Source organism: Bacillus cereus group sp. MG9 (genome assembly GCF_040459995.1).
Classification (GTDB): domain Bacteria; phylum Bacillota; class Bacilli; order Bacillales; family Bacillaceae_G; genus Bacillus_A; species Bacillus_A mycoides.
Genome location: NZ_JARVHC010000001.1, coordinates 4407698 through 4523040 on the forward strand (window position 1 = coordinate 4407698; position 115343 = coordinate 4523040).

Sequence of the window (115343 nt, forward strand, 5' to 3'; positions counted from 1 at the left end):
TTCTGAAATTTTTGTATACTTAATTGCATTCACAACAATTTGGCTCATCGCGATACTAAGCCACTTTCTATCAGACGCAATCATACAAGTCTCTTCTTCAAACATCATTTTCGGAAATACAGAAGATTGAATGAACGACTTCCGATTTTCATTAATAATATCTCGAATGACCTCTATAACATTTACTACTTCTACTTTATAATCTTTCGAAAACTGATCTAACCTTGCCATATGTAACGCTAAATCTAACCCATTTAAAATACGGTTATTTTCTTCACGAATACTTTCAATCGTTCCCCTTGCTTCACGGTGTTCCTTACCATATTTCTGTAACAATAATTCAATAACGGATACTGGTGTTTTCATTTGATGGATCCATTGATTCATGAAAATCATTTGCTGTTGCTCTTTTGCATGCTGTTTATGAACTTCATTCATATATTGCTGCCTTAATAGCGTAAACGCTTCAACAACCAGTTCTTGCTCTGACGTATAAGAAGTATCGATAAGTAAAGAGTCATGTAATGTATGTCCACCGGCAATATACTGTTCTATTCTCTTTAAAAACACACTTCGTTTTCGGTAATCGTAAATAAGGTATACACTAAACACAACTGACCCTAATAACAGTCCGTATAGCCATGTACTCCAGTCCAGCGAACGCTTTTCTAAAAGGCTTTGCAACTGCAATACGAGCCCAAATAAACAAAGGCTTATAATGTAAGAAAGGATTAAGGAAAAACGGTCTATGAGGTAGCTTTTAATCTTCATGCCCTTCGCCCCACTCAGTAAGAAGAGCATAACCGTACCCACGCTTTGTGACAATTGCATTTTTAATGCCTAACTCCTCAAGTTTCTTCCTTACACGCTTTACATTCACGGTTAATGTATTATCATCAACAAAAGCTACTTCATCCCATAAAGCCTCTAACAGCTCTTCACGTGTCACGTATTGATTTGATTGTTTCATTAAACATTCTAATAAATAAAACTCATTTTTTGTAAGTTCCGTTTGTTGACCTTTCCACTCTACTGTGTGCTGTGATGGGAATAATAACAATCCATTAACACCTAAGCAGTCACTTTCCGCCGCCAAAGCATACTCACCATACCCGCGGCGGAGTGCACTTTTCACCTTTGCCATTACGATATCTAAATGGAATGGCTTTGTAATGTAATCATCTCCGCCATTTTCAATCGCCATTACTTGATCCATTTCCCCTGTTCTTGCAGAAACAAAAATAATCGGCGCATTCGATACAGTGCGGATTTGGCGGCACCAGTAGAAGCCATCAAAGTATGGTAAATTAATATCAAGTAACACAAGATGAGGACTTACTTTTACAAACTCATCTTTTATATGCCGTAAATCGCTCACTCTGAAAGATTGATATCCATACCTTTCTAAATGCTCCTCTAATATCTCTGCAATTTTTTCATCATCTTCTACAATTAATATTTTATACATATTCCTTTTCTCCCCATAAAATATTCTTCTAAAATCACTCCTTTGTCTATTATAAATTGAAACTTTAATCAATGGGGATTTTTTCCTATATCGACTTATGGTTCACCTATATGAATTGGGTTTTCACTGGACTCAAATAACGAAAAAAAAAGACCGCCATATTTCGGCAGTCTTAATCGATAAATTCAAATTGATATTCAAGAATTTTCACAATATCTCCGTCTGTTGCACCACGTGCACGAAGGGCTTCATCAATACCCATTCCACGCATTTGACGAGCAAATCGGCGTACAGATTCATCACGTGAGAAGTCTGTCATCTTGAATGTTTTCTCAATGTCATAACCAGAAATAACAAATGTGCCATCACTTTCGCGTGTAATTTCAAAATTAGATTCAGATTCAAATTTGTACATTACACTTGCTTCAGATTCTTCTACATCATCGTACATTGGGAATTCTGGTGTTGTTTCTAATAAGTTCGCTACTTCAAATAGTAAGTCACGAACACCTTGTTTCGTTACAGCTGAGATTGGGAAAATTTTCACTTCGTCTCCCAATTTCTCTTTAAATGCTTGTAAGTTTTCTTCTGCATCTGGCATATCCATTTTGTTTGCAACAACAACTTGTGGACGCTCAGTTAAACGCATATTGTATTCTTTTAGTTCATTATTGATTGTGACATAATCTTCATATGGCTCACGTCCTTCTAAACCAGACATATCGATAACGTGTACAATTACACGTGTACGTTCGATATGACGTAAGAATTGGTGTCCAAGTCCAACGCCGGAGTGTGCGCCTTCAATTAGTCCAGGAAGGTCAGCCATAACGAAGCTGCGGTTATCACCAGTTTCAACAACACCAAGATTCGGAACGATTGTTGTAAAGTGATATTCTGCAATTTTCGGACGCGCTGATGATACAACAGATAATAATGTAGATTTACCTACACTTGGGAATCCAACAAGTCCAACATCTGCTAGCACTTTAAGTTCTAGCGTGACATCACGTTCTTGACCTGGTTCCCCGTTCTCAGCGATTTCTGGAGCTGGGTTCGTCGCTGTTGCGAAACGTGAATTACCACGGCCACCACGGCCACCTCTTGCGATTACAGCTGTTTGTTCATGCGTTACTAAATCGGCAAGAATTTCACCTGTTTTTTCATCTTTCACTATTGTTCCTGGTGGAACCTTTACGATTAAATCTTCAGATTTACGACCGTGCTGACCTTTACTCATTCCGTGCTGACCGCGATCAGCTTTGAAATGACGTTGGTAGCGGAAGTCCATTAATGTACGTAAGCCTTCCTCAACAACAAAAACAACATCTGCACCTTTACCACCGTCGCCACCTGCTGGGCCACCTTTAGGTACATACTTCTCACGACGATACGCAACCATTCCGTTACCACCGTCGCCGCCTTTTACATATATCTTGACCTGATCTACAAACATTATTTCACCACACTTTTTTCGATTAGTTGTAATATAACTGAGACTTCTTCGTCTCGTACTGTATAAGAAATGGAATACCATTTATTGTTTTCGTTCGCAAGCCACGTTTGTAGTTCTTCTACATTCGTTAGCTTTCCACGAAAATCAAAAAAGAAACGAGCATTCTCCGCGTCACTTTCAATTGTGATACAAACATAATTTTCAACATATACGTCTAAACTATGCTGAAGCATTAAGAAAAACTGATTCGTCCATGTACATACAGTCTCATCTAGATGAGATAAGTTATGTAATTTCCCTAATACTTCGTACTCCAATAAGCACGGTTGCTGTTTCCAATTATATGTTAAAATCCACTCTGAAAATAAAGGCATTGATAGCCCCATCAGATTGGATTCTTGTCTCGCTTCTTGGACAAAACGATCGATGAGCCTATGAATCTCTTCCACTTTTCCAAGGGAAAGATTTCCTTTAACCATCTGCAAACGATTGAGCCAATCATGTCTCGAGTGGCTCAACGCATCTATAATTGTCCATTTTTCATTCATTTAGATACCCCTTAATATAGAAAAACTCTAACCTGCACTCAGGTTAGAGTTTTCCGTGAGTTCTTATGCTTCTTGAGCAACAGGATATACGCTCACTTGTTTGCGGTCACGACCAAGACGCTCAAAGCGTACTACGCCGTCAACTTTCGCGTATAAAGTGTCATCGCCACCACGACCAACGTTAACACCTGGATAAATTTTTGTACCGCGTTGACGGTAAAGAATTGAACCACCTGAAACCGTTTGACCATCTGCGCGTTTAGCACCAAGACGTTTTGACTGAGAGTCACGACCGTTCTTTGTACTACCTACACCTTTCTTAGATGCGAAAAACTGAAGATCTAATCTTAACATACGTTACACCTCCTGCACTTTTTCTATTAAACGGATATACTTTCCGTAATCAAGTTCAATCGTCTTAAGTGAAACAACCAATCCTTCTAAAAGTATTTGTGCTTTTTCTGCTGTATGAACGTCTAAATCATTAGGCAATTCATACGTCAAGAATCCGCCATCACTTCCGAGTTCAATAGTTGCCTGCACATTACAAAGTTCTTCCACTGCATTTATAGAACCAAACACAACCGCTGTAGTTCCAGCACAGACAAGATCTTGTCCATGTGGCGCATAATTGGCATGTCCAGTCATTTTAAATGATCGGATACTTCCTAATTTCGTGCGACTTATCGTAATCTTAATCATCTTAACCAGAATTAAGCGTTGATAGCTTCAACTACTAGCTTAGTGTAAGGTTGACGATGACCTTGTTTCTTACGATTGTTCTTTTTCGCTTTGTATTTGAAAACGATGATTTTCTTAGCGCGACCTTGTTTTTCAACTTTCGCAGTAACTGTTGCACCCTCTACAACTGGGCTACCAACTTTCACGTTTTCGCCACCAACGAAAAGAACTTTGTCAAAAGTAACAGTTTCACCAGCTTCAACATCTAATTTTTCAATGTAGATTGCTTGACCAGCTTCAACTTTAATTTGTTTTCCACCTGTTTCGATAATTGCGTACATACTTGCACCTCCTCTTAATTACTAAGACTCGCCAAAAACGAGGTAGACATAAAATGTCTTTAGGGAACCTGTCTTGTGCGGTTGTAGCATATAGCAGTTTAGGTGCTATAAACTATAACATAAAAATATTACCATGACTCATTGACTATTGTCAATGAATGTTCTGCTAACTATTTTTTCCGTTCTACAATTTCTTTCTTACTTCCAAAACGGATAATAGCGTACTTTTCGATAATATCATCTTTGAAATAAATTTCAAATGGAATATTTTTTTGTAATTCTTTTTGTGAAAAATGTTTTTGTACTTTTTTTGAAGCACCAATCAATACAGCTTCATCCTCTATATTACCATAAGTAATAAGCTCTCTCTCTAGCTCATACGCAATTGTTTCATTAGATATAACGTAACCTGTCGCTTTACAAGGCGCACACTCTTCTAATAATACGTCACGTAACGAATGTTTCTTGCGCTTACGCGTCATCTCTAAAATACCTAACTCTGTAAACCCAAGCACTCTTGTATATGTGCGATCATCTTGTAAAGCTATCATTAAACGCTCTCTTACCTTCTCTTTATCTTCCCGTCTTTTCATATTAATAAAATCAATTAATATCATCCCGCCAATATCACGAAGTCTTAATTGACGAGCAATCTCTTCAGCAGCCATTTCATTTGTGCGAAATACGGTATCTTGTAAATTTTGTTTTCCAGTAAATTTACCTGTATTCACATCAATTACAGTCATCGTCTCCATTTGTTCTACAATTAGATAGGCACCATTTGGTAGCCACACAATTTTTTGAAGTGCTTTCTCGATTTCACGATCTATTCCAAAATGGTTAAACATCGAAGATTTTTCATTATAAAAGGATACTCTTTCTTTCCCTACTTTTTCTTCTAATTCTTTTACTATACTTCTCGTATCTACAACTATTTTTTCAATTGTTTCAATTGGGTTCTCCTGAAATACACGATCTAAAAACGTCGCTGGTTGATGAAGTAGTAAGGGCGCCTTCCCTTGATCTTCTTTTCTTTTTAACTCTTCATATAACTGCTGCAACCCTTGCATTTCAGCTTGTATTTCATCGATCGTTCCTTTTTCAGAAGCAGAACGGAAAATGTATCCACCTGTTCCTTCTACTTCAATTCCCAGTAACTGTTGTCTTCTTTTATTATTTTTTATTTTCCGAGAAACAGCGCGCATTTCATCATAGGGCATGTAAACGACATATTTTCCGGTAAATTCTATCTTCGCCGTTAATTTTGGCCCCTTCGTATCAATTGCCTCTTTCACAACTTGTACAAGTATCGCCTGTCCTTCATGTATGCGATATGAAGATGGTACATCATCAAATGAAAGATATGCATGTTTTTCTAATCCGATATTTACAAAGGCTGCGTTCATTCCAGCAATTGTTCTTACGATACGCCCAACATAAATATGTCCGACAATCTCCTGCTCTTCATTCCGTTTCCATAAAAGCTCTACAATTTTTTGTTTCTCTTCTATCGCAACACGCTTTTCCGAACCAGTGTAGTTAATATATAACGTCTTCAAAATTCTTTCCTCACTTTTCATTTCTTTTCCTTACAATATAAAAGGTTAGTGTCGTCGTCAACACTAACCAATTAATTCTTCAACAGATGAGGTTGTTCGTTTTTCAGCAAAATACGCATACAACAATTCATTTTCGTCCAATGTGTAATGCTCTTTATATTTTCCATGGACGATAATAGAGTGTTTATATCCTCTGCGAAATTTTGTGAAAATCGTATATAAATGATCTTCCGTTTTCACCTCAATAGGTGCTATTTTTTCAATATCTCTTTTATTCCCATAATAACGCTCTAATAAAAAACGCATAAATGCGTACCGTCTTTGTTTCCATTCTTGATATAAAGAAATCGCTAGAAAAACGAGTAATACCCACATCATAATGTTATTACTATTCCAAAGTAACTGCCATCCTAATATTACACTAAAAAAAACACATGACAATTTCATCATCTTTTCATGTGCTTGTAAATAGGGAAAACGATATGATAATACATTAAATAATACTTTTCCACCATCAAGTGGCCAAATAGGCAATAAATTAAACCCTAAAATAATGACATTATTCCATACAAAGAAATGGTACAAATCGTCAGTTACCCAGCCCGCTTTATACAAAATGTAAGCGACTGCAATCATCCATATATGCTGAATTGGCCCCGCCATAACGACAATTAATTCTTCTTTTAACGATTTGTTCCCATGTTCTTCCATCTCAACTACACCACCAAACGGCAAAAGCTGAATTTGTTTAATACGCCAATTATAATACGCTGCGGCAAAAGCATGCCCAAGTTCATGAACTAAAACGATACAAAATAGTAATAGTAACTCTTTAAAACGTGCTGTAAAAATACCAATGACAATAATAACCCAAAACAACGGATGCACAGAAATTTTCGTGAAAACATCCCTATATTTAATCAAATGAAATCACCTGAATTGGATCAATAAATTTTTCATTCTTTTTTATTGCAAAATAAAATTTGCCATTTTTATTATTTTCATCATTACTCACTATTCCAATTTTTTGTTTCTTTGAAACGTAATCATATAATTTTACTGACATATCATTTAAATTTGCATACCATGACTCCGTACCATCAGCGTGCTGAATTTGAACTGTATTTCCAAGTTCCTCTTTCTTGCCCGCAAAAACAACTATACCTTCATTTACTGACTCCACCGTTGCATTTGTAGCCGTTTGAACAAATACACCCTGGCCGTTTTTTTGAAATCCTTGCATCACCTTTCCAGAGGCAGGAATCGCATAATCCTTTTGCTGAATAGCCTCTTCTTTTTTCTCATTTGGAGAAAAGAACACGAGAGGTTTTCCAAACTGATTTTCATACCATTTTGATATAGTAGCAAATTGAAATTCTTCTTGCATAACTTTTTCTGTAACAGCTCTAGTACCATCAAAAGAAGAAGGTGCGTTCTTAAATAAAATAGCAACCGAAAGAACTAATATTGCTGATAGCAAAACTTTGAAGAGAAAAACTTCTTTTCGAAATAGAGGATGAATTTCCTTCTCCCCCTCTTCAATAAAGACCGTTTCGCTATCAAAATCTCCTCCCGCAAAATACTGCTCTTCTTCTAGCAATTCTTGCTCTGCTTTCCTTTTCGCAATCCGCTTTTTAATTTCTTCCACACGTCTATTCTTCATACTGTCTCCTTTCTTTCGTTAGCCTTATTCAAATAGAAACAGTTATATACAGTTTGTACATATGTATGAGTTATAGAAGGAAGATATTCATGCGAAGAAAAAAGAAAGCACTCCGCATTTATGCGAAGTGCTTTTAACGGATTCCAAAGAAATTTTTCATCTTTGTAAATACCGATACTTTTTCTTGTTCAAATGCTTGTAATGGTACATTCTCACCTAACAAGCGTCTTGCAATATTACGATAAGCTATTGCTGCTTTCCCGCTAGGTTGCAGCGCTACAGGTTCACCTGTATTCGTAGCACGAATAACTTCATCATCATCCTCGACAACTCCAAGAAGCTCGATTGACAGTGTACGTACGATTTCATCAACGTCTAACATATCCTGTTCATGAAGCATATGACTACGCACACGGTTAATGACAAGTTTCGGTGGTTCAATATCCTCTTTCTCTAAAAGCCCGATAATACGATCCGCATCACGCATTGAGGATACTTCTGGTGTTGTTACAACGATTGCTTTATCCGCACCTGCTACTGCATTTTTAAACCCCTGCTCAATCCCCGCAGGACAATCAATTAATATGTAATCATAATCTTGACGTAATACTTGTATTAATTCATCCATTTGTTCAGGTGTTACCGCCGACTTATCGCTCGTTTGTGCTGCAGGTAATAAATAAAGATCATCAAAACGCTTATCTTTAATAAGAGCCTGAGGTAAACGACAACGCCCTTCAACGACATCAACAAGATCAAATACAATACGATTTTCTAGCCCCATTACTACGTCTAAATTGCGTAAACCGATATCTGTATCAATTAAACACACTTTTTTCCCAGATAACGCAAGGGCTGTACCAATGTTCGCAGACGTTGTAGTTTTACCTACTCCGCCTTTTCCAGATGTAATTACTATTGCCTCTCCCACAGCTATACAATTCCCCTTTCTAACTTTGTTAAATTAGGTCTAAGATGAGTGAGAAGTTGCAGGCGATCGACAACAATGTGATTGTTCTCATTAATGTACGCACATTCTGCCGCCTCTGCTCCGTCTTCTTTCTCTTCCGGAGCCCGCATTGTCACATCACTAATTCGGAGTTGCATAGGGTTCATAATAGATGCAGCAATAACAGCTTCTGAATCTCCATCATACCCCGCATGTGCAATTCCTCTTAATGATCCCAAGACAAAAATATTCCCCCCAGCGATAACCGTTCCGCCTGGATTAACATCTCCAATTAATAATAAATTGCCTTTTACATGTAACACTTGTCCAGAGCGAACAATTTTGGAAATAGGGACAATTTCTGTTTCTTCTTTCCAAGCTATTGCTTCTGCTTTTGTTATAACATCACTTTCGATTGATTCTACAACAAGGTTCTTCTTATTGCGAATTAACGTACGAATCTCTTCTTGTTGTACTTCTGTTAAATAGCGATTTCCTACTTTAACACGCACTTCAATTAAAGAACGTCCGTCACTCTCATAGTAATGTGTAGAAAGCTTTTCATCCAATTCTTTTAGTAGCTCAGAGAATGAACAGCAATCATCTAAATGAAGTGTTATTCCATCTTTTGTCCCTTTTATCGTTACATTTTGTTGCTTTTTTTCTTCCACTAAAGTTCACCCCACCGATTCAATTCGACATAAAATTAGAAAATCCTTTTTTCTTTTTCTTCTATCGCTTTTGAAAGACGCACTAAATATCGTCTCAGTGGGAAACAAACTATTAATAAGAAAATTCCATTTAGCAATAAAGTAGCAAGGAGACGATCTGTGAAAAAGACAGATGCTGACATGTGAGTACGTCCTAACAAAGTTAAAAACCCATACACATAATACTCTAATGCTGCAATGCCAGCCAGTACGATAGAAGCGACAATAAATAAATTCAATTGTAATACTTTCATCACACTATAAACTAAATAAGCTAAAATCGGATAAGCAAATATATATATACCGACAAGTTCCGTGTATACGGTATCAAATAAGAAACCAAATAATAGTCCGTAGTAAATCCCTTGAACCGGACTATAGTACACTGTAATAAAACATAACACAATTATAAAGAAATGCGGTGCTGCTATACTGCCTTTCCAAAAGACGTCTGTTGGAACAACAGTAGAGAACATATTTTCAAATAAAAAAACAAAAAGGAGCAAAAGAGGAAGAGCTGCTCTTTTTAAAATCGTCATCATCTCTTCTCTCCCTCCTATTCTAACGGCGCTGTAGGCATATCACGTTTTGCAACTATAATATGCTCTACATCATTCAAATCAGCGGATGGTTTTACATAAGCCGTTTTTGTTAAACCGTATGGATCTGGCTGAACATCAACAATTTTCCCAATCGCAAGACCTTTAGGGAAGATATCACCAAGTCCAGATGTTACAACTAGTTGATCTTTTTGTACCTCTGCATCAGAGCTAATCTTTGTGAAAAGAAGTAGTTGTTTTTCTTTATCGTAACCTTCAATTAATCCAAAGATATTTTCTTGTCCTTGTACAATAGCAGAAACACGGTTTGTTCGGCTCATCGAACTTAACAACTCTACTGAAGATGTAAACTGAGATACACTTTTTACGCGTCCAACTAAACCTTTCGGAGTTACAACAGCCATATCTTTTTTGATCCCTTGCTGTGCTCCTTTATCAATTCCAACTAAATCGTACCATTTATCGGGATTACGAGAAACCACACTAGCTTGTACTTCCGTATAATCACCACGGGACTTTTCTTTACCAGTTAATTCTCGTAGTTTTTTATTCTCATCGTCTAAATTTTTCACTACTGCAGATAAATCTGCGGTAGAATCTAATTTTGCTTTCAGCTTTTTATTCTCTTCATACGTGCGCTTTACATCTTCTACGTTCTCGAAGAATCCGGCAACATAATTCGCTGGCTTTTGGAATACACGTTCTACAACACCGACAGTATCTTTTATAAACTGCTCTGGCCATGATAAACTGTTCCGTTCTTTCAATGAGATTCCAATCAATGCCACGAGAAGAATAATACTAACTAACAAAACAATTAATCTTTTGTTTAAGAAAAACTGTGGCACGTTCACACCCTCTTAATTTCATTGATTTTTATTTTGCAATATTATCGAGCAGCAGTTTTGAAAAGATCGATATTGTCTAATGCTTTACCCGTTCCAATTGCTACGCAATCTAATGGATCCTCTGCAACAAGAACTGGCATATTTGTTTCTTCACTAATAACTTTATCTAAGTTACGTAGTAATGCCCCGCCACCCGTTAATACGATACCACGGTCCATAATATCCGCTGCTAATTCAGGTGGAGTTTTTTCTAACGTATTTTTAACTGATTCTACAATTGCATCTACTGTATCTTTTAATGCATCTGCAATTTCTTCTGGTTGAATTAGTACTGTTTTCGGTAAACCACTTACTAAATCACGACCGCGAATTTCCATAGGCTCAATACCTTCTGGCTCGCCTGCAGAACCGATTTCTAATTTTAATGCTTCTGCTGTTCTTTCACCGATCATTAAGTTGTAGCTTTTCTTAATGTACTGAATGATTGAATCGTCCATATCATCACCAGCAACACGAACTGATTGACTTGTTACAATACCACCTAAAGAAATAATTGCAACTTCTGTTGTACCACCACCGATATCAACAACCATACTACCAGTCGGCTCCCAAACAGGTAAGTTTGCACCAATTGCTGCTGCAAATGGCTCTTCGATTGGATAAGCATCACGAGCACCAGCTTGACGAGTCGCATCGATTACTGCACGTCTTTCTACAGCTGTAATACCAGATGGTACACATACCATTACGTATGGTTTACGTGAGAAGAATCCATTTGATTTTTGAGCTTGTTGAATGTAGTATTTCATCATTATTGCTGTTGTTTCGTAATCAGCAATTACACCATCTTTCATAGGACGAAGTGCCACTACGTTTCCTGGTGTACGACCAATCATTTGTTTTGCATCGCTACCTACCGCAACGATTTGTTTCGTATCAGTTTGTAATGCTACTACTGAAGGTTCACGTAAAACTACACCTTTCCCTTTCACATATACAAGCGTATTCGCTGTTCCTAAGTCTATTCCAAGATCGCGAGTAAATCCACCAAATCCAAACATATCATTTATCTTCCCTTCTTATTTTCACGGACTCATTTTTCTTACTTTATATTTATAAAAACAGTACGTTTTTTTATATCTGCATCCTTTTTGTAGATAATTTTCTACAAAAAACTCATAAATCACATTATAAAACAAAATAAGTAAAAAGAATAGTCTTAAATATGACCTTTTTCCTTTAAACTCACGAATTTATGGTCACCTATTATGATATGATCAAGTACTTCAATTCCGATAATTCGACCACATTCTACTAATCGTTTTGTAACTTCAATATCTTCACGGCTCGGCGCCGGATCTCCTGAGGGATGGTTATGAAGACATATAATAGAGGCTGCTGCCCGACGGAACGCTTCTTTAAAAACTTCCCTTGGGTGCACAATCGACGTATTTAAACTTCCAATAAAAATAGTTTGCCTATGTATAACTTGATTTTTCGTATTCAAATATAAACAAACAAAATGCTCCTGTTGCAAAAAACGCATCTCTTCCATCATATAACTCGCACAATCTTCTGGACTTCGAATACTATATCTATTTTGATATTCTAAACGTACCATTCTTCTACCTAATTCAAAAGCAGCCATAAGCTGCGACGCCTTTGCAATCCCAACACCATGAATGCTCATCATCTCTTCTAACGTTGCATCCTTTAACATTCGTAAGCCGTCAAAATGATGGAGAATATTATCTGATAACGTTAACACCGTTTCTTCTTTAGAACCCGTTCTGAGTAAAACTGCAAGAAGTTCTCGATTCGATAAACTTCCTGCTCCTTCTAACAATAAACGCTCCCGTGGCTGTTCTTCTCTCACAACATCACGAATACCGTTCATCTCTCCACCCCTTTTTTTACGATTTCTCCTAAAGAAAACCCCATGCAATTTTACACATGGGTTACATCGCTATCAAACTGTTTTAATTCACGGACAAGACGCGCAATTGGCAAGCCAACTACACTGTAGTAGTCCCCTTGAATATGTTGAACAAAAATAGACCCTTTACCTTGAATTCCATAGCTCCCTGCTTTATCAAGTGGTTCCTTCGATGCAACGTATACGTCTATTTCCTCTTCTGTTAATCCCCAAAATGTTACTTCTGTACGTTCATAAAAAGTTACCGTTTTTTCTTTCGATATAATTGCAACACCTGTGTATACTTCGTGTGTTTTCCCCGATAATAATCGTAACATTTCTTTCGCCTCAGCCTCATTAGACGGCTTTCCAAGAATACGCGAATCATATGTAACAATTGTATCTGCACCTAGTACAACTTGATTACTATGGTTTTCTGCCACAGCAGATGCTTTTTGCAAAGCAAGCGACATAACAATATCAGAAGGTGATGAATATGCACCAATCGTCTCTTCTACTTCACTAACAACGATTTCAAATGGAACATCTGCTAATTCAAGCAGTTCCTTCCTCCTAGGTGACCCTGAAGCTAAAATAATTTTCCTCATATTTTCTCCTTCCCTTCTCACATGAAGCAGAATAATTTAAATCAATCGTATCAAAGGAATAGTTTCCCCACAAATTCTAGAAATATCATTTTCTCTAAACAAAATAATAGTTCTTTTTAAATACGATTATATGCTGCCCATACAGAAAGCACTTTGTTCTAAATTCAAAAGAAAAGAAAGAAGTATATGTACTTCTTTCTTCGTCATTTCATTATCCTATTATTTCACTTTTTGTGAAACCATTTTTTCATACGAAAGTATACCATCAATAATAACTTGATTTAATTTAGCTACAGATTCCTTATCGCTCTTCCCTTCCTTAATCGTTTGCACCGCTATTGACGTATACGTATAAAGCTTCTTCGCATCTTCACGCTTCATACTCTTCCCTTCCTTTTCAATAGCTTTCCACTCTTTTTGAATCGCTTCTATATCTTTTGGATTACTTTTTCCACTAGTTTGTACGCTGGACACATATTTTGCTAAATGAGTATATAATGGCTGCACTTTCGCTAAAAACATTCCTACTTCTTTATCATTTTTGAGCAATGCTTTATCTGTAATATCCCAATTTTTTTTCAAAACTGAAACACCATCTTGCTTATACTGATCTATTAATTGATTAACAGCCTGTTCATCGCTCGTAATAGCAACAACTAACGCATACTTATCACCACTCGGTTTCAAAGTAGCCACGCCCCCATTACTTTTCCACTCTTCAATAGCAGCCTGTCCTTTTTCTTCAGAGGAATAAAGCCCTCCTTGAACGAAAAATAGTTTCATTGGTTCTAATGACGTTCCTACCTGTGCTTTTGGTTTTTCCTCTTTCGGTGTTGGTGTTTGTTCTGCCGTTCCACCCACCTTTTGTTCCTCATTACCTGTCTGCTTCGAAGCCGTTACCTTACCTTCTCCTGTCGTCCCTTGTCCAGTTAATAAATGAATCATACCCATCCCAAATGCAGTACCGATAATTATTGCAGTTGCAACAATTGCGATTATTGTATTGCTCCACTTCTTTCGATATTTTTCCATAGATACTGATTTCGCTTTTTGAAACGGAACGACATTTTTCGGTCTCTCACTTTCTGCTATCATCCAGTCAAACTCATCCTTCTTTTTTTCCTCATACTTCGCTTCTGTTCCATTTACTTTCACCGAGATCGTTCGTGATTGCTTGTCCATACACTCACACCTCACCTCTTGTCATTGTCCGCATCATATCATATTCATTCCACAAAAAAACGAGATATTTGTCAGAGGAATTCGTCAAATAACCCTATATTATTATCTTATATGTATGCATTTGACTTCATTTGTAGAACAAAAAACTAGATAGCAAAGACTATCTAGTTTTTCTCGCGAATATATTTTCTAACTTCGGAAATGAAATACAAAGAACCTGTTATGATAAAAACATCATGTTCTCCTATCATGTCAACCTTTGTATCAATTGCCTCTTTCCAATCTTCAAAAACTAATTTTGACTCTTGTTGTGAATACGATGCAAGCTTGTCAGCAGAAATGGCACGATCAAAGGCAAACGTCGTAAATATTATTTCATCAGCAACTTTTTCTAATTGCCCTACCATGTTATGTAACTGTTTGTCACCAAGAGCAGTAAATAAAACTATTACATTCTTCTTTTTATAATGTGCCTCTACTGTTTTTACAAGACTTTCAATACCTTCTGGATTATGAGCACCATCTATTATAATATCTGGATTACTTTGTAACTTTTCAAATCGACCAATCCAGTATGCTTCTTGTAAGCCAACTTTCATCTCCTCTTCATTAATTAAAAATGATAAATATGTTTTTAAATACATTACTGCCATAAGCGCTAGCGCTGCATTGCCTACTTGATGAATACCTTTCATTGAAATTCGAACATTTTCAAACGAGGCAAATGGACAATCAAAATCAAAATGTTCCCCATCTTCATTAGAATGTTTATGTAATGTTGTAAACTGTTTTCCAAGTTCATATAAGCTTGCATGGTTTTCCTTAGCAACCTTTTGAATTACTTGCAATGCTTCTTCATTTTTCACACCAGTAATAACTGGAACACCAGACTTAATAATCCCTGCCTTTTCATATGCAATTTCTCCTAGTGTATTGCCTAAAATATGCATATGATCGTGGCCGATATTCGTAATAATCGTGAGAACCGGATGAATAACATTTGTAGAATCAAATCTTCCCCCAAGCCCCGTTTCAAATAAAACAACATCACAGAAATTAACTTTACCGAAATAATAAATTACCATTACTGTAATGATTTCAAACTCAGTCGCTTCTCCTAAGTCCGTCTCATCTAATTTTTCAACGACTGGCTTTACCATATTTACAAGTTCCGCAATCTCTTCATCTGCAATCGGTATTCCGTTTACACTAATACGTTCATTGAATGTTTCTATGTAAGGCGATGTAAACGATCCTACTTTATATTTCGCACCTTCTAACATGTAGCGCATGTATGTTAAGGTTGAACCTTTTCCATTTGTGCCGGCTAGATGAACACATTTTATATGACGCTCTGGATTTCCGAGTTCTTCTAACATCCATTGCATTCTTTCTAGTCCTGGTTTTATCCCAAATTTCAATCGGCTATGAATCCAGTTTATCGCTTCTTCGTATGTATGTATCACGTTTGCTATTCCCCTTTCAAAAGACAAACTTCTTAATTCTATTATACGCAAAGAAAAGAGACTCACCAATATAGTGAGTCTCTGAAAAACATTTTTATTTCTCAAGATCCGCTAGACGTTGACGAACCGCTTCGCGTTTTTCTAGGTAATCTTGCTCTTTCGCACGCTCTCCGTCAATAACTTCTGCAGGAGCTTTCGCTACGAATCCTTGGTTTGAAAGTTTCTTCTGTACACGTTCTACTTCTTTACCGAACTTCTCAAGTTCTTTTTCAAGACGCGCTTTCTCTTCATCAAGATTGATAAGATCAGCTAACGGTAAGAATAACTCTGCACCTGATACGATTGCAGTCATCGCTTTTTCTGGCGCTTGTAAATCAATCTTAATTGTTAGTTCACTTGGGTTACAGAAACGCTCAATGTAAGAGCTGTTTTTCGTAAGCTGAGCTAGTACTACCTCGTCTTTTGCTTTAATTTGCATTTGAACTTTTTTGCTCATTGGCGTATTTACTTCCGCACGGATGTTACGAACAGAGCGAATGATATCAACTAGAAGGTGCATTTCTGCTGCCGCTTCTTTATCTTGTAAATCTTCGCGAACTGTTGGCCATGCTGCTACTGTAATAGACTCGCCTTCATGCGGTAAATGTTGCCAAATTTTCTCTGTTACGAACGGCATGAATGGATGTAATAGACGCATCGTTTGGTCTAATACGTAAGCTAAAATCGAACGAGTTGTTTTCTTAGCTGCTTCATCTTCACCGTATAGTGGAAGTTTCGCCATCTCAATGTACCAGTCACAGAAATCATCCCAAATGAAGTTGTATAATGAACGACCAGCTTCACCGAACTCATATTTATCCATGTTACGTGTTACACTTTCGATTGTTTCGTTTAAGCGAGTTAAAATCCACTTATCTGCAACTGATTTTTCACCAGTTAAATCGATTTCTTCATACTTCATGTCATCCATGTTCATTAATACGAAACGTGATGCGTTCCAAATTTTATTAATGAAGTTCCAAGTAGATTCTACTTTTTCCATGCTGAAACGTAAATCTTGACCTGGTGCACTTCCTGTTGATAAGAAGTAACGCATTGCATCTGCACCGTACTTCTCGATAACATCCATCGGATCAATACCGTTACCAAGAGATTTACTCATTTTACGTCCTTGCTCATCACGAACTAAACCGTGAATTAATACATCTTTAAATGGACGCTCTCCTGTAAACTCTAAACCTTGGAAAATCATACGAGATACCCAGAAGAAGATGATGTCATAACCAGTTACTAAAGCATCTGTTGAATAGAACTTTTTAAAGTCTGCTGCATCTTCATTCGGCCAGCCAAGTGTTGAGAATGGCCATAATGCTGAACTGAACCATGTATCAAGCACGTCATTATCTTGATTCCAGTTTTCAAGATCTGCTGGTGCTTCTGTACCTACGTATACTTCACCAGTTTCTTTATGATACCAAGCTGGAATGCGGTGTCCCCACCATAATTGACGAGAAATACACCAGTCATGAATGTTTTCCATCCAGCGTAAGTATGTGTTTTCAAAACGCTCTGGTACGAACGTTACTTTTTCTTCTTCTTTTTGTTGAAGTTCTACCGCTTTTTCTGCAAGTGGAGCCATTTTTACGAACCATTGTGTTGATAAATAAGGCTCAACAACTGCACCGCTACGCTCACTATGACCTACTGAGTGCATATGAGGCTCGATTTCTACTAATACGCCAGCTTCTTGTAAGTCTTTCACTAACTCTTTACGGCATTCGAAACGATCCATACCGTTATACTTACCAGCTTTTTCGTTCATCGTTCCATCTTCGTTCATTACTAAAATACGTGGTAAGTCATGACGGTTACCTACTTCAAAGTCATTCGGGTCATGAGCTGGTGTAATTTTCACAACGCCTGTTCCGAAGTCTTTTTCTACGTATTCATCAGCAATAATCGGAATCTCTCGGCCTACGATTGGAAGTGTAACTGTTTTTCCGATTAAATGTTTGTAGCGATCATCTTCTGGATGAACTGCTACCGCTGTATCACCAAGCATTGTTTCTGGACGAGTAGTTGCAAGGCGAATGTGACCAGAGCCGTCTGTTAACGGATAGTTCATATGGTAGAATGCACCTTGAACTTCTTTATGAATTACTTCAATATCAGAAAGAGCTGTGCGTGTTGCTGGATCCCAGTTGATGATATACTCACCGCGGTAAATTAAGTCTTTTTCATATAATTGAACGAATACTTTATTAACAGCGTTAGATAAACCTTCGTCTAATGTGAAGCGTTCACGAGAATAGTCTAGTCCTAAACCAACTTTCCCCCATTGTTGACGAATGTGAGAAGCGTATTCTTCTTTCCATTCCCAAGCTTTTTCAAGGAATTTCTCACGACCAAGATCGTAACGTGAAATACCTTCTTCACGAAGTTTTCCTTCTACTTTCGCTTGCGTTGCGATACCAGCATGGTCCATTCCTGGAAGCCATAATACATCGTAACCTTGCATACGCTTTGTACGAGTTAAAATATCTTGAAGCGTCGTATCCCAAGCGTGACCTAAGTGTAACTTACCAGTTACGTTCGGAGGTGGAATTACAATTGTATATGGTTGTTTCTTCTCATCTCCTGTTGCTTCGAAATATTTGCCTTCAAGCCACCACTTGTAAAGGCCTTCTTCAACGGACATATGATCATATTTAGTTGGTAAATTATTTTCCGTGTTTGACATTATTTTCCCTCCTTAAAATAAAAAATGCCCCTCATCCAAAAAAGGACGAGGGACATCGCGGTACCACCTTTATTTACAAACAAATTCAGAATTTGCTTATACTCTTAATTTGATAACGGACAAATCCGTCTTTTCCTAATAAGAATCATTCCGTTCAGAAAAGATGCTCCAGGGCTACCTTCTAACATAACTATCTAGAGAACCTCCCAGCCAATGGTTCCCCTCTCTGAAGACGTTTCATGTTATACTCTTCCCCTTCAATGCATTTATGTGATTGTTAATTATTATATACAATAGTGTAAAAAACGAAACCTTATTCGTCAAGATAAATTTGAAACTACGGCTTTTATCTCTTTATGGAACTAATAAAAAAAGATAAGCAGGGTTCTCCCTACTTATCTTCTTTATCCGTTCCCTTGCTGGGCAGCTTGTAATTGCGAAAGGAAATATTCTGTATTACTAATGAGCCAATGCGATTGCTGCAGAATTTTTACCCCGCGAAGCTCATTTTCTTCATTACGACTCTTTCTTCTTTTCGTATACGACTGAATTTGCCGAATAAAATGCGACGGGTACGTCATATACGCAAACATAAGAAGCTGCTCCTCTTTCGTAAATGGAAAATTTTTTTGATACATTTGATACCATTCAAAGCGGTCGCTCCGCGCAATTGGATATGTGTTCAAAGACCTTGAATAAAAGCTGACGATATCCTGTACCGGTGTAGCAAACTGAGACTTTTCTAAACTAATAAAATAACCGTTTCGTTCATAATCAAATAAAAAGTGATTAAGCGATACATTTCCATGAACGAAAGTAGTACGTGTTTTTTCCTTTTCTTTCATTGCATCATGCCATTCACTTAATTGTTTCGTTGCGAACTCACGTGCTCTCATAACGTGGTGATAATACGTACAATATTGTAATTCAAATGGAGACATATACCACTTCGCTTCAGATTCTATGAGAAACTCTTCTAATATCTCGCCATCATTTTCCCAACGGCCGGATATATTTGTATAATGTTTTTCTAAATCTTCTTCTGTATAAGTCTCCTCTTTCACCGTTTTTTGATGCAACGTCCCGAGCGTTTGAAACATCTTATGGTATTGATCATTATCTTCGCCATTTCCTTCCGCACGTTCTAACCAAGGCATTAAATAATAGCTATACGCCCCATCACTTAAAACATAATTCCCGTCCGTCGTGTGATAGATAGGTACATAATTCGAAAAACCTTTCTCCTTCAAATACTGAATATGGTGTAAAAAATTATTCCGCTCTAATTTTCTATCTTGTATTTTCTTTAACGCATACGGACCTTGATTCGTATAAATTTTCATTACACTTCCGTGCTCTTCCATATGCTGAGTGTCCAATCTATATTGCCTCACAATGGGTTCATAGCGATTTCGTAATTCAATATCCATACGAATAACCCTTTCTTATTCAAAACATAGCTTCTAGGAAAAGAAAAGAGGTGAGTGAAAAAACTCACTCACTTATTTCACTGTTGCTTTTGAAACAGGAATATATATAATTTGCCCTGTAGTTAAATATATATCTTCTGATTGATTTACACGATATAAGCTTTGTACAGTCGTTTCATAACGTTCTGCAACCGATTCAATTGTATCTCCTTCTTGTACGAAGTACATTCTTACCTTCGTAAATTCTTCTTCTGGTTCTTTCGTAAATAATTTCGTTAAATAAAGTGCATTTTCATCTCGCTGTGAATATGCTTCTTCCTCTGGCTCTTCCTGCTTTTTCGCTTTTTCTTTCTTGAAATTTTTCCGCCCGAACAATTCAAATTGTGGCGTCTTTTCTTGCTCCTCTTCACGCTCCACAAGTTCATGTTCTTCTAATTCCTCTTCTTCTATTTCTTGCTCTTTTCTTTCTTCTAACTGAAACGGCTCAAATGCATAATCTTCCCATCCATCTGATTCTTTATAGGCTGGTACCTCTTCGTGCGGTACAGGTCTACTTTCATCTTCTTCAGCTGAATCAGCTTCCAACTCGGCATACACCGTCTCTTCCTCTTCATCCTCGGTTCTTTCTTCGTCACATAAACCTGTAATAGATATATCCGCTAATAGTTGTAAGCAACCATTTTCCTTTAATTCATAATCAAATTCCTCGATTGATACATATAATTCTTCAATTACTTTCACTCGATTTCTTGGAATTGATATTTCGAGCGGAAAGGAATGGACAAGCTCATTAACCCCGTCTGCCCTTGTTTCTACATAATCAATTGCCTTTGCTGGTGATAGCTCTCTTAACGAATAAGCTGAATCATCTTGCCTTGCAACGTACTCTCCCGTTAAATCTAATTGCCCCCTCACGATAACTTCATGATCGAGCTCCTCTATCTCAACGTCTGGATCTAACGAAATTGACAAAAGTTCTTCGACTTCCTGTCCCTTCTGGAACCAAACAGATTCTTTTAATGAAAATCGTAATGAATGATCTGTTGCCACTTCTTTTCCCCCTCCCAAACTATATGTCATTACAGATTTATGTTCCCTAAGGCTACTTTATGAATAAAAAAAATCGCTCCCCTAATGGAAAGCGATTTTCTCTAAGAAATTATGCTTTTAATTTTGACATTGCAATTTCGGCCGCCGCAATTGTCGCCTCAATATCTGCATCACTATGTGCTGTCGATAAGAATAAACCTTCAAATTGAGAAGGTGGTAAAAATACACCTTGTTCTACCATTTCACGATAGTAAGCTGCAAAGAATTCTAAGTTTGAAGATTTTGCTGCATCATAATTAATAACTTGCTCATCTGTAAAGAAAATACCAATCATAGAACCTGCACGATTAATGTGATGCGGGATATTATGCTTTTCAGCTGCCTTACGTAGTCCAGCCTCTAACATTTCTGCTTTACGCTCAAATTCCACATATGATTCTGGCGTTAACTGCACTAACGTTTCATAACCTGCTGTCATTGCAAGTGGATTACCCGATAATGTTCCAGCTTGGTAAATCGGTCCGCTTGGTGCAACTTGACGCATAATCTCTGCCTTCCCACCGTATGCTCCTACCGGCAAGCCACCACCGATTACTTTACCTAAACAAGTTAAGTCAGGAGTTACACCGTAGTAACCTTGTCCACAATTATAAGCAACACGGAATCCTGTCATTACTTCATCAAAAATAAGTAGTGCACCGTTTTGCTCTGTAACTTCACGAAGTCCTTCTAAAAACCCTGGTTGCGGGGGAACAACACCCATATTCCCTGCCACTGGTTCTACAATTATACAAGCGATGTCATCACCGAATTGTTCGAAAGCATATTTTACACTTTCTAAATCGTTATACGCTACTGTAATCGTATTTTTCGCTACACCTTCTGGTACACCAGGGCTATCTGGTAAACCTAGCGTTGCTACACCCGAACCTGCTTTAATCAATAAAGAATCACCATGACCGTGATAACAACCAATGAATTTCAAAATTTTGTTACGTCCAGTGTAACCACGAGCTAAACGTAGTGCACTCATTGTCGCCTCTGTTCCAGAGTTAACCATACGCACAATCTCAATTGATGGTACACGCTCGATAACAAGCTGCGCTAATTTATTTTCAATTTCTGTTGGTGCACCAAAGCTTGTTCCTTTTTCAGCAACAGCTTTTAAAGCCTCAACAACACGATCATTCGCATGACCATGAATTAAAGGTCCCCACGATAATACGTAATCGATGTATTCATTCCCATCGATATCATATACTTTAGAGCCTTTTCCGCGCTCCATAAACAGCGGATTCATACCAACAGACTTAAAAGCACGAACAGGGCTGTTTACGCCTCCAGGCATTAAATTTTGAGCCTCTTCAAACGCCGCAATCGATTTATCAAATTTTTTCATTATTTAGCGCCTCCTTCTTGTAACCATCTTGCTGCATCTTTTGCATGATACGTAATAATCAAGTCTGCTCCTGCGCGTTTCATGCTAATTAATTTCTCAAGTACAACTTCTTTTTCATTAATCCAACCATTTTGTGCTGCTGCTTTAATCATCGAATATTCACCACTTACGTTATAAGCAACGACTGGTAAGTTAAAGTTATTTTTCACATCACGAACGATATCTAGATAAGAAAGAGCTGGCTTTACAATTAAGAAGTCGGCCCCTTCCATTACATCTGATTCTGCTTCACGGAATGCTTCCATACGGTTCGCTGGGTCCATTTGATATGTTTTACGGTCACCAAACTGCGGTGCACCATGTGCTGCATCACGGAACGGTCCGTAAAATGCTGATGAATATTTCACAGCGTACGACATAACTGGTACGTGCGCGAAACCATTTTCATCTAATGCATGGCGAATTGCTGTTACAAATCCGTCCATCATGTTAGATGGTGCAATAATGTCTGCCCCTGCTTTCGCTTGACTTACAGCTGTTTTTGCAAGAGCTGCAAGAGACTCATCATTTAAAATAACGCCATCTTCAATAACACCGCAATGACCATGGCTTGTAAATTGACATAAACATGTATCTGCAACTACTACTAGCTCTGGGAACTCATCTTTAATTTGCTTAATTGCACGCTGTACAATTCCATGCTCACAATATGCCGATGATCCAACTTCGTCCTTTTCAGCAGGTAAACCAAATACAATAACAGAACGAATACCTAAATCAACGACCTCTTGCATTTCAGCTTGCAATAAATCTAAAGACATTTGATATACGCCTGGCATAGAAGGAACTTCATTACGAGTATTTTCTCCTTCTAATACAAAAATAGGGTAAATAAAATCTTCTGTATGTAAAAATGTTTCACGTACAAGCGCACGCATGCCCCCGCTTTGTCTTAAACGACGATGACGATTAAATTGTAAAGAATTCATAGATTTCTATCCCCATTCTTTTATTTTATCCCGCATTAACGGGCAGTAAGACCCCCACCTCAAAATTCGGCTGGAGCAAAGAAGTTAGGTGGGAGATCAACTGCCCGTAAACGCCCGATTGGTTCAAATAATAATCAGTGGGGGATGAACAACCCCCCCACTGATTAAAGTTTCACTTTATAGATTCACAAATGCATTGTAGTAATGCTTCTACAGTGTACTCTTTTGGCACAATAACATGTGGAAAATAGAGGTTCGCCTCTTTTTCCGTAATAGGCCCTATACAAGCAATTGTACATTTTTTCGTCCATTCTCTCCAGTTTGTACCCTCAAGTAAACGAACAAAACTATCAACAGTTGAAGGGCTCGTAAATGTAATAATGTCTACTTTCCCTACTTCTAGCGCTACTATAAGCTCTTGCTTTTTCATTACATTTTCTTTCGTACCGTATACGATTAGCTCCTCTAGAGAAACACCCATTTCCCGGAGTTTAACTGGAATAACATCTCTTGCTAAATTCCCTTTCGGAAATAAAATACATTCGTTTCCACTTAGTTTTTTTACAAACTCTTCTGCAAATACTTCTGCAACAAATGCAGTGGGAACAAAATCTACTTGATAGCCTCGCTTTTCTAACTCTAACTTTGTTTTCACGCCTACTGCAGCAATTTTAATCGGTCCGGGGAGCTTCTTTCTCAAACTATCTAGAAAAAAAGCTACACCATTTTTACTCGTGAAAATAACCCAGTCATACGAATGTAGCTGCCCTGCTATATGTTGAATTTGCCTATGAGACGTACCTTCCATACGCAAAAGCGGAATTTCCAATGGAATTCCGCTCCTTTCTTTCACTGCTACACTCATTTGTTTCGCTTGGTGCTGGGCACGTGTAATCAATACTGTTTTGCCAGCGAGAGCGTTCATATTTATTGTTGCTCCTTATTTGCAGCAAGGATGAGCTCTTTTGCTCCTTGTTTAATTAAACGGTCCGCAGCCTCTAATCCAACTTGCTTCGGATCATTACCTACTACTATCTCTTTCAATAAAACAGAACCGTCCATAGAACCGACAAGCGCTGTTAATTCGATTGCATCATTTTCTTTAAGAGTTGCATATCCAGCGATTGGAACTTGGCATCCACCTTCAAGTTTATGAAGAAATACTCGTTCAGCAGCCACTGTTCTTTCTGTTACTGCATCATTAATATGTGCTAACAACTGAAGTAAATCCGTATCATCCTCACGACATTCAATCGCTAATGCACCTTGTCCTACGGCTGGTACACATAACGTTTCATCTAAATGTTCTGTAATAACTTCTCCGTCCCAGCCCATTCTCTGTAATCCAGCTGTCGCTAAAATAATTGCATCGTAATCTTCATCTTTTAACTTACGTAAGCGTGTATCGATATTCCCGCGAATCCATTTTACTTGTAAATCTGGTCTCGCAGCTAGTAGTTGTGCACTACGTCTCAAACTACTCGTTCCTAAGATCGCGCCTTCTGCTAAGTCTTTAAACGATTCTCCGTTTTTAGAAATAAAAGCATCACGAGGGTCAACGCGCTTTGGCGTACAACCAATCGTTAATCCATCTGGAAGTACAGCTGGCATATCTTTCATACTATGTACAGCCATATCAATTTCTTTCGTAAGTAACGCATGTTCAATTTCCTTTACAAATAAACCTTTTCCGCCTACTTTTGAAAGAGTAACATCTAAAATAACATCACCTTTTGTGACGATTTCTTTCACTTCAAATTCATATGGTAAACCAAGCGCTTTTAATTGATCAATAAACCAATTAGTTTGTGTTAATGCTAGTTTACTCTTTCGTGAACCTACAATAATTTTGCGCATAATTCTCTCTCCTCATTATAAATACCAAAAGTGGAAATTAGATAAACTGCTTAATAGAAAAATGTTAACTAGCATTACGAGAAATGCCCCGATATTCCACTGCACAATTTTCTTACCTTGCAACACATCTGCTGCTCGTAAATATAAGCCCACGCAATATACAAATAGAACGACAAAAGACCCAATTACTTTCGTATCATACCAATGGAAATTATCCAATTTTGTATATCCCCATATGCATCCTAATATAATTGCTAATAAGAAAAACGGAACAGAAAATAAATTTAATCCGTAAGACATAGATTCAAGCTTCGGCAAATTTCCTAATCTTCTTAATCTCGCATTCCACTTTTTCTTTTTTAATAGTCGGTATTGCAATAAATACATAATAGAAAAAATAAACGATACAGTAAACGTTGCATAAGAAATAATCGCCATACCGACATGCACGTATACAAGTTCTGAAACTAATTGCTCTGCAAGTACTGGCGACATCTTTCCGAGCGGTGTAAAAATAGAAAAAGCGCTTACGCCAAATGCTACAACATTTGTAAAAAAGACTAAAAAGTCAATACGCATAAATCGATTAATGACTAATGACATCGTAATCAATAACCAAACATAAAAATAAATCCCTGATAATAAAGTTAAAATAGGATTCGTTTCTGAATCTGTAGCCCTAAGCAACATAAAGATAGACTGCAGAACCCATACAATCGAAAGTAACCAAAAAGCAAAGCGGTTCGCCTTTCGGTTACTTTGGAAATAATCTATAAAATATAAACTAATGCTACAAGCATATAAAATAATTGCAATATGATAAATAATACTGTTATTTAAAAAACTCATCCGATCATCCTTCCAAGTTATAAAGATGGAACGGATGGTGTCCACGCTCTTTTATGTTCTACTTCTTCCGTATTTCCCGCTTCTTCCACTTCTAAATCAAAAATCTTCGCAAATAAAGCTAATTTTTCGCCAGCTCCCTCTTCAACAGCTAATTCTTTAGCTACTAAAATTGGGTCTTTTAACAATTGGTTAATAATACTTTTCGTATGTTTACTAATTACTTTTTTCTCACGATCACTAAGGTTTGGTATTTTTCGCTCAAGACTTTCCATCGTATCACTTTGAATTGCTAGCGCTTTATCACGAAGAGCTGATATTAACGGTACAACACCTAGCGTACTTAACCACGTTTTAAATAAAACCATTTCTTCTTCAATCATAAATTGAATTTTCTCTGCTTCTTTTAAACGTTCAGCACGGTTTGCTTCAACTACACCTTGCAGATCGTCGATATCATATAAGAAAGAGCCTTCTAATTCATCAATCGCCGGATCAATATCACGTGGTACTGCAATATCAACCATAAATAACGGACGACCAGAGCGCATTCTCTCTACTTTTGTCATCATTTCTTTCGTAATGACATATTCTGATGCACCCGTTGAACTAATTAAAATATCCGCTTCTAATAATGCACATTGCAATTCACTTAAAGGCTTTGCATGTCCCATATATTTCTCAGCCATCACTTCCGCTTTCGTAAGCGTCCTATTCATAACCGTTACTTTACGAGCTCCACTTCCGTATAAGTTTTGCAGTGCAAGTTCACCCATCTTACCCGCACCAAGAATAAGTACATGACAATCTGTTAAATCGCCAAATATTTTCTTTCCGAGCTCAACAGCAGCATAACTAACAGACATCGCACTTTCACCAATCGTTGTTTCTGAGTGCGCACGTTTTGCTAACGTAACCACTTGCTTAAACAACTCATTAAAAATTGTACCTGTCGCTTTTACTTGTTGTGCTTCTAAAAAGCTATCTTTTATTTGACCTAAAATTTGCGTCTCTCCAACAACCATAGAATCCAAACCGCACGTTACGCGGAATAAATGATCTATTGCGCCATCTTGTTCAAAAATAGACAAGTATGGTGCGACTTCTTCTATTTCAAGCTGAAACCAATCAGCTAAAAACTTCTTAATGTAATACCGTCCCGTGTGTAATTGATCGACAACAGCGTAAATCTCAGTGCGATTACAAGTTGATACAATGACATTTTCTAGCACGCTCTTTTGGTTTTGTAATATAGTCATTGCTTGCTCTAGCTCTGCTGCCTGAAATGTGAGTTTCTCACGAAATTCTACAGGGGCTGTTCGATAATTTACACTAACAACAAGAATATGCACGCAGCATGTCCCCCTTCACCCGTTTTATCACTTTATCTACTATCATAATACAACTTTCCTCTTATGAATCTGACAATCGTGTGAACAACTGATTATTTTTTATTTATTCTCCATATGTAATAAAGGAGCTTCAGTAAGATTAATAAAGAACTTTCTACTTTATAATAATTATAAAATAATAACTCTATTTGTACGTTACCAAAAAAAGTCCTCATAATCAAGTGATGGAAACTATTCCATATTAATTATAACATCATCTTTTCTATCTTCTTTCATCATGAAGGAAAATATGTATGATTGTTCCAAAATATAGTACTCACTTTCTCGATGCAATGCATTTGACATTGTATTTCTTTTTCGTTATATTGGTTTTACAAAATTAAATTGTGCACAATTTAAAAATACAAGGAGTTGCCTATGAAAGAAAATCCTTTGCATCTAGATAACCAACTTTGTTTTTCTATTTACGCTTGTTCTAGAGAGGTTACCCGTTTTTACCGCCCCTATTTAGAAGAAATGGGCATTACGTATCCCCAGTACATTACTTTACTCGTACTCTGGGAACAAGACGGACTAACAGTAAAAGAAATTGGAGAACGTCTATTTTTAGATTCTGGTACTTTAACACCTATGTTAAAACGTATGGAATCATTAAAACTTGTACAACGTGTTCGTTCAAAAGAAGACGAGCGAAAAGTTTGTATTGAATTAACAGAACAAGGTAAAGATTTAAAAGAAATAGCTTGTTCATTACCAACAACGATGGCTACAAATTTAGGCATTACAGAGCAAGAATATCATTCTTTATTAATCCAATTAAACACATTAATTGAAACAATGAAAAAAATTAATGACAGAAAAGGGGAATAAACATGGATAAATTATATACTGCTTCAGTAACAGCAACAGGTGGAAGAAACGGTAAGGTAGTTTCAGATGATGGCATATTAAATCTTGATGTAAAAATGCCAAAAGCACTAGGTGGCGCAGGCGGAGAAGCAACAAATCCAGAACAATTATTTGCAGCTGGTTATGCAGCTTGCTTTGATAGTGCATTGCAACTTGTAATTCGTACAAAACGTATGAAGGTGGAAAGTACAGAAGTGACTGCACACGTTTCTATCGGTAAAGATACAGATGGTGGTTTCGGACTATCTGCTGTACTTGACGTACATGTTGCTGGTGTTTCTCATGCCGAAGCACAAGAACTTGTAGAAGCCGCTCACGGTGTATGTCCTTACTCTAAAGCAACAAGAGGAAATATTGAAGTTACATTAAACGTACGCTAAAAGTTTAGTAAATAAAAAAAAACGCGCGACATTCGTCACGCGTTTTTTGTTTTTGTCATTTTATGAATTGCTTTCCATGCTTCTTCTTTTCCAAGTCCTGTTTCAGAAGAGAATAGAACGATTTCATCGCCAATTTCAACAGCAAGCGTTTCTTTTACAACTTTTAAATGCTTTTGCCATTTCCCTTTCGGAATTTTATCGGCTTTCGTTGCAATAATAATTGTTGGGATTTCATAATGCTTTAAGAAATCATACATCATAATGTCATCTTTTGTTGGTTGGTGACGTAAATCAACTACTAATACAGCTGCGTCTAATTGCGTACGTGTTGTAAAGTAAGTTTCAATCATTCTGCCCCATGCCGCGCGCTCTGTTTTAGATACTTTCGCATATCCATAACCTGGAACGTCAACAAAATGCATCATTTCATTGATTAAGAAAAAGTTCAGCGTTTGCGTTTTTCCTGGTTTAGAAGAAATACGTACTAACTTTTTACGATTTAAAATTTTATTAATAAAGGAAGACTTCCCGACATTAGAACGACCTGCTAAGGCAATTTCTGGTAAATCACTGTCTGGATATTGTTCCGGTTTAACGGCACTAATTACAATATCTGCTTTTGTTACTTTCATTGTTTCACTCCTACTAATGCGTGCTCCAATACTTCGTCTAAATGAGATGCAAGCACAAACGTAAGGTTTTCTTTTACGCTCTCTGGAATATCATCTAAATCTTTCTCATTTTCCGCCGGTAAAATAATTTTTGTTAATCCCGCGCGGTGAGCACTTAATGTTTTTTCTTTCAAACCACCAATCGGTAATACACGACCACGAAGTGTAATTTCACCTGTCATACCAACTTCTTTACTTACAGGAATACCTGTTAGTGCAGAAATAAGTGCCGTTGCCATCGTAATACCTGCTGACGGTCCATCTTTTGGAACTGCTCCTTCTGGAACATGAATATGAATATCGTTTTTCTCATGGAAATCCGGATCAATATGAAGTTCTTCTGCACGAGAACGAATATAGCTAAACGCGGCTTGTGCGGATTCTTTCATAACATCCCCAAGTTTCCCTGTTAAAATTAATTTCCCTTTTCCTGGCGCTACAGACACTTCAATTGCAAGTGTATCGCCGCCCGCTGCTGTGTAAGCTAAACCTGTTGCCATACCAACTTGGTCTGTTTTTTCAGCTTGACCATAACGGAATATATGCTTACCAAGTAAATCAACAATATTTTTCTCTGTTACAACAATGCGCTTGCGTTCTGCTGTAACGATAATTTTTGCTGCTTTACGGCAAACTTTTGCAATTTGACGCTCTAACGTACGAACACCAGCCTCGCGTGTATAATAACGAATAATTTCAAGAAGCGCTTCATCACGTACTTGCAAATTACCTTTTCGCAAACCGTGCTCTTTTAATTGTTTCGGCAATAAATGCTCACGAGCAATGTGCACCTTTTCAAGTTCTGTATAACCAGCAATTGAAATGATTTCCATACGGTCAAGCAATGGGCCCGGAACACTTGCAAGTGTATTAGCAGTTGCAACGAACATAACTTTCGATAAATCATATGGCTCTTCAATGTAATGATCACTGAAGTTATGGTTTTGTTCTGGATCTAACACTTCAAGTAACGCTGCTGATGGGTCTCCCCTGAAATCGTTAGACATTTTATCAATCTCATCTAATAAGAAGACTGGATTAACTGTTTTCGCCTTTTTCATACCTTGAATAATACGTCCTGGCATCGCTCCTACATACGTACGACGGTGACCACGAATTTCAGATTCATCACGCACACCACCAAGAGAAACACGTACAAAATTACGGTTTAACGATGTTGCAATAGAACGTGCTAACGAAGTTTTCCCAACCCCAGGAGGTCCTACTAGACAAAGAATTGGCCCTTTTAATGAATTCGTTAACTTCTGTACAGCTAAATATTCAAGTACTCGCTCTTTCACTTTTTCAAGACCGTAATGATCTTTATTTAAAATTTCTTCCGAATGAGTGAGGTCAATCATATCCTCTGTTGCTGTTGTCCAAGGGAGAGCTAATAACCAATCAATATAATTATGAATGACACCACTCTCAGCAGAACTTACAGGTAATTTTTCATAACGATCTAATTCTTTCAGTGCAGCCTTCATTGTTTCTTCAGGCATTCCCGACTGTTCAATTTTCTCACGAAGTTCTTCAACTTCCCCGCCCTTGCCTTCTTTATCACCAAGTTCAGTTTGAATCGCCTTCATTTGCTCACGTAAGAAATATTCTTTTTGCGTGCGCTCCATTGAACGTTTCACTTTTTGTCCAATTTTCTTTTCTAGGCTAAGTAACTCTTGTTCATCTTGAATAATTGAAATAAGTGTATGTAGTCGCTCTTTCACAGATACAATCTCTAAAATCTCTTGTTTCTGCTTCGTTTTAATCGGTAAGTGAGAAGCAATTAAATCAGCTAGTCTTCCCGGTTCTTCTACATCAGCTACCGTTGCAAATGTTTCATTTGAAACTTTTTTCGAAACTTTAATATATTGTTCGAAATGCTCCAGTAACGTACGCATAAGAGCCTTCTCTTCTAAATCATCTTCTACTTCTTCCGTTACCGTTTTAATAGAAACTTGCACTATATTTTCTTCTTCGATAAACTCTACTACTTCTGCTCTATGTAAACCTTCTACAAGGACACGAAGCGTACCGTTCGGCAATTTTAACATTTGCTTCACTTTCGCCACTGTACCTACACTATATATGTCATCTTCTTTCGGATCGTCGATATTCATTTCTTTTTGCATTGCTAAAAAGATGATATTTTCATCCATTGCCGCCTGCTCTAGTGCTTGTATCGATTTATCACGTCCTACATCAAGATGCAGAACCATCGTTGGATATACGAGAATGCCTCTTAATGGTAGGAGGGGCACAATTCTTTCATTCGTATTCATACTAGACATAGCACCTCCATAATAAATTAAACTCCTGTTCAACTATTTTATATTACAATACATCTAGATGCAATTGCAGAGATTCTTCGCAATTGTTAATCCCCTGTTTTTTGTGCCTCACGAAAAGAAAAAAGACTCCGCTTAAGCATACAAACTTAAACGAAGTCTGGCAAATTTTTATTATTGTATATTCTCACATTGATTGTGCATCTGTTTCGTCCAAATCATTATGTGCATCAAGCTCACGATGCATATTTTCCTGCATAAATGTTAATTCAAATACTTCTTTTAATTTGCGAACAGGAATGATCTCAATTCCCTTTATTGTATACAAAAATGGTTGCATGTTTTCAGCCGGAATGATGACTTTCTTAGCTCCCGCTTTTTTCGCAGCTTTTATTTTTGCGTACACACCACCAATAGGCTTCACTTCTCCGTGGATACTTATCTCACCTGTCATCGCTACTTCATTATTCACATACGTACGATGCACTGCTGAATAGACACCTGTTGCCATAGCAATACCTGCTGAAGGACCATCAATCGGGATACCACCAGGAAAATTAATATGTATATCATACCCTTCTGGCAACACATCTAGAGAACGAAGTACTGTTAACACATTATCAACAGAACCTTTCGCCATACTTTTTCGACGAATCGATTTCGTTTGATTTCCAATACTTTCCTCTTCTACAATTCCAGTGACATTTACTGATCCTTTATCTTTCGCAGGAATAGCTGTTACCTCAATTTCTAATAACGCACCTGTATTCGGCCCATATACAGCAAGCCCGTTCACAAGACCGATTCTCGGAATTGGATAAATACGTTTTTCGTACTTTGGTGTAAGCTGACTAGAATGAACAACCCACTCAATATCTTCATCTTTAATGAAAGGTCGTTCTTCATTTATCGCCATACCAGCAGAAATTTGCACGAGATTAATTGCTTCTCGCCCATTTCTTGCATACATTCCAATCATTTCGATACCGTTCTCACCTACTTGCATCTCCACTTTGTCAGCTGCATTTTTCGCTACTTTTTGAATTTCTTCTGTATCTAACTCACGGAAGAACACTTCTAAACAACGCGACCTAATTGCTGGAGGAATTTCCTCTGGTGAACGTGTTGTTGCACCAACTAAGCGAAAATCTGCAGGTAAACCTTTTTGAAAAATATCATGTATATACGTTGGAATCATCGAATTTTCTTCACTATAATACGCACTTTCCAAAAACACTTTCCGATCTTCTAACACTTTTAGCATTTTATTCATTTGAATTGGATGTAATTCACCAATCTCATCAATGAACAAAATACCACCATGCGCATCTGTTACAGCCCCTTTTTTCGGTTGCGGGATACCCGCTTGTCCCATTGCACCTGCTCCTTGATAAATAGGATCATGCACTGAACCAATTAATGGATCCGCAATACCACGCTCATCAAACCTAGCTGTCGTCGCATCAAGTTCGATAAATGTTGCATTTGTACGAAATGGAGATTTCGGATTTCGTTTCGCTTCTTCTAATACAAGGCGTGCTGCCGCTGTCTTTCCGACACCTGGCGGACCGTATATGATCACATGTTGCGGATTAGGACCACAAAGAGCCGCTTTTAACGACTTAATCCCGTCTTCTTGCCCTACAATGTCTATAAAGGATGTAGGACGTACCTTTTCCGCAAGCGGCTCTGTTAAAGAAACCTCACGCATTTTACGAAGCTGCTCTAATTCTTTTTTCGATTCTCGATCAATTGAAACTTTTTGTGTTCGCTGATTTCGAAGTAAATGCCAAAAATACAATCCGACAATTACGCCAAAAACAAGTTGAACAAGTAAAAATATATTTGTCCAGCTCATAATTCATTTCCTCCCGCTATGTTTTACCTTTTAGTATTTCCTGGGAGGAATAGTGCTAAACATAAAGAAAAACAGCAATTATAAAAATTGCTGTTTCTTCTTCGCATTATGCAGATGTTTTTGTATCAAGTACAGTACCGTCTTGTAACACCAATTTCGGCGGTTCATTATCAGCTACTGTTTCTTTCGTAAGAATACACTTCTCGATATCTTTGCGAGATGGAAGTTCGAACATTACATCAAGCATCAAGCCTTCAATAATAGAACGAAGTCCACGAGCACCTGTTTTACGTTCAATTGCTTTTTTCGCAATCTCAACTAGTGCACCTTCTTCAAACTCTAACTCAACATCGTCAAGCTCCAATAATTTTTGGAATTGCTTAACAAGTGCATTTTTCGGTTTAGTTAAAATATCTACAAGAGCATCTTCATCAAGCGGCTCTAGGTTCGCAATAACTGGAAGACGACCGATAAACTCCGGAATTAAACCGAATCTTAAAAGATCCTCTGGTAAAACGTGAGATAAAACATGCTTCTCATTTACATCAGCATTTTTCTTCTCAGCACCAAATCCAATTACTTTCTCACCAAGGCGACGTTTAATAATAGGCTCGATGCCATCAAACGCTCCACCACAAATGAATAGGATGTTCGTTGTATCAATTTGAATAAACTCTTGATGCGGGTGCTTACGACCACCTTGAGGTGGAACGCTCGCTACAGTACCTTCTAAAATTTTCAGAAGTGCCTGCTGTACACCTTCACCAGATACATCACGTGTAATTGATGGATTTTCGGACTTACGTGCCACTTTATCAATCTCATCAATATAAATAATTCCTTTTTCCGCTTTTTCTACATCGTAATCAGCCGCTTGAATTAGTTTTAGTAAGATGTTTTCTACATCTTCCCCAACGTATCCAGCTTCTGTTAAAGATGTTGCGTCCGCGATTGCAAATGGAACATTTAAAATACGCGCTAATGTTTGTGCCAATAATGTTTTACCACTACCAGTTGGCCCAATAAGTGAAATATTACTCTTCGCTAATTCTACATCATCAATTTTGCTGTTAGAATTAATGCGTTTGTAATGGTTATATACCGCTACCGCTAGTGCTTTTTTCGCGTTATCTTGTCCGATGACATACTCATCTAAGATTTCACGAATTTCTACCGGTTTCGGTACATCTTTGAATTCTACTTCTTCGTCCTTCGCAAGCTCCTCTTGTACAATTTCAGTACAAAGCTCGATACACTCGTCACAAATGTAAACACCTGGACCTGCAACTAACTTTCGAACTTGCGTTTGTGTTTTACCACAGAAAGAACATTTTAATTGACCTTTTTCATCATTAAATTTAAACATATTTTCACACCCCTTACAAAGTGCTAACCTCTTGCCTTCGTATGTACACGATAAATGTATCGTATGTAAATACATATTATGTCACTACGTAGCGAGAAATACAAATAATATGACTAGTTATGTACAAATAAAAAAATTTTAAAACTTTTGAAATATGTATATTCGACTTACAAAGGCACTTTTCCTTCTTCATCGAAAAGTTTTATAAATATATTTCTATATTTATAAAACAAGGCACGATTAAAATCGCGCCTTGTTATTTTATTATGCAGCGTTGTCTACTAAGAAGTCTACAGCTTTACGCACTTTAAGATCTTCAGATAAAGCGTCTACGCTTCCAAGAGCTTGCTTGATAGCGTCTACTGGCATACCGTACATTTCAGCCATTTTTTCAACTTCTGCAGTTACTTCTTCTTCAGTAACTTCGATGTTTTCAGCTTCAATGATAGCTTCAAGAACAAGATTGATTCTTACACGTTTTTGTGCATCCTCTTTCATTTGCTCTTTTAATTTGTCAGCGTCAGTACCTGTGAATTGGTAGTAAAGCTCAAGGTTCATACCTTGTTGGCTTAAACGTTGCTCGAATTCACGAACCATACGATCTAACTCAGTGTCGATCATAGCTTCTGGAATGTCGATTTCAGCGTTAGCAGCAGCTAATTCTACTACTTCGTCACGTACTTTGTGCTCAGCTTCGTGCTTTTTGCCTTCTTCTAAGTTTGTACGAAGTTTTGTTTTTAATTCATCAAGAGTTGCAACTTCTTCGTCAGCATCTTTAGCGAACTCGTCGTTTAACTCAGGAAGTTCTTTTGTTTTGATTTCGTGAATTGTTACTTTGAATGTTGCTGGTTTACCAGCTAATTCAGCAGCATGGTACTCTTCTGGGAATGATACTTCAACTTCTTTAGAATCACCAGATTTAAGACCAATTACTTGCTCTTCGAAACCTGGGATGAAAGTACCAGAACCGATTGCAAGAGAATAGTTTTCGCCTTTTCCGCCTTCAAATGCTTCGCCATCAACGAAACCTTCGAAGTCGATTACAGCTGTATCACCATCTGCAGCAGTTCCTTCTTCTTTAACAACTAGTTCAGCTTGACGCTCTTGTAAAGCTTTTACTTCGTTCTCTACATCCTCGTCAGTTACAGTTGTTTCAACTTTTTCTACTGCTAAACCTTTGTAATCACCTAATTTAACTTCAGGTTTTACAGTAACTTTTGCAGTGAAAATTAAGTTTTGGCCTTTTTCGAATTTCTCGATGTCAATCTCAGGATGAGCAACTGGGAAGATACCAGCTTCATCGATTGCTTCACCGTATGCTTTTGGTAAGATGATATCTAAAGCATCTTGGTATAAAGATTCAATACCAAAGCGTTGTTCGAATAATGGACGAGGCATTTTCCCTTTACGGAAACCTGGTACATTAATTGTTTTTACTACTTTTTTGAATGCAGCGTCGATAGAGTTATTTACTTCTTTAGCATCAACTTCGATTGTTAAAACGCCAACGTTACCTTCTAATTTTTCCCATTTTGTAGACATTTATTCTTTCCCTCCAACTATAATAATGTATGCACATACCTCTATAGATCAAAATTTTTATTATCTCTTTCTTGAAATAACAAATGTACAAATAACCCTCTAGCAAAAAGCTTTCAGATACAATGTTCCAATCTACTAATTGTCTAAAAGACAACTACGGTATATTTTGTTCGAGACTAATATGAAACATATTAAGTAAGAGAATTATACTCCTCTTCTCTTACAAACAGGCAGATTTCTGCCTTTTGCAACCCTTACATTATAACATAGAATGTGCTCGTTTCAATAACTGAACGATTCTTTTTCATAATTATACGGGCAAATACCCTTCTCTTTCAATGCGCAGTAACCATTGATAGGCAATATGAAATTCCTCAAACTCAATATTGTATGCTGTCATAAGTTCTTCTTCATCAATAGCCAATCCGAAACGCTTTCTTCCAATTCTCTCTAAGACAGCAGCCCAAATTTCTACTTTATCCATTAATAGAGGGAACGGAAAAATGCTAATTTGTAATTCTTTCCAGTATGTAACCATCGTACTAAATATATCTGGATAATTTTGCTCTAATCGGTTTGAGAATTTATGTATAATTTTATCGGATTGCTCCTCATTATGACCTGTAAATGCTGGAATCACCTTTATCGTATTTCCAAACTTCTCTACTTCTATCTCTTCTTCTATTTGATTTTCTACCATTTTATACAAAATAGAAGTTTTTAAATACGGGTGCTGATCTTCGTCTATTAAAAATTTCTTTAAAGTAGGAAGTGCGAGATCCAGGTCTTTTAACGAAAGTTTCTGGATCACTCTTAGCTTTTGACCAAAGTTTTCTCCAAAAAGCCCATCGGTAAATTCTTCTAATTCAAAATTCGAATCCACTAGCGGTTTATCTTCTTCATTCAGCATCCCTTGCGCAAACAAAGCAAGCTGCGCCAATTTTTCCTTTTGCTCAGGAATTATATCTTTCGTTTGCAAAACTTCCTCAACAGTTTCAATGACACCTTCATAATCATTTGTTTGAACTAAAATAGTTACATACGTTTCAAGAATATCACCAAATAATACAGCTCCTGTTTCAAGCAACTGCTCACATTTTTCTTTCGCTTCTTCCATACGTTTTAATTCTAGCAAACAAATAACGGAAGCTAATTCTGTTTGTTCCGTTTCTGCATTATACTGACGTAATATTTCAAAGCAGCGCAATGCATCTTCGAATTCCCGCTCTTTCAACGCTAAAAAACCTTTATCAATATAGCGTTCTGATAGTTGCGGAAACAATACGACCGTATTTTCTTTTTTATCCATACGTCCGCCTCTTTTTCTAGATTTTAATGATCTTCAAAGTAAATATATCAAATGCGTAATGAGAACACAACATTCCAAAATTATTTATTTGAAATATAGGAATATTCTATTTTCATAACGAAAAAGCAACAAACTTCTAAATGAAATTCATTTTTCACAAACAAAAACCCTCAGCAACAGACGGCAGAGGGTTCATCATTAATGGAAAGCTTTTATAATTGTGGGGTATATAACAAGGGTAATAATTTGGAGAACAATAATTGCCATAACAATCATGCTAAAATAGAAGATTGGTTTACTTCGCTTCATTAAAAACATAATAATAAGCATCGTACAAGCAAACAAACTTAAAAAGAACAAACTCGTTGTCGAACTAAGTATACCACTCGGGACAAAGAACAATAAAACTACACTACAAGTACCTATAATTCCAAATAACCATTCCATTCATTCACTCATTCCCTCTCATGGCAGTTTTTTCTACGCTACTAAATGTTTTACGACATCAATTACATATGTTAACTTTTCATACGCCACAAACCCAAAAGCTACTGTTAAACCCGTTACGATTAATCCTTTCATCATCTCTTCCTCCTCATTTATCGTTGTTATCTTCATTATATAAGATTAGTAATTTGTTACCATCGAACTTCCTTACACTTACCTTACAGAGTTGTAAGATTTCAAAAATAAGTTTAAAATCATGTTAATATATTTTTGTACAATTAAGAATTTAATTTACAAGGGGGATTATATATGTTCAAAAAAATGGCAGCTGACGTTTTAGGATTAAGCGATGTAGGTTCCGTTATCACACCAAAAGATTACGATAAGGTCGATGCTGATGATTACGTAATGCATGAAGATGGGGAGAAAATTTACTTTCTTATTAAATCAAAATCAGATGAATATTGTTTCACAAACAAAGGATTAATTCACCTAGATGGTACAAGTGCCACAAGCAAAAAACGTACATTACGCCGCTTTAGCTATAGTAAATTTCAAATTAAAAACGTAGCACTTGAAACTGCAGGAACGATTGATTTAGATGTAGAAATTAAATTTCAAATGGGAGATGAGCATTACTCAATTGATGTTCATAAAAAACATATTGAAGAATTAAAAGATTTATATAAGGCTCTTCTTAAAATCGAAGAAATTTCATACGACAACGACATTACATTGCATTATGCACATAAAAGTTTAGATATGGCATCTAACGCTTTCAGCCGTATTTCAAATGCACAAGTAAATTTAGCAGAACAGTTTAAAGAGATGAACGAGATCGCCTTTAACTGGCTCGTTGATACGAAAAAGCAATATAACGTGAAAGATTACGGTTTTGTCTTTGAAAAATTTATTAATAACTAATTTAAAACAAACAAAAAACCTTGTTATCAAAAGATAACAAGGTTTTTTTAGCGTCCCAGGAGAGATTCGAACTCCCGACCGTACGCTTAGAAGGCGTATGCTCTATCCGGCTGAGCTACTGGGACATGGAGCGGGTGAAGAGAATCGAACTCTCGACCAGAGCTTGGAAGGCTCTTGTTTTACCACTAAACTACACCCGCATATGTTATTTTATTTTTCTTCGTTAGCGCCGTTGCCCTATCGACAATATTTATTATATTCATAACTACTTATAAAGTCAACACTTTTTTAAAAGAGGATAATTTTTCTTATCCTCTTTTAAAAATTGCTTGTTCCACCAGCTGTCCATCTAATGTTTCAAAACGAACTTCTATATGGTTTTCATCCATTTCTAATAAAGCGAATGTTTTTTCCACACGAGAGCGTGGGAGCAAAATACTTCCTGGATTAATAAATAAAATCCCATCAATTAATTCTGCCCCTAATATATGAGAATGTCCAAAGCATGCTACTTGTGCTCCTACTTCTTCTGCATGATACGCTAACGTTTGTAACGTCATTTTCACATTATGACGATGACCGTGTACAACTAAGAAACGAATTCCATCTACATCAGTTACAATTTCATCTTGAAAGTTAGCATAATCACAATTCCCTTTTACAACTTGGAAACCTTGTAGCTCTTCGTGAGCAGGCGTTAGCTCTGAATCACCACAATGAATCATGACATCTACTTTCCCTTCATATTTCTCTTTTAACTGCTGTAATTCCTTCACAGAGCTATGACTATCGCTTACGATTAAAGCTTTCATCAATCTCTCTCCCTTATTCTTCTAAAAACCATTCCGGGATTTTCTCTTCTAATTTACGAAGAGCGCGTCCGCGGTGGCTAATGGCATTTTTCTCATCTGAGCTTAGCTCCGCCATTGCCTTTTTATATTCTTCTACATAAAAAATCGGATCGTATCCAAAACCATTTTCCCCGCGGCGCTGTTCTAAGATTTTCCCTTCACACGTTCCGTTTACAATAACCGGCTCTTTATCTGCCTCAGGGAAAGCAACCGCTAGTGCACAGTAAAAACGAGCTGTACGTTTTTCTAAATCGATGTCAGTTAACTCTTGCAACACTTTATCGATATTCGCTTGGTCATCTTTCGGCTCTCCAGCAAAACGAGCTGAATATACACCTGGTTTCCCGTTTAAGGCATCTACAATAAGACCTGAGTCATCCGCAATTACGATGGAATTCAACTGTCTACTAAGACTGTCCGCTTTCAAAATTGCGTTTTCTTCAAATGTTTCACCAGTTTCTTCGACTTCTTCAATATGAGGAAAATCGTGTAAAGATTTCACTTCTAAGTCAAATCTCTCAAATAACTCAGCAAACTCACGTACTTTCCCAAGATTTTTCGTCGCTACAACAACTTGCTTCATATTTTCCACCTCTACTCTATATGAGATACGATGTCACCTAACGCTTCTTTTTGCTTTTCAACAAGTTGGAAAATCCCTTGTTCAGCAGCATCAAGTAATTCATTTAATTCAACTCTGCTAAACGTCGCTTCTTCTCCAGTTCCTTGCACTTCAACAAACTGACCTTTTCCAGTCATAATAACGTTCATATCAACGTCTGCTTTAGAATCTTCAGCATAATTTAAATCTAAAACAACACCTTGTTCTTCAACAACACCTACTGACGTTGCCGCTAAATAATCTTTCACCGGAATTTTAGATACTTTTTCTGCTTGCAATAATTTTTCAAAAGCTAATACCATCGCTACATAAGCACCTGTAATAGAAGCTGTTCTCGTTCCGCCATCCGCTTGAATTACATCACAGTCAATCCAAACCGTTCTTTCACCAAGCGCTTCTAAATCAACAACCGCACGTAATGCTCGTCCAATTAAACGCTGGATTTCCATTGTGCGCCCTGTTACTTTCCCTTTACTTGACTCTCTGATTGTACGTTGCTCTGTCGCACGTGGAATCATTGAGTATTCTGCTGTTACCCAGCCTTTTCCTTCTCCGCGCATAAACGGCGGTACACGCTCTTCAATTGTCGCTGAACAAATTACCTTTGTATCTCCAACTTCAATTAGTACTGATCCCTCTGGATGTTTTAAATAATTTGTATGAATATGTATATGGCGTAGCTCTGCTTTTCCTCTACCATCTACTCGCATAAAAATAACCCCCTCATAAATACTCTCATTAGTATAGCCAAATTTAAATGTACGCTATGTATAACAATAAAAGAAGGGGAACTCAAAAAGCAATTCCCCTTTCTTACATAAGTATATCAAATTATTCGCGATTAAAAACTACCTGTATTCACGTTTTGTGGACGATCAACAGGTTTTATTAACTTTTCACCTTTCTCATCCATAAGATTTGCTTTCCCATTCACTTCAATAGAAACATTTTTCACACCTTGTTTTTCCGTTAAAGATAAGACTAACGATTTCAACACATAATTTGAAATCATGTTTTTGTCTGGGTTCACAAATATATTTTCATTAAAGTTTAATGTAATATTTCCGTTCTCCACTTTTGGATTCGTAATAAGCTTAGCTCCTGGATTAAAATCATTTAGTAGCGATCCTTGAATCGGACCTTTTACAAGCTCATCCACAATTGCCGAGTAATCATTTTCTTTTCCTTCTGCAACGCGCCTTGTTACCGGTACGTAATATTGCTGCTTATTATTATTTTGCGCCATAAAGTAAAGTGTAACCGGTTTTGTATGCGTCACATCTGCTACTTGTTCATCATCAAAGTTAATTCCATTCGCACGACTTACACCTTCACCAAGCGGCGTACCCGCAACAGGCATCTTCGCTAACTTTTCACCATTTATTTGGAACTGCACTTGTTTTATTTCTGTAAATTGAGTCAAAGTCCACGCTACTGATTCAACAATTTGACGTTCTTCTTCTTTTGAATAATTTTTCATTTCTTTAGAGAAATCAATTACTGCTGTCCCGCCTTTTTTCAAATTCAAGGTCATCGTCGTATTCGCTGGAAGGACTGCTCGAAATCCATTTGGCAATAAATTTGTGACTGGTCCATCTTTCACAAGATACTCTAACGTTTGCTGTACAACTTCATTCGCTTTCGGAGTAGGCATTGCAATAGTTTGCGGTACGACATATCCATTTTTATCAACGAGGTATAACTCTCTATTTACTGTTTGCTCTTGTTTATCTTTTTTAGCAGTTTCTTTCTTTTCACCTTCTGTATACGTAACTTTTTTTGGCGGATCAATTTGTTCTGTCGCTTTCTCTTGATTTAACAAGCCACACCCTGATAATAAAATCGCACTCACAGTAGCACCAACAACCCATTTAAAAGTGGATTTAGGCATGCCATTCCCCCCTAAAATCTAAGTTTGTACTATTATGTATACGAGCTGTTTCATATTTTAGAACAAGCTATGGCTACTTATACAGAAAAAACCCCTGATTTCTCAGGAGTTCTCTTATATGAATCTACTATTATTCTGTTTCTAAATTGATATGCTTCACATTTTCAATCGGCTGACCGAACCACTTTGATGCAATTTCTTTAAACAGGCCTATTTTACCAGTCGTTAAGAAGAGATGATCACTTTGTTCTTCTCCCTCATTTAGCATCTTACTATGGTATAAAATCGTGCTTACCTCACGCGCTGTTTCATCACCCGAACTAATTAATTGTACTTGATCCCCCATTACCTTTTTAATAACAGGACCTAAAATCGGATAATGTGTACATCCTAGAATAAGCGTATCAATGTCAGTACTTTTCAACGGTTGCAATGTTTCTCTTACAACTTCATACGCCATTTCACTTTCGAAATTCCCACTCTCTACAAGCTCAACGAAAGGTGGGCACGCTAAACTTTCTACCATAACACGGTTATTAATAGACTTTAGCGCCTCTTCATAGGCGCCACTTTTTACTGTTCCAATCGTTCCAATAATCCCAACATGATACGTATTTGTCACTTTTAAAGCTGTACGTGATCCTGGATGAATAACTCCAACTACTGGAATTGGTAATTGTTTCTGCATTTCTTCTAATACAACCGCAGTTGCTGTATTACACGCAATAACTAACATTTTGATATTTAAATCTAATAAATGCTCCGTCATTTCCCACGTAAATTGACGCACTTCTTCACGAGAACGCGGACCATAAGGGCAACGTGCTGTATCCCCTAAATATATAATACGCTCTTTCGGCAACTGACGAATTAATTCCTTCGCTACTGTTAAACCGCCCACTCCTGAATCAATAACACCGATCGCTCTATTCAACTTAATCACCCGTTTTCTCATTCATCATCTTTTATGTTTATCAGTATATTTTACACACTTTAAGTTCGCTAACTTAAAGTGCCCCTGTATAAAAATTTTCATTTGTACCTATATAGATCAGGACATTTTTTATTTTGCTCCTTTTTTTCATAATTTGCAAGACAGAAAAATAACCGACCTTCTATATGAAAGTCGGTTTCTTCTATATAAAATGCTCATTCAAAATAAAACTCCCGCTACTTTTATTAATAGCGGGAGTTTTATTTCTATATTTTATTTATCGCGTTCTTTATAGCCTTACCTATTTATATATGAAGCATGCTTATCATTCATATGGAGCATGAAACAAACAGAAAAATAGCCGACCTTTTGTATAAAAGTCGGCTGCTTTCTTATAGTTCTAGCTCTCCCATACGAAGAAGCTCAACAACTGCTTGTGAACGTCCTTTAACCCCTAGCTTTTGCATTGCGTTTGAGATGTGATTACGTACTGTTTTTTCACTTATAAACAGTTCACCTGCAATTTCCTTCGTCGTTTTATCTTGAACCAGTAATTCAAATACTTCTCTTTCTCTCTTTGTGAGTAACGGTTTAGATTGATACGCTTTTTCCTTCAACTGGTATAACCCTCCTTGCTTAAGCCAGAGCTGTATATGTGTAAGTTGGGTGTTTATTTAGTCAAGATATTGTATGAACGAAATGTGCAGGTGGTGAATGAAAATGGGCTTTATTTCTTATGTTATTTTAGACTTTTATACAGTGCGTACACTCTTTTTATCCACTTACTTTTCAGTACGCCATATTTGTTCTAGTAATATGCTGACAACTGTACCTACGAACAAACCATTTCCGAATATATATTGCATCACAGACGGCAAGGATTGGAGTGCTCCAGACGGTAAAAACATAACACCACTTCCAAATAATATAGCAACTCCTAAAATCGTTACATTCCTTTCGCTAAGTGGTACTTGTTTTATATTATGAAATCCAATTCCAATAAGCTGCACGAACGAAGCCATTAAAACCGCAGATGCGACCGCGGATGGCAGAGAGGCTAAGTAGCGGATAATACTTGGAAACAGCGACATACCGACTAATAGTACACATGCAAATAAGAATGTACGCATGTACTTTTGATTTGTTAAACGTATGAAACCTGCCGTTGCTGGTAACGGAACGACACCTACAGTTGAAAATACAGAGGAAATGATATGTGAAATCCCTCCAACCCACGTTCCATCCTTCAACTGTTTTTGTTCAATAGTCGCTTTATGAATGGTAGCTTGATTAATTGCTATAATAGCTGCCACTGTATTTGAAACTAAAATACATACCATAACGAAACTTGATACAGCCATACCTGTATTCCATTTTGGAATTCCCCACGCGAATATATGTGGAAGTTGCACAAAATGAGTTACTTGAGATGGGATCGTCACTTTTCCTGCAATGAGAAAAATAATCCAGCCACTAATTAACCCTATTAAAACCGCATAACTTTTAACAAACCCTTTTCCGAAGTTGGAGAGTATGACTACGAATAAAAATATGCCAAAAGCAATTAATGCTGTAAATCCATCAATTTGAGAAACAGTAGCTGTAATTCCTAGCATTCCTTTTAAAAATACACCACTTAATTGTAAACATAATAAAAGTAAGAACGTCCCTGTCACGAGCGGCGTAAATAAAAATAAAATACGCCCGATAACTCCCGTTACTCCTAGCCCTATTAAAACAACTCCCGCAACCATCATTCCTAATTCTAAAATTTGCAATGTACTATGTAATTGATCCTGCCCTACAGTTGCATAAGCAAGCACGGTAAATACACCAACCCAAGATCCAGCTGGTCCATCCGCAATCGGAAGCTTATGTCCAAGCCATCCTTGTAAAAAAGAAGATATACCAACTACGAAAAACGTACGCTGCATTAAATAAAATACTTCTTCCGTCGTAAGATGAAATAATCCGCCAACGACAATTGGTAGCGCGATTGAGTTTGCTAATAAAAAAATAAACCATTGCAAAGTTCCCATAATATGATTTTGATTATGTTGATTGTCCAAACTTTTCATCCCTTCGTGCTTCCTTATAAGGAAGTATAGTACTTCCCTGTTTCTACTAAATAAAAAAGAAGGGTTCTATTTTCACAATTAGAACCCTTCTAAAAACATCTAAACGATTCCTCTATACAAGATTATCAGATTTCACTTGATCTAAATCCCCTATAACAACATTCCCTTTATACATAACTACACGCTTCTCTGTTTGACGAGCAACTGCTTCCGCGGCGCATGTTGCATTCGTTAAAACAAAACTTGCCTCATCCCCTACATTCGGCCACACTCGTTTTCCTTCATTATTTAACGTTTCTTTCCCTCCAGTAATAAAACGAAGAGCTTTCCCTAAAGACCTTTCATCACTCCAACCAAATCGTTCTGCCAATCGATTTGCCTTTTGAAGCATATCACCTGTGCCGAACGGAGACCAATGATCTGTAATACTATCATTTCCTAATGAAACTTTAACTCCTTTTCGATCTAATAATGGAATTGGGATTACTTGTTTACCGATTGGAACGGTTGAAGTGATATCAATCTTTAATGCTGCTAGTCTTTCTGCCACTTCTTCAGCTTCTTTATCAGTAACACCACCAAGTCCAAGCGCATGACTAATTGTTACACGACCTTGCCATCCTGCTTCTTCCGTTAGACTTGCTAATCTCTTCATTGTAAACGTTCCAAGATTATTCGCATCGTGCAAATGAATATCAACATCCGCATTAAATTCTACCGCAATGTCCATAATCGTATGTAATGATTTTTCAATATCATTATCTACTGTAGCTGGGTCCACTCCGCCAACTAATTGTGCGCCCATACGCATCGCATCTTTCACAAGTTGCATAGAATTACTTCGCAATAATCCATGTTGCGGAAATGCAACTATTCTACCAGACAACCGATCTTTATATGTTCCTAAAGCCGCTAACGTTGCCTCTAAATTACGAAGTCCAATAACCGGATCCACATTACAATGCGTTCTAATATTTGTTGCGCCATTTCGAAGCAATAACTCTAGCATATTTTCCGCCCTGTCTTGAGCAGTTGCTAATTGCTTTGGTAAAATCGTTTTTTCTTCATTAAAACGTGTGAAAATATTTTCTGCTGGCATACAAGCTTTCCAAGGCCCACTATAATATGTTTTATCAATATGAATATGCATCTCTTCAAAAGCTGGTAAAACTAATAAACGATTAGCATCAAAAGTTAACGTTCCTTCCTCTTGGGCGATTCCCGATATAATTCTTTTAATTCGCCCATCTTCAATAAGAAGACTGCATATCTCAGTTTCCGTTTGTGAAATTTTCGCTTCTTCATATGTATAACCTGTTTCAAGCTTTACATTAGTCAACCAATATAATGTCATTACCATTTCCCCACCTTATATTAGAAAATACGTCACACCCTCATTTTCATTTTAATACCAACTGAAAATTAAGACAATTAATCCACTGTATTGTCCTTTCACAAAAAAATGTAATATAACCTAATGGTCTTCTCATAAAGTGAAACTATAATCAGTGGGGGGGTTCATCCCCCACTGATTATTAGCCTTCACCAATCGGGCGTTTACGGGCAGTTGATCTCCCACCTAACTTCTTTGCTTCAGCCGAATTTTGAGGTGGGAGTTTTACTGCCCGTTAATGCGGGATAAATTTCCATATAGAATAAAAGTACACTGTATCACTCATACATAACAGCGGTGATATAAAAAGGAGAGGATCATAATATGTCGAAGAGGTTATATAAATCCGAAACTGATAAAATGTTATTTGGTATATGCGGTGGTTTAGGAGAATATTTTGATATTAGCTCTACTCTCATTCGCATACTTTGGGTCATTGCTATTTTATGTTTTGGGACGGGGTTTTTAGTTTATTTTATTTGTTTATTATTTATGCCACGCTCTTACTAATAACATTCTTTCATATATTTGAGCATAGCGTATAAAAAATCCCCTATAGATTTTTCTATAGGGGATTTTTTCATGAAGAATATTTCATCGTTAAATGTAATACCGCTACTTCATCCTCTTCATTTTTATAACTATGTTTCTTATTAGCTTCAAACTGAATGGAGTCAAACTCATTTAGCACATATACGTCATTCTCAACTTGAATAGAAACTTTCCCTTTCATTACTGTTACAAGCTCAATTGCTCCTTCATGATGAGCTTCCGGTTCATATATACTATTCGCTCTTAAACAAGCACGGTGCATTTCCATCCCTGTTTCTTTCGTGTAACGGAACATCGTTTCTAAATGCCATGCTTGTCCTACATCTACTGCAAATCCTTCTCCGCAGCGCGCAACAGCTACAGGTTCTCCAACAACCATTAATCTCGATAAAGGAATCGATAACCCTTTCGTTATTTTCCAAATAACAGCTAACGTTGGATTCGTTTCGCCTCTCTCAATTTTCCCTAATGTTAATTTACTAACCCCTGTTTTTTGGGCTAATTCTTCTAAACTTAATTTTTGTTCATTTCGAATTTGTCTTAATAGCTGACCTACTTGCTGAATTACTTCTTTCGTTTGCATATCTTCATTTTCTTTCATATATAAAAACCACCTTAAAATATAAAATAGTTTACTTTTATTAAATTTAAGTATATTATACTATACATAAATACTCAATTCCGAAAGGAGTGCCATACTTCATGCGCGCAATATTACTAGGTCTTTTATCATCGGCCTTTTTTTCTGCAACCTTTATTATTAACAGAGCAATGAATGTATCTGGAACAAGCTGGGCTTGGACTGCTTCCTTCCGTTTTCTATTTGCTCTCCCTATTTTATTCCTTATCGTTTTATTTCGCAAAAACTTAGGAGCTTTATGGGCAGAATTAAAAAAACATCCATTTGTATGGATCGGGTGGGGCTCGGTCGCTGGCATCGGCTTCTATTCTTTATTAAGTTTCGCAGCTGTTTTTTCTCCAGCTTGGCTCGTTGCTGGAACTTGGCAAGTTACGATATTAGCAGGTTTACTTTTATCGCCATTATTCTTCATTAAAATAGAAACAAAATCAGGTACAAAACTTGTACGTGGAAAAATTCCACTACGCAGTTTATACGTCGCTTTATTTATTTTACTTGGTGTACTTTGTATGCAAGCTACTGAAGCGGGTCATATTACAATGACTCAATTCATTTCTGGTTTTTTACCTGTCGTTTTAGCAGCTTTCTTATATCCGTTCGGTAACCGAAAAATGATGGAACTTGTTGGGGGACGTCTTGATACATTTCAACGTGTATTAGGAATGGCAATTGGAAGTCTCCCTATTACAATTCTACTTGGTATATACGGATTTTCTACTACTGGTATTCCATCATCAACTCAAATGATGCAAGGATTTTTGTTAGCATTATGTTCCGGAGTTATTGCGACGATGACATTTTTCTTTGCTACTGACTTAGCAAAAGACAATCTTGCTTTACTTGGAGCTGTTGAAGCAACACAAGCTGGAACGATGGTCTTTACCGTGCTTGGTGAGATTATTTTCTTAAATGGCTCATTCCCTAGTGGTCTGTCACTGATTGGGATGATTATTATCATGCTAGGAATGGTCGTAAATAGTGTTTTAAACCGTTCTGTTCCAGTCATTAAACAAAAAAAATCAGCATAAAAATAGATATGGTTCTATGAAGAAGAACCATATCTATTTTTATTGTCCCCCTATTTCGCCTTATCAGAATAGTATTTCATTAGCTGTTTATACTAAAACCTATGCTATAATACGTTTCATGCGCATTAATAGGAGGTAAATTATGTTAAAAAAAGCAATCGCTGAATTTATTGGTACATTTGTACTTGTATTATTCGGAACTGGAGTAGCTGTCATTGGTGGCGGAATTGAAGGAATTGGAACATTAGGTATCGCTATGGCTTTCGGATTATCTATCGTGGCTATGGCATATAGCATTGGAACAATTTCTGGATGTCATATTAACCCAGCAGTATCAATCGCTATGTTCATCAACAAAAGAATGAACGCTATGGAACTTAGCTATTATTTATTAGCTCAAATTTTAGGTGGTTTATTAGGAACTGCAACGTTAGTAACAATTTTACGATCTGCTAAATTACCTTTAGATAATTTAGGACAAAATAGTTTTGGAACTCTTGGTTTATCTGGAGCATTTTTAGTTGAATTCATTTTAACTTTCGTATTTGTTTTAGTTATCGTTGCTGTAACAGGTAAAAAGGGAAGTTCTTCTTTAGCTGGACTAGTAATTGGTTTCACATTAGTATTAATTCACTTATTAGGTATTCCGTTAACTGGAACATCTGTTAACCCAGCTCGTAGTATCGCACCAGCTCTATTCGCTGGCGGAGAAGCAATTTCTCAACTATGGGTGTTCATCGTTGCCCCAATTTTTGGTGGTATCGTAGCAGCTGTTGTAGGAAAGTTTATTTTAAATACTGAAAAATAGAATTTTCAATATTTCCGAATAAAAAAAGGCGAGCCCTCATCATGAGGAAGCTCGCTTTTTTATTCTTTAATTTTCGACTTTAAATTTGTAACTAACTGCTGCACCGTTACATTTGCAAGTACGTTTTCCATCGCTTCTTGCGATTGTATTAAAATAATCTCTAATACCGATTGAATATTAGCTCCTACTGGACATTCAATGTTGGGATTTTCATGGAAAGAAAATAGATGTCCTTCTTCTACAACTTCCACAGCTTTATATACATCAAGTAATGTAATTTCATCTAAATCACGAGCAAGTGTCGTACCACCTTTACCAGCTTGTACATCAACAAGTCCTGCTCTCTTCAACATTCCTGTAATGCGACGAATCACAACTGGATTTGTATTCACACTACCAGCAATCCATTCAGAGGTACAGCGAGAGTTTCGATCTATTGCAAGTAACGTTAACATATGAACACCTACTGTAAAACGACTACTAATTCCCATCTGCACACCCTCCTTTTTATTCATTCTATTAAAAGACAACTCTTATTATTATATACTATTTTTAATTTATACATAAAGTGAAACTTTAATCAGTGGGGGTTTTGTTCATCCCCCACTGATTATTTGCCTTCACCAATCGGGCGTTTACGGGCAGCCCGACTCCCATCTAACTTCTTTGCTCCAGCTGAATTTTGAGATGGGAGTTTTACTGCCCACAAATAGCGGGGTAAAGAAAAAGCATGATTCCATTAGAAAATCATGCTTTCCCTCTATTATTGACGCTTTATAAATTTCGCCAAATCTTTAAACTTCACTTTATCAGAGTAATTCATTACACCGTTTACATAGATACGGCTTGTAATCGCATTTAATATACCAATCGTCGCCAATAAAACTACTAATGTTATCGTAATCTCTAACATACCTGCTTCACCAGCTACAATCCGCGAGAAGGTAACCATTGGTGTGAAAAACGGAACATACGAACTTACAACAACAATAGTACTATTTGGATCACTTAATGATTTAATACTAATGAAGAATGCAGCCATGATCAAAATCATTATCGGGAAAGATACAGCTTGTAAATCCTCTGTCTTAGACACAACAGCTCCAGCCGCAGCGTACATCATCGCATAAAGTAAATACCCTGTAATGAAATAAACAAGAAACATACTTATAACCTTTGCATCTAATTTTGTAAAGTCAATTGGAACACCAAGTAATGAAGCACTTTCTAAATCGACCCAACCTAACAAATAAGGAATAAGATAACCACACGCCAATATTACAAGTTGTAATAACGCCGTTGAAACAACCGCCAAAATTTTCGCATACATCATCGTAAGAGGCTTTACTTTCGGAAGCATTACTTCCATTACACGTGACGCCTTTTCAGATGCAATATTCATTGCGATTGTATTTCCGAAAGCTACAATAAACATATACAAAGCAAATGTAAAGAAATATGCAATTCCGAAAGAAGATGTACGATCTTTTATCGCTTCTTGCTTCACTTGAATTTCTGCTTGTAATTGCTGCGCAATTTCTGGTGAAACATTATTTTTTGCAATCGCCACCTTCGTATATTGTTGTTTTAAATAACCCGCCATAATCGCAGAAGTTGCTTGGCTCGGAAATCCATTATACATATATGTAACTGCTGGAGTCCCATCCTTTTCCGTCACATGGAATAGACCATCTAAATCGCCTTCTTCTACTTGCTTATGCAGTTTATCAAAATCATCCTTTGAACCAACCGTTATTTTTGCTGATGGCAATAGCTTATTTAGCTCTTCTTTTTGTACTTTGTATGTGGAGCTCTCTACTACAACTGCAATTTTATCTTTATCCTTATTTTTATCATCGCCTGAAGTAAAATGATTAAATGCAAAAATCCCAAACACAACTAAAAATAAAATCGCACTCGTAATTAATGATTTTTTAGATAAAAATGCTTCTTTAAAATAAAATGAAAATACATGAGAAAATTTACGCATATTTATTTCGCCCTCTCTACAAAGATTTCGTTTAACGTCGGCTCTAACATTTTAAATTGTCGTAAACCAACACCTTGTTCTTGCAATTGTTGCAAAATCTTTAGAGCTTCTGCATCATCTTGTACTTTCACATAAAGAAGGCCTTGTTGTTTTTCATACGGGACATGTATAGCTTCTAATCCCTTTTCATTCTCTTTTGTATCTTCGATTGTTAAATTACGAAAACCGTATTCTTTCTTAATATCACTTAATTGTCCTTCTACGACTGCTTCACCTTTTTTCAAAATACATACATGTTGGCAAAAAGCCTCTACTTGCTCCATACGGTGACTAGATAAAATAATTGTCTTTCCGCTCTGTACTTGTTCTCCAATAATACTAGCCAACATTCCAGCATTAACTGGATCAAGTCCGCTAAATGGTTCATCCAAAATAAGAAGTTCTGGATTGTGAAGAAGAGCAGCAATCAATTGAATTTTTTGCTGGTTCCCTTTCGAAAGTTCTCCTGCTGTTTTGAATTTATATTCTGGGATTGCTAAGCGCTCTAACCAGTGATCAATTGCAAGATCTACTTCTTTTTTCGTCATTCCTTCTAATCTACCAAAATATCGCAACTGGTCTATTACTCTACTTTTTGTATATAATCCTCTTTCTTCTGGTAAATATCCAATTGTTACCCCGCTATCACCAAATGATTTTCCATCCCACGTAATAGAACCTTCATTTGGCGTTAATAAACCTAGTAACATTTTAATTGTCGTTGTTTTCCCTGCACCATTTCGGCCAAGTAACCCTAACACTTCACCTTTCGGTAACGAGATTTGCAAACCATTAACTGCTTTAGATTCTCCGAATATTTTTGTTAAGTTTTGAATTTGTAAACTCAATGTATAAAGCCTCCCCTTTAGTATCATTCGTACCCTCTGTTAAAGCCTATGATTGTTCAGAATGAAATATAGTACTATATTTCATTCTCTTATATGTATCACTACATCTAACCCATCATTTGTTTCATTTAGTTAAAATTGTAAATAAAAATCCTGTTTTTGTCAATTATAATTGTCATTACGACAATAAAACTTGTCAAAATAATTATTATTATTTAACCCATCTTTCTAATATAGGACAAACTACTACATATACAAAAGACAATATGCAAATGTTCATAAAAAAAAATTTATATTTTAATATATAATATAAGATGATTTTCTAACATCGAGGAGGATACATATGAAGATGAAGAGGGGTATTACCAGTTTATTATCTATAGCCGTTCTTTCCACATCGCTTGTAGCATGTTCAGGAACAGCTGAGAAAACAGTGGCAAAAGAAGAGAAAGTACAATTAACAGACCAGCAATTGATGGCCGATTTATGGTATCAAACAGCTGGCGAAACGAAAGCACTTTACTACCAAGGCTACAATATTGGTCAATTAAAGCTTGATGCAGCTCTTGCAAAAGGGACAGAAAAAAAACCTGCTATCGTACTTGATCTAGATGAAACTGTTTTAGATAACAGTCCCCATCAAGCAATGAGCGTAAAAACAGGAAAAGGCTATCCTTATAAATGGGACGATTGGATTAATAAGGCTGAAGCTGAAGCTCTTCCAGGCGCTATTGATTTCTTAAAATATACAGAGTCTAAAGGTGTAGATATTTACTACATCTCAAATCGTAAAACAAATCAACTAGATGCAACAATTAAAAACCTTGAGCGCGTAGGTGCTCCTCAAGCGACGAAAGAACATATATTACTACAAGACCCGAAAGAAAAAGGGAAAGAAAAGCGTCGTGAACTTGTTTCTCAAACACATGACATCGTCCTATTCTTCGGTGACAACTTATCTGATTTCACTGGTTTTGATGGAAAATCTGTAAAAGATCGCAATGAAACAGTAGCAGAATCAAAAGCACAATTTGGTGAGAAATTCATCATTTTCCCTAATCCAATGTACGGTGATTGGGAAGGTGCTCTATATGACTATAATTTCAAAAAATCAGATGCAGAAAAAGACAAAATCCGTCGTGACAATTTAAAATCATTTGATGCAAAATAACAAAGAGGATGGCCTTCGCCATCCTCTTTTATTGCATATTTCTTGTTAAAGGCAAGATAAACACTTCTACACGTCTATTTTTCGCTTTTCCTTCTGGCGTATCATTTGGTGCAATTGAACGGTATTCTCCGTAACCAATTGCACTAAATTTTTCTGGTTGCAATTCTTTATTTTGGAGTAACACCTGCATAAAATTAACTGCACGCTGTGTACTTAACTCCCAGTTTGATGCAAACTGGGCATTTGCAATAGGAACAGTATCTGTATGACCAGACACTGTAATTTCACGAGGTGATGCTGAAACAAGTAGGTTAGACATCTCTTTTGCAATCCCTAACGATTCTAATTTCACATCTGCTTTCCCTGAATCAAATAGTACATTTTCTAATATCGTTAACATTAATCCTTTTTCAGTTAACTTAGTTTGAAAAGAAGAGGATAGTTGTTTCTCATTAATATATTGATCAATCTTTTTTTGTAATGCTTTCAACTCATCCATTTCTTTTTTTTCTTTAGCTCTATCTTCCGCTTGTTTTTTTGCTTGTTCTGCCTCAAGGCTACTTGCTGATAATTCTTTTTCCTCATTTGGTTTTTGATCACTTAAAAATTCTTTATTTCCTGTTCCACCGGCTAACTCACTTCGAAAAGCAACTGCCATCTGTTTAAACTTCGCAGCATCTATACTACTCATTGCGAATAATACGATGAACAATGCAAATAACAACGTTAACATATCAGAATATGGAATTAACCAAGTTTCATCGATATGCTCATCATGTTTTTTCTTTTTGCCTCTTCTATTTTTCTTACTCCGCATTTTTTTCTGCTCCTTTTTCTAGCTTTTTACGCTCAGTTGCAGAAAGTGCACCTAAAATGCGGTTCTTCATAATAAACGGATATGTACCTTCTTGTAACATTAATAAACAATCAATAATTAAACGCTTTTTCTCGATTTCAGCTGCAGATTTTTGCTTTAACTTATTTGCAAATGGATGCCATAATACGTAACCTGAAAAAATACCAAAAATCGTTGCAATAAACGCACCTGAAATAGCATGTCCTAACTTGTCAATATCAGTTAAATTACCAAGAGCAGCTACAAGACCAATAACAGCACCTAAAACCCCTAATGTAGGTGCATATGTACCTGCTTGTGAGAAAATAGCAGCTCCTTTTGCATGCCTCTCTTCAATTGCTTCTAATTCGGCTTCTAAAATTTGTTCTAAATCTTCCGCAGATACACCATCAATAACAAATTTCATACCACGCAAAAGAAATTCATCTTCAATTTCATCTAATTGTTGCTCTAAAGACAAAATACCGTATTTTCTACTCTCAGATGTCCAATGAACAAATAATTCTAGCAATTGTTCATAACTTAAATCTTTTTTATTTGAACCAAAAAGAACTTTAAATAATTTTGGAACTTTTTTTAGTTGATTCATCGGAAATGCAATACACACTGCAGCAAATGTACCGACGAAAATAATTAGTGCTGCGGCAGGATTTAGTAAGGCTGTTATGTCAGCACCCTTGACGACCATCCCTACGACTACCGCTAATACTCCTAAAATGATTCCAATAATTGTTGCAAAATCCATTCCCATTCACTCCTAGTCTATACAAGAAGTCTTTTATTCTCGATAATCGCTACATCTTCTTATATACATATATTACATAAAAAATGCACTTCATGAAAGATAAGAAATGAATTATATGAAAAAATACTACATTTTCACACATTTTCTGACATTTTCTTTGCATTTCTATTACGTTATGACTCTTATATTTCTTTTTCAATAAACTAAACTTATAATAAAAACGATACATATTTTATTAGGAAAGGACAGTGATTACAAGGTATCATGAAAAAGATAATAATTATTTCTGCCACTACTATTGTAATCGGTATCACATCTTTCGCTTACTTTGGTTCTAAATCACCACTGCAAAATGAGGCGAAAGCTGTCGAAAGTCAAAAACATAGTAACCATCCAAAAGAAGAGATTCCTGCTTTTCCAAAAGCTGATCATAATGCAAAGAAACTAGATGATAATTTTTCCGTTGTAACAAATCCAGATTCTGCTCTTGTATTAGTCAATAAACATCGTAAATTACCAAATGGTTACATTCCAGAAGATTTAACGAAACCGAACGTACCATTTACTAGTCCAAAAGATAAAGAGAAAACATTGCTTCGCAAAGATGCTGCAGACGCTCTTGAAAAAATGTTCCAAGCAGCGAAAGAAGAAGGTTTAGAACTTACAGCAGTTTCAGGTTACCGTTCTTACAAACGCCAACAGTCATTACATAATACATATATTAAACGCCAAGGAAAAGCTGAGGCTGATTCGGTAAGTGCAATTCCTGGAACAAGTGAGCATCAAACTGGTCTAGCAATGGATATTAGCTCAAAATCTTCCAAATTCCAATTAGAACCAATTTTCGGAGAGACAGCAGAAGGAAAATGGGTTGCAGAACATGCCCATGAGTTCGGATTTGTCATTCGTTATTTAGAGGATAAAACAGAGACAACAGAATATTCATATGAACCGTGGCACTTACGCTACGTTGGCAATCCATATGCCGCATACATATATAAGCACCACCTAACATTAGAAGAGGCAACGAAGGACAAAAAATAAGAGAGCGAATCGCTCTCTTATTTTTCTTTTATTCTATTATAATAGCAATTCCTTCCATTCCTCAGGCCACGGTTCGCCTCTTCCAGTTTTTTTCGATGCTTGGACCATCATACCCCGTCCAACTAAACAAACTTCTCCTTCTGCATTTTTGACCATATAGTGTAAATCTAAAGAGGAATTCCCAACCGCTCCCGCCTTTACATATACTTTCAACTGCTCATCAAAATAAATTTGTTTAATAAAATTGCATTGTAGATCTGCGACGACTATCATCGTTTCTGATGATTCATGTGTCCATTCTTGCATAAATCCGAGTTCTTTAAACAATGCGATACGCGCTTCTTCAAAATATGTAAAAGCAACGACATTATTTACATGTCCAAACATATCTACTTCACCAAAACGAACTTTGACAGGATTATAAAATAAAAAACCACTTTCCCATTGCTCAAAGTCTTCAATATAAGAAATTCTCTTCATCGTTCCCTCTCCTTTTCGCCCTTAAAATAAAGTGAAACTTTAATCAGTGGGGGTTTTGTTCATCCCCCACTGATTATTAGTTGAACCAATCGGGCGTTTACGGGCAGTTGATCTCCCACCTAGCTTCTTTGCTCCACCTGAATTTTGAGGTGGGAGTTTTACTGCCCGTTAATGCGGGATAAACAGAATAAACAGAAATATAAAGTTATAAATATTGCCTCTTCAACATGAAGAGGCAATATTTATTAATAGTTATTATCGCTACCAAAGAAATCTTTGAACGATTGAATTGTTGTATCACGGTTTAATGCTGCAATTGAAGTTGTTAATGGAATACCTTTCGGACATGATTGCACACAGTTTTGAGAGTTACCACAGTTTGCAAGTCCTCCATCACCCATAATTGCACGTAAGCGATCTGCTTTATGCATTTCACCAGTTGGATGCGAGTTAAATAAACGCGCTTGTGAAAGCGGTGCTGGTCCAATAAAGTCAGACTTACTGTTTACGTTCGGACATGACTCTAAGCAAACACCACATGTCATACATTTCGAAAGTTCATATGCCCATTGACGCTTTTTCTCTGGCATTCTTGGACCTGGCCCTAGGTCGTACGTACCGTCGATTGGAATCCAAGCTTTAACCCGTTTTAACGCGTTAAACATACGGCTACGGTCAACTTGTAAATCACGTACAATCGGGAATGTCTTCATCGGCTTTAAGCGAATTGGTTGCTCTAACTGGTCAATAAGAGCTGTACATGATTGACGTGGTTTTCCGTTAATCACCATCGAACAAGCACCACATACTTCTTCTAAACAGTTCATATCCCATGCAATCGGAGTCGTCTGGTTTCCTTTTGAATCAACAGGATTACGACGAATTTCCATCAGTGCCGAAATAATGTTCATATTTGGACGATATGGAATTTCAAACTCTTGATCAAACTCTTGTGCATCTGGTCCATCTTGTCTCGTAATGATGAGGCGGATTGTTTTCTCAGACATGTTGCTTATCCCCCTTCTCTTCACCCTTAGCAGCTACATCATGTTTTGAGGAATAGTCACGTTTACGTGGTTTAATTAATGAAACATCCACTTCTTCGTAATGGAATGCTGGTGCCTTTCCTTCTCCCTCAAATTTCGCCATCGTAGTTTTTAAGAAGTTTGCATCATCACGATTTGGGAATTCTGGTTTGTAATGCGCTCCGCGGCTTTCATTACGGTTATATGCGCCAATTGTAATAACACGTGCTAACTCGAACATATTTGCAAGTTGGCGTGTAAATGAAGCACCCTGGTTACTCCATCTTGCTGTATCGTTAATGTTAATGCGTTTGTAACGCGCCATTAACTCTTCAATTTTCGCATCAGTTTCTAGTAACTTTTTATTTTCACGAACTACTGTAACGTTATCTGTCATCCATTCTCCAAGCTCTTTATGAAGAACATATGCATTTTCGTTACCATCAAGCATTAAAATATTGTTAAATTTCTCTGTTTCGATTAATTCATTTTGCTCATATACAGTAGATGAAACAGCATCAGATGATTTAGAAAGACCTTTCATATACTCAATTGCGTTCGGTCCTGCTACCATACCACCGTAAATTGCTGATAATAATGAGTTCGCACCAAGGCGGTTACCACCGTGCATAGAATAATCACACTCACCTGCTGCAAATAAACCTGGAATACTTGTCATTTGCTTATAATCAACCCATAATCCGCCCATTGAATAGTGAACTGCTGGGAAGATTTTCATTGGTAGTTTACGAGGATCATCACCTGTAAATTTCTCATAGATTTCAATAATTCCACCAAGTTTAATATCTAGTTCTTTCGGATCTTTATGAGAAAGATCTAAGTACACCATGTTTTCACCGTTAATACCTAGTTTTTGCTCTACGCAAACATCAAAGATTTCACGCGTTGCAATATCACGAGGTACAAGGTTTCCGTAAGCTGGATATTTTTCTTCTAAGAAGTACCATGGCTTACCATCTTTATACGTCCAAACACGTCCACCTTCACCACGTGCAGATTCACTCATAAGACGTAACTTATCGTCTCCAGGAATTGCCGTTGGATGAATTTGAATGAACTCACCGTTCGCATAATATGCACCTTGTTGATATACAGCAGACGCTGCTGTACCTGTATTAATAATAGAGTTTGTTGATTTTCCAAAGATGATACCAGGGCCCCCTGTTGCCATAATCACGGCATCAGCTTGGAAACTTTTTATCTCCATAGTTTGTAAGTCTTGCGCGACGATTCCTCGGCACACACCTTCATCATCTACAACAGCTCGTAAGAAATCCCAACCTTCATATTTCGTTACAAGTCCTGCTACTTCATGACGACGTACTTGCTCATCTAATGCATATAGTAATTGTTGACCAGTTGTTGCGCCAGCAAATGCTGTACGGTGATGTTGTGTTCCACCGAAACGACGGAAATCCAGAAGTCCTTCTTCCGTACGGTTGAACATAACACCCATGCGATCCATTAAATGAATAATACCAGGTGCTGCATCACACATCGCTTTAACTGGTGGTTGGTTCGCTAAGAAGTCCCCACCATAAATTGTATCGTCAAAGTGGATCCATGGAGAATCCCCTTCACCTTTTGTATTTACGGCACCGTTAATTCCACCTTGGGCACATACAGAATGTGAACGTTTTACTGGTACTAAAGAAAATAGTTCAACATTTACTCCTGCTTCTGCCGCTTTAATCGTTGCCATTAAGCCGGCCAAGCCACCGCCGACTACTATAAGTTTCCCTTTCATGCTCTCCCACTCCTTACTGGTTTGCTAGCTGTGGATCGATGAACGCTAATAATGCACTCACACCTACATAAGATAGACCTAAGAAAATAGCTAATGTTACATAAGTAGAGATTCTTTGTGAACGTGGAGATACTGTAATTCCCCAGCTTATACAGAATGTCCATAGTCCATTTGCAAAGTGGAAAATTGTTGAAACAACACCAACTAAATAGAAACCAAACATAAATGGGTTGTTTAAAATATCTGCCATCATATCATAGTTTACCTCTTTACCTAACAATGCTTGAATACGAGTTTCCCAGACGTGCCAAGAAATGAAGATCAGCGTAACGATACCTGAAATTCGTTGGAAGACGAACATCCAGTTACGGAAATAGCCGTAAGATACCGCATTGTTCTTAGCTGTAAATGCAATATATAAGCCATATATAGCATGGTACAGTATAGGTAAAAAGATGATGAAAATTTCTAGCGCATACCGGAATGGAAGGAGCTCCATAAAGCCTGCAGCTTTGTTAAAAGCCTCTGCTCCCCTTGTTGCAAAGTTGTTTACAATTAAATGTTGCGTCAAAAAGACACCAACCGGAATGACCCCCATTAATGAGTGCCACTTACGAAACGTATACTCGCGGCCTTTCATGTCCCCATTACCCCCTTGAATGTTTGACTGCTGTTTTCAGATTAATTTACAACAATAATGTTTTTTCACTATTGGCATAAGAAAAACTGAAAAAATTATTCGAAATATTTCAGCATAATTTGATAACAAGTTCATTTTACCCCTATTTTTGTCGAAGCGTCAAGAAAACGTATACATAATTTGTACATAATTTGCATATAATTTGCCAATTCTTTTTTTTTCTTATATATTCAGATTTCCCCAAAGAAAAATCTATTTTTATAAATGAAAAATGTTATATAATAATCCCTATAGAAAGAGGGGAATATTGTGAGCAAAAATACAATCGATATAACATCTTTAGAAGATGTTTCATTGAACGCCTTCGCTTATGAATTGCTACGTGAAGAATTACTACCTGATTTAATTGGTAACGATTTAGATGGTATTTTATACTGGGCTGGTAGAAACCTTGCGAGAAAATATCCGCTAGAAACAATTGAAGAAGTCATTCAGTTTTTTGAAAAAGCTGGTTGGGGCACTTTAAGTATCATTGAACATAAACGTCGTGAAATGCAGTTTCAACTTAAAGGTACACTTATTACTGAGCGTCAAAAACAAAAAAGACATTCATCTTATCAATTAGAAGCTGGATTTATCGCCGAGCAAATTCAAAGACAAAGAAACGTCGTTGCAGAGTCCTATGAGGAACAGAAAAAGCGTTCAGACTCTATTACATTTCTTGTTAAATGGGATATAAAAGATCTCATTGAAGTGTAGCATCTACTTACAGTCAACTAGACATATAAGTTTAGTTGACTTTTTTGTATATTCATTTAGGTGTGTTTATTTTAAATCTTCAGAAATTATACCAAAAAACAGAAGACGTTGTAAACTACAACGTCTTCTTATCTGTTAAATAAGTATAAATCATCTCTGCAACATTTTTCGGCATACCTGCTTCGACAAATTCCGATATGGAAGCTTCTTTCATCTTTTTTAATGAACCAAAATGTTTTAGCAATACCTTTTTTCGTTTATCGCCGATTCCTGGAATATCATCCAATGCTGATTGAATGACCGATTTCCCGTGCAACTGGCGATGGAATGTAATTGCAAATCTATGCACTTCATCTTGAATGCGTTGCAATAAATAAAATTCTTGGCTATTCCTCTCAAGCATCACAGGTTCAGGCGGAGCTCCAATAATTAAATGTGATGTTTTATGTTTGTCATCTTTTACAAGCCCTGCCATCGGAATATATAATCCGAGTTCATTCTCCAGAACATCACTTGTAGCGGCCAGATGGCCTTTTCCACCATCAATAATGATTAAATCTGGTAAAGGTAAATTCTCTTTAAGCGCCCTCGTATAACGGCGTCTTACAACTTCCCTCATAGATTCGTAATCATCAGGACCTTGAACCGTTTTAATTTTATATTTCCGATATTCTTTCTTCGCTGGTTTCCCATCGATAAAAGCAATCATTGCTGAAACAGGATTTGTTCCTTGAATATTTGAATTATCAAACGCTTCAATACGATATGGTGTTTCAATCCCTAGTTGCTTCCCTAGATTATCAACAGCTTTAATCGTCCGTTCTTCATCACGTTCAATTAAGTGAAATTTCTCTTCTAGTGCAATTTCCGCATTTTTATTTGCTAATTCCACAAGATCTTTTTTCTTCCCACGCTTCGGCTGTGTCGCTTCAACTTCTAAAAAGCGCTCTACTAATTCTGAATCTATACTTCCTGGAACAACAATTTCCTTCGGCTTGAAATGACTACTGTTTTCATAAAATTGACCGATAAAAGTTAAAAATCCCTCTTCTGGTTCATCATAAATCGGAAACATAGAAACATCACGTTCAATTAGCTTTCCTTTTCGAACGAAGAAAACTTGAACACACATCCACCCTTTATCAACTGCATATCCAAACACATCGCGATCCACTAAATCACTCATAATCATCTTTTGCTTTTCCATAATTGCATCAATATGAGCAATTTGATCTCGCAACTCTTTCGCCCGTTCAAATTCTAGCTTTTCTGAAGCCTCATACATCTTCGTTTCTAATTCTGAACGAATTTCTTTATGCCCACCGTTTAAGAATTTAATAATTTCATCAACAATTTCTTTGTTTTGCTCATCCGTTACTTCTTTCACACAAGGTGCTAAACATTGACCCATATGATAATACAAGCAAACTTTATCTGGCATATTTGAACATTTACGAAGTGGATACATACGATCTAATAATTTCTTTGTTTCATGTGCCGATTGCGCATTTGGATAAGGCCCAAAGTACTTTCCTTTATCCTTTTTTACATTTCGCGTAATGAGTAAGCGCGGCTGTTTTTCAGCTGTAATTTTAATGAAAGGATATGTTTTATCATCTTTTAATTGAATATTATATTTTGGATCATATTTTTTTATTAAATTTAACTCTAAAATAAGAGCCTCCAAATTTGAGGAAGTCACAATATATTCAAAATCAACAATTTCTCCAACAAGCCGAAGTGTTTTCCCATCATGCGAACCAGTAAAGTACGAGCGCACACGATTTTTGAGTACCTTTGCTTTTCCGACATATATAACCGTTCCCTGCTTATCCTTCATTAAATAACAACCAGGTTGATCGGGCAAAATTGCTAACTTCTCTTTTAAATGCTCGTGCACTCGTCTCCCTCCATTTCTACATGCTTATGCTTATCATTTTTATTTTCACATAAAGTGAAACTTTAATCAGTGGGGGTTTTGTTCATCCCCCACTGATTATTAGCCTTCACCAATCGGGCGTTTACGGGCAGTTGATCTCCCACCTAACTTCTTTGCTCCACCTGAATTTTGAGGTGGGAGTTTTACTGCCCGTTAATGCGGGATAAAAACATACTATGCCAAAACACCCAACATACGTTCTTTTATTGTAACGGAAAGGTTGTAAAAAAGAAAATAAAAAAAGCTACCAAATGGTAGCTTCTTTATTTTAGAAGTGTTTAGAAACTAATTCTACTAACGCTTCTTTCGGTTTATATCCTAACGCTTGATCAACCACTTTACCGTCTTTTAATACGAAAAGAGCTGGAATGCTCATTACTTCGAATTGACGAGCAGTTTCTTGGTTTTCATCAACGTCCACTTTTACTACTTTTACTTTCTCGCCTAACTCTGAATCGATTTCCTCTAATACAGGAGCGATCATTTTACAAGGTCCGCACCAAGGCGCCCAGAAATCTAATAGTACAACACCTTCGCTAGTTTCAGCTGCGAAGCTTTGGTCATTTGCATTTATAATTGCCATTTTATTTCCTCCTTCAAGTATATTCTACCAAGAGTATATCATTAACTTTTATACGTGGCGAATATTATGTATCGTTATGTATTGTAACAAAAAAATGTTCCTTTATACTATATAAAAATATGGATGAAATACTAAAAAGATGAGAGACAGGGGATCTCTCACCTTTTTCTATATATAGGGGTACTTCACTTGGAACTCAAGGGTACTCAAATCATGAATGTACTTTTAACTTTTTAAACTCTTCTGTTAAAAGAGGTAATACTTCAAACAGATCACCGACAATACCATAGTCAGCTACTTTGAAGATACTAGCTTCTGGATCTTTATTAATCGCAACGATTATTTTTGAATTAGACATACCAGCTAAATGCTGAATCGCACCAGAAATCCCGCATGCAATGTATAGGTCTGGTGTAACAACTTTACCTGTTTGACCAATTTGTAATGAATAATCACAGTACTCCGCATCACAAGCACCACGAGATGCTCCAACAGCGCCGCCTAGTACGTCAGCTAATTCTTTTAACGGTTTAAATCCTTCTTCACTCTTCACACCACGTCCACCAGCTATAATAACTTTCGCTTCAGAAAGATCAACACCTTCTGCAGTTTTACGGACAACATCTTGAATGATTGTACGTAAATCTTTCACATCAACTGTAATAGAAGACACGTCAGCTGTGCGAGACTCGTCTTTTTCAAGAGTTGCAATGTTATTTGGACGCACTGTCGCAAATAATATACCATCTGTTACGATCTTCTTCTCAAATGCTTTACCAGAGTAAATCGGACGAGTGAAGATAACATTTCCACCTTCAACTTCTAAAGCCGTTACGTCAGAAATTAAACCAGCTTCTAATTTCGCTGCTAATTTTGGTGATAAATCTTTACCAAGTGCCGTATGTCCAAATACAATGCCTTCTGGCTTTTCTTCAGCATATACAGCTAAAAACGCTTGTGCATATCCATCAGATGTATATGATTTTAATTTATCATTTTCAACTGTCACAACGCGATCTGCACCGTAATGAATCAATTCATTTGCAAAAGAGGCAACGCTGTCTCCAACTAGAAGACCTACCACTTCACCGCCTTCTGCAATTGTTTTTGCTGCTGCTACCGCTTCAAACGAAACGTTACGTAGCGATCCATCACGAACTTCACCCATTACTAATACTTTACGAGCCATAGATTTTCCCTCCTGCATATATAATTTCGTATTTTATTAGATTACTTTCGCTTCTGTATGGAGCAACGATACAAGTTCTTTTACTTGATCTTGCAGCTCGCCTTGTAACACTTTTCCTGCATCTTTCTTAGGAGGCAAATAGATTTCAATTGTTTTTGTTTTTGCTTCCACATCATCTTCTTCTAAATCTAAATCATCTAATTCTACTTCTTCTAGTGGCTTCTTCTTCGCTTTCATAATACCTGGAAGTGATGGATAACGCGGTTCATTTAAACCTTGTTGCGCTGTTACTAGAAGAGGTAATGATGATTCAATTACTTCTGTATCCCCTTCAACATCACGCTCAATCTTCACATTTGTACCATCAATTTCAAGCTTCGTAATCGTCGTTACGTATGGGATATTTAACGCTTCAGCTACTCGTGGACCAACTTGTCCAGATGCACCGTCAATCGCAACGTTCCCGCCTAAAATTAAATCGATTTCTTTATCTTTTAAATATTCAGCGAGCACTTTTGCTGTTGTAAATTGGTCACCATTCTCAACATCATCTTCAATGTTAATTAGTACCGCTTTATCGCAGCCCATCGCTAATGCTGTGCGAAGTTCTTTTTCACTATCCTCGCCACCAACTGTTATAACAGTAACTTCTCCACCTTGTGCATCTCTTACTTGAATCGCTTCTTCAATCGCATATTCATCGTAAGGGTTGATGATGAATTCCGCTTCGCCATCGTAAATTGCACCGTTTTTAATTACGATTTTTTCTTCTGTGTCAAATGTTCGTTTCATGAGTACGTAGATGTTCATTCCATTTACCCCCTTATTTTTCAGAAAGATTCTATCAATTTTAAAATTCTGTTAATTTTTATTAAAAAAATAATTGGACTACCTACCACTAAATGAAGGCTTACGTTTTTCTAAAAACGCTGCTACGCCTTCTCTTCCATCTTCACTCGTAAATACTTCACCAAAAATCTGTGATTCACGCTGTACACCTTCATAATAATGAGACGATTTTGTCGTTTGTAATAACTCTAGCACAGCACGAGTTGTTGCTGGGCTTTTTCCAGCAATCTGTTTTGCAATTTTAAGCGTATCTTCTAAAATGGATTCTTCAGAAAACACTCCGTTAACAAGTCCCCATTGTAATGCTTCTGCACCAGTAATTGGTGTACTTGTTAACATCATTTCACAAGCTTTCGCTTTACCAACATAACGTGGTAAGCGCTGTGTACCTGCAAAACCAGGAATTAATCCAAGTGTTAATTCAGGTAAACCAAGCTTTGTACTTTCAGTTACAAAGCGCATGTGGCAAGACATAGCAAACTCAAGGCCGCCGCCAAGTGCCGCTCCATGAATTGCCGCAATAACTGGTTTTGAGCATTTTTCAACACGCTCAAACGTAACTTGTCCAAGCTGTGCTAACTCTGTTGCTTGCTTCGCTTCAGTAACAGATGTAAATTCTTTAATATCTGCCCCTGCTGAGAAGAAGCGTCCTTCACCATGTAAAACAACAACACGAATGTTATCATCCTTTTCCACTTGATCGATTAATTCAGTAACGTCATGCATAACTTGTGAAGACATCGCATTAGCTGGCGCATGATTTAACGTCGCCACCGCGATATGATCTTCAACTTTTACAGATAGGAATTTCAACATGATCCCTCCCATTATTGACGATAACCACAAGCTGCAATAAGTAGCCCATGTACCGTTTTTGAAAGTGCGACCAGATCATACTTATGATCGCTCATTACCCAATTGGTCACAACTTCATCTACTGTTCCAAAGATCATTTGTCTTGCCACGCGAACGTTTAAATCCGCCTGAAATTCACCTTGCTTTATACCTGTCTCTAAAATCTCATCCATAACTTGTAAGTAGCCTTTTAATACTTCATTTATTTTAAGGCGCAAGTCTTGATTGGACTGCCTTAGCTCTAATTGCGTAACGATAGCAAGAGGATCATTTTGTGACAACAGCAAGAAGTGCGTTTCTACCAACATGAATAACTTCGCTACAGCGCTTTCAATTCCTGCTATTTTTTGACGAATTGTTTCAACAAATTCTCCCATCTTCTCTTGGAATAAGGATATTAATATATCTTCTTTATTTTTAAAATATAAATAAATCGTGCCATCAGCTACCCCAGCTTGCTTTGCAATTTTAGAAACTTGCGCTTGATGGTATCCATTCTCCGCAATCACAATGACTGCAGCATCAATAATCTGATTGTATTTCGGTCTATTTTTCTTCACTTTACTGTCCCCTTCAAGAAGATGACTGAATGAATAGTCATTCATATTCTTATAATACTGACTATTTAGAAAAGTGTCAATCCTATTTTTTCAAAAAGAAAGGGCCTTAGCCCGTTTGCTCATCCTCATTCCTTCTCTTCTCTTCATCTATTAGGACACGGCGTAAAATTTTTCCGACTGTCGTCTTCGGCAACTCACTTCTAAACTCATATACCTTCGGAACTTTGTAAGCTGCTAAATATTTACGTGCAAACTGATCTAATTCCTCTTCAGAACATTCAGCGCCTTCTTTCAAAACAACAAATGCTTTTACAGTTTCCCCTCTGTACGGATCAGGAACACCGATCGTCACTACTTCTTGCACCTTTTCGTGTTCATATAACACTTCTTCTACTTCCCGAGGATATACGTTAAAACCGCTAGCAACAATCATATCTTTCTTACGATCTTTCACATAGAAAAAGCCATCCTCATCCATGTATCCTACATCACCTGTATGAAGCCAGCCATCTTGCAATACAGCCGCCGTTTCTTCTGGCTTATTCCAATACCCTTTCATAATTTGTGGGCCTTTGACAACTATTTCACCAATTTCACCTGAAGGTAATGCCTCTCCTGTTTCAAGTGACATGATAATTGCCTCCGTATCTGGCCACGGTACCCCAATACTTCCTGGTACACGTTTTTCCCACAAGAAATTCCCATGCGTAACAGGTGATGACTCCGTTAATCCATAACCTTCTACTAGTTTACCACCTGTAACGCTCTCAAACTCCTCCTGTACTTCTACAGGAAGCGGTGCAGAGCCACTAATACAAGCCTGAATAGAAGAAATATCATATTCTTTTAAAAGAGGGCTATTTAAAAGAGCAATATAAATGGTCGGCGCTCCTGGAAATAGTGTAACTTTATGTTTTTTAATTGCTTCAAAAACCATTTTCATATCAAACTTCGGAATAAGCACCATTTTATACCCTTGCATAATACTTAAATTCATTACAGCTGTCATTCCGTACACATGAAAAAATGGAAGGACACCAAGGATTACTTCTTCTCCTTCTTTACAATTATATAACCAATGCGCTCCCATTAAAGTGTTCGAAACGAGGTTTTTATGCGTTAACATAACCCCTTTTGGAAATCCTGTCGTTCCCCCCGTATACTGCAAAAGAGCTAGATCATTTTCAGGATCACAGGGAACCTCAACATCAGCATTACTTTCCCTTTCTACTGATTTCCATAGATGAATCGTTTCGCTTTCCGACACATTCACAACAAGATTCGCCTGCTTTTTTTGTACAAATGGATAAAGTAAATTTTTAGGGAATGGTAAGAAATCTGCAATACGAGTTACGATAATGTGCTCCAGCTTTGTGGCATTTTGAACATTAGTAACTCTCGGAAACACTAAATCAAGACAAAGAATGACTTTTGCCCCCGAGTCATGAAGTTGATACTCAAGCTCTCTTTCTGTATAAAGAGGATTCGTTTGTACAACAATCCCCCCCGCAAGCAAAGTACCATAATAACCGATTACGGATTGCGGACAATTCGGCAACATAATCGCAACTCTATCTCCCTTTTCAACACCAAGCCTTTGAAGATAATTCGCAAACTTCTTTACCTTGTCATGGAAATCTGAAAATGTAACATCTTTACCTAAAAAATGAAGCGCTTTCTTTTCTGGATAACGAGAAGCTATTTTCTCTAAATATCCATGAAGTGGCTGAATATCATAAGAAATAGTACTAGGAATTTCCTCTGGATAACTTTTCAACCAAGGTTTTTCCACCTTCATTCCCCCTTCAAATACATAAAAAATAAATGAATGTTCATTCATGATGGTTGTTTTCATTATATTATAGTCATAACAACGTTACAATCATAATATTCTGACTTTTATATAACTATGCTTTACCTCATTAACTTCTTATTATATGTACAAACTCTCTTACTCTTAAAAGAGTAAGAGAGTTATTATTTAACTTAGTCTTATAATTGTTAACACCGCTCCTGGAGTAGTCGTTGATAACGTCGCAACAGCTAACAATCCAAACAACTGCAAACTAATTGCACTCCCCGCCGCAAGAGTCGTAATAATTGTCGCACTAAATGATGTCGTTGCTAATGCAGGAGAATTGATCGTCCCAGCAAGCGGTGCACCATTAATTGTAATTCGCGAACTAACTAATAATGAAGCCGTTATATTAATTGTATATGAAATATAATAATTCCCCGCATTTGCGGCCGTAAATACTGTGTTCCCCCCCGACACTGTAATTCCGGGACCGATATTCTGATTATTTGGAAGTGGGACATTTGTTCCACCAAGAAGCACTGATATTGCCGCTCCTGATGTATTATTCGCAAATGCATACGTTGCCGTGATACTTGTACCTGTTAATCCCGTCGCTCCTGTTTCACCTGTTGGACCTGTTGGACCTGTTGGACCTGTTGGACCCGTCGCTCCTGTTGCTCCTGTTGGGCCTGTTGGGCCTGTTGGACCTGTTGGACCTGTTGGACCTGTTGGACCTGTTGCTCCTGTTGCTCCTGTTGCTCCTGTTGAACCTGTTGCTCCTGTTGCTCCCGTTACTCCCGTTGCTCCCGTTGCTCCTGTTGCTCCCGTTATTCCCGTTGCTCCTGTTGCTCCTGTTGCTCCCGTTGAACCTGTCGCTCCCGTTGCTCCCGTTATTCCCGTTGCTCCCGTTATTCCCGTTGCTCCCGTTACTCCCGTTGCTCCTGTTGCTCCCGTTGAACCTGTCGCTCCTGTATCACCTGTCGCTCCTGTTGGACCTGTTGGACCGAGCTTAGGAACTGTCCCATCGCAACTAAAACAGCACGAATCAACATGTAAACCATTTTGATTATTACATCCACAATATCCATTTGCATTATTACTCCATAAAGACATGTTGACCCTCCTTCGTGTTCGATCTTTTAAGTAAGCCCACTAATTAAAAATATCTTTCTAATAAAAATCAGTTTTTATTTTCCTTATCAACTACCCGCTCTGGAACAAACCTTTTATAAACAAAGTTTTTTTCCTTACATTCTAATAAATATTACATGCAATACGCTCTCCTTTCGCTTGTACTTTCGCCTTCCTCATTTAAGGAATTTCAGCTCCTTCAACCTTGATACACGTATGCACTTTAATGCGATATATTAAAATCCGTATAAATCGTTATTTTTAGTCAAAATTTTTAAAAAATATTGACACTCAAAACGCCCTCATAGTATGATTTGGGTGTTGTAATTGATAACGATTTTCAATATCGTACATATTGCAAATAAAACATTTTATTTGGGGGCAGAAGATGAAGAGAATTTTCAGTATTTTCATAGTAGTTCTTCTATTCGCTGTTGGATGCGGGCAGCAAAAAGAGGAGAAAAAAGAAACAAAAGCGGACAATAAAAATCAAGCTATAACAATTAAACACGCTGAAGGGGAAACGAAGTTAGATAAACCAGCGAAAAAAGTTGTTGTACTTGAGTGGGTATATTCAGAAGACTTATTAGCGCTTGGTGTTCAGCCAGTAGGGATGGCAGACATTAAGAATTATAATAAATGGGTAAATACAGCAACAAAACCAGGTAAAGATGTTGTCGATGTAGGAACACGTCAACAACCAAACTTAGAAGAAATTAGCCGTCTAAAACCAGATTTAATTATCACAGCTTCATTCCGTAGTAAAGCTATTAAAAACGAATTAGAGCAAATCGCTCCTACAGTTATGTTCGATCCATCAACAAGCAATAACGATCACTTTGCTGAAATGACAGAGACATTTAAACAAATTGCAAAAGCAGTTGGAAAAGAAGAAGAAGGTAAAAAAGTATTAGCTGATATGGATAAAACATTTGCAGATGCAAAAGCGAAAATTGACAAAGCAGACTTAAAAGATAAAAACATCGCAATGGTACAAGCATTTACAGCTAAAAACGTACCAACATTCCGTATATTGACTGACAATTCTACAGCTTTACAAGTTACAAAAAAATTAGGTTTAACAAACACTTTTGAAGCTGGGAAATCAGAGGCAGATGGTTTCAAACAAACAACTGTAGAATCATTACAAAGTGTACAAAATTCAAACTTCATTTACATTGTAGCGGATGATGATAACATTTTTGACACGCAACTAAAAGGTAACCCTGCTTGGGAAGGGTTAAATTTCAAAAAAGAAGACAAAATGTATAAATTAAAAGGCGACACTTGGATTTTCGGTGGTCCTGAGTCTGCAAAATCTTTAGCAACACAAGTAGCAGATGTAATGACAGCGAAGAAGTGATTACACGATGAATAGCTTACAACATACACTTCGAGCAAGTCTTGTATTCGGAGGAGGAGCAGCTCTCTTGCTCCTCCTTTTCTTTATTCATATCGGACAAGGGCAAGCAAACATTTCCTATAGTATGATTATTGATGCTCTTATCTCACCGAACCAATCACTAGAGCATCAAATTTTAATCATGCTTCGATTACCTAGAGCTGTAATTGCCATTTTAGCTGGAGGTGCTCTTGCTGCATCTGGGGTTATTTTACAAACATTAACGAAAAATCCACTTGCTGAATCCAGTACAATGGGTATTCACTCTGGCGCATATTTCTTTCTAGTAGCGGCTACAATTTTCTTACCGAAAGGTCTGCAAATTAATTCACTTCTTTTCACATTTATCGGCGGTGCTATTACTGCTTTATTTGTATACCGTATTTCTGGTGGGAAAAAGGGAACCCCACTTAGAATGGCACTAGCTGGTATGGTCGTTACATTAATGCTTTCTGCCTTTACCGGAACGATGCAGCTTTTCTATGAAAATGAAACAGCTGGTTTATTTTTATGGGGAGCTGGATCTCTTATTCAAAATAACTGGGATGGCGTTCAATTTGCTTTTCCATTTATCATTATTTCTTTCCTAGTTTTACTATTTATGTCTCGTAAACTCAACATCCTCTTACTTGGTGATGATGTTGCTGTTTCTCTTGGTGAAAAAACAGCAGTAACACGTCTTATCGCCTTCATTGCTGCGATCTTTTTAACAGCAGTAATTGTAACTGTTGTTGGACCAATTGGATTTGTCGGCTTAGTTGCACCACATTTAATGCGTCTTATTGGCTACCGTCAACACTTTACTCTCCTTCTCTCTTCTTTCTTATGGGGAGCTGTACTATTACTTGGAGCTGATGTCGTTGGTAGACTAATAGATCCAACTGGGGCTGAACTTCCTGTCGGAGCAGTCACAGCAATGATTGGATCACCTTGGCTTATTTATTTAGTGTATCGAATGATGAAATCGAAACAATATATGAATGATAACGGCGCAAATGCAGCTGGAGCTAGTTCTCGCTATTACTCTTATAAAAAGGTAATCATTATCTCTATCACACTTTGCATTGTGACGATTGCTCTTGGTGTTACAATCGGTAGTAACGCTTATATCGAAAGTATTACAAATGTTATATCAGGACAATTAACACAATTTGATAAAAATATGATGATGAACCTTCGTTTACCAAGAATGCTCGTTGCTGCTATTGCTGGAGCATGCCTTGCGATAAGCGGACTTGTTTTCCAAGGTATATTACGAAACCCACTTGCCGATCCTTCTATTATTGGTATTTCATCGGGAGCAGGTGTTGGCGCTTTAACTATTATGTATGTCTTTCCCGCACTTCCTGGTTTCTTCCTACCAATTGGTGCATTTATTGGTGGACTACTTGCAGTTGGAATTGTCCTCTTCTTCTCATGGAAATCAGGATTTAGTCCAACAGCTCTTGCTTTAATAGGAATTGGCATTTCAGCGCTCGGCTCAGCGATTATTCAAATCTTTATCGTTAGAGCAAATTTGAATGTTGCTGCGGCCTTAACATGGTTGTCAGGCAGTACGTATGCAAGAGGATGGAATCACTTAGAAAATATCATTCTATATCCATCTCTTATTCTTATACCAATTATCTTTTTCTTAATGAAACAACTTGACGTTCTTGTACTTGGAGATGATTTAGCAACCGGACTCGGGCAGCCTGTAAATAAAACGCGTCTTGCTCTAATTGTGTTAGCGACACTACTTGCATCTGTAAATATCGCAGCTGTCGGTACGATTGCCTTTCTAGGTCTTGTTGCACCACACTTAGCACGAATCGTCGTTGGTATGAATCATCAAAGATTATTCATTTGCTCCGCACTATTTGGAGCAATCCTTCTTTCCATTGCTGATTTACTCGGACGAACAATTGCATACCCGAAAGAAATCCCTTCTGGTCTTGTCGTTGCTGTACTTGGAGCACCTTATTTCTTATGGTTGATGAGGAAGAGCGGGAAGAAGGTTGGTTAAAAAAAGAGGCTTCTTAATATGAGAAGCCTCTTTTTTATTCGTTCTGATAGGTTAAAAGGAAACTATCTTTTTTTCACGAATGTAACCTATGAACATAACTAGGAGGGATAAATATGTACCAAACTATTGAAGGTTTTCTACAATCATGGACATACGAGGCTGAGTCTACTCAGAAGATGCTCGATGCATTAACCGATGAATCTTTATCACAAGAAATTGCACCTGGGCACTGGACTTTAGGGAGAGTCGCTTGGCATATCGTTACAGCACTTCCTGTTATGCTATCAGGGACAGGGCTTAAGTTTGAAGGAGAAACGAAAGATTATCCTGTACCAACTTCAGCAAAAACAATTGCAGATGGGTATCGCAAAGTGAATACGGCTTTTATTGAAGCACTTCAAAGTGAGTGGACTGATAAAGACTTAGCTACTATTAATAACTTCTTTGGTCGTCCTATGCCGAATTCTATATTTTTAATGACACTCATCAATCATCAAAATCACCACCGCGGACAGATGACTGTTTTAATGCGTCAAGCTGGCTTAACAGTCCCTGGCGTTTATGGTCCTGCAAAAGAAGAATGGGCTGCTACTGGAATGGAAGCTCCCCAAATGTAACGACAGAAAAAGACAAGGTGATTATTTTTATCAAGACCTAAATTAAAAAAAGATAAATAAATTAAAGGAGATTACATATTTTATATGACTAATATGTAATCTCCTTTCTTCTTCCACAATCGCGCCCGATTGCTGAAGAACGAATATTAAACCTTTGTACCAAATAGCCTTGATATATATTTATGATACGGCTCACCTTAATAGCTCTAAGTGAGGGGTTTTTATATTCCGCTTCTTCTTTTCTGCTAGATAAGACATTATGCATCATAAATATATTTTACACAATTACGAAACAGGAGTGATTTCAGGAAAAACTTTGTGTTGTTCTTCACTTCCTACCGCATAAAATTGAGCCTTCCCAGAACTATCAAATTCAGATTGAATACATTTAACATGTATCTCATAAGATTGAGGAAGTTTTTCACAAATTAAAGCACCTTTCAGTTTTAATACTTCTTTTGCAATTTCTGGTCTAAAGCATACATTATATTTTTCTTTATCTTTTAGAGAAGGGTATGCCCAAGCATCTTGTATATCTTTTGGTGGCAAATCAAAGAAATTCTTAGCAATTAGTTCCGATACGATATATAAATATTCAGTACCTTCACCTACATCTCTACTAAATTCATCTTTCAAAAAATCATTAAAGATATTATTAATTAACTTAATTTTTTCACTCTGAATTCCTAACATTTCATAATTATATTGTTGACCGATTAAATTAACCTTAATATCATCAGTTGCTTCGTATACCATAAGAGCATAATAAGAATTATCAGGTATTTTTATTTCCTTTAATGTGATTTCAGGAATGCCTGGAGTTGTATAAAGCAACGATTCACCAGGTTTATTTAGTCTTCCATACGTCTTAATACACTCTGCAGGTGCATTCCAAAAATGAGGTTCATACATTAATTCAGCATTTGGAAATACTGAAGAATCTAATTTTCTTGCACGGAAAAATAATGTTCCTTTAGGATAAGTACTTCCATTAGTAAAATAAATAAACTGACCTTCGAAAGTCAAGACATCATAAATTGCCTTATTAATTGCTGCTGGAGTCATCATTGCTATATTTAAACTTCTAAATTTACTAACTTTCTCGATTAATTCCAAAGGATTTATCCTTTCTAAAAAAGCCAAACGTTCTTTGCTAAACATGTAAATCTCCCCTAAAATATAATACTTTATTTTATAATAAGCTTACACATCAAAAACCATTATTCCCCTTTCGATATCATTTACTTATGATACGGTTCACCGTAACTATTCTATGAGCGATTTTGAATACTACTAGTTTTTACATGCTTTTAAGTAAAATTCAAACTTTTGAGCAGCGTCGGATAATGACCCAATAGCATAATAGCCTTCTTTAGTGATACCTACACACCCAATTAATGGAGAAGATAGGAAATCTAACATTTGTTTAATTTCCTCTAGAGTCGGAGAAGGTTTTATTTCGCTTTTATGCTTCAATAATAAATATATCTCTCTTGGTTGCATAATTCCTTCTGTTAAAGAATCCTCACTCTCCTCTGATAAACATTGCATAAGTGATTGAAGTAATATACCATCTCTAATTATTTTAGATTGATCACTTTCTAAAGGACGAATATCAACTAATCCTTTTTGATTAAAAATTTTTCGATATGACTCTGATTTCAGAGGAACTTCTATATGCATTTTTATTAAATCTTCCAACATTTCTATATCAAGGAGTGCAACATTATGTTTGGCTGCCCTTTCTATTAATCTTTCTCCTTGGAATTCACGTCCTACTACTAATGAATAATCTGCTTTATGTTTCTTCCTATGATCGACTATTGTATCAAAATTAATTTGACTCTCCGTAATTCCTCCGCTATAAGTTGTTTTTGCATCTATAGCTACTTTATAAGTGAATTTTGGAGAAGTTGGTGCTTGTATTAAAACATCTGTTTTGCCAGATCCACCTAACCAATCAGCCTTAAACCCTAGTAAAATAAATGCTTTCGAAAGTACTTCTTCAAAGCGATCGGGATTTGCAGAGTCCCTTGATGAAACTCTTAGTTCATTTAATATTTTTTTTACTGTATCTTCATTTAATTTGCCTGCAATATTTTCATCTAGGTTTAACTTAGAAGAATTATTAAGTTGATAGCAATTTTTAAATCTTTCACAAAAAAGAATACCTCTATTAGTTAGTGTATAAGCACTTACACCATGTTCTTGAATTAAATTAGCATTTTTCAAAATGTGAAGTCTTTTACTGATATTTGAAGAATCTTCACTGGGAAAATTAAAAGAAACCTTCGCTATTATAGCAAGTTCTTTAGTACTTAGTTCTTTCTTTTGCAATTCAAATAATATTTCAAATACAAATGCATATTTTTTATTTACACAACAAGCAAAGTCTAATTCAAAATTATCTTTAGTAAATAGATTACCTAATTCAGTAGCTTTATATAACGTTTTTGATATTCTTTCTATAAATCCTAAATGAATTAAAGTTGCTAAGTACTGTTTTGCTGAAGTTTCTGAAATGCCAAATGTGCTTGCTGAATATTCTAGAATCACATTTAATTCTGTGCCTTGTTTCACCAAAAATAAATAATCTAATGTAGTAATATGTGCTACTTGCATACTACCTGGAAAATATCCCAAACCTGTTTTTCTATTATCCAGATCTCGCTTTGAAATTTCGCACATTTCTTCTGCCCATGAAGAAACTATAATATGATTTTCAGAAATTGTTGAGTCGATTTGTTTTTCTAGTTCCTCTTTTTTCACAAATCCAGATATCCCTAAAAATTTTATCCCTAATTCTGTTATAGAGTATGTCATTGAAAAATCCTGATAAATAACTAAATCTAAGTCTTTCAACCAATTCAATCTAGCTAGAATTTCTGATTTTGATTTCCACTCTAATTTATAATCTAATGCAGCATACTCTCTAATATCCTTTATAGTTTTAGGACTTTCTTTAAAAAATGCTAATATTTCAGAGATAAATTTAATATTACCATTGAGAATTAGTGCCAAATATAAGTTATCTTTAGTATCCAACCAATATTCTATTTCCTCAGAAGTAACCCAGCCTGTTGAAATTTTCTTTACAATCCCAGAGGGTCTTATAGGAATTAGTAAATCCTCCAGTGTATTTTTGCTATTACTTCCATCTATTTGAATTTTGGTATTTAGCGGGGTGCATTTTTTTAATTTTTCTAATATTAAGCGTAAAGAATGAGGAAAACCTTTTTCTCCTCTAGGTATGTTAGGCATTGCAGAAACTTTTGTTTCCCAACTTCTATTAATTATGGTGGGTTCAAAACTCATACTTTCCACTCCTATATGAAATATTTAAAGGAGCCTAATCAACTAAGACTAGACTCATTACTTAGTAAATCAAAAACCTCACTTACTTATGATATGGTTCAGCATGATTAATATTAAACTGTTTATAAAATAGATACAATTAATTCTCCAATAATCTGGCCCGATTGTTGAAGAAGGAGAACAACGTTCTCCTATTGACTATAACTTCTTATATACGTCTGCATAAGCTACTTTCAGTTGCTCTCTTAATTGCTTGTTTTCATCTTCCAATTTCTTATTTTTCCTTTTTAGGGAAGCGATCAGGGCATCCTTGTTACTTTCATTCATTTCTCGCTTTACTTGTTTCGGTGCAGGCACTTGTGACTGTTGATTTCGTAATGTTTCAATTCTCGAACGAAAGCCCTTGTTGTTATAAAGCGTTGCTTTTGATACATCCGCTTCATTGGATACACTGTTAAAATTAATTTTTTCATTCGCTTTTAAAAGCCTTTTAATAGCTTCATCTACTCGCTGAAGGGTATTTGCTTTTCGTTTGGCATGAATCGCTTTCAAATGTGCAGAACGGTCATATTCAGACATGTTTAACACCTAACTTTCTCTTCATCCGAGCTTGTCTACCAAATATAATATTTCCTTCTTGTAGGGTATTGAAAATGTTTTGATAGCGTTGTAAATTTTTTTCGTTTTTCTCGGCTATATCTTCTCGCCCCCTTTGTTTTGCTATTTCTATAGCTTTTATGGTTGTTTTAATGTGAAGTTCATATTTTTCCTTATCTAATTCCGAAAAACCTACTGCTAGGTCTTTACATGGCGTTTGATTGTCACCACAAGTTAGGCAAGGTGGTGCTTCCATATGAGGGCAATTTCCATTCAGACGGGCGTGACACGTTCCATAAGGGTTATCCATCGCATTTAGCTTATGGTCTTGCCATAAGGCATCCAATATGTCTGCTGGAATATCTTCTCCTGATTTAATTTCTTGTACTTCACCGTTTAAGTCAAAACTAAAAACACCTTGCTTTATTACCGATTCAAAGGCTTTTCTTTTCGTATCATCTAATAGCTTGGCATATCTTACTGTCATTTCAGGGGATGAGTGTGCTAATAACTCTTGTACCGTAAGAATATCCGCACCACCGTTCAACATCTTTACTGCATAAGTATGTCGGAACTGGTGGGATTTAAAACGGAAAATATTTCCGTTTTCGTCAGTGATGTTTTTTTTATTTGCTAATATATTTAATTTTTTCCCTAGAAAGCTTTGTCCAAAAGGTTTTCCTTTCCGTCGGCCACGATAACGAACGAAAATATACTCTTCGGGATTGTTGTCTTGATTGCTAAGTTCTTTTGATTTCTCGATAAGAACCGCAAGAATATCTGCTAATTCATTGTCAATCGGAATTCGATGCCCTTTTACATATGTTTTCTCAATATCGGTTTCAATGGAGTATTGACCATTTAGTTTTACTAAACAATCAGAGGTTAAACCTAATACATCAGAAATTCTAAGTCCTGTTTTAAACGCAATCCAAACGATAGGAACAACTTCTTTATGCAAGTGATCAATATGAGTAAAGAGTTGCTCTAATACATAGTCGGGAATATAGTCAATTTGTTCAATTGACTTTTTTCTTAGCTTTGGTTTATCTTCAGGAAAAATTAATAATCGTACATTAGCTTCGGGAGCCATATCGTACCCATACCCTTGAATGTCTTCCAGGAATTTTTGTAGAAAAGACAGCGATCGCATAACATAACTTGCAGGGTGAGCGTTACGTTTTTTTAAATTATTTTTAGCGTATTCATGTAAATGTTCGATGTACTTCTCAATATGTGCTCTTGTTAGAGGCTTTAAGTCTTTCCATGTTGTTTCCAATGAAAATATAAACTTAAAAAAACCTGGTATATGTTTTAGATAACTCTGTGCTGTCCCCGTAGAAAATCTGTTTTTACTGACCAATCGTTGCTTAAAATATTTTTTAACTTGTTCACGAACCATTTCATCAATCTTTGAGAAATCAAGTTTGTAGAGATTTGTGCTTTTATTGTAGTCAATACCATATTTATCATGTAAATTACGAATATCCCACTTGTCTTTTTCCCATTCATCTCTCTTATCAGTGAATTGGATTAATGTAGTATAAACGATTCTTAAAAAGCTTGCTATTGCGGTTTTTATATAACTATCTTTACAATCTTCATGTTTTTTAGTGTAATAAGTTTTGATTCCCTTTTTATTCAACCAAAAGACATATTCCCGTTCTGCTTTTTCAATATCCAAATTCAAAAAGGATGATATTTTGGGGTATTTTTCGTTTATGAACTCTATCATTCTTTTTAATGGACTTTGAGAGCTAAATATATTCTGGATTGTCCAGAAATCATTAAACAATTGCTGATAATACACATATTTCACTTCTAAATTGAGTGAAGGATTATTAAGTCGAAAGTAAATATTTTTACTGGAATCATTATAGTGTGCTACCACTTCTTCGAACTGCCTAATTCCACCTACAACGTTTATATTCCATGTGTCATTAACTAAGAAATAGGGATTGTTTACTTGTTCAATTGAAACAGAACTATCTTCATATACTGTTTTTTCAGGATATGTTGAAAGTTCTCTTTGTAAGCCTTCATGAAAGCCTATTTCTTCTACCTGAACCTTCTTGATTTGCTTCATACAGTAATTCCTTTCAGTTTTTTTTCTTTAGGTTAAATTCGGATTGTGCTTTATTCCAATCTTCTCGAATATCTTCATCCGAAGGATGTAGGTATAGATTCATCGTTGTTTGAATTTGAGAATGTCCTAATCGTTCTTGTACTTGCTTAATATCCTTTGTTTTCTGGTAGAACATTGTAGCGTGTGTATGACGAAATAGGTGAGGATGTAGGCTTATCTCTGTTTTCTTTTTTAAACGCTTAAATAGAGACTCAACGTTCCAATATTCCATTGGTTTTCCCACATCTTTTCCTCTCAGTTTTACAAAAACAAAGTTTGAATCCAATTCTAATTCATCAAGCACTTCATACAAGTAATCATCATATAAATCCATTAAGGATGGTGATACATAAATTTCACGTTCTCCTGTCTTTAACATCGCACCGTTTTCTAATTCCCCTCGTTCTACTAAACGAATCCGATGACCTTTTTGATGGTCATAAACAAAATCCTCCATGAAAAGAGAGAGAGCTTCTCCAATACGCAACCCCGTTTCAAATAACAATTGAATTAAGAACTTATCTCGTATATTAGTAGTTGCTTGTAATACTTTTTGTACTTGTTCTTTTGTGAGTGTTTCTACTCTTTTGCGTGGTTCTTTTAACTTCAATATGTTTCTGATTGATGGCTTGTCCTTATTAACATGATGTAAGAAACTTTTGTAACGCGAGTGTCCTCCTGTAAATACTTGCTTCATTAACTTCTCCATCATGTCATTTTGTACTTCTTCATTTCGGTAGAGGTAGTCATAGAAGTTTGCTATAACGGTAATTGTATGGTTAATTGTTTTTTCCGTTCGCTTTGCTTTCTTTTGTTGAAAAGGAGTGACATTTGAACTCTGATAGGGGCTTCTTAACCACCCTACAAAGTCAACTAAATCTTCTAATCTAATAAACTTGTAATCTTTATTTGTTTCTTCTAAGTAGGTATAAAAATGTTTTAAGGAATAACAATATGTTTTTTGAGTATTAGGCCTTTTTCCTGTCTTATCTAAATACTTTATATATTTCATAACTGGCATTACAGGGAATCCTTCTTGATCCAGTAATATGTATCTTTTGTTGTTATTCTCTATGAGAACCTCTTGTACCCTCATAGCACTTCACCCCTAAAAAATATTAACGATCGGTCTAAAGACCTCACTACGCCTCCCGCTATGGGCTACGTCCGCCACCTAAATTATACAAATTTTTCGGAATATTATATACACATTTAACTATATTTTCAATATCTGTATAACTAATCTAATATGTATAAGAAAAGAGGATATATGCTCATATATTGAACATAATATCCTCTTCTTAGTTTAGTCTATTTAATTTATGCACCTTGTCTTTTTCTGTAACTTGTTTCATGTGAAACTATTTTCTACTAAATGGTATTTTATGAGAAAATACGTTAAGATAAATTCATATTAATTGGAGGGAACTAAATTGAATACAAAAAACAAAAAAATAACAATAAGAACTCTCTTACTAACTTCTATCATTGGAGTTATCAGTGTATCTCTTTACTTCACAAGTTATGGTACCCCTTGGGGAAAACAAACAGCAATTGCAGAATCAAAAAATTATATTACAAAATACTTTAATCTAGATGCAGAAGTCAAAAATACTTCTTACGATGCTAAAATGAATAGCTATGCAATCTCCTTTGAAACAAGTGCAGATGGAGAGTTTACTATCGAATATAAAAATCCTAATAACTTTAATATTTCTCCAGGAGTGCAAGAGTATTTAAGCAAACACTATAAATTTACAGAGTAGTAACGAAGCATACATATACAAAAAAGAGTTGGTATAACGCCAACTCTTTTTTACGTATTCTTGTCATACTGTTATATCTTCCTTCTCTATATTTTTAATTCCGTAATATGCAATCGCAGCTCCAATCGCAGCAAGTGCTAGTTGAAGGGGAAGAAAAGTTGCTGTAGAAAACATAGGAGTGTTATTAATTGCAATTGATACAACAATCAGAGATGAAACAATTGTAGTTGGCACCGAACGTTTACGCATTCCGAAATATAGAGGGATTAAACTTATTCCCGCAGTTGCAATGGCTAAAGGAACAAGGTTTATCCCTTCTTGCTTCAATTGATCTATTGTGAATGAATTAGGAAGAATTGAAAAATAGCTATCTATCCCAAAGAAAACTCCTACTACTAAAATGTTAGATAAAATAACTGTTATAAATGTTACTATCGCTATAATGGCCAACTTACTACTCATCATTTTCCTCCGATTAATAGGATAAGAAAACATAAGTAGGATTGTTTTGTTTTTATATTCACTAATTATTAACCTTGCGATTAATACACTACCAAAAATAATAAATGTTGCTCTTACTAATGTACTAGCCGTTAATAACATCATCTGCGGATCCCTTATTTCCGGATCACCTTCTACTTGAGCAACGATGCTCGTAAAGATCATTAATGCCAGTATAGCGATATTTGCAATAATCGCTCCCCTTACATACCATCCAAGCTTAAACTTCTTCATTTCTAGCTTCATAAGATGTAGCATAATAGTCCTCCTTTCATTTACATTTTAATCGATATAAATCGCTCCTGTTTTACTTAAAATCTTCACTTCGTTTTTTGCATCACCAATGGTTCCCGCTTTTATTTTTTCTGTATTTTTATTTTTCTTAAGTCCATTTACATTCACCATTACGTCAGACGAATTACTTTTAGCCGTAAGTTTTAAAGATGTCGGAACACCTTTATACCGTACGCCAATATCTCCTGATTTTGTTTCTACAAATAACGATTTTCCTTCTTTCATATCTTTCAGTAATACTTCACCGGATGTTGAAGTGATGTTTATATTTGAGTTACTTACATTTGTTATATAGTTATCACCAGTCGTAGACTTTATATTTAATTCTTGTACTGAACTATCTTTTACAGCTAACTCTCCACTTTGCGATATGAATTCACCTTTCTCGGCTGATAGTCCTACAACCATTTCATCTCCAGACTCACTTTTTGTCACGATATTTTTCACTTCTATATCGCTTATTTTCACATCACCCGATTTATTATTTAATACAATTTTATCTATTTCTTTCTTCGGAATAGCTATAGATATACTATTTTTCTTCCTAAACGTAAAACCATTAAAGAATCTGTTCATCCTTTGCTTTTGCTTAATCACAACTTTATTTCCTTCATGTTCTATTTCGACGGGATCTAGATTGTTATCTGCTCGTTGACCTTGAGCGAAAATCACTATTTTGTTAGCGTCTGTACTTTTAAATTCAATATCCCAGTTTTCATTGTCCACTTCTATTTCTTTTATATGATTTATCTCAAAAGACTTTTCTTTCTTAAAATCTTTCCCCTGAAATGTCTTAAAACCAAAAACCACACTAGCAATTGTAATTAATAATATTGCAATTACTATTATTTTTTTCACTGTTCATACCCCAGTTCGTCGTTGTTTTAAACTTCCTTCACGCTACATCAATCTTGTCGATTTTACGATACGAAAGATAACTAATAAAAATTCCTAATAAACAGAGTACAATTGGGATAAATATAAAATCATACATACTTACTTGACCGTTTCCAGGACCAACGTTACTGTTCATTAGCATCCCAATTATTACTGCAGAAGTAATCGTTGTCGGTGTCGATTTCTTTCTCATCCCAAAAAATAAAGGAATTAAACTTATTCCAGATATCATAAATGCACTTATAAAAGTAGCTGGAACGGTAGCTATTATTTCTCCCATCGTAATAGGTGTTTCAATTAGCCCTATCATTGGGTTCATAAAAAATATGAGCAAACTAATAGTGAACGTAGCGATAATCATGCTAATAAAACAAAAACTAAAAACAATTGTTAATTTCGCTCTCATTAACTTTTTCCTTTGCAGTGGATACATAAACAATAGTTGCATTGTTTTATTCTTATACTCATCAATTACTAAACGCGATAAAATGACCGCACTAAAAATAAGAAATGTCATCCTAATAAATATGTTTGCTAAAGTCATATATTTTGTGAAATCAGTGAGCGCCGCATCTGCTTCACCTTTCGCTCCCAACCCCATAAGACTTACCGCAGCAAAAATTGCTATAATACAAATGGCTACCCCTTTAAAGTAACTAGATAATTTATGTTTCTTCCATTCAAGTTTCATTAATTTAAACATATAAACCACACCTCCATTACTGACATAACTATCTCTATGCTACTAACATTCTAATTCCAGCCGTAACTACGCTTACTATTCCTACCACTAGTAAAATTAACGGCCATTTCCGCTCAGGTTTTCTATAATATAAAATCCCACTTATGAACATTACGATCAATCCACTTACTAGATTCACTAACAATCCATTAAGCATGAATGCCCTCTCCATCCATTACATTTAAGAAATATTCTTCTAAGGAACTATGTTTCTTATTAATACTTTCAATTTCCACATCGTTCATAATAAGTGCTTTTGAAATAGCTTGCTGCGTCGCCTTTAATTCATACACACGAATCATGTTTCCACTCATTATTTTGTAATTTTTTATACCCAGTTTATCTTCTAAAATATAAGCTGCACGCTTCACATCAGGAACAGTAATTTCAATGTACTCTGTTTGTTTTCCGTTAATACTCTTCATTGAAACTTCTTTTATTAGTTTTCCATTTTGAATCACACCGATTGTATCTGCCATTAGTTCCATCTCGCCTAAAATATGACTAGAAACTAATAATGTAATCCCATATTCTTTGCAGAGCATTTTAAATAAGTCTCTTAATTCTTTAATACCTATTGGATCTAAACCGTTAATTGGTTCATCTAAAATGAGTAATTCTGGCTTTGTCATAATCGCCCTTGCAATACCAAGTCGTTGCTTCATCCCTAATGAAAAATCTTTTACTTTTTTATCATCTATACCGTGCAGTTTTACTAAATGTAAAGCATGATCAATTGCGTTCTTGTCGTAATACCCCATATATTCACAATGTAATTCTAGGTTTTCCTTCGCCGTTAATTTATCATAAAAGATTGGATATTCGATAATTGTCCCCATGCGCTTTAACAATTCATAAGATGTATCCGTTAACTTCTCACCAAAAATTTCAATATCACCGCTCGTCGGTTTTATTAAATTTGTGATCATTTTCATAATCGTTGTTTTACCTGCACCATTCGGTCCTAAGAAACCGTATATCTCTCCTTTTTTCACATGCATGTTAACGCTAGAAATAACTTCTTTCCCTTTAAACACTTTCGTTAACTGATTCGTTTTTAATATATATGTCATGTCATTTTCTCCTTTCGCACTACTTTATATTTCTATAATAGACAACGGAAATCTCTTTTTTCTTACCCGTTCCTTACAAATTCCTTACGCTGAAAAAAAGCTTGTAGAATTTACTTCTCTACAAGCTAAAACAGCATCTTTGTTAATACAACTGTAAAAATTGTTTTTTCATACGGCTTACTAGAAAGATGTATTTCTCCGTCCATCGCTTCCACAAGCCTTTTCGTAATCGTTAACCCTAAACCGCTTCCTTGGTACAATCTATTTCTGGAATCTTCAAGTGTGTACATACGCTCAAACACTTTATCAATGTGAGATTCATCAATTCCTTTTCCTGTATCCCATACATCTATATACACACTCGTTTCATCATCTCTTAACGTCATACCAAGTGTCTTTCCATCGTCACCATATGTAATCGCATTTGATATTAAATTATTCAATACTCTACCTAATACTTCTACATTTCCAAGTGCATATATATTTCTTTCTGGTATATCAATATGAACTTGAAACCCTTTCGTCGTCACTAAATCATAAAAAGATAAAATCTTCTCGCGACAAACTTCATTCATATTTACTTTTGTCATCTCAATTGCTTTGTCACCGGATTCTAATTTTGCTAAATCAAAAAACTTATGAATCAGTTCCATCACTTCTAGTGTTTTTACATGCACCTTTTCGAGTAATATTTGCTTCTCTTCCTCATTTATCGTTTTATCCTTATTTAACATTTCGGTATATCCAAGAATAACTGTTAGTGGTGTTTTCAAATCATGTGAAATATTTGAAAGCATTTTTCTCATCGAAATTTCCACTTTCGCATGATCTGCATTCGTTTTCTGTTTTGCATCTAATAAATGATTAATCGCCACTAATAAATTTCGCAATTCTAGATCATCTGTCATAATTAATAGCTTCTCACCAGTTTGTTCTTTTACAATTCGATTTAACTTCTCATACGTGTAGCGTAAATTCCTACTACTATTTTTCCTAATTTTATATTGCACGTAAATAACGATAAGCAATATAATAATCACCACTGTTAAAAATACAACCATACTACATCACTTCCAACTTATAGCCGATGCCCCATAATGTTTTAATATATTCTGGATTAGATGGATCACTTTCAATTTTCTCACGTAATCTTCTCATATGAACATTAATAACATTATCATCACCATAATATTCTTCATTCCAAACAAGCGTATATATTTGTGCTTTCGTAAAAACACGATTTTGATTCTTCACGAATAGCTTTAAAATCTCAAATTCTTTTAAAGTAAGTTTAAGCTGTCTTCCCTTTTTCTCCACAGTAAAATTAATTGGGTCAATTATTAAATCACCAATCTGAATCGCCTCATCTTTTGATTCCACAGCTGAATACTTTGTAGACCTCCGAATACCCGCTTTTACACGTGCAGCTAGTTCAATCATAGAAAACGGCTTACAAATGTAATCATCTGCTCCAAGGCCTAATCCAACCGCTTTATCAACATCTGTATCTTTCGCTGACATCATTAAAATCGGAACTGCACTTTTTTCTCGAATGATTCTGACGACCTCTAACCCATCTAACTTCGGCATCATAATATCGAGAATTATCAAATCAAATGAACCTTTTGAAAATACGCCAACTCCTTCTTCTCCGTCAGATGCGATTGTAACTTGAAAACCTTCTCTTACTAAATATGTTTCAACCATCTCTTGAATTGAGATGTCATCTTCAACTAATAAAATATGATGTGACATATTTCTATCCCCTTTTTTAACAAACATTAACAATTTAATTGTATCGTAACGAATGAATGCTGGAAAGAATTATATGAATTTTCAAACCAACTTCCCTTCCTTCCTTAACAATGATATGATGAAATTCACTACGATTGTTCATAATTAACTTTATATAAAGGAGACTTATCATGTCAGAAAACAAAAAAGTAAGCTTAGCTGATTTAATGCGCGAACAACTTGCGAAGAAAAAGCAAGGAAATGGAAACGGCTCAAATAATGGAAGTCAAAGTCAAGAAACGAAAAAATTACAAAACCAACAAACGAAGAAAACAAACAACCAACGTAGACGTACAGGTGTATAAATGAACGGGCAAAAACGATCTAACATTTCATCAGGTCTTGAAGTTGATATTGTATTAAAACAAGATCAACGTACAGGTAAGCTAACAAGAGGAATTGTAAAAGATATTTTAACGAACTCACCTTCACATCCGCACGGCATTAAAGTAAGATTGCAAGACGGACAGGTTGGCAGAGTACAAAATATTATTCAATAAGAAAAGGAGCTCATTTAAACTTGAGCTCCTTTTCTTATTTTCATTAACCTTTAATTTTTTCGATGAAAACTACTTTTAAATAGTCTCCCTCTTTAAATTGATCAATTGTACGGAAATCTTCCGGTAAAGAATGTTCTTCTAATATTTTATATTTACCGTTCATTTCTTTAAATGCTGTATCGATAAAGCCATTAAACTTTTTCATATCGAATGCGCTACAATTTGTAGAAGCAACGATAATACCGTTATTTTCTGTAATCGCAATTGTTTCTTTTAATAAGTTTTTATAATCTTTCGCCGCACTGAACGTATATTTTTTCGAGCGTGCAAAGCTTGGGGGATCAAGTACAACCATATCAAATTTCATCTTTTTCTTAGCTGCATATTTGAAATATAGAAATACATCTTCTACAATAATATCTTGTGCTTCATAATCAATTTCATTTACACTAAACTGCTCAATCGTTTTACTTAAACTACGATTTGCAAGGTCCACACTCGTTGTTTTACTCGCTCCGCCAAGCGCTGCAAATACAGAGAAAGCCCCAGTATAAGAGAACATATTTAAAACCGTTCTTCCTTTTGCATATTTATCACGAATTTGTTTTCGAACGTTACGCTGATCTAAAAACACACCAACCATCGCCCCGTCATTTAAATATACAGCAAAGTTTACACCGTTCTCTTTTACGATAAGTGGGAACTCACCGCGCTCTCCTGCGACGAAATCATCACCTTCAATGTATTTCCCTTTCGTATCAAAACGCTTTTTCTCATAAATCCCTTTGAAATTTGCTACTTTTTGAAGTGCTGCTATAATCTCATCGCGGAAAGTATAAACCCCTTCACTATACCAACTTATTACGTAATAGCCGTCATAATAATCGATGATTAAACCACCAAGGCCATCGCCCTCACCATTCAGGGCACGAAATGCTGTTGTATCATTTGATTTATAAAAATCTTTTCGTTTATGTAAAGCAGATTTGATTTTACTTTCAAAGAAAGGTTGATTAATTTGCTCTTTCTCTTTTCTCGTTAAAATCCATCCATATCCTTTATTTTGTTTTCCATAATAGCCTTTTCCGATGAATTGGTTCTTCTCATCTACTACGTTGATGATTGTTCCTTCTTCACGTACATCATTTAAATTTTGAATAGCATCTTTTAAAATAAGTGGATATCCACTTTTAATTTCTTTTATAAACTTCGGTTTTATTTTTATAGTTACTTCAGATCGCATGTAATGTCTTCCTTTCCATTTGAATGCTTTCTAATTAGTAGGAAGCAATGTAAAAAACGAGGCTGAAAAAAGCCTCGTTTCACTATACCATATTATTGCTTTGCTAGTACAACTAGCTCATCTCCTGGTATAACCGCTATATATTTATACAATGTTGAAAAAGTAAGACTACCATCATCGTGACGAATAAATAATATTACATCCTCTGAATCGCTCTCTTCTTTATTAATTTTTTGTTCTTCCTCAACTTGTATCGTTTTAAATGTATAACCCTCTTCAATTTTTCTATCTAACTCTTCATAAATTTCATTTTGACCAAACAGTAAATGAGCTTTTTTCGAAAGAGAGATGCGTTCTTGCTCAATCTTTTCCACATCATGAATCGGAAGTAAAAATGTATTATGATGTCCAAACTGCGGTACATATGTGTTTGCGACTAATACATTATAAGAATCCGTATCTGTAACTGAAATTAAGTATTCATACTGATTCATATCTACTTCAAATTGCAACTGCTCTGAGAGTACTTGGCCGTTATATGTATTAAGCCCTTTCACTTTTGCGCATTGCAAATGTTCTTCCGATACATCTACGATTAAGCTCGGAATCCCCATCTCTTTACAATGCATAGCGAATGCAGTTGAGAATGTACTAGCTCCTGAAATTAAAATACCTGGTGGCTGTGTATTGGCTAATCCTAATTTTTTTGCTAAAAATCCAATTGAAAATCCATGAGCACAAACGGTCGTAATTACGAGTGCAAATGTAAGTGCTGTTAATATAGAAGCATCTTTATACCCTTCTTGTAATAACTCCGTCGCAAAGTAACTTGAAACCGTTAATGCAACAATACCTCGCGGCGCAATCCAACCAACTAGCGCCCTTTCTGATCTTGTTAACTCTGTTCCGATTGTCGATACCCAAATTGATAAAGGACGAACAACAAATATCATCATAAGTACGAAGCTAATAATAGGCCAGCTAAAAATCTCCATAATCGTCGTTCTTGGAAGTGATGCTGTTAAGATGATGAAAACAGTCGATGTTAATAGTACGGAAATATTTTCGTTAAAATGACGAATATCACCGATAGAAGAAATATATTTCTTCATCCGTGCAAGTGTAATCCCCATTACTGTTACGGCTAGCATACCTGTTTCATGCATGACTTCATCTGCAATGCCGAAGCATAGTAATACCGTAACGAGCAAAATCGGTGCCTTTAAATATTCTGGTACTTTCCCTTTTAAAATCATATAACTCATAAAAATACTAAACGCATACCCAAGCACCATTGCAAATAACGAACCTGCAAAGAAATATAGTAACGTATGTAAGTGTACATTTTCTTTCGTTAAGAAATTTACAATTTGAAAGGCGAATACAGCAAGTAATGCTCCAAACGGATCAACGATAATCCCTTCCCACTTTAAAATTGCAGCTGTCCTTGGCTTTAATCGTGCTTGGCGTAACAACGGAATAATTACAGTTGGACCTGTCACAATAAAAAGTCCTCCAATAATAAATGCAACCGCCCAATCCAATCCAGCGACGTAATGAGCTGCAAGTGAGCCAGCAATCCAAGCAATAAACGCACCAAACGTAACAATACGAAATACTGGTTTTGATAGTCCCCTCAGTTCACGTACATCTAAACTTAAACTACCCTCAAACAATATAATAGCAACAGAAAGTGATACGAGTGGACTAAAAACATCTCCAAGCACCTCTTTTGGATTAATAATACCGAAAACTGGACCAATTAATAATCCGGCAACTGCCATAACAACAATAGCAGGGAGCTGGAAGCGCCATGCAGTCCATTGTGAGGCGATGCCTAGTGTAATAATAATAACGATACTAAGTAACAGTGATTCGACCATAATACCCTCCTTGTTCATAGTATTGCGAAAGCAAGGTATAAACCATACTTTGCTTGTGTATATTTCTTATTTTGTTTTATTTTAATAATATATAACTTCATTAACTATATGGTCAAATTATTTATATAATAGTAAATTCATCCTTAATTCTACATTTATATGAAAATTACTATTGACAATGATAATGATTTTCATTATCATTTAATGTATATGAGTTCTTGAAAATAAAGGCTACATTTATAGGAGGAATAAACATGATTATTGTTACAAATACAACTAAAATTACAAAGGGAAATGGCCATAAATTAATTGAGCGTTTTAATAAAGTAGGTAAAGTTGAAACAATGTCAGGATTTTTAGGATTAGAAGTTCTTTTAACGCAAAATACAGTTGATTATGATGAAGTAACAATTAGCACTCGCTGGAATGCAAAAGAAGATTTCCAAGGTTGGACAAAGAGCTCAGCATTTAAAGATGCTCACTCACATCAAGGCGGGATGCCAGACTATATTCTTGATAATAAAATTGCTTACTATGATGTAAAAGTTGTACGTATGCCAATGGCTGCAGCACAGTAAGCATATTTATTTTTTAAAGTATAGAATATGAAGAGTGTTACCACTTCTCATATTCTATACTTTTTTTATTTAATGTCTTTTTACTAGTTTCGCATGTACTACTAATCTTCCCGCTTCTGGATCAAGTGCATAGTCACACGTCGAAAGTGTTACGATTTGATCACTTTCTGTCACTTTTGTATCCGTTTTGTACAGCGATTTTTCTTGAATTTTCTCCAAAAATGATGTGTATTCCGTATCACTACTAAAATCCGTTTCAATGTAATAAAAATCAGTTGTTGTTGTATACACCGAAAACACTTCAAGATCATATCCTTCAAATAATGTATCGTAATATAATTTACGATGCGACATGAAGAAATCTTCATCCAACATTTTCTTTAAACTTCCAAACATAGAACCATCTTTCATACGGTGACCATATAAAATAGTATTTCGATTTTGAGATTTCACATCATTACGATAGTCCATAAAAATGCTTCCTGCTCTCATATCTTCACCTTTATAATTTCGAAATAAATAGTAATCATTGTCTTTTGCTTGAACGATTGGATAATTAATTTGTGTATCATCCATCGTAATCCATCCAACTATTTCTTGGTTAATTTGCTGTAGAACTTTGAACTGTTTACGTACTTCCCCGTCTTGTGATTGCTCTTCCATCGGACTCTTTTCATAAATGTTTTGTGCTTCGGCCATTACTTTACGATTTTCATAGTAATCCATGAAAATATCACCTAATTCATATACTGAATAGAAAAAGGTACCTAAAAAAACAACTGTAAGTATTCGTTGAAAAAAAGAATTCTTCTTCCTTTCTTTTTTGCTACTCAAATTATCACCTCAAAACGGATTGTTCGCATGTTTAAATACCCATTGGGACCATATACAATCCTGTATCTTCATCTTGCTTTACAACGACATCTACACCGTATATCGTCTTTATCATACTTTCTGTCACAACATCATTCGGCTTGCCTTTTGTAACAATTTCGCCGTCTTTCATAACAATGATATGATCACTATAGCGAATCGCCTGATTAATATCGTGTAATACCATAACGATTGTCAATCCTTGTGCTTCATTTAATTCTTTTACTAACTCTAATATTTCAAGTTGATAATAAATATCTAAATATGTTGTCGGTTCATCTAAAAAGAGCATTGGCGTCTTCTGAGCTAACGTCATGGCAATCCAAACACGCTGTCTTTCTCCACCAGATAAAGCATGAATTTCCTTATCACGTTTACTTAGTAAATTCGTACATGCTAAAGCCCTTTCTATTGCTTCTCTATCTTCATCAGTTTGCGAAGAAAATATATTTTTATGAGGCATACGGCCAAAGCTTGTTAATTTCTCTACCGTCATATCTGCCGGTGCTTCATTTTGTTGATGGACAACGGCTAACTTTCTAGCAAACTCTTTCGGTTTATATTGGCTAATTGCCTTCCCATCAAGTATTACCTCTCCACTACGAGGATCGTGATTTCTTGACATCACACCAAGTAATGTTGATTTCCCGCAACCGTTTGGTCCAATAATTGTTGTAATTTTACCAATCTCTATTTCACTACTAACCGACTTTAATCGATCCGTTACATTATCGTACGAAAAGGTTACATTTTTAATTTCCATGAACTTTATCACTCTTTCTAAGCAAGAATATTAAGAATGGGCCACCAATAACTGCCATAATCGTCGCTGCTGGAATTTCGTTAGGTGGCACAATTAACCTTCCAATCGTATCCGCCGTCAAAATTAATAACGCCCCTGCAAGAGCAGAAAATGGAATTAATGCTTTATGGTCTGAACCAACTAGTTGTCTTGAAATGTGCGGAACGAGTAATCCTACGAAAGCGATAACACCTGCAATTGCTGTTGATACTGCCGCTAAGAGTACTGCAATGGCAGAAATAATAAGACGAACTCTCGTCACGTGCAAGCCTAAGTTTTTTGCAGTCTTATCTTGTAGAGATAATAAGTTACACCAAGCTCCGACAAACAGTGCAAGAATAAGACCAATTGTTCCATAAGTAACCATTATTTCTACATCGCCCCACGTCTTCATCGTTATATTAGAAGTCGTCGTTTGCTTAATACTCTTAATGAAGTATCCACAAATCGTAATGAACGATTCATTTAATCCAGTGAACATCGCATTAATGGCAATACCAATTAAAATAATGCGAAGCGGACTTAATCCTGATTTCCATGAAAACGAATAAACGAGATAACACGCAAACGCACCACCTAGAAAGGCGAATACCGGCGTCCAGAAAAAGAATTGCGGGAATAGCGTAATAATAACAAGTGTCATAAAACTTGCTCCTGAAGATATCCCGATTACCCCAGCATCAGCAAGTGGATTTTTCATGACAGCTTGGAAGAGCACGCCCGAAACAGCAAGAGCTGCTCCAGTAAATAGTGCAATAATAATACGTGGGAAACGTAAATCTTTAATCACTTCAACATCTTCATTTGCCCCTGTAAATATTCCTTGTACAAGGTCAATAATACCTACTTCTAAACTACCTTTCGTCGCTGACAACAAAGTCATAATGATGAGTAATACAGTAACAATAAAGAAACTCCAAAATTTTTTATTCATGCTAATCTTCCTTTATATTAAAATGCATCACGGATACATCATTTTTTTCAATTCATCTAGCGCTTCAGTCGCTGCTAAATTTCCTGTCGTTCCAAATAAACGCTCTTCTAAATCGTAAACACGATTATTTTTAACTGCAGCGAAGTGTTTCCAAATATCATTTGTTTTAAATTCTTTATCAAACATTTTTACAACTTCATCAGGCATACCATGTGCCGCTCGTAAAATAATGTCTGGATCAGCTTTTTTTAAATACTCTGTATTAGAAGCTAAATACTCTACTTGTTCACCTTGTACAATGTTTTTACCACCTAATTGTTTCACTAAATCTCCAATATAAGAATGCTCTGTTGCTACTAAATAACTCCCCGGTACACCTAATAAAATAAGCACTGTCGGTTCTTTCTTTCCCTTTACTGCTTTTTGAATCTCTGCAACCTTGTTATCTAACTTAGTTACAACTGCTTCAGCCTGCTTTTCACGTCCATATTGCTTACCTAAATTACTAATGGAATTTTGCATATTTTTTAAACTTGTTAGATCTAAAAAGTTTGCTTTCATACCTACACCATCAAAAACTGGCTTTAATTCATATTCAAGTGTTGTCACTGATAATACTTCTGACGGCTTTAATGATTTTACCTTTTCCATATCAGGACTCATCGGATTCCCAACTTCAGGTAAACCTTTATATCTCTTTGGTAAATCTTTAGTACTTGTTGGTACACCAATTAAATCTACTTCTAACGCATCCATAATTTCAGTAACAGCAACTGTCGTTGCGACAATCCTCTCTTTACCCTCACTCTTTACCTGCTTCGCTGTTTCTTTTTTTGGTGATGAGCACCCAGCTATACTTACTAATAAAATGATAGCCATTAGTACACTTACAATTTTCTTCACTCTTAATCACCACTCCTTTCCAAACAATATGAAACAAGTCTTGATGCATGCAAACATGCATCAAGACTCCAAAAATTACAATCTACCTGCTCTATATTTACGAACTAGTAAAGCAAGTGACCCAAGCAATAGCACCATGTATAAACCTAGTTGTGCTGTATCTGCCGTTTTTGAGTTTTTCTCTTTTTTCGAATCATTTTTTTGATCTTCTTTTTTCTTCTTATCATCTGCATTTCGGTTAAAATCAGGATTATCTACTTTTTTTACATTATCTACTTTCGGTGTAATCACTGGATTGTTCGGATCATTTTTCGGATCTTTTTTTGGATCCTCTTTAATAGTCCCTAACGCACCAATATTATTTGTATCAAATTGAATTTGGACATCGTAGAAGTGGTGGTAGTTCATCTCATCAATGTCTACTTTCACTTTTGCATTTAATTTTTTAAATAAATCTTCTACTTCAAATTGTACTACTCGCATATTTGCATTTTTATCTTCACTTACTACTTTTGCATCAGCAAAAAGACTATTGTTTTCTGTTTGGAATTTCGTAATCCACGCACTATTTTTCAGCGTCATCTCAATGTACTTTTTACCATCTTTAACGATTAATTTTGCTGGATTTACAGTATAGTCATGCATCTTTGAAAGTTCTTCTGTTTTGTCTTTTAACACTTTAAATGTAATATCATATTGACCATCTACTAAATTTTTCGGATCAACTATTACTTTCGGTGTATTATTTCCACCTTGATTGTCATTTCCGCCTTGGTTGTCGTTTCCGCCTTGGTTATCGTTTCTACCTTGGTTCCCTAAAGCTTTGATACTATCTTGATCAAATACAAATTGAACATCGTAGGAATGGTGATAATTCATTGAATCAATATCTACTTTTACTTTTGCATTTAATTTTTTAGACAAATCATTTACTTCTACTTCTACTACTCTTGTATTTTGCTCTTTATTTTCACTTAATACTTTTGCATTAACGAACGAGCCATTCTTCTCAAAATCAAACTTTGTAATCCATGTACTATTTGTTAATGTAAACGATACATATTTCTTACCATCTTTTACTTTCAATACACCTGGGCTTTTTGTGTATGTATTCATCATTGATATTTCATCTGTTTGATCTTTTAATACTTTAAAGCCAATGCTGTATTCACCGTCTTTAAGAGCGTTTGGATCAATTGTTGTATTATTGCCTTGGTTGTCGTTTCCGCCTTGGTTGTTGTTTCCACCTTGGTTATCATTTCCGCCTTGGTTGTCGTTTCCGCCTTGGTTGTCGTTTCCGCCTTGGTTGTCGTTTCCGCCTTGGTTGTCGTTTCCACCTTGGTTATCATTTCCGCCTTGGTTGTCGTTTCCGCCTTGGTTATCTAACGGTTTAATGCTATCTTTATCAAATGCAAATTGAATATCATAGAAATGATGATAATTCATTGAATCGATATCGACTTTTACTTTTGCGTTCAATTTTTTCGATAAATCTGCTACTTCCACTTCCACTACACGCGTATCAGCTTTCGTATCTTCACTCAATACACTCGCATCAACAAACGAACCATTTTTATCAAATTCAAACTTTGTAATCCAAGCGCTATTCGTTAATGTGAATGATACATATTTTTTACCATCTTTCACTTTTAACACGCCTGGACTCTTTGTATACGTGTTCATCATTGAAATTTCTTCTGTTTGATCTTTTAAAGCTTTGAAATTGATACTGTATTCACCATCTTTAATTGTTTCAGCATCTGGATTTTTGTTTCCATCTGGTTTTTCTACTTCTGGTTTCTCTACTTCTGGTTTCTCTACTTCTGGTTTCTCTACTTCTGGTTTCTCTACTTCTGGTTTCTCTACTTCTGGTTTCTCTACTTCTGGTTTCTCTACTTCTGGTTTCTCTACTTCTGGTTTCTCTACTTCTGGTTTCTCTACTTCTGGTTTCTCTACTTCTGGTTTCTCTACTTCTGGTTTCTCTACTTCTGGTTTCTCTACTTCTGGTTTCTCTTCATTTTTAATTTGTTCAAGCTTATCTTGTTCAAATAAAAGTTGCACATCATGTGTTTGCTTATAGTTTCTTGATGCCATTTCGATAAATACTTTTGTATTTAGTTTTTTAGATAAATCGTTTACTTCAAACTCTACTACTCTTGTATCTTTTTCTTTATCTTCACTCACTACTTTTGCATCAACAAACGCACCATCTTTTTCCGTTTGGAAATTTTTAATTAATGAGCTACTTTTTAGTGTTACAATTGCTTTTTTCTTACCATTTTCTACTTTTAATACCCCTGGATTTACCATGTAAGTATTCATCTTAGATTCTTCATCTGTTTGATCTTTTAACACTTTAAACGGAACGCTGTACTCACCATCTTTAATTGTTTCAGTATCTGGTTTTTCTACTTCCGGTTGTTTCTCTTCATTTTTAATTTGTTCAAGTTTATCTTGTTCAAATAAAAGTTGTACATTATGTGTTTGCTTGTAACCTTGTGATGCCACTTCAATAAATACTTTTGTATTTAGTTTTTTAGATAAATCGTCTACTTCAAATTCTACTACTCTTGTATCTTTTTCTTTATCTTCACTCACTACTTTTGCATCAGCAAATGCGCCATCTTTTTCCGTTTGGAAATTTTTAATTAATGAGCTATTTTTTAACGTTACAATTGCTTTTTTCTTACCGTTTTCTACTTTTAATACCCCTGGATTTACCATGTAAGTATTCATCTTAGATTCTTCATCTGTTTGATCTTTTAACACTTTAAATGGAATGCTGTACTCTCCATCTTTAATTGTGTTAGAATTTGGTTGTTGATCTGGGTCAGGCTTTTGGTCGGGCTTCTGACTCGGATCCGGATTTTCATTTGGATCTGGCTTATTAGCTGGGTCCTCTTTTTCATTTGGTTGTTCTACATGAATCGGTGTAATACTATTTTGATCAAATGCAATACGCACATCATAGTCATGATGATAATTTAAAAAATCAATGTCTACTTTTACTTTCGCATTTAATACCTTCTCTACATCGTCCACATCAAATTCTACGACTCTTGTATCTTTTTCTTGATCTTCACTAATTACATTTGTCGCAACAAACTGACCACTTTTTTCCGTTTCAAACTTTGTAATCCATGAACTATGTTCTAACGTAAAGGATACTTTCTTTTTCCCATTCTTCACTTTTAAAGTTCCTGGACTTACAGAGTATTGATTCATCATGGATTCTTCATCTGATGTGTCTTTAAGAACTTTGAAACCGATTGAATATTCACCGTCAGCTAGTTGACTAGCAGCTTGAACTGCAAGGGGTTGTAATGTTGATGCGAATGTAAATACCATTAAAAACATCGCAACAACAATTTTAAGATATTTATTCAATAGAATACCGCTCCTTTATTTAGTTTTGACGTACTTTACGAACTAAGAAAACACCTGAAATAAGAAGTAATGCTGCAAATAATCCGATACGTGCTTCATCACTTGTTTTTGGGTTATCTGTTTTTTCAGCTTTCCCACTTTCATTTGTTCCTTTATTTACATCTTTGTTTGTTTCTTTGCTCTCTTCTTTCTTCACTTCTTCTTTTACTTGTGTATTTTTTTGAGTTTGATCTTCATTTTTTGTTGCAGCAGTTGCCTTATTCTCTCCACCTACTGCTTTTACATTTGCATCAAACGCAAAGCGAATTGTGTAGTTATGGTCATAATTTACGTTCGGTACAACAACATGAATTTTTACAGCTGCTGGTTTAGATAAGTCGTCTATTTTAAACTCTACAGTTCTTTTATCTGCAGATTCATCTTTACTAACAACTTTTGCATCAACAAAGTTCCCGTTCTCTGGTGCTTTAAATTCTGTAATCCAAGCACTATGATTCATAGGAATTTGTACTCTCATCTCACCATTTTTTACAATTAACTTAGCTGGTTTTTCAAAATAATCATTTGCCATTGAAGCTGAATCATTTTCTGCTTTTTGTATGACATAGTTAATATCGTAAGTACCGTCAGCTACATTTGCCGAAGCTTGTCCGAATGGCACTACGAGAAAAGCTAGCATACATACGAATGTCATAATAAAAGCGGGTAATACCGAAAACTTTCTCATTTACCTTACTGCCTCCTTGTTTTTCTTTTTTGAAAATGATAATTATTCTCAATATATAAGAAAAAAAATAATCTTTCTATCTCTATTTTATAACGAGTAACACTATGTAGTTAGAAATATATTGATTATCATTCTCATTGATAGACAAAAAAATAATCCCACCAATTTTTCCTATAAGAATAAACATAAAACTCTTTCATTATTTTATTGATTATCATTCTCAACGAATTTCAAAAAAAATAAACCGCCTAATTCTATCGTTTTATCACCTCTTCTTACAAAAATGATATAGTCATAGAAAACCTCTTCCCTTCCAATATTTCCACAACTAAGTCAATCTTAGCCTACTGGTAATTTTTTTGTCAACTATATTACGTATAAAATTTTTAATATCTAAATTCTTCTATATATAATTTTTCTACAAAAAAAGAGGCTTTCTTTTAAAGAAAGCCTCTTTCCCTTATTTTTCTACAGCAATTTCTTGCTTTTGAAATAAAGAAACTACATATCCAATTGCAATTCCAATGATACCCGGAACTAACCAACCAATCCCTACACTATATAATGGAATTTTATCTAAAATAGGAGCAAGGGCCGCTACTTGAAGATTGGCATTATGCAATCCATCAAAGAAGCTAATTGCAAATGCGCCTACAATACCGCCTACATACATAGCTAATGGAAGACGAATATAGTTTTCAACAAGTGATAATACGATCAGTACGATACCAATTGGGTAAATTGCAATTAAGATTGGTAATGCTAATGCGTTTAACTGAGTTAAACCAAGATTTGCTACCATAAATGCTAATAAAGAGAAAATGAAAATGACTTTTTGATAAGAAAGCTTTGGTAATAACGAAGAAAAATATTCTCCACAAGCTGCAACAATACCGACAGAAGTTGTTAAGCACGCTGCTGTAATTGCGATCCCTAGTAATAATGTTCCGTAGCTACCAAATAAATGATTCACGACGTTTGTTAAAATAATTCCGCCGTTTGCTCCCATTCCAAGTGAAACACTAGAAGCTCCAAGGTAAGCAAGTGCTAAATAAACAAGAAGTAAGCCAAGTGCTGCAATAAATCCTGCAAAGATTGTTACTTTTGCAATACTGTTCTTATTTGTAATGCCTTTTGCTTTTAAAGCATTGATCACAACATTTCCGAAAACAAGTGCTGCAAGTCCATCTAAAGTTAAATATCCATCAATAAAACCTTTAAAGAGCGGGGCACTATACGCTTCTGTAGGGGCACCAAACTCTCCCATTGGAGTCATAATTGCTTTCGCTACAATAATTGCAATAACAGCTAATAAAATTGGAGTTAACACTTTACCAATGCGCCCCACTAATTTCGATGGGTTTAATGCTAAATAGAAAGTTACTGCAAAGAAAATAAATGTAAAGATAACAAGTGGATACGATTGACCAGCTATCTCACTTGGTAAAAACGGTGCAACACTCATTTCATAAGCAACAGTCCCTGTACGTGGCACACTAACAAATACGCCTAAACATAAATAAATTGCAGTAATGAAAATTAGCGCGAATACAGGATGTACACGTCCTGCTAATTCATTAATATCTCCCTTTAGAGCTATAACAATAACTCCTAATAAAGGCAGTCCTACACCTGTTACGATAAAGCCAAATAACGCGATCCATACATCTGTTCCAGCACCTTGCCCTAACGCTGGTGGGAAAATCATATTACCGGCACCGAAAAACAGTGCAAATAACATTAAGCTTATTGCAAACATCTCAGAAAACTTTAAAGATGACTTCATTTCTACTACCTCCTAATTATTTTATTGACAAAATATTCTGAATTAAAATCCGTCACATATCCTCTTTCAAGCATACTTCCCCGTAAAAGAACGCAAAAAACACCCGTCCCTAACAAAGGGACGAGTGTTGAAATCGTGGTTCCACCCTTATTCTAATAAAATGAATTTATAACGAAATAAGCTCATTTTATAGCTCGTGTAAATTGATAACGGTTTTATCCGCCAAGAATTACAATGCATCTGCAGTTCACTCTTGAAGTTTAGAGGTGGTAAGTTTGTCTTTCCGTATTAGGAAGCTCACAGCCTAAGGCTTCCCTCTCTGAGAATCGTCAAAAACAACTCATGTCCTCATCATTACTTTTATAAAATATGTTGTCGAAACTTGTTGTTTTTTATTATATGGGCTATTTTTTAAAAAATCAATAGTTTTATTTTTTCTGACAAAAAAATATAGGGAGAGAACTTTCCTCCCTATAACTGCCCTATTAATATTTCTAATTCCTTAGGTGTAATGTCTCGCCATTTTCCAGCTTCAAGCTCATTTAGCTCTATATTCATAATGCGTACTCGCTTTAGCTTTGTTACAGTAAATCCGAAAGCACGACTCATTCTACGAATTTGCCTATTCATTCCTTGCGTTAAAACGATGCGGAATGTAGACTGATTAACTCTCGTCACTTTACATGGCTTCGTCATTCCATCTTTAATCTTTACACCGCTGGACATCTCATCAATAAACCAATCTGTAAACGGCTTATCAACAGCGACAACATATTCTTTCTCATGCTCATGATCACCGTGCAAAATTTGATTCGCAATCGCACCGTCATTCGTTAATAAGATGAGTCCTTCCGATGCTTTATCTAATCGTCCAACAGGAAAGATTCGTTCTGGATAATCGATATAATCAATAATATTATCTTCAATATGTTCGGCTGCTGTACAAGTAATTCCGACTGGTTTATGGAAGGCAATATACACCTTTTCTTTCTCTTCTTTTGCAATAACTTGCCCATCAATTGTTACAATATCACCTTCATTAACGAGTGCACCGTGCGTACATACTTCACCGTTAATACAGGCACGTCCTGCTTTAATGAGACGGTCTGTTTCACGTCTTGAGCAGGATTTTGCTTCGCTTATGTATTGGTTGATTTTCATGTTTTGTTCCTTTTCTTATAGATTAAAAGCGTCAATCCATGGCAATATCATTATGCCAAGATTGACGCTCCTTTACTTCGCAAAAACAACTAAATAAATAACCCCAATTACCAAAAATATTCCGCAACAAGCTAACAATACTTTTGCAAGTTTGTCCATAAACATATAATGGTTTCCCCTTTTGTTTGGTTGTTTGCTATTTTAATTCGACAACTGTTACGCCTAGGCCTCCCTCGCCCATGTCACCGTAGCGGTAGGTTTTCACACCGCGATGTTTCTTCAAGTAATCTTGTACACCTTGGCGAAGCGCTCCTGTTCCTTTACCGTGAATAATTGATACACGAGGATAGCTTGCAAGCTGTGCATCGTCTAAATATTTTTCAACGCGCATCATTGCATCTTCATAACGTTCGCCGCGAAGGTCTAGCTCTAACGACACGTGATAATCTCTACCCTTCACACTTGCGACTGCTTTTTTCTCAGTTTGCTTCGGTGTATTAATGTATTCCATATTGGATTCTTTCACTTTCATCTTCAGAATACCAATTTGTACGCTCCACTCTGTATCACTTACTTTTTCAAGCAATTGACCTTTTTGACCGAACGTTAACACTTTTACTTCATCACCTGATCGTAACTGTTGTTTCGGCGCTGTATTTTTCACATGTACTTTTTGTTTCTTCACAAGCTCTGGCACCGCACCTTCTAGACGGCTCTTCGCTTCAATAAGCTCATGGTCTTTCACGTTTATAAGCTGTGCTTTACGCAATTGACGAAGTTCTTGAATAATGCCTTCTGCTTCTTGCTTTGCAGCTTCGACTTTTTCTTCCCCTTCTTTTTGCGCTTTTAATAATTTTTCATCGCGCTCATCGTTAAATTCAATAATTTGGCGCTGTAATTCACGATGAAGTTTTTCAGATTGCTTACGATGTTCTTCCGCTTCTTTTCGTTCGCTCTCTGCATTTTTTTGGCTTTCTTCTAGCTTTGCAATCATATTTTCGATTTTGTTCGTATCTGTACTAATATGGTTACGAGCGCGATCAATAACGCGATCAGACAAACCAAGACGCTTCGAAATTTCAAAGGCGTTACTACGTCCTGGTACACCGATTAATAATTTGTACGTTGGGCTTAATGTATTCACATCGAACTCAACGCTCGCATTAATAACTTGCTCACGATTGTATCCATATGCTTTTAATTCTGGGTAATGCGTCGTTGCAACAACGCGAGCACCACGGTTACATACTTCATCTAAAATAGAAATCGCTAGTGCAGCCCCTTCTTGCGGATCTGTCCCAGCACCTAATTCATCAAATAGGACTAAACTTTCAAAATCAGCTTTTTCTAAAATATCTACAATGTTTACCATATGAGAAGAGAATGTACTTAAATTTTGTTCAATCGATTGCTCATCACCGATATCAGCAAAGATGTTTTTAAATACACATATCTCTGATTCATCCATTACTGGAATATGAAGACCAGATTGCGCCATTAAGACACAAATACCGACTGTTTTCAGTGTAACTGTTTTACCACCTGTATTCGGTCCTGTAATAACGATTGTTGTAAAGTCTTTACCAAGCATAATGTTATTTGGCACGATAATTTCCGGATCAATAAGCGGATGACGTGCTTGTTTTAAATCCATGTAGCGTTCATTATTTACGATTGGCTTCGTCGCTTTAATTCGCTTCGCATAAAGAGCTTTCGCAAAAATAAAATCAAGATTTGCAACTACTTCTACGTTTGATAAAACAATATCAGCTTCCACTGCTACTTCTTCCGTTAACATCATTAAAATGCGTTCTACTTCTTGTTTTTCTTTCACACGTGCTTCTTGAAGTGCGTTATTTAATTCCACGATTACTTGCGGTTCGATAAATAATGTTTGTCCAGAAGCAGATTGATCGTGAACAATACCACCATATACGCCGCGGTATTCTTGTTTTACCGGGATTACGTAGCGTTCGTTACGAATCGTTACAATTGCATCTGATAACATTTTTTGCGCGTTTGAAGAACGCGTCATGTTTTCTAATTTCTCACGAATACGGCTTTCCGCAGTACGAATTTGATTACGAATACCACGCAATTTGTCACTTGCGCTATCGACTACTTCACCGCCGTCACCAATACAATTTGTAATCTTCTTTTCTAAATCATATAAAGACACAATTTGTGCGACATGTGTTTCTAAAATTGGAAGCTCAACACCGTTGTCAATCATATCGTCAATGAAACGTTTCATTTGGCGACTACCGTACATCGTACTTGCGATTTCAATTAATTCATGAGGACTTAACATACTTCCAATTTTCGCACGCTTAATATTTGCACGAATATCAGAAATCCCTCCAAGTGGTACATGTCCTTTTAAACGGATGACTTTCGCTGCCTCATCCGTTGTTTCTTGCAATTCCACAATTTCTTCAAAATCTGTGCTTGGCACTAAATTCTTCACTTTATCACGACCAAGTGAAGATGCTGTATGTTCAAGTAATTGTTCTTTTACTTTATTGTATTCTAATACACGCAACGTTCGTTCTAACATGTTGCAGGTCCCCCCTGTATTACTTATTACGTTTAATATAGTCTAATAAACGTTCAATATCCCATGTGTTAATCACGTTATCTTTTTGAATCCAACCTTTACGCGCTGCTGCTACACCTGTTTCCATATCTTCTAACATTTCAAGTGTATGGGCATCCGTATTAATCGCTACTTTTACACCAGCATCTTGTGCTTGTTTTAATAATTTCGCGCTTAAATCTAGACGGTTTGGATTTGCATTTAATTCTAAAACTGTATTTGTTTCTTTTGCGAGCTGGATTAATAAATCTGTATCTACATCGTAACCCTCACGGCGCCCAAGAAGACGTCCTGTCGGATGAGCAATCATTGTGACATGCTTATTCTCAAGTGCAGTGCGAAGACGCTTCATAATCGTTTCACGGTCTTGTGAGAAGCTAGAGTGAATGGCTCCAATGACATAATCTAGTTCTGCTAATACTTCATCGTCAAAATCAAGTGTCGCATCTGGTAAAATGTCCATTTCAATCCCGCGCAAAATTGTAATGTCTGGATACTTTTCATTCATACGTTCAATTTCTTTCGCTTGTTCACGAAGACGCTCTTTCGTTAAACCGTTTGCTACTTTCAAGTATTGCGAGTGATCAGTAATTGCCATAAATTTATATCCACGAGCGCGGCACGCTTGCACCATTTCTTCAATTGAAAAAGCACCGTCACTCCACGTTGTATGCATATGTAAATCACCCTGTATATCAGAGAACTGAATTAAGTTCGGATACTCTTTAATTAATTCAATTTCTTTTCCATCTTCACGCACTTCTGGTGGGATGAATGGAAGGCCAAAGTGGGCGAAGAATGCTTCTTCTGTTTCGAATGTTTTCACTTCACCTGTCTCTAAGATTTCCACACCGTATTCACTAATTTTCTCGCCTCTATCTTTCGCAATTTGGCGCATTTTTACGTTATGGTCTTTTGATCCTGTGAAATGGTGAAGAGTTGTAATAAATTCTTCTGGTTTTACTAAGCGGAAGTCAATTGAAATATCATATTCATATTGAAGACGAACAGATACTTTCGTATCTCCACTTGCAATCACTTCAATCATATTATCAAATTGTAGTAAATGTTCACGCACTACTGCTGGCTCTGTCGTTGCAATGATGAAATCTAAGTCCTTCACTGTCTCACGAACACGGCGTAAACTACCAGCGCGTGAGAAACGAATTATTTCAGCAACATTCGACAATTTCTCCTCTATTTCCCCGGCAATAGGCAATACCATCGCAATTGGTAAACGCTCTGGACGAGAGCCTACTTGATCAATTGCTTCTAATATTTTCTCTTCTGTTTTCTTACCGAAACCTGCTAAAGCTTGTACTTTATTTTCCTCACAAACCGCTTTTAGCGATTCCATATCAACAACACCAAGTTCTTTATATAACTTAGCTACCTTTTTACCACCAAGGCCTGGTAATTTTAATAACGGTAATAAGCTACTTGGCACTTCTTTCTCAAGCTCTTGTAATACTTCAGATGTTCCCGATTCTATATATTCTTGAATAACTGCTGCTGTTCCTTTTCCAATGCCCGGAATCTTCGTGAAATCTTCAATCTCAGAAAGACTACGATCGTCACTTTCTAATGCTGCCGCCGCTTTACGGAATGCAGATATTTTAAATGGATTCGCGCCCTTTAGTTCCATAAATAGGCCGATTGTCTCTAGTAATTTGATAACTTGTTTTTTATTCACTTTCATCATTGCCCCGCCTTTCTTTCATAGAAAAAAACTTCTCTTTCCGAAAAAAGAGAAGTTACACTCTGCTACCTGTCTGCCATAGTTCCTTCACCTTTTCAGAAAGAATCGGTGTATCGTCTACAATTATTTTGCTAATTGATGATTTTTGTAATGGTGTTTGTATTTGTTCAATTGGAAGAATTGTTCCAACAATAATTAAGACAAACAGAATGATATACACTTCTAAAAAGCCAAGAAGTGCCCCAGCAACCGCATTGACTTGCTTTAAAACTGGGATTTCTGCAAACATATTCAGTAAATTACCAAGTAGTGAAAGTGCGATTTTTGTAATAATAAATAATACAATAAACGCAATTGCTTGATAGAAGACACCCTCAATATTATTCGCATCTATCCATTCTGGAACAGATACATTCTTATCGAATGGATACGGAATAAATTTCGCAAGCGTTGGCGCTAAATCTTTACAGTACCAGTATGCAACGAGGTATGCGATAATAAAGCTTGTTAACTTTACAAGTTGCAAAATAAATCCTCTGCGTAAACCGAGGAAAAATCCCATAACAAGCAATAAAATGATAATAATATCAATCATGTTTATTCCATTCCTTTTTGTGTCATACTTTCTTTCAACTTCTCATGTTCTTCTTTTAATTTTATGTAATCGTGTATGACGTTTACCGCCGTCAATACCGCTAGTCTACTCGTATCAAGCGAAGGATTCTTGGCATTGAGTTCGCGCATTTTATCATCCACAATCGCTGCTACCATGCGGATATGACTTGTACTTTCATCGCCAACAACTGAATACTGTTGGCCATATATTTCTACATTAATTCGACTTTTATTTCCCTTTTGTTGTGACAACTCACCGGCCTCCAATCACGTACAGAATCCTAAAGTTTATCATACCATGAACCATCATAATATGGAAACAGAAAGAACAATCCGATATGATAAAAATAACAACATAAAAAAGGAGCGACCATTTTGTCAAATTCTATCGTAATACAAACAAGTTCTACAGTAATTGAAGACATGAAACAACAATACAAACAAGCACTTAGCCCCAAAATTCCGCAAGGCGGTATCTTTATGGCAAAGGTTCCATCTTGCACAATTACAGCCTATAAGTCAGGGAAAGTAATGTTTCAAGGTGGACGTGCTGAAGCAGAGGCTTCTCGTTGGCAAACTGTCTCTCAAACACCAAAATCCGCTGTAAAAAAATCGGTCAATTCGCATCAATATGCACCACCTTCTTCTATTGGTACAATGTCGATTTTAGGGTCCGATGAAGTAGGTACTGGTGATTACTTCGGACCGATGACAGTTGTTGCTGTATATGTAGATGCGAAGCAAATTCCACTTTTAAAAGAACTCGGTGTAAAAGACTCCAAAAACTTAAATGATGCTCAAATTGCTGAGATTGCAAAACAACTCCTTCACGTTGTTCCTTACAGCTCCCTCGTTCTTCATAATGAAAAATATAACGAGCTATTTGATAAAGGAAACAACCAAGGTAAACTAAAAGCTTTACTGCATAACAAAGCCATCACAAACTTATTGACAAAAATCGCGCCTACAAAACCAGAAGGCATTTTAATCGACCAATTTACACAGCCTGATACATACTATAAATATTTAGCAAAACAAAAACAGGTACAGCGTGAAAATGTTTACTTCGCTACAAAAGGTGAAAGTGTCCATTTAGCAGTAGCCGCCGCTTCCATTTTAGCTCGGTACTCATTCGTAAAACAATTTGACGAACTAAGCAAAAAAGCTGGTATGCAACTTCCGAAAGGTGCTGGTAAACAAGTTGATATTGCCGCTGCTAAATTAATTCAAAAAGTCGGTAAAGAAAGACTACCTGAATTTGTGAAAGTGCATTTTGCTAATACAGAGAAGGCGTTTCGCTTATTAAAATAGTATCGACAAAAACAGGAGCCTACAAACTCCTGTTTTTTGTTTCGCTTTAGTCCACTCTACTATCGCCTGTGTATTTTTGTTATAATTAAAATATACATATTTTTCAAACATATGAGTTCCTATTACTACTTCTACAAATGATTCTAAATATTTTACTAGGTGATCCACACGAAAGACAGTTCGAAATTAGAGAAAACATTCAGCTACTAAGTGAACAACCAGTGTTCAACGATTTAATAGAGCGCTATGGCCGATCTTTCTTATTAAACTTTCGGATTCGAAGATTTATCGGGAAACACGATGCCCGCTTGTTAATACATAACCCAGTAAAGCTGCAACACTTCTGTGAGGAACTTGAATTTATGATTAGAAGAAAAAGATTGTTTACATAAGGAGGGAATTCATATGAACGCTGTAAAAGTTAAAAAGTTATTATATGTTTTCGTACACCTCGTAGGCCCGCTTTCTTTCCTCACTATTTCTACCATTTGGGGAGCTTTTTTCACTTCTAAATCCACATTTGAAAATATATCTGATAGTCTTTGTGTGATGGCCATCTATTACGTGCTCATAAGCTTACTGTGGTTTTTCTATTTAGATCGATTAGACAAAGATGTAGATAAAATCACAAAAGAGATTAATGATAATAAGATGTAATACATAAAAAAAGGAGAGCCGCCAAGACTCTCCTTTTTTATGTTAGCTTCGTTTCTGCTTCTTATTTGATGAAGATACTTTATGAGAACCTGTTTCATGTGTCGTCGTTCCTTGTCCTTCTACTTCTGGAGAACCTAGGCTTGATCTTGAATGATCTTTTTTCACTTTTTTACTCATTTATATTCACCCCTTCGCGTTACTTTTTGCTACGAGGTAATAAACTATTCGTAGAGTAGAAAACTGAAACAGATTAAATTTTCTTTAGGGATGGCTTTGCCATCCCTTTTCTGTTTCAGCTTCCCCTCATCAAACCGTACGTGAGGTTTTCCCTCATACGGCTTTCCGATGTTCTTCCTTCTTTGGCGTTCAGTTTTGTTCTATCCTCCTACTTTCACGAGTGCATATGTTGTTTTCTTCATCAAGTCCTTGATACGACCATGTTTCTTTCGAACATTTCTTTTCTTATTCCAAAAAAGGTTAAGTCGTTCTAGGACGTACCAGTCTATTTTACAGAGCCACTTCTGTCCAATTGAAGATAAGCTATAATAATTCTTGAATCCTTGCAGAATTCTATTTAAACCTTTCACCATCTCTTCCAATTGTAAATACAGTTTGTTCCTCGGCTCTGTGTATCTTTTAATGCGTTCCCGCATTTTCCTCATGGCTTTCTGGCTCGGAATATGTGCCATCACATGCACTTTCTTCCCGCCTTTCACATGTTTAGGGTATTTTCGGTGGTGAAATCCTAGAAAATCAAATCCCTCGTTTCCATCCCACGTATTCACTAGCTTCGACTTTTCTGTATGGATTGTAAGTTCTAACTTATTCATAATGGATTGTAGTATCCGAATACTCTCTAATGCTTGTTGTTTTGTTTGACATACGATGACAAAGTCATCCGCATATCGAATTAGTTCCCCCAAATGTTTACACTTCTTTTCCCAAATGGTATCCATATAGTTTAAATATATATTAGAAAGTAATGGAGATATCACGCCACCTTGTGGTGTACCTAATGTCGTTTCATGAAATTGCGCATGTTCCATGATTCCCGCTTTCAACCATTTTCTAATGAGTTTTAACACTCTTCGGTCACTGATTCTTCTTTCTACAAGCCTCATTAATTTGTCATGATTAATATTGTCAAAGTATCCTTGTATGTCTACATCTACAATCCAATGAGATGTTTTACTCGCTTTCCGTATCTTCGATATCGCTTGATGTGCGTTTCGTTTCGGGCGAAACCCATACGAACAGTCTTGAAAATCGGCTTCGAAGATAGGTTCTATCACCAATTTCGTTGCCATTTGTACAACCCTATCCTTGATCGTGGGAATTCCAAGCGGTCTTTGTTTTCCATCACCTTTTGGAATATACATTCTTCTTACAGCTTGTGGATGGTATGATTTACTTTTCAATTCTATATATAATTCATTGAGAAAGTTTCGTTCTCCATATTGATACACGATTTCTTCAATCGTCTGTCCATCAATTCCACCGCTTCCTTGATTTCGTTTTACCCTTCTCCATGCTTCAGCCAATATGTCAGGACGATATATTTTGTCATACAACGCGTGAAACCTACGACTTGAACTTTCTTTGGCACAAAGATATAAAGTCTTCCAAAGTTCTTGAGCTTTTACATCAGTGTAGTTAGCTAGTTTTCCAGCATTCACTCACTCTTACCTCCTTCCAACTTATGAACAAAGTAGAGGTCCTTCCCTACATAACGTTGTGTTGTCGTTATGATATTCAGTACTATGACCTCCTCCGACTCCCTCTTTACAGTCCACCATTTCGTATATGCTTATAGGTTTCCTCTCTCCTTTCTGAAAGAAAGGGCAAAGGAGGGGCTCCCCAGTTCCAGACACTACTTTCTCAACATACCGCCCTCCGTACCCCGAGGGATTCTTCGATGTCGTATTTCCAAGTTCTTTACATCTTCCATGGTCTTCGCCCATATTCACCAGGCTCGACTTCCCTTTGTCCTATTTCTAGGTTGCTTTTAACGAGGCGGCAAGGTTCACTTTATGTTACGGTCTGTTGATTCGCTCGCACTTCTAGTAAAAGTTACTTTGTCACAGGGCTTCAACCTTAGGATTTCTCCACCAGCTGCCTGTCAGCTACTAGGCGACTTGGCTCTTACCTAGGCTGGACTTTCACCAGCAAGCAGTGCCCAGCTTAGCTGGGCACGCAAAATAAAAAGCGAGAGGAAATCCTCTCGCTTTTTTATATCTTAAAACTCAGAAGAACCTGGAGTTCTTGGGAATGGAATTACGTCACGGATGTTAGCCATGCCAGTAATGTACATTAGGAAGCGCTCGAAACCTAGACCGAATCCAGCGTGTTTTGTACCGCCGTATTTTCTAAGTTCTAAGTACCACCAGTAGTCCTCTTCGTTCATACCTAATTCTTTAATTCTGTCTACTAAAACGTCCATTCTTTCTTCACGTTGACTTCCGCCGATTAATTCGCCGATGCCAGGAACTAGAAGGTCAGTAGCTGCTACTGTTTTACCATCTTCGTTCATACGCATGTAGAATGCTTTAATGTCTTTCGGATAGTCAGTTACGAATACAGGGCGTTTGAAGATTTCTTCTGATAAGTATCTTTCGTGCTCTGTTTGTAAGTCAATACCCCATTCTACTGGGTATTTGAATTCAGCACCTGATTCTTGAAGTACTTTAATTGCTTCTGTATAAGTGATGCGACCGAAGTCAGAGTTGATTACGTTGTTCATGCGCTCTAGAACTGTTTTATCAACGAAGCTGTTGAAGAAGTCCATTTCTTCTGGTGCATGCTCTAGTACGTATTTCATTGCATATTTCAGCATATCTTCTGTAAGATCCATTACATCGCCTAACTCAGCGAATGCAATCTCAGGCTCAACCATCCAGAACTCAGCTGCGTGGCGAGTTGTGTTTGAGTTTTCTGCACGGAATGTAGGACCGAATGTGTACACATCACGGAATGCTAACGCATAAGCTTCAGCATTAAGCTGTCCACTTACTGTTAAGTTTGTTTCTTTACCGAAGAAGTCTTTTGATTCGTCAACTTGTCCGTCTTCACCTTTAGGTACGTTGTTTAAATCTTGCGTTGTTACGCGGAACATTTCGCCTGCACCTTCTGTATCACTACCAGTGATGATTGGTGTGTGAACATGTACGAATCCACGCTCTTGGAAGAACTGGTGAATCGCAAATGCTGCGATAGAACGCACACGGAACGTTGCAGAGAATGCATTTGTTCTTGGACGTAAGTGAGCGATTGTACGTAAATATTCAAACGTATGACGCTTCTTTTGAAGTGGGTAATCAGAGTCTGATAAGCCCTCGATATCAATTTTTTCTGCTTTAATTTCAAATGGTTGCTTCGCTCCAGGCGTTGCAATTACTTTACCTTCTACTTTAACTGAAGAGCTTAGTGGAAGCTTTGCAATTTCTTTGAAGTTCTCTAATTCTGTATCGAAAACGATTTGAACACCTTTGAAGAAGCTACCGTCGTTTAATTCGATGAAACCAAATGCTTTTGAATCACGTAAGTTACGAATCCAACCCGATACTTGTACTGTTTGATCTGCGTATTTATCTGTATCTCTATACAGACTTTTTACTAATGTGTTTTCCATAGTAAAATTCTCCTTTACTCATATATTTAAATACAAAAAAACCTTTCATCCATAAAGGGACGAAAGGTTAAACTTCGCGGTACCACCCAATTTGTCATAAAGACCAACTTTAACTCGTATGTAATACATACTTCCCGGTTTGTAACAGGCCGAATTCCCGTCTAAGTCTACTCTTGAATACAAGTTTCAATTTCGGTTAGCAACTCCAAGGTGTTCTTCACATATACCGCCTCATCAGGCTCTCACCGTCCCTGACTCGCTTTGGATTATAGTATATACTACTTTTCCTTATCATCGTCTTTCGTTTTGTTAAACTAAAATTAATGTACTACATTCGAGAGAAAGATGCAAGATGCCAGAAAATATATCAGCGATTTTTATAATATATCGACTTACCGACATTTTCCGACAATCGTGCCATAAAAAAATTGCCGGACTTAATCCGGCAATTTTTTATTACTTACGTAACTCCGCACCAAATTTCTCTTCTACCGCTGTTAATACACGGTTATGTGCTTCTGTTACTTCTTCGTCTGTTAATGTACGTTCTGCATCGAAGTAGTTCATAGAGAATGCAAGTGATTTCTTGCCTTCTTCCATTTTTTCACCTTCGTATAAGTCGAATAGTGCTACGTCTTTCAGAAGTTCTCCGCCAGCTTCAGCAATGACTTGCTTCATTTCACCAGCTTTTGTTTCTGTTGTTACTACAACAGCCATATCACGTGTCATAGATGGGAAACGTGGAATTGCTAAGTAGTAAGTTTCCTCAGCGTCTGCACCGAATACTTTTGCAAGAGATAATTCGAATACGAATGTATTTTTCACATCTAATTGTTTTTCTGTTTCCGGGTGCAATTGACCGATGAATCCGATTGCTTCACCATCTAATACGATGTCAGCTGTACGGCCTGGGTGCATACCTTCACGTTTTGCTGGTGCATAAGTGATTTGATTTGCCACACCAAGTACGTCGAATAATCCTTCTAATACACCTTTAACAACGAAGAAGTCTACAACTTTCTTCTCACCTTGCCATGCATGGTGAAGAGCAAGACCTGTCATAACACCTGCAAGATGTTGTTCTTCTTTCGGAAGTTCTCCTGCTTCTGTTGGTAAGAAGATAGAACCTACTTCATATAATGCAACGCTGTCGTTTTTACGTGCAACATTGTATGAAACTGCTTCTAACAATTGTGGCACTAAGCTTAAACGAAGTTGGCTACGCTCTTCGCTCATTGGAAGCGCAAGATTTACAGGAGCTTTTTCGTTCGGCTCAATCATATATTGTTTCGCTTTGTCAGCGCTTGTTAATGAATATGTGATTGCTTCATATAAACCAGCACCTTCTAGGAAGCGGCGTACTTTACGACGTTTCGTTTGTGCTGATGTTAATTTACCACGTGTCATTGTTCCAGATGGTAATGTAACTGGAATGTGATCATAACCATACAGACGACCTACTTCTTCTACTAAGTCTTCTGAAATTGTAATGTCAGGACGACGTGCTGGTACATTTACATGGAATGTTCCTTCTACTTCTGTGAATGGGAATTTTAAGTTTGTGAACATTGTACCCATTTCACTCGCAGAAATATCTGTACCTAATACACGGTTTACTTTTTCAGCTGTAACAGATACTGTACGTTCTTGTACTTGTAAGTTATCAGCTTCTACTACACCTTCAAGTGCTTCTCCACCAGCGTATTTTGCCATTAAAGCAGCTGCATGTTGAATTGCTTCAAATGTACGTGTTGGGTCGATTCCTTTTTCAAAACGTGCACTTGATTCGCTACGAAGACCTAAGTCTTTTGATGTACGACGCACTGTTTGACCTGCAAAGTATGCAGACTCAATTAGAACGTTTACTGTCTCGCTATCAACTTCAGAATCCGCTCCGCCCATTACACCAGCAACAGCTAACGCTTTTGTGCCGTTTGTAATTACAAGATGGTGGCTTTGTAACGTACGTTCTTGAGCATCTAATGTTTGAATCTTTTCGCCTTCTTTTGCAAGACGAACAACGATTTCTTTTGAACCTAATTTATCGTAATCGAATGCATGTAACGGTTGACCGTATTCCATTAAAATGTAGTTTGTAATATCAACTACATTACTAATTGGACGAATGCCAGCTGCCATAAGACGAGTTTGCATCCACATTGGTGATGGACCAATCTTTACGTTCTTCACCATTTTTGCAATATATAATGGGTTTTCTTCTTTCGCTTCTACACTTACAGAAATGTAATCAGAAGTTTTTTCTGCTGTTTCTTGTAAGTCGATAGCTGGAAGTTTTACTTCACGGCCGTAAATAGCAGCTACTTCATATGCAACACCTAACATGTTTAAGCAATCTGCACGGTTTGGTGTTAAACCAAGCTCAAGTACTTCATCATGTAAATTTAAAATTTCAAGTGCATCTGCACCAACTTCAGCATCACTTGGGAAGATGAAGATACCGTCTGCATATTCTTTCGCAACGAATTTCCCATCAATACCAAGCTCTTGAAGAGCACAAACCATACCGTGAGAAGCTTCCCCGCGTAGTTTTGCTTTTT

General features: G+C 36.4%; 110 protein-coding genes, 2 tRNA genes and 4 other annotated features (2 of these 116 running past the window's edge). Of the genes, 19 read left to right on the forward strand and 93 right to left on the reverse strand.

Annotated features, from left to right (window positions below):
- The 28 genes from QCI77_RS22660 to hemA form a co-directional block, all read right to left on the reverse strand.
- A protein-coding gene (locus QCI77_RS22660) for a HAMP domain-containing histidine kinase (RefSeq protein WP_353825502.1) crosses the window boundary here: on the reverse strand, positions 1-771 show its 5' portion. Its footprint begins 312 nt before the window's first position; only the first 771 of its 1083 coding nucleotides appear in the window; the start codon lies at positions 769-771; the stop codon falls past the left edge of the window.
- Positions 761-1468 (reverse strand): response regulator transcription factor, encoded by a 708-nt coding sequence (locus QCI77_RS22665; RefSeq protein ID WP_002192469.1) that lies wholly within the window; start codon positions 1466-1468, stop codon positions 761-763. Before QCI77_RS22665 ends, QCI77_RS22660 begins: the two co-directional genes overlap by 11 nt.
- Before the next feature lie 172 nt (positions 1469-1640).
- The gene (obgE, locus tag QCI77_RS22670; protein WP_002015378.1) at positions 1641-2924 is read right to left on the reverse strand and encodes a GTPase ObgE; all 1284 of its coding nucleotides are present in this window, start codon (positions 2922-2924) and stop codon (positions 1641-1643) included.
- Positions 2924-3472 carry a sporulation initiation phosphotransferase B gene (locus QCI77_RS22675; protein WP_002015377.1) on the reverse strand — a complete coding sequence of 183 codons (549 nt, stop codon included), beginning with the start codon at positions 3470-3472 and terminating at the stop codon, positions 2924-2926. The genes obgE and QCI77_RS22675 overlap by 1 nt, the downstream gene beginning before the upstream one ends.
- Before the next feature lie 63 nt (positions 3473-3535).
- Positions 3536-3826, reverse strand: a complete 291-nt coding sequence (gene rpmA / locus QCI77_RS22680) for a 50S ribosomal protein L27 (protein WP_000944957.1) — start codon at positions 3824-3826, stop codon at positions 3536-3538.
- 3 nt (positions 3827-3829) lie between these two features.
- A complete protein-coding gene (locus QCI77_RS22685) occupies positions 3830-4174 on the reverse strand; it encodes a ribosomal-processing cysteine protease Prp (protein WP_002138477.1) in 345 nt (114 codons plus the stop codon).
- Positions 4175-4185: 11 nt separating this feature from the next.
- Entirely contained in the window at positions 4186-4494 is a 309-nt protein-coding gene (gene rplU, locus QCI77_RS22690) for a 50S ribosomal protein L21 (protein ID WP_000270907.1), read from the reverse strand.
- 14 nt (positions 4495-4508) lie between these two features.
- Positions 4509-4587 (reverse strand) — a sequence feature (ribosomal protein L21 leader region).
- Between the two features lie 77 nt (positions 4588-4664).
- Positions 4665-6074 (reverse strand): Rne/Rng family ribonuclease, encoded by a 1410-nt coding sequence (locus QCI77_RS22695; RefSeq protein WP_002034148.1) that lies wholly within the window; start codon positions 6072-6074, stop codon positions 4665-4667.
- A gap of 42 nt (positions 6075-6116) precedes the next feature.
- Positions 6117-6977, reverse strand: a complete 861-nt coding sequence (locus tag QCI77_RS22700; protein ID WP_002088816.1) for a M50 family metallopeptidase — start codon at positions 6975-6977, stop codon at positions 6117-6119.
- Positions 6970-7716, reverse strand: coding sequence for a M23 family metallopeptidase (locus QCI77_RS22705; protein WP_002034147.1), 747 nt, complete (start codon positions 7714-7716; stop codon positions 6970-6972). Before QCI77_RS22705 ends, QCI77_RS22700 begins: the two co-directional genes overlap by 8 nt.
- A 133-nt stretch (positions 7717-7849) precedes the next feature.
- Positions 7850-8647 carry a septum site-determining protein MinD gene (minD, locus tag QCI77_RS22710; protein ID WP_000503308.1) on the reverse strand — a complete coding sequence of 266 codons (798 nt, stop codon included), beginning with the start codon at positions 8645-8647 and terminating at the stop codon, positions 7850-7852.
- Between the two features lie 2 nt (positions 8648-8649).
- Positions 8650-9336, reverse strand: coding sequence for a septum site-determining protein MinC (gene minC, locus QCI77_RS22715; protein WP_002015372.1), 687 nt, complete (start codon positions 9334-9336; stop codon positions 8650-8652).
- 35 nt (positions 9337-9371) lie between these two features.
- A complete protein-coding gene (gene mreD / locus QCI77_RS22720) occupies positions 9372-9917 on the reverse strand; it encodes a rod shape-determining protein MreD (protein WP_002015371.1) in 546 nt (181 codons plus the stop codon).
- A 14-nt stretch (positions 9918-9931) separates the two neighbouring features.
- Positions 9932-10783, reverse strand: a complete 852-nt coding sequence (mreC, locus tag QCI77_RS22725; protein ID WP_002129256.1) for a rod shape-determining protein MreC — start codon at positions 10781-10783, stop codon at positions 9932-9934.
- Positions 10784-10824: 41 nt separating this feature from the next.
- Positions 10825-11844, reverse strand: coding sequence for a cell shape-determining protein MreB (gene mreB / locus QCI77_RS22730; protein ID WP_002015369.1), 1020 nt, complete (start codon positions 11842-11844; stop codon positions 10825-10827).
- Positions 11845-12002: 158 nt separating this feature from the next.
- Positions 12003-12680 (reverse strand): DNA repair protein RadC, encoded by a 678-nt coding sequence (radC, locus tag QCI77_RS22735; RefSeq protein WP_002015368.1) that lies wholly within the window; start codon positions 12678-12680, stop codon positions 12003-12005.
- A 50-nt stretch (positions 12681-12730) separates the two neighbouring features.
- Complete coding sequence (locus QCI77_RS22740; protein ID WP_060751111.1) at positions 12731-13306, reverse strand: Maf family protein; 576 nt, start codon at positions 13304-13306, stop codon at positions 12731-12733.
- Between the two features lie 219 nt (positions 13307-13525).
- Positions 13526-14488, reverse strand: coding sequence for a stage II sporulation protein B (locus QCI77_RS22745; protein ID WP_085312439.1), 963 nt, complete (start codon positions 14486-14488; stop codon positions 13526-13528).
- 164 nt (positions 14489-14652) lie between these two features.
- On the reverse strand, positions 14653-15954 hold the full coding sequence (locus QCI77_RS22750) for a bifunctional folylpolyglutamate synthase/dihydrofolate synthase (RefSeq protein WP_353825503.1): 1302 nt from the start codon (positions 15952-15954) through the stop codon (positions 14653-14655).
- A 94-nt stretch (positions 15955-16048) separates the two neighbouring features.
- A complete protein-coding gene (locus tag QCI77_RS22755; protein ID WP_113768835.1) occupies positions 16049-18694 on the reverse strand; it encodes a valine--tRNA ligase in 2646 nt (881 codons plus the stop codon).
- Between the two features lie 38 nt (positions 18695-18732).
- Positions 18733-18964 (reverse strand) — a binding site (T-box leader).
- A gap of 134 nt (positions 18965-19098) precedes the next feature.
- Positions 19099-20124: a spore coat protein YsxE gene (ysxE, locus tag QCI77_RS22760; RefSeq protein WP_002190786.1), complete on the reverse strand. Its 1026-nt coding sequence runs from the start codon at positions 20122-20124 to the stop codon at positions 19099-19101.
- Between the two features lie 72 nt (positions 20125-20196).
- Complete coding sequence (spoVID, locus tag QCI77_RS22765) at positions 20197-21204, reverse strand: stage VI sporulation protein D (protein WP_353825504.1); 1008 nt, start codon at positions 21202-21204, stop codon at positions 20197-20199.
- Between the two features lie 79 nt (positions 21205-21283).
- Entirely contained in the window at positions 21284-22573 is a 1290-nt protein-coding gene (gene hemL, locus QCI77_RS22770; RefSeq protein ID WP_002034163.1) for a glutamate-1-semialdehyde 2,1-aminomutase, read from the reverse strand.
- Positions 22573-23562, reverse strand: a complete 990-nt coding sequence (gene hemB, locus QCI77_RS22775; RefSeq protein ID WP_002015358.1) for a porphobilinogen synthase — start codon at positions 23560-23562, stop codon at positions 22573-22575. The genes hemL and hemB overlap by 1 nt, the downstream gene beginning before the upstream one ends.
- A gap of 172 nt (positions 23563-23734) precedes the next feature.
- Entirely contained in the window at positions 23735-24487 is a 753-nt protein-coding gene (gene hemD / locus QCI77_RS22780) for a uroporphyrinogen-III synthase (RefSeq protein WP_002088828.1), read from the reverse strand.
- Positions 24488-24489: 2 nt separating this feature from the next.
- Positions 24490-25419: a hydroxymethylbilane synthase gene (gene hemC, locus QCI77_RS22785; protein ID WP_002034194.1), complete on the reverse strand. Its 930-nt coding sequence runs from the start codon at positions 25417-25419 to the stop codon at positions 24490-24492.
- A 15-nt stretch (positions 25420-25434) separates the two neighbouring features.
- Positions 25435-26268, reverse strand: coding sequence for a cytochrome c biogenesis protein (locus tag QCI77_RS22790; protein ID WP_002015354.1), 834 nt, complete (start codon positions 26266-26268; stop codon positions 25435-25437).
- Positions 26269-26285: 17 nt separating this feature from the next.
- Complete coding sequence (gene hemA / locus QCI77_RS22795; RefSeq protein ID WP_002015353.1) at positions 26286-27617, reverse strand: glutamyl-tRNA reductase; 1332 nt, start codon at positions 27615-27617, stop codon at positions 26286-26288.
- A 417-nt stretch (positions 27618-28034) separates the two neighbouring features.
- On the opposite strand from hemA, the gene QCI77_RS22800 reads away from it, so the two are divergent.
- On the forward strand, positions 28035-28487 hold the full coding sequence (locus QCI77_RS22800) for a MarR family winged helix-turn-helix transcriptional regulator (protein WP_002015350.1): 453 nt from the start codon (positions 28035-28037) through the stop codon (positions 28485-28487).
- Between the two features lie 2 nt (positions 28488-28489).
- Entirely contained in the window at positions 28490-28906 is a 417-nt protein-coding gene (locus tag QCI77_RS22805; protein WP_002015349.1) for an organic hydroperoxide resistance protein, read from the forward strand.
- 35 nt (positions 28907-28941) lie between these two features.
- Here QCI77_RS22805 and yihA read toward each other — a convergent pair whose 3' ends face one another.
- The 7 genes from yihA to QCI77_RS22840 form a co-directional block, all read right to left on the reverse strand.
- A complete protein-coding gene (gene yihA / locus QCI77_RS22810) occupies positions 28942-29538 on the reverse strand; it encodes a ribosome biogenesis GTP-binding protein YihA/YsxC (protein WP_002088829.1) in 597 nt (198 codons plus the stop codon).
- Positions 29535-31865, reverse strand: coding sequence for an endopeptidase La (gene lon, locus QCI77_RS22815; RefSeq protein WP_002034201.1), 2331 nt, complete (start codon positions 31863-31865; stop codon positions 29535-29537). The genes yihA and lon overlap by 4 nt, the downstream gene beginning before the upstream one ends.
- Before the next feature lie 184 nt (positions 31866-32049).
- Positions 32050-33720 (reverse strand): ATP-dependent protease LonB, encoded by a 1671-nt coding sequence (lonB, locus tag QCI77_RS22820; protein WP_002034202.1) that lies wholly within the window; start codon positions 33718-33720, stop codon positions 32050-32052.
- 106 nt (positions 33721-33826) lie between these two features.
- Positions 33827-35086, reverse strand: a complete 1260-nt coding sequence (clpX, locus tag QCI77_RS22825) for an ATP-dependent protease ATP-binding subunit ClpX (protein ID WP_000472285.1) — start codon at positions 35084-35086, stop codon at positions 33827-33829.
- Positions 35087-35350: 264 nt separating this feature from the next.
- Positions 35351-36628 carry a trigger factor gene (gene tig / locus QCI77_RS22830; RefSeq protein ID WP_002034203.1) on the reverse strand — a complete coding sequence of 426 codons (1278 nt, stop codon included), beginning with the start codon at positions 36626-36628 and terminating at the stop codon, positions 35351-35353.
- A 310-nt stretch (positions 36629-36938) separates the two neighbouring features.
- A complete protein-coding gene (locus QCI77_RS22835; RefSeq protein ID WP_113768839.1) occupies positions 36939-37937 on the reverse strand; it encodes a hypothetical protein in 999 nt (332 codons plus the stop codon).
- A 198-nt stretch (positions 37938-38135) separates the two neighbouring features.
- Positions 38136-38384, reverse strand: a complete 249-nt coding sequence (locus tag QCI77_RS22840; RefSeq protein ID WP_001983650.1) for a hypothetical protein — start codon at positions 38382-38384, stop codon at positions 38136-38138.
- 309 nt (positions 38385-38693) lie between these two features.
- On the opposite strand from QCI77_RS22840, the gene QCI77_RS22845 reads away from it, so the two are divergent.
- Positions 38694-39308 (forward strand): PH domain-containing protein, encoded by a 615-nt coding sequence (locus QCI77_RS22845; protein ID WP_353825505.1) that lies wholly within the window; start codon positions 38694-38696, stop codon positions 39306-39308.
- 51 nt (positions 39309-39359) lie between these two features.
- On the opposite strand, the gene QCI77_RS22850 is transcribed toward QCI77_RS22845, so the two are convergent.
- From QCI77_RS22850 to QCI77_RS22895, 10 genes are all read right to left on the reverse strand, one after another.
- Positions 39360-39433 (reverse strand) — tRNA-Arg (locus tag QCI77_RS22850).
- A gap of 1 nt (position 39434) precedes the next feature.
- A tRNA-Gly gene (locus tag QCI77_RS22855) sits at positions 39435-39508 on the reverse strand.
- A gap of 108 nt (positions 39509-39616) precedes the next feature.
- On the reverse strand, positions 39617-40120 hold the full coding sequence (locus QCI77_RS22860) for a metallophosphoesterase (protein WP_061674628.1): 504 nt from the start codon (positions 40118-40120) through the stop codon (positions 39617-39619).
- 13 nt (positions 40121-40133) lie between these two features.
- Complete coding sequence (locus QCI77_RS22865) at positions 40134-40742, reverse strand: XTP/dITP diphosphatase (protein ID WP_002143277.1); 609 nt, start codon at positions 40740-40742, stop codon at positions 40134-40136.
- 11 nt (positions 40743-40753) lie between these two features.
- Complete coding sequence (rph, locus tag QCI77_RS22870) at positions 40754-41491, reverse strand: ribonuclease PH (RefSeq protein ID WP_088004549.1); 738 nt, start codon at positions 41489-41491, stop codon at positions 40754-40756.
- A gap of 131 nt (positions 41492-41622) precedes the next feature.
- Complete coding sequence (locus tag QCI77_RS22875; RefSeq protein WP_002143278.1) at positions 41623-42672, reverse strand: GerMN domain-containing protein; 1050 nt, start codon at positions 42670-42672, stop codon at positions 41623-41625.
- Between the two features lie 130 nt (positions 42673-42802).
- Positions 42803-43627: a glutamate racemase gene (gene racE / locus QCI77_RS22880; RefSeq protein WP_003191613.1), complete on the reverse strand. Its 825-nt coding sequence runs from the start codon at positions 43625-43627 to the stop codon at positions 42803-42805.
- 371 nt (positions 43628-43998) lie between these two features.
- The gene (gene gerE, locus QCI77_RS22885; protein ID WP_000659484.1) at positions 43999-44223 is read right to left on the reverse strand and encodes a spore germination transcription factor GerE; all 225 of its coding nucleotides are present in this window, start codon (positions 44221-44223) and stop codon (positions 43999-44001) included.
- Positions 44224-44388: 165 nt separating this feature from the next.
- Complete coding sequence (locus tag QCI77_RS22890) at positions 44389-45684, reverse strand: purine/pyrimidine permease (protein ID WP_353825506.1); 1296 nt, start codon at positions 45682-45684, stop codon at positions 44389-44391.
- Between the two features lie 112 nt (positions 45685-45796).
- Positions 45797-47038 (reverse strand): amidohydrolase family protein, encoded by a 1242-nt coding sequence (locus tag QCI77_RS22895; RefSeq protein ID WP_197236358.1) that lies wholly within the window; start codon positions 47036-47038, stop codon positions 45797-45799.
- A 363-nt stretch (positions 47039-47401) separates the two neighbouring features.
- On the opposite strand from QCI77_RS22895, the gene QCI77_RS22900 reads away from it, so the two are divergent.
- Positions 47402-47587, forward strand: coding sequence for a PspC domain-containing protein (locus QCI77_RS22900; protein ID WP_113768843.1), 186 nt, complete (start codon positions 47402-47404; stop codon positions 47585-47587).
- A 70-nt stretch (positions 47588-47657) separates the two neighbouring features.
- Here QCI77_RS22900 and QCI77_RS22905 read toward each other — a convergent pair whose 3' ends face one another.
- Positions 47658-48230 (reverse strand): helix-turn-helix domain-containing protein, encoded by a 573-nt coding sequence (locus QCI77_RS22905; protein WP_002034214.1) that lies wholly within the window; start codon positions 48228-48230, stop codon positions 47658-47660.
- Positions 48231-48331: 101 nt separating this feature from the next.
- Between QCI77_RS22905 and QCI77_RS22910 the strand changes: the two genes are divergently transcribed.
- A complete protein-coding gene (locus tag QCI77_RS22910) occupies positions 48332-49297 on the forward strand; it encodes a DMT family transporter (protein WP_113768844.1) in 966 nt (321 codons plus the stop codon).
- Between the two features lie 142 nt (positions 49298-49439).
- Entirely contained in the window at positions 49440-50105 is a 666-nt protein-coding gene (locus tag QCI77_RS22915; RefSeq protein ID WP_002067333.1) for an aquaporin, read from the forward strand.
- 59 nt (positions 50106-50164) lie between these two features.
- On the opposite strand, the gene QCI77_RS22920 is transcribed toward QCI77_RS22915, so the two are convergent.
- From QCI77_RS22920 to QCI77_RS22930, 3 genes are all read right to left on the reverse strand, one after another.
- Positions 50165-50596 carry an Rrf2 family transcriptional regulator gene (locus QCI77_RS22920; protein WP_002088848.1) on the reverse strand — a complete coding sequence of 144 codons (432 nt, stop codon included), beginning with the start codon at positions 50594-50596 and terminating at the stop codon, positions 50165-50167.
- A 272-nt stretch (positions 50597-50868) separates the two neighbouring features.
- Entirely contained in the window at positions 50869-52095 is a 1227-nt protein-coding gene (locus tag QCI77_RS22925) for an ABC transporter permease (protein WP_193652387.1), read from the reverse strand.
- A 2-nt stretch (positions 52096-52097) separates the two neighbouring features.
- A complete protein-coding gene (locus tag QCI77_RS22930) occupies positions 52098-52982 on the reverse strand; it encodes an ABC transporter ATP-binding protein (RefSeq protein ID WP_113768846.1) in 885 nt (294 codons plus the stop codon).
- Between the two features lie 343 nt (positions 52983-53325).
- Here QCI77_RS22930 and QCI77_RS22935 point away from each other — a divergent pair, with 343 nt between their 5' ends.
- Positions 53326-54153: a 5'-nucleotidase, lipoprotein e(P4) family gene (locus tag QCI77_RS22935; protein ID WP_002129299.1), complete on the forward strand. Its 828-nt coding sequence runs from the start codon at positions 53326-53328 to the stop codon at positions 54151-54153.
- Positions 54154-54181: 28 nt separating this feature from the next.
- Here QCI77_RS22935 and motB read toward each other — a convergent pair whose 3' ends face one another.
- A complete protein-coding gene (motB, locus tag QCI77_RS22940) occupies positions 54182-54970 on the reverse strand; it encodes a flagellar motor protein MotB (protein WP_098775514.1) in 789 nt (262 codons plus the stop codon).
- The gene (gene motA / locus QCI77_RS22945) at positions 54960-55754 is read right to left on the reverse strand and encodes a flagellar motor stator protein MotA (RefSeq protein WP_353825507.1); all 795 of its coding nucleotides are present in this window, start codon (positions 55752-55754) and stop codon (positions 54960-54962) included. The genes motB and motA overlap by 11 nt, the downstream gene beginning before the upstream one ends.
- Before the next feature lie 264 nt (positions 55755-56018).
- Between motA and QCI77_RS22950 the strand changes: the two genes are divergently transcribed.
- Positions 56019-56798 carry a M15 family metallopeptidase gene (locus tag QCI77_RS22950; protein ID WP_353825508.1) on the forward strand — a complete coding sequence of 260 codons (780 nt, stop codon included), beginning with the start codon at positions 56019-56021 and terminating at the stop codon, positions 56796-56798.
- A gap of 36 nt (positions 56799-56834) precedes the next feature.
- On the opposite strand, the gene QCI77_RS22955 is transcribed toward QCI77_RS22950, so the two are convergent.
- The 4 genes from QCI77_RS22955 to sdhC all read right to left on the reverse strand — a co-directional run bounded on the left by QCI77_RS22955 (position 56835) and on the right by sdhC (position 60711).
- Positions 56835-57278: an acyl-CoA thioesterase gene (locus QCI77_RS22955; protein ID WP_353825509.1), complete on the reverse strand. Its 444-nt coding sequence runs from the start codon at positions 57276-57278 to the stop codon at positions 56835-56837.
- Between the two features lie 245 nt (positions 57279-57523).
- Positions 57524-58285, reverse strand: coding sequence for a succinate dehydrogenase iron-sulfur subunit (gene sdhB, locus QCI77_RS22960; RefSeq protein ID WP_002088861.1), 762 nt, complete (start codon positions 58283-58285; stop codon positions 57524-57526).
- Positions 58278-60071, reverse strand: coding sequence for a succinate dehydrogenase flavoprotein subunit (sdhA, locus tag QCI77_RS22965; protein WP_002034228.1), 1794 nt, complete (start codon positions 60069-60071; stop codon positions 58278-58280). Before sdhA ends, sdhB begins: the two co-directional genes overlap by 8 nt.
- Before the next feature lie 13 nt (positions 60072-60084).
- A complete protein-coding gene (sdhC, locus tag QCI77_RS22970) occupies positions 60085-60711 on the reverse strand; it encodes a succinate dehydrogenase cytochrome B558 (protein WP_002015407.1) in 627 nt (208 codons plus the stop codon).
- 309 nt (positions 60712-61020) lie between these two features.
- Between sdhC and QCI77_RS22975 the strand changes: the two genes are divergently transcribed.
- Positions 61021-61470, forward strand: a complete 450-nt coding sequence (locus QCI77_RS22975) for a YslB family protein (protein WP_002015405.1) — start codon at positions 61021-61023, stop codon at positions 61468-61470.
- A 115-nt stretch (positions 61471-61585) separates the two neighbouring features.
- Here the strand turns inward: QCI77_RS22975 and uvrC are convergent, their stop codons facing one another.
- The 8 genes from uvrC to QCI77_RS23015 form a co-directional block, all read right to left on the reverse strand.
- Positions 61586-63370: an excinuclease ABC subunit C gene (uvrC, locus tag QCI77_RS22980; protein ID WP_113768848.1), complete on the reverse strand. Its 1785-nt coding sequence runs from the start codon at positions 63368-63370 to the stop codon at positions 61586-61588.
- A 307-nt stretch (positions 63371-63677) separates the two neighbouring features.
- Positions 63678-63992 carry a thioredoxin gene (trxA, locus tag QCI77_RS22985; protein ID WP_000974757.1) on the reverse strand — a complete coding sequence of 105 codons (315 nt, stop codon included), beginning with the start codon at positions 63990-63992 and terminating at the stop codon, positions 63678-63680.
- A 211-nt stretch (positions 63993-64203) separates the two neighbouring features.
- Positions 64204-65181: an electron transfer flavoprotein subunit alpha gene (gene etfA, locus QCI77_RS22990; RefSeq protein WP_002015402.1), complete on the reverse strand. Its 978-nt coding sequence runs from the start codon at positions 65179-65181 to the stop codon at positions 64204-64206.
- A 36-nt stretch (positions 65182-65217) separates the two neighbouring features.
- A complete protein-coding gene (gene etfB, locus QCI77_RS22995; RefSeq protein ID WP_002088867.1) occupies positions 65218-65991 on the reverse strand; it encodes an electron transfer flavoprotein subunit beta in 774 nt (257 codons plus the stop codon).
- 78 nt (positions 65992-66069) lie between these two features.
- A complete protein-coding gene (locus QCI77_RS23000; RefSeq protein WP_002088868.1) occupies positions 66070-66846 on the reverse strand; it encodes an enoyl-CoA hydratase in 777 nt (258 codons plus the stop codon).
- A gap of 11 nt (positions 66847-66857) precedes the next feature.
- Positions 66858-67445 (reverse strand): fatty acid metabolism transcriptional regulator FadR, encoded by a 588-nt coding sequence (locus QCI77_RS23005; RefSeq protein WP_012261773.1) that lies wholly within the window; start codon positions 67443-67445, stop codon positions 66858-66860.
- A gap of 106 nt (positions 67446-67551) precedes the next feature.
- Positions 67552-69237 (reverse strand): long-chain-fatty-acid--CoA ligase, encoded by a 1686-nt coding sequence (locus QCI77_RS23010; RefSeq protein ID WP_353825510.1) that lies wholly within the window; start codon positions 69235-69237, stop codon positions 67552-67554.
- 189 nt (positions 69238-69426) lie between these two features.
- Positions 69427-70356, reverse strand: a complete 930-nt coding sequence (locus QCI77_RS23015) for a BclA C-terminal domain-containing protein (protein ID WP_353825511.1) — start codon at positions 70354-70356, stop codon at positions 69427-69429.
- A 406-nt stretch (positions 70357-70762) separates the two neighbouring features.
- Here QCI77_RS23015 and QCI77_RS23020 point away from each other — a divergent pair, with 406 nt between their 5' ends.
- The 3 genes from QCI77_RS23020 to QCI77_RS23030 all read left to right on the forward strand — a co-directional run bounded on the left by QCI77_RS23020 (position 70763) and on the right by QCI77_RS23030 (position 74398).
- Positions 70763-71737, forward strand: a complete 975-nt coding sequence (locus QCI77_RS23020) for an ABC transporter substrate-binding protein (RefSeq protein ID WP_201053084.1) — start codon at positions 70763-70765, stop codon at positions 71735-71737.
- Between the two features lie 7 nt (positions 71738-71744).
- Positions 71745-73781 (forward strand): Fe(3+)-hydroxamate ABC transporter permease FhuB, encoded by a 2037-nt coding sequence (gene fhuB, locus QCI77_RS23025; RefSeq protein ID WP_353825512.1) that lies wholly within the window; start codon positions 71745-71747, stop codon positions 73779-73781.
- 113 nt (positions 73782-73894) lie between these two features.
- Positions 73895-74398, forward strand: a complete 504-nt coding sequence (locus QCI77_RS23030) for a DinB family protein (protein ID WP_000284970.1) — start codon at positions 73895-73897, stop codon at positions 74396-74398.
- A gap of 285 nt (positions 74399-74683) precedes the next feature.
- On the opposite strand, the gene QCI77_RS23035 is transcribed toward QCI77_RS23030, so the two are convergent.
- The 5 genes from QCI77_RS23035 to QCI77_RS23055 form a co-directional block, all read right to left on the reverse strand.
- Complete coding sequence (locus QCI77_RS23035; protein WP_223260374.1) at positions 74684-75559, reverse strand: hypothetical protein; 876 nt, start codon at positions 75557-75559, stop codon at positions 74684-74686.
- Positions 75560-75691: 132 nt separating this feature from the next.
- Positions 75692-77713 carry a hypothetical protein gene (locus QCI77_RS23040; protein WP_070178872.1) on the reverse strand — a complete coding sequence of 674 codons (2022 nt, stop codon included), beginning with the start codon at positions 77711-77713 and terminating at the stop codon, positions 75692-75694.
- A gap of 198 nt (positions 77714-77911) precedes the next feature.
- Positions 77912-78292 carry a DUF6262 family protein gene (locus tag QCI77_RS23045; protein WP_070168158.1) on the reverse strand — a complete coding sequence of 127 codons (381 nt, stop codon included), beginning with the start codon at positions 78290-78292 and terminating at the stop codon, positions 77912-77914.
- Positions 78285-80396 carry a tyrosine-type recombinase/integrase gene (locus QCI77_RS23050; RefSeq protein WP_353825514.1) on the reverse strand — a complete coding sequence of 704 codons (2112 nt, stop codon included), beginning with the start codon at positions 80394-80396 and terminating at the stop codon, positions 78285-78287. Before QCI77_RS23050 ends, QCI77_RS23045 begins: the two co-directional genes overlap by 8 nt.
- Positions 80397-80409: 13 nt before the next feature.
- On the reverse strand, positions 80410-81531 hold the full coding sequence (locus QCI77_RS23055) for a tyrosine-type recombinase/integrase (protein WP_353825515.1): 1122 nt from the start codon (positions 81529-81531) through the stop codon (positions 80410-80412).
- A gap of 337 nt (positions 81532-81868) precedes the next feature.
- Here QCI77_RS23055 and QCI77_RS23060 point away from each other — a divergent pair, with 337 nt between their 5' ends.
- Entirely contained in the window at positions 81869-82201 is a 333-nt protein-coding gene (locus tag QCI77_RS23060; protein WP_353825516.1) for a YfjL-like protein, read from the forward strand.
- A 63-nt stretch (positions 82202-82264) separates the two neighbouring features.
- Here QCI77_RS23060 and QCI77_RS23065 read toward each other — a convergent pair whose 3' ends face one another.
- From QCI77_RS23065 to QCI77_RS23095, 7 genes are all read right to left on the reverse strand, one after another.
- On the reverse strand, positions 82265-82960 hold the full coding sequence (locus QCI77_RS23065; protein ID WP_088040209.1) for an ABC transporter permease: 696 nt from the start codon (positions 82958-82960) through the stop codon (positions 82265-82267).
- A 24-nt stretch (positions 82961-82984) separates the two neighbouring features.
- Positions 82985-83854 (reverse strand): DUF4097 family beta strand repeat-containing protein, encoded by an 870-nt coding sequence (locus QCI77_RS23070; protein ID WP_088040210.1) that lies wholly within the window; start codon positions 83852-83854, stop codon positions 82985-82987.
- 37 nt (positions 83855-83891) lie between these two features.
- Positions 83892-84596 carry an ABC transporter permease gene (locus QCI77_RS23075; protein WP_088040211.1) on the reverse strand — a complete coding sequence of 235 codons (705 nt, stop codon included), beginning with the start codon at positions 84594-84596 and terminating at the stop codon, positions 83892-83894.
- A gap of 34 nt (positions 84597-84630) precedes the next feature.
- The gene (locus QCI77_RS23080; protein WP_165762405.1) at positions 84631-84792 is read right to left on the reverse strand and encodes a hypothetical protein; all 162 of its coding nucleotides are present in this window, start codon (positions 84790-84792) and stop codon (positions 84631-84633) included.
- Positions 84785-85708: an ABC transporter ATP-binding protein gene (locus QCI77_RS23085; protein ID WP_016086047.1), complete on the reverse strand. Its 924-nt coding sequence runs from the start codon at positions 85706-85708 to the stop codon at positions 84785-84787. Before QCI77_RS23085 ends, QCI77_RS23080 begins: the two co-directional genes overlap by 8 nt.
- Positions 85709-85833: 125 nt before the next feature.
- Entirely contained in the window at positions 85834-86769 is a 936-nt protein-coding gene (locus QCI77_RS23090) for a HAMP domain-containing histidine kinase (protein WP_063218398.1), read from the reverse strand.
- Position 86770: 1 nt separating this feature from the next.
- Entirely contained in the window at positions 86771-87463 is a 693-nt protein-coding gene (locus tag QCI77_RS23095; RefSeq protein WP_113768853.1) for a response regulator transcription factor, read from the reverse strand.
- Between the two features lie 170 nt (positions 87464-87633).
- Here QCI77_RS23095 and QCI77_RS23100 point away from each other — a divergent pair, with 170 nt between their 5' ends.
- Both QCI77_RS23100 and QCI77_RS23105 read left to right on the forward strand, forming a co-directional pair.
- Entirely contained in the window at positions 87634-87807 is a 174-nt protein-coding gene (locus QCI77_RS23100) for a hypothetical protein (protein ID WP_002015431.1), read from the forward strand.
- On the forward strand, positions 87808-88002 hold the full coding sequence (locus QCI77_RS23105; RefSeq protein ID WP_001014315.1) for a YwbE family protein: 195 nt from the start codon (positions 87808-87810) through the stop codon (positions 88000-88002).
- Between the two features lie 43 nt (positions 88003-88045).
- On the opposite strand, the gene QCI77_RS23110 is transcribed toward QCI77_RS23105, so the two are convergent.
- Positions 88046-89245 (reverse strand): class I SAM-dependent rRNA methyltransferase, encoded by a 1200-nt coding sequence (locus QCI77_RS23110; RefSeq protein WP_002067464.1) that lies wholly within the window; start codon positions 89243-89245, stop codon positions 88046-88048.
- 92 nt (positions 89246-89337) lie between these two features.
- Positions 89338-91128: a cation:proton antiporter gene (locus QCI77_RS23115; protein WP_002167604.1), complete on the reverse strand. Its 1791-nt coding sequence runs from the start codon at positions 91126-91128 to the stop codon at positions 89338-89340.
- Positions 91129-91382: 254 nt separating this feature from the next.
- Between QCI77_RS23115 and isdG the strand changes: the two genes are divergently transcribed.
- Positions 91383-91706 (forward strand): heme oxygenase, encoded by a 324-nt coding sequence (gene isdG / locus QCI77_RS23120; RefSeq protein WP_002015426.1) that lies wholly within the window; start codon positions 91383-91385, stop codon positions 91704-91706.
- A gap of 69 nt (positions 91707-91775) precedes the next feature.
- Here the strand turns inward: isdG and srtB are convergent, their stop codons facing one another.
- From srtB to zapA, 12 genes are all read right to left on the reverse strand, one after another.
- On the reverse strand, positions 91776-92540 hold the full coding sequence (srtB, locus tag QCI77_RS23125; protein WP_002129321.1) for a class B sortase: 765 nt from the start codon (positions 92538-92540) through the stop codon (positions 91776-91778).
- A 31-nt stretch (positions 92541-92571) separates the two neighbouring features.
- A complete protein-coding gene (locus QCI77_RS23130) occupies positions 92572-93342 on the reverse strand; it encodes an ABC transporter ATP-binding protein (protein WP_002088890.1) in 771 nt (256 codons plus the stop codon).
- Positions 93332-94315, reverse strand: coding sequence for a FecCD family ABC transporter permease (locus tag QCI77_RS23135; protein WP_002034255.1), 984 nt, complete (start codon positions 94313-94315; stop codon positions 93332-93334). The genes QCI77_RS23130 and QCI77_RS23135 overlap by 11 nt, the downstream gene beginning before the upstream one ends.
- Before the next feature lie 27 nt (positions 94316-94342).
- Positions 94343-95218 (reverse strand): heme ABC transporter substrate-binding protein IsdE, encoded by an 876-nt coding sequence (gene isdE, locus QCI77_RS23140; RefSeq protein ID WP_012261781.1) that lies wholly within the window; start codon positions 95216-95218, stop codon positions 94343-94345.
- A 75-nt stretch (positions 95219-95293) separates the two neighbouring features.
- Positions 95294-98605, reverse strand: coding sequence for an NEAT domain-containing protein (locus tag QCI77_RS23145; protein WP_353825517.1), 3312 nt, complete (start codon positions 98603-98605; stop codon positions 95294-95296).
- A 19-nt stretch (positions 98606-98624) separates the two neighbouring features.
- Entirely contained in the window at positions 98625-99332 is a 708-nt protein-coding gene (isdC, locus tag QCI77_RS23150) for a heme uptake protein IsdC (protein ID WP_113768855.1), read from the reverse strand.
- Positions 99333-99792: 460 nt separating this feature from the next.
- A complete protein-coding gene (gene brnQ6, locus QCI77_RS23155) occupies positions 99793-101118 on the reverse strand; it encodes a branched-chain amino acid transport system II carrier protein BrnQ6 (protein ID WP_033709474.1) in 1326 nt (441 codons plus the stop codon).
- 113 nt (positions 101119-101231) lie between these two features.
- Positions 101232-101482, reverse strand: a binding site (T-box leader).
- A 107-nt stretch (positions 101483-101589) separates the two neighbouring features.
- Entirely contained in the window at positions 101590-102279 is a 690-nt protein-coding gene (locus QCI77_RS23160; protein ID WP_002034249.1) for a 23S rRNA pseudouridine(2604) synthase RluF, read from the reverse strand.
- 196 nt (positions 102280-102475) lie between these two features.
- Entirely contained in the window at positions 102476-104836 is a 2361-nt protein-coding gene (locus QCI77_RS23165; RefSeq protein ID WP_353825518.1) for an endonuclease MutS2, read from the reverse strand.
- A 19-nt stretch (positions 104837-104855) separates the two neighbouring features.
- Positions 104856-106574, reverse strand: a complete 1719-nt coding sequence (polX, locus tag QCI77_RS23170) for a DNA polymerase/3'-5' exonuclease PolX (protein ID WP_033709473.1) — start codon at positions 106572-106574, stop codon at positions 104856-104858.
- A 55-nt stretch (positions 106575-106629) separates the two neighbouring features.
- Positions 106630-107169, reverse strand: a complete 540-nt coding sequence (locus tag QCI77_RS23175) for a CvpA family protein (RefSeq protein ID WP_002034246.1) — start codon at positions 107167-107169, stop codon at positions 106630-106632.
- A 2-nt stretch (positions 107170-107171) separates the two neighbouring features.
- Positions 107172-107441, reverse strand: coding sequence for a cell division protein ZapA (gene zapA / locus QCI77_RS23180; protein ID WP_002088902.1), 270 nt, complete (start codon positions 107439-107441; stop codon positions 107172-107174).
- A 123-nt stretch (positions 107442-107564) separates the two neighbouring features.
- Between zapA and rnhC the strand changes: the two genes are divergently transcribed.
- The 3 genes from rnhC (at position 107565) to QCI77_RS23195 (ending at position 109157) form a co-directional block, all read left to right on the forward strand.
- Positions 107565-108500: a ribonuclease HIII gene (gene rnhC / locus QCI77_RS23185; protein ID WP_002034244.1), complete on the forward strand. Its 936-nt coding sequence runs from the start codon at positions 107565-107567 to the stop codon at positions 108498-108500.
- 137 nt (positions 108501-108637) lie between these two features.
- A complete protein-coding gene (locus QCI77_RS23190) occupies positions 108638-108892 on the forward strand; it encodes a hypothetical protein (RefSeq protein WP_080683295.1) in 255 nt (84 codons plus the stop codon).
- A 13-nt stretch (positions 108893-108905) separates the two neighbouring features.
- Positions 108906-109157, forward strand: coding sequence for a hypothetical protein (locus QCI77_RS23195; RefSeq protein ID WP_033709472.1), 252 nt, complete (start codon positions 108906-108908; stop codon positions 109155-109157).
- A gap of 42 nt (positions 109158-109199) precedes the next feature.
- On the opposite strand, the gene QCI77_RS23200 is transcribed toward QCI77_RS23195, so the two are convergent.
- From QCI77_RS23200 to pheT, 4 genes are all read right to left on the reverse strand, one after another.
- Entirely contained in the window at positions 109200-109334 is a 135-nt protein-coding gene (locus tag QCI77_RS23200; RefSeq protein WP_000039594.1) for a YuzL family protein, read from the reverse strand.
- A 200-nt stretch (positions 109335-109534) separates the two neighbouring features.
- Positions 109535-110833 carry a group II intron reverse transcriptase/maturase gene (ltrA, locus tag QCI77_RS23205; protein ID WP_088031616.1) on the reverse strand — a complete coding sequence of 433 codons (1299 nt, stop codon included), beginning with the start codon at positions 110831-110833 and terminating at the stop codon, positions 109535-109537.
- 560 nt (positions 110834-111393) lie between these two features.
- Positions 111394-112785, reverse strand: coding sequence for an asparagine--tRNA ligase (gene asnS / locus QCI77_RS23210; protein ID WP_002034242.1), 1392 nt, complete (start codon positions 112783-112785; stop codon positions 111394-111396).
- Positions 112786-112837: 52 nt separating this feature from the next.
- Positions 112838-113089 (reverse strand) — a binding site (T-box leader).
- A gap of 152 nt (positions 113090-113241) precedes the next feature.
- On the reverse strand, positions 113242-115343 hold the 3' portion of the coding sequence (gene pheT, locus QCI77_RS23215) for a phenylalanine--tRNA ligase subunit beta (protein WP_340778686.1). It continues 319 nt past the right edge of the window; 2102 of the gene's 2421 nt are visible here — the last part of the coding sequence; its start codon lies off the right edge, out of view; it ends in the stop codon at positions 113242-113244.

Bases quoted from the DNA above. Each gene is read 5' to 3' on its own strand.
- QCI77_RS22665 (WP_002192469.1), bottom strand. From the start codon at position 1,468: ATGTATAAAATATTAATTGTAGAAGATGATGAAAAAATTGCAGAGATA.
- obgE (WP_002015378.1), bottom strand. From the start codon at position 2,924: ATGTTTGTAGATCAGGTCAAGATATATGTAAAAGGCGGCGACGGTGGT.
- QCI77_RS22675 (WP_002015377.1), bottom strand. From the start codon at position 3,472: ATGAATGAAAAATGGACAATTATAGATGCGTTGAGCCACTCGAGACAT.
- rpmA (WP_000944957.1), bottom strand. From the start codon at position 3,826: ATGTTAAGATTAGATCTTCAGTTTTTCGCATCTAAGAAAGGTGTAGGT.
- QCI77_RS22685 (WP_002138477.1), bottom strand. From the start codon at position 4,174: ATGATTAAGATTACGATAAGTCGCACGAAATTAGGAAGTATCCGATCA.
- rplU (WP_000270907.1), bottom strand. From the start codon at position 4,494: ATGTACGCAATTATCGAAACAGGTGGAAAACAAATTAAAGTTGAAGCT.
- QCI77_RS22695 (WP_002034148.1), bottom strand. From the start codon at position 6,074: ATGAAAAGTGAGGAAAGAATTTTGAAGACGTTATATATTAACTACACT.
- QCI77_RS22705 (WP_002034147.1), bottom strand. From the start codon at position 7,716: ATGAAGAATAGACGTGTGGAAGAAATTAAAAAGCGGATTGCGAAAAGG.
- mreD (WP_002015371.1), bottom strand. From the start codon at position 9,917: ATGATGACGATTTTAAAAAGAGCAGCTCTTCCTCTTTTGCTCCTTTTT.
- mreB (WP_002015369.1), bottom strand. From the start codon at position 11,844: ATGTTTGGATTTGGTGGATTTACTCGCGATCTTGGAATAGACTTAGGA.
- radC (WP_002015368.1), bottom strand. From the start codon at position 12,680: ATGAACGGTATTCGTGATGTTGTGAGAGAAGAACAGCCACGGGAGCGT.
- QCI77_RS22740 (WP_060751111.1), bottom strand. From the start codon at position 13,306: ATGAGGAAAATTATTTTAGCTTCAGGGTCACCTAGGAGGAAGGAACTG.
- QCI77_RS22745 (WP_085312439.1), bottom strand. From the start codon at position 14,488: ATGGACAAGCAATCACGAACGATCTCGGTGAAAGTAAATGGAACAGAA.
- QCI77_RS22755 (WP_113768835.1), bottom strand. From the start codon at position 18,694: ATGTCAAACACGGAAAATAATTTACCAACTAAATATGATCATATGTCC.
- ysxE (WP_002190786.1), bottom strand. From the start codon at position 20,124: ATGGATATTGAATTACGAAATCGCTATGAACCCATTGTGAGGCAATAT.
- spoVID (WP_353825504.1), bottom strand. From the start codon at position 21,204: ATGACATATAGTTTGGGAGGGGGAAAAGAAGTGGCAACAGATCATTCA.
- hemL (WP_002034163.1), bottom strand. From the start codon at position 22,573: ATGAAAAAATTTGATAAATCGATTGCGGCGTTTGAAGAGGCTCAAAAT.
- hemB (WP_002015358.1), bottom strand. From the start codon at position 23,562: ATGAATTCTTTACAATTTAATCGTCATCGTCGTTTAAGACAAAGCGGG.
- hemD (WP_002088828.1), bottom strand. From the start codon at position 24,487: ATGAACGCTCTCGCTGGCAAAACAGTATTGATTACACGTGCCCAGCAC.
- hemC (WP_002034194.1), bottom strand. From the start codon at position 25,419: ATGCGCAAAATTATTGTAGGTTCACGAAAGAGTAAACTAGCATTAACA.
- QCI77_RS22790 (WP_002015354.1), bottom strand. From the start codon at position 26,268: ATGAGTTTTTTAAATAACAGTATTATTTATCATATTGCAATTATTTTA.
- QCI77_RS22800 (WP_002015350.1), top strand. From the start codon at position 28,035: ATGAAAGAAAATCCTTTGCATCTAGATAACCAACTTTGTTTTTCTATT.
- QCI77_RS22805 (WP_002015349.1), top strand. From the start codon at position 28,490: ATGGATAAATTATATACTGCTTCAGTAACAGCAACAGGTGGAAGAAAC.
- yihA (WP_002088829.1), bottom strand. From the start codon at position 29,538: ATGAAAGTAACAAAAGCAGATATTGTAATTAGTGCCGTTAAACCGGAA.
- lon (WP_002034201.1), bottom strand. From the start codon at position 31,865: ATGTCTAGTATGAATACGAATGAAAGAATTGTGCCCCTCCTACCATTA.
- lonB (WP_002034202.1), bottom strand. From the start codon at position 33,720: ATGAGCTGGACAAATATATTTTTACTTGTTCAACTTGTTTTTGGCGTA.
- clpX (WP_000472285.1), bottom strand. From the start codon at position 35,086: ATGTTTAAATTTAATGATGAAAAAGGTCAATTAAAATGTTCTTTCTGT.
- tig (WP_002034203.1), bottom strand. From the start codon at position 36,628: ATGTCTACAAAATGGGAAAAATTAGAAGGTAACGTTGGCGTTTTAACA.
- QCI77_RS22835 (WP_113768839.1), bottom strand. From the start codon at position 37,937: ATGGATAAAAAAGAAAATACGGTCGTATTGTTTCCGCAACTATCAGAA.
- QCI77_RS22840 (WP_001983650.1), bottom strand. From the start codon at position 38,384: ATGGAATGGTTATTTGGAATTATAGGTACTTGTAGTGTAGTTTTATTG.
- QCI77_RS22845 (WP_353825505.1), top strand. From the start codon at position 38,694: ATGTTCAAAAAAATGGCAGCTGACGTTTTAGGATTAAGCGATGTAGGT.
- QCI77_RS22860 (WP_061674628.1), bottom strand. From the start codon at position 40,120: ATGAAAGCTTTAATCGTAAGCGATAGTCATAGCTCTGTGAAGGAATTA.
- QCI77_RS22865 (WP_002143277.1), bottom strand. From the start codon at position 40,742: ATGAAGCAAGTTGTTGTAGCGACGAAAAATCTTGGGAAAGTACGTGAG.
- rph (WP_088004549.1), bottom strand. From the start codon at position 41,491: ATGCGAGTAGATGGTAGAGGAAAAGCAGAGCTACGCCATATACATATT.
- QCI77_RS22875 (WP_002143278.1), bottom strand. From the start codon at position 42,672: ATGCCTAAATCCACTTTTAAATGGGTTGTTGGTGCTACTGTGAGTGCG.
- racE (WP_003191613.1), bottom strand. From the start codon at position 43,627: ATGAGAAAACGGGTGATTAAGTTGAATAGAGCGATCGGTGTTATTGAT.
- QCI77_RS22890 (WP_353825506.1), bottom strand. From the start codon at position 45,684: ATGAAAAGTTTGGACAATCAACATAATCAAAATCATATTATGGGAACT.
- QCI77_RS22895 (WP_197236358.1), bottom strand. From the start codon at position 47,038: ATGACATTATATTGGTTGACTAATGTAAAGCTTGAAACAGGTTATACA.
- QCI77_RS22900 (WP_113768843.1), top strand. From the start codon at position 47,402: ATGTCGAAGAGGTTATATAAATCCGAAACTGATAAAATGTTATTTGGT.
- QCI77_RS22905 (WP_002034214.1), bottom strand. From the start codon at position 48,230: ATGAAAGAAAATGAAGATATGCAAACGAAAGAAGTAATTCAGCAAGTA.
- QCI77_RS22910 (WP_113768844.1), top strand. From the start codon at position 48,332: ATGCGCGCAATATTACTAGGTCTTTTATCATCGGCCTTTTTTTCTGCA.
- QCI77_RS22915 (WP_002067333.1), top strand. From the start codon at position 49,440: ATGTTAAAAAAAGCAATCGCTGAATTTATTGGTACATTTGTACTTGTA.
- QCI77_RS22920 (WP_002088848.1), bottom strand. From the start codon at position 50,596: ATGGGAATTAGTAGTCGTTTTACAGTAGGTGTTCATATGTTAACGTTA.
- QCI77_RS22925 (WP_193652387.1), bottom strand. From the start codon at position 52,095: ATGCGTAAATTTTCTCATGTATTTTCATTTTATTTTAAAGAAGCATTT.
- QCI77_RS22935 (WP_002129299.1), top strand. From the start codon at position 53,326: ATGAAGATGAAGAGGGGTATTACCAGTTTATTATCTATAGCCGTTCTT.
- motB (WP_098775514.1), bottom strand. From the start codon at position 54,970: ATGCGGAGTAAGAAAAATAGAAGAGGCAAAAAGAAAAAACATGATGAG.
- motA (WP_353825507.1), bottom strand. From the start codon at position 55,754: ATGGATTTTGCAACAATTATTGGAATCATTTTAGGAGTATTAGCGGTA.
- QCI77_RS22950 (WP_353825508.1), top strand. From the start codon at position 56,019: ATGAAAAAGATAATAATTATTTCTGCCACTACTATTGTAATCGGTATC.
- QCI77_RS22955 (WP_353825509.1), bottom strand. From the start codon at position 57,278: ATGAAGAGAATTTCTTATATTGAAGACTTTGAGCAATGGGAAAGTGGT.
- sdhB (WP_002088861.1), bottom strand. From the start codon at position 58,285: ATGTCTGAGAAAACAATCCGCCTCATCATTACGAGACAAGATGGACCA.
- sdhA (WP_002034228.1), bottom strand. From the start codon at position 60,071: ATGAAAGGGAAACTTATAGTAGTCGGCGGTGGCTTGGCCGGCTTAATG.
- sdhC (WP_002015407.1), bottom strand. From the start codon at position 60,711: ATGAAAGGCCGCGAGTATACGTTTCGTAAGTGGCACTCATTAATGGGG.
- trxA (WP_000974757.1), bottom strand. From the start codon at position 63,992: ATGGCAATTATAAATGCAAATGACCAAAGCTTCGCAGCTGAAACTAGC.
- etfA (WP_002015402.1), bottom strand. From the start codon at position 65,181: ATGGCTCGTAAAGTATTAGTAATGGGTGAAGTTCGTGATGGATCGCTA.
- etfB (WP_002088867.1), bottom strand. From the start codon at position 65,991: ATGAACATCTACGTACTCATGAAACGAACATTTGACACAGAAGAAAAA.
- QCI77_RS23000 (WP_002088868.1), bottom strand. From the start codon at position 66,846: ATGTTGAAATTCCTATCTGTAAAAGTTGAAGATCATATCGCGGTGGCG.
- QCI77_RS23015 (WP_353825511.1), bottom strand. From the start codon at position 70,356: ATGTCTTTATGGAGTAATAATGCAAATGGATATTGTGGATGTAATAAT.
- QCI77_RS23020 (WP_201053084.1), top strand. From the start codon at position 70,763: ATGAAGAGAATTTTCAGTATTTTCATAGTAGTTCTTCTATTCGCTGTT.
- fhuB (WP_353825512.1), top strand. From the start codon at position 71,745: ATGAATAGCTTACAACATACACTTCGAGCAAGTCTTGTATTCGGAGGA.
- QCI77_RS23030 (WP_000284970.1), top strand. From the start codon at position 73,895: ATGTACCAAACTATTGAAGGTTTTCTACAATCATGGACATACGAGGCT.
- QCI77_RS23035 (WP_223260374.1), bottom strand. From the start codon at position 75,559: ATGTTTAGCAAAGAACGTTTGGCTTTTTTAGAAAGGATAAATCCTTTG.
- QCI77_RS23040 (WP_070178872.1), bottom strand. From the start codon at position 77,713: ATGAGTTTTGAACCCACCATAATTAATAGAAGTTGGGAAACAAAAGTT.
- QCI77_RS23045 (WP_070168158.1), bottom strand. From the start codon at position 78,292: ATGTCTGAATATGACCGTTCTGCACATTTGAAAGCGATTCATGCCAAA.
- QCI77_RS23050 (WP_353825514.1), bottom strand. From the start codon at position 80,396: ATGAAGCAAATCAAGAAGGTTCAGGTAGAAGAAATAGGCTTTCATGAA.
- QCI77_RS23055 (WP_353825515.1), bottom strand. From the start codon at position 81,531: ATGAGGGTACAAGAGGTTCTCATAGAGAATAACAACAAAAGATACATA.
- QCI77_RS23065 (WP_088040209.1), bottom strand. From the start codon at position 82,960: ATGCTACATCTTATGAAGCTAGAAATGAAGAAGTTTAAGCTTGGATGG.
- QCI77_RS23075 (WP_088040211.1), bottom strand. From the start codon at position 84,596: ATGTTTAAATTAATGAAACTTGAATGGAAGAAACATAAATTATCTAGT.
- QCI77_RS23080 (WP_165762405.1), bottom strand. From the start codon at position 84,792: ATGCTTAATGGATTGTTAGTGAATCTAGTAAGTGGATTGATCGTAATG.
- QCI77_RS23085 (WP_016086047.1), bottom strand. From the start codon at position 85,708: ATGACATATATATTAAAAACGAATCAGTTAACGAAAGTGTTTAAAGGG.
- QCI77_RS23090 (WP_063218398.1), bottom strand. From the start codon at position 86,769: ATGGTTGTATTTTTAACAGTGGTGATTATTATATTGCTTATCGTTATT.
- QCI77_RS23095 (WP_113768853.1), bottom strand. From the start codon at position 87,463: ATGTCACATCATATTTTATTAGTTGAAGATGACATCTCAATTCAAGAG.
- QCI77_RS23100 (WP_002015431.1), top strand. From the start codon at position 87,634: ATGTCAGAAAACAAAAAAGTAAGCTTAGCTGATTTAATGCGCGAACAA.
- QCI77_RS23105 (WP_001014315.1), top strand. From the start codon at position 87,808: ATGAACGGGCAAAAACGATCTAACATTTCATCAGGTCTTGAAGTTGAT.
- QCI77_RS23110 (WP_002067464.1), bottom strand. From the start codon at position 89,245: ATGCGATCTGAAGTAACTATAAAAATAAAACCGAAGTTTATAAAAGAA.
- QCI77_RS23115 (WP_002167604.1), bottom strand. From the start codon at position 91,128: ATGGTCGAATCACTGTTACTTAGTATCGTTATTATTATTACACTAGGC.
- isdG (WP_002015426.1), top strand. From the start codon at position 91,383: ATGATTATTGTTACAAATACAACTAAAATTACAAAGGGAAATGGCCAT.
- QCI77_RS23130 (WP_002088890.1), bottom strand. From the start codon at position 93,342: ATGGAAATTAAAAATGTAACCTTTTCGTACGATAATGTAACGGATCGA.
- QCI77_RS23135 (WP_002034255.1), bottom strand. From the start codon at position 94,315: ATGAATAAAAAATTTTGGAGTTTCTTTATTGTTACTGTATTACTCATC.
- isdC (WP_113768855.1), bottom strand. From the start codon at position 99,332: ATGAGAAAGTTTTCGGTATTACCCGCTTTTATTATGACATTCGTATGT.
- brnQ6 (WP_033709474.1), bottom strand. From the start codon at position 101,118: ATGAAGTCATCTTTAAAGTTTTCTGAGATGTTTGCAATAAGCTTAATG.
- QCI77_RS23160 (WP_002034249.1), bottom strand. From the start codon at position 102,279: ATGAAAATCAACCAATACATAAGCGAAGCAAAATCCTGCTCAAGACGT.
- QCI77_RS23165 (WP_353825518.1), bottom strand. From the start codon at position 104,836: ATGTTAGAACGAACGTTGCGTGTATTAGAATACAATAAAGTAAAAGAA.
- polX (WP_033709473.1), bottom strand. From the start codon at position 106,574: ATGAAAGTGAATAAAAAACAAGTTATCAAATTACTAGAGACAATCGGC.
- QCI77_RS23175 (WP_002034246.1), bottom strand. From the start codon at position 107,169: ATGATTGATATTATTATCATTTTATTGCTTGTTATGGGATTTTTCCTC.
- QCI77_RS23190 (WP_080683295.1), top strand. From the start codon at position 108,638: ATGATTCTAAATATTTTACTAGGTGATCCACACGAAAGACAGTTCGAA.
- QCI77_RS23195 (WP_033709472.1), top strand. From the start codon at position 108,906: ATGAACGCTGTAAAAGTTAAAAAGTTATTATATGTTTTCGTACACCTC.
- QCI77_RS23200 (WP_000039594.1), bottom strand. From the start codon at position 109,334: ATGAGTAAAAAAGTGAAAAAAGATCATTCAAGATCAAGCCTAGGTTCT.
- asnS (WP_002034242.1), bottom strand. From the start codon at position 112,785: ATGGAAAACACATTAGTAAAAAGTCTGTATAGAGATACAGATAAATAC.